This is a genomic window from Mucilaginibacter sp. OK283, assembly GCF_900110415.1.
Taxonomy (GTDB): domain Bacteria; phylum Bacteroidota; class Bacteroidia; order Sphingobacteriales; family Sphingobacteriaceae; genus Mucilaginibacter.
Genome location: NZ_FODR01000003.1, coordinates 115,019 through 230,361 on the forward strand (window position 1 = coordinate 115,019; position 115,343 = coordinate 230,361).

A 115,343-nucleotide genomic window follows, 5' to 3' on the forward strand; every position below is an offset into this window, starting at 1 on the left:
GGAAAGCAATGGGAGTGATGGTACAGTTAGCATAGCCAATACCCGGTGGAAATTATCAACTCTATGGCACCTGGGGGTAAACGGCAGCAAAGGCTATGAAAGCGAAACCATGGCAGGCCGCTATTTTGGGCAAATGCAATGGCTGTACGCATATGCAGGGTTTGATTACCATTACAAAAACATAAACGAGCAGGAAAAAAACCTGTTTGGCCAGCAAAGCAATAAAAACAATCGCCATACCGTAGTTGCAGGGGTATCGTATATATTACCTATGTTGTTTGTTGCCGACGCCCGTGTGGATGGCAATGGCAAATTCAGGTTTCAATTGGGGAGGGAAGATATTCCCTTAACCAGCCGCTTAAGGTTTACGCTGATGGGCAATACCGATAAAGAGTACACAGTGGGTATGCGGTATATTTTTACCAAATATTTCTCTTTATCATCGCATTACGATAGCGATATGGGCCTTGGCGGTGGGTTAACGCTAACTTATTGAAATATAGATTAACATAATGATTTTAATCACATATCAACGTGTTGATAATCATTTGAAAAGGGCTTTGAATAAAGGAGTTTTGAATAAATTAAATTTCACAATTATGAAAAAGCTACTTTTTATTTTATTCATATTAACTACCACTGCAACGGTTACGGTTAATGCCCAGGTTAAAAAAGATACAACTTTTAAAATTATCATTACCGACAAGGGATGGATCAGGGATGCAGGGGGCACTCAATTAGGCCATATTGATAAAGACAATATTGTGCGCAACAATAAAGGGCAAAAACTATATTTTATTGATGCCGGCGGTAACGTGATTGACGCTAACGGGAAAAAGTTGGGGACGGCAAAAAAGAACGGCTCCTACTATAATATCAATGGCGAAAATGTGCTGAATACCAAAGATCTGGATAAAGAAAAATGCGCCATTTTAGATCCAAAGGGGCATAACTTCGGCACGGCTCACCAGAATTATAAATTGCACGCATGTGCCGCACATTGTTATTTCCTGGAGCAGGAGAAGAAAAAGGCTGAGGCAAAAAAAGCCAAGGTTTAATATTTATTTTTTACAAATCTTTTAAAGCATTTGGGTCGGGTATTCGGCAGAGAATACCCGGCCTGACTTGTGTTATAAAATTCAGGCCCCGGAAAAAGTAAAAATTCTATTTCCGGTATTTTAGAAATGCGGTTGCTGCAATAGCTATAAAGAGTATCCGGAAGGAAAAAATCAGCACTGCTTAAACCAATTAATATGGAGATGAACAAAATGCAGGAAGGGATGGAGCATCATAAAATGCACGATAGGCATGATCAGCACATGGGAATGTCAGAACATGACCACCACGCTATGATGATTGCCGATTTTAAAAAAAGGTTTTACGTGGTATTGGCACTTACAGTCCCTATCATGTTGTTATCAACCATGATCGAGCATTTTATGGGGGTTAGCTGGCAGTTTAAAGGTTCATCCTACATTTTGTTTGCCTTATCGTCGGTGGTGTTTGTATATGGCGGCTGGCCTTTTTTAACAGGTTTGGTAAGCGAGGCAAAAGCCAAAAATCCGGGGATGATGTTCCTGATAGGTTTTGCAATTACGGTAGCTTATAGCTACAGCGTAGCCATCGTTTTCGGTCTTAAAGGGATGGATTTTTTTTGGGAATTGGCTACCCTTATCCTCATTATGCTTTTAGGACATTGGATAGAAATGCGATCGGTAATGGGTGCGTCAAATGAGCTTGAGCTGCTGGTTAAGCTAATGCCGGCAGATGCGCATATGGTAATGCCCGGTATGGTGCATGATGTAAAAACAGATACATTAAAAGCTGATGATATTATCCTGGTAAAACCCGGAGAAAAAGTAGCGGCAGATGGTATTATACTTGAAGGTGAAAGCTACCTCAATGAATCTATGCTCACAGGCGAATCAAAGCCGGTACAAAAAATAAAGGGCGATAAAGTAATAGCGGGCTCCATCAACGGTAATGGTTCGTTTAAAGTAACCGTTTCACATGCCGCAAAAGATTCCTACTTGTCGCAGGTAGTTAAGTTGGTTGACGATGCGCAAAAGTCAAAATCGCAAACGCAATTACTGGCCGATACCGCCGCGAAATGGCTAACAATTATTGCCCTGGTTACAGGTATCGGCACATTTATGTACTGGTTTTTAACCGGGCAAACTTTAGCGTTCGCCATGGAACGGATGGTAACCGTTATTGTTATTTGCTGTCCGCACGCTTTAGGGCTGGCTGTTCCGCTGGTGGTAGCCAAATCAACAGCATTATCGGCCAAACATGGCCTGCTTATTAAAAACCGAACTGCTTTTGAAAATGCCCGTAAAATAACCACCGTAGTATTTGATAAAACAGGCACACTTACCGTGGGCAAGTTTGAGGTATCCAAGGTGGTTTCGTTTAATAAAGAAATCAAACAGGACGACCTCATCCGCCTGGCTTCTGCCTTAGAACAAAACTCCGAGCACCCCATAGCCACGGGCATCCTGCAAAAAGTTAAAGACTTAAAAAATACCATCCCGCAGGCACAAAACTTTAAGGCCATAACCGGCCAGGGTGTTGAGGCAACGGTAGATGGGAAAAAAATATTGGTGGTTAGTCCGGGTTATTTAAAAGAAAATAAGCTGGCCGTTCCCGGTGAATATAATGCCAACGATACCGAAACGGTGGTATTTGTAATAATTGACCGGCAACTGGCCGGGTATATTGCCTTATCGGACGAGATCCGCCCCGAATCGGCAGATGCCATTAAAACCTTGAAGCAGGAAAACATCAGGTCTGTTTTGTTAACCGGCGATAACAATAAAGTGGCGGCAAGTGTAAGCAAAACTTTAGGTATGGATAGTTTCATCGCCGAAGTATTACCCCATCAAAAATTAGATAAAATTAAAGAACTGCAGAGCAAAGGCGAATTTGTGGCCATGACTGGTGATGGTGTTAACGACGCCCCCGCGCTGGCCCAGGCTGATATTGGCATTGCCGTTGGCTCGGGCAGCGATATTGCTGCCGAAACTGCCGGCATTGTACTGGTGAACAGCAACCCGAAAGACATTGTAAGCCTGATACTGTTTGGCAAGGCAACCTATCGTAAAATGATCCAGAATTTGATTTGGGCAACCGGGTATAACATTGTGGCGCTGCCCCTGGCTGCGGGTGTGCTATATAGCCAGGGTATTCTTTTAAGCCCGGCAGCGGGGGCGGTGTTAATGACGGTAAGTACCGTGGTTGTAGCTATAAATGCAGGTATGTTGAAAGTGAAAGAATAACAAACCCTAAACCAGGCTCCATCAACAAGCAAAATATTAACCAATATAAACCACCAGAAAAATGAAAAGAATGATGATTGCCCTGATTGCCGTTACCTTAAGTTGTAGCGCTATGGCACAAACCAAAACAACCGACACTACTATGCACAAGATGTCGCACAAATCAATGCATAAGATGTCGCACATGTCGATGGATAAAATGCACGATTGTGTAATGATGAAAGATGGTAAAATGGTGACCATGATGAATGGCAAAACCATGCCCATGACCGAAGCTAAAACCATGACAAACGGTACCATTGTTGAGGCCGACGGAACCTGTAAAATGAAGGGTGGCAAAACTATGAAGCTAAAAGAAGGCCAGTGTGTAATGATGAACGGCGAGATGCCAAAAATGCGGATGAAAAAAGATACTGCAGGGCACAAAATGTAGACTGGATTTAAAGAGCGGCTTATCATTAATTTGGTAAGCCGTTTTTTTTGTCCGGTTGGGCGCAACTGCGGGTAATAATTCAGAATGTTTTGTTTTACTTAAAAATATTAGCCATCAGTGGTGTGCCACCCCGTACCAGGGTGTTTCAGGGTGTACCAGGGTGTTTCAGGGTGTTTCAGGGTGTTTCAGGGTGTCTCGTCCGTACCGGTACAGTACACTTTGGTATGTCTCGTCCTAAAAAAAGTTTATAGTTTGTCTTGTGTTATGCGGGTTTTCAATGAGTTAAAAAAAAAGACTTCGGCGGGCCACTTACTTTTTTGTGTAATGTGATATTATTGACAGCTGTAAGTCTGCATATGTTCAATTACCAGGACAATTCAGTATATTAATTAGCTTTTTTGTGTGATTAAACCATTAATAATTAAGCCGATGTTAGCATCATCATCTTAATTAAAAACCTAAAATAATGGCTAAAAAATATCACCAGGTTTATTTGAATAATAACAGGTTGGCTTTTGCATTTGTTGTTTTCATGTTATTGTTTTCAAATGTGCTTTTTGCAACTACTATTACGGTATCTTCAATTGCTGGTTTGCAAAAGGCCATCAATTTAGCTAAGCCTGGCGATCGGATTTTGTTGGCCGATGGCGTTTATACAACAACAGAAGATATTATTGTGAGCAATAAAGGTACCGAAAAGGAACCCATAACCATTGCCGCCCAAAGCCTGGGCCGGGCCGAAATTAGCGGACAAGGGGGCTTTAGCCTGATGAATCCGGCTGCATATATTACTATCCGCGGCTTTAAATTTACACACGTGGCAGGCCGCGCTAAAACCGGTATAGGTACAAACCATTGTAGGTTTACCCAAAATATTTTTGAAAACCCGGGTGACGGCGAAGAACTTACCGTGGCCGGCAGCGACCACGAAATTGACTATAACACCTTTCAAAATAAAAATGCTATGGGACGCTTTATAGCAATCCGTGGCGAGGGGAAGCAAATTGCCGAAAGATTGCACATCCACCATAATTATTTTAACAATTTTGCAAGCCAGGGGGGTAAAAATGGCGCCGAAGCACTTCAGTTTGGCTTAAGCGGATTTAGCTTATCATCAAGTAATAGTATAGTTGAATATAATTTATTTGAAAAATGTGAAGGCGAGAATGAATTGATTTCGGTTAAAGCTTCGGCGGTAACGCTTAGGTACAATACCATTCGTGATTGCCCGGCACAGTTCACTTTACGGCACGGTAACAAAAGTTTGGTTTACGGCAATTATTTCTTCAATACACCGGGTCTTCGAATTTTTGGCGACGACCACCTGATTTTTAGTAATTATTTTGAAAACTGCAGTTCGGCTATTGTGGTTGGCAACGGTGATGGGGAAGTAGCTGATGGTGCACTGCTAACCGCTCATGACCGGCCCGATAGGATATTGATTGGATTTAACACCCTGGTTGATAATAAGCAAAATATTATTCAAGCAGAACGTAAGAATGGAATGGGGGCCACATATGTTTCGATAGTTAACAACATTATCCAGGGAGGGGGAGCAGCGGCAACTATTTTGGGGCCTTATACCAACCCGCAATGGGCAGGCAATATTTTGTACAATGTAAAAGATGCAGGCAATATACCGGCTGAAGGCTATAAAACAGTTGACCCAAAATTGCTTAAAACATCTTCAGGTACTTACCATGTACAAACCGGCAGCCCTGCCATCGATCAGGCAACTGCATCTTATCCCGAGGTTAAGGTTGATATGGACGGGCAGCCCCGCATTGCACCTTTCGATATTGGTGCAGATGAACTTAGCACGGCAACGGTTAATGCCCATGTTCTTAATGTCGCCGATGTAGGTTATAACGCTAAGCATTAAGCATAAGCGGACTTCCTAATTTAATCCTAAATGTCTCTTTGCCTTATAAGAGATTAAATAATCGGGGTCGTTAATGTATTTTTTAATAAAAGCATCTGTCTTATTATCATTGAAGCTTTTTAAGTAAACAAATGCCGGTATTTTTTGATACTTATCATTAAATGTTAAAAATAGATCAATGGCTATATCGACCATTGCGTAATCTAAACTGATTTTAAAAATTGAAGTTGCAATTATCAATTTGACGAAATTATCAGGAGAGGTTATTAATAAATTATTCAATACAGGCAGGGATTTAGTTGATTTCATATAGGCCAATGTTTCAACTATTAATGTGTCGGCTGATTTTTTTTCAATTAATTTTTCCATTAACAATGATTCTACAAGCTGTCGTTTAGAATAACTTAACTGATCGATTATATGCATATTCATAAAGCCTTCCCTATGCTCCCAATCTGACGGAGGAATAATTTGATTGATAAGTTGCGCTATTTCCATATGTTAATTTATTGCGATATCCGGGAGTTGTCTATTTATTACTTTGCGTGGCGTTGACCAAGGGTCAAAAGGCTAAAGCTCTGTGCAGCAGCGATAAACGGCTACTCAGCTGGCGCAATTACTTATTGTTTACAAAATGGATATTCGAAACTTTGGACTACATTCTTTCTGAAAATTTTAACTGTTAACTCCCCCTTTGCCTTAGAAATACTGTCGTTTAGTAAGCTATATTTCCAAAGTTGTTTTTTGATCGGAACACATGTGCATAAGTCTTTAATGGTATCGATGTTGTTCCCATGCTTTATTACAATATCCGCAAAACAAGGAGGGGTATCTATCTTTTCTACAATTATCCCATTAAACGATTTATCACGTTTCTCATCAATATCAGGTCCACAACCCAATATATAGACCAGCAATATTAAACCAACATTTTTCGCGATAGCTTCTGTTTTTTTCATATTACCTATTGCCTAAGTTCTTCAACTTCTTTTCTTTTTTTGCCGATACTTATTCACTTTATAATAGAACGACCTAAAAGGTGAAACTTTCAAAATAACCCTTGGTCGCGCATATTAGCGACGAATATTTAACCTCCAATCAACTATCACTAATCCAAACGCCTGTATAGGCTTGCAAATAGGTATGCTGATCCATTGGGCATGGAGAAGTCTTTTGGCACATCTACCCTTACATTGGATGGGGGCTGAAAATTAACATCCTGGGGATAAATACAAAAGCCTTCGTTTTTTATATCAGGATCAACCAAATATCCAGGCGCTATTTTGTCTGTTTCAAAAATAAAAATCAACTCTTTACTGTCTTGCTTTTTACAGATATAAAGATTTGCAAATCCATTTTTTTGCTCCCGATCTTTTACAGGGTAGGCTTTAAGCAAGACTACCATTGTGCAATTTTTCTCTGTCGCTGCCATGGTGTAATGTTTAAGAACGATATTTAGCGGCGCGATGTTCTTACCATTATTTCTGCAACCGATAACAGCGAAAGTCAACACGAAAAATAATGCCACGCACGTTTTATTTAAAATTCCGCTGTTGCCGCAAACCCTACAGTACATTTAACCTCCTTACCACAATTAAAAATACAATATATAAAAACATCAGCCCGATTGCTGTTGGTTTCCTGTATTTTTCACTCACAACATTACAAGGCAAACGCATCTAAATAGTTAACAGCGATAAGCTGTTATTTATAATAGCTAACGGAATAAGCTTATAGCGTCGGGAAGGTATAAGCGTCAAACGATACCTTGTTTTTATTGGCTGATCGTGGTTAAATGATCCAGGTACCAAAAGGACTTGTATTGGCCAACAACGGGCACAAATATTTGGATGCACCTAAATTGCAAGATCAGTTTAATGTTAACCATGTTAAAATGCAAGTAATTCATTATCAAATATTTGTGAAAAATATATCTGAAATGTGTTAAGTTATGTTAACCCAATCAGATGCGTTTGCCCTGTCATTTTAGGTATCTTCTTCGCAAATGTGGCAATTATTTAATAACTTAGTATTGTGAAACGCACAGCACTCATTTTACTAACGGCTATTTACCTGTTATCCTGCGTGGGTATCGGGGTTAACCGTTTTTATTGCTGTGGCAAGCTGGCTTCTGTTACCCTTATTTATGGCGCAGCCGACAACGAGGCCCATAAAAAAGCGGATGACAGTTGTTGCAAAAACGAAAAGCAAAGCTTTAAAATTAAGGATACCCATGTAAGCGCCTCGTCGGTTGCATTACAGGCTTTATCGCCTGCGTTGTTACCGGTCGTTAACCATTGGATAGCAGCCATTATTGTTAAAGAATTGCCATCCGCTATCGCTTATCAGGCAAATGCCCCGCCGGGGAACACTGATATACCGATTTATACCCTTAATTGCATTTACAGGATTTGATCCTGTTCCCTCTCCTTTTTTAGCCGTTATTCTACGTAACCGGGCTAACCTTTAAATTAAAACATCATCTTAATTTATAATCAACGCATAGGTTCTGCCTGTGTTATTTATCCACTTTTCAATTTTTTAAATCCATGAAAAAAGTAATGCTGATGGCGGTAGCCATCCTGTTTTCTGCGGCAACTGTTTTTGCAGCCGGTGTACCTAACGGTAAAATGAGCGCCGATACCACCAAAAAGGCCAAGCCTGCAAAAGTGCAGTACACCTGTACCATGCATCCCGAGGTATTGAGCGATAAACCCGGTAAATGTCCCAAATGCGGTATGGCCCTGGTAAAAAAATCACCTGCTAAAAAGAAACCGGCAGCCATGAAAATGTAACTCATTAAGCCTGGCCGCCAACCCGCGGCCGGGCTTATCAAAACCATTAAGATGATTAATCAACTTATTAGCCTGTCGTTAAAAAACAGGTATATCGTTTTGTTTATTGCAATTGCCCTTTTTACCTGGGGCGCCTACGCGGTAAATGAAAACCCCATTGATGCTATACCCGATCTGTCAGACAACCAGGTCATCGTGTTTACCGAGTGGCAGGGCCGCAGCCCACAAATTATGGAAGACCAGGTAACCTATCCGCTGGTAAGCAACCTGCAGGGCATCCCGAAGGTTAAAGCCATCAGGGCAACCTCGATGTTCGGGATGAGCTTTGTTTATATTGTTTTTGATGATAAAGCCGATGTTTACTGGGCGCGCAGCCGGGTGCTGGAGCGGCTGAACTACGCCCAGCGTTTATTACCGCAAGGCATTACACCCACCCTTGGGCCGGATGGCACGGGCGTTGGCCACGTATTATGGTACACTCTTGACGCCAAAGGTATCGACCTGGGCGAACAGCGGGCCCTGCAGGATTGGTATGTAAAACTGGGGCTGCAAACAGTACCTGGTGTAAGCGAGGTAGCCTCCTTTGGCGGTTTCGAAAAACAATACCAGATCAGCATCGATCCGCATAAGCTTAACTACTATAATATTCCCCTGTCGCAGGTACTTAAAGCGGTTAAAAGCAATAATAATGATGTAGGCGGCCGCAAGTTTGAAATGAATGGCACCGGCTATATTGTACGCGGGCTGGGCTATATTAAATCATTGGCGGATGTGGAGAACATAGCCGTTGGCGTTATTAAAACCATCCCTGTTAGGGTAAAAGATATTGCTACCGTACAAATGGGCGGCGACGAACGCCTGGGTATTTTTGATCAGGATGGCCAGGGCGAAGCCGTTGGCGGAATTGTGGTGATGCGTTATGGCGAGAATGCCGATAAAGTGATCCACGCTGTTAAGGATAAAATGGCCGATATTCAGAAAGGCCTGCCACCGGGCGTAAAATTTAAAATAGCCTATGACCGGAGCGAACTGATTGAAAGCGCCGTTAAGTCGGTAAAGCATACGCTGATTGAGGAAATGATTACGGTATCCATTATCGTTATCCTGTTCCTGTTTAGCTGGCGCAGCGCCTTAAGCATCATTATCCAGATCCCGATAACTATAGCGGCCAGCTTTATACTGCTCAACGCGTTTGGGATATCTTCCAATATCATGTCGTTAACCGGTATTGCATTGGCTATCGGGGTTATTGTAGATAACGGTATCGTGATGGTCGAAAACTCGCACCGCAATTTATCCATCGCACAACAAAAAGAGCAATCATGACCACAGCCGAAAGAATCAAGATCATAGAAGCATCCTGTAAACAGGTGGGGCGCGGCGTTTTTTTCTCTACCCTTATTATTGTAGCGTCGTTTTTGCCCGTATTTTTATTGGAAGGGCAGGAGGGGAAGCTATTTGGCCCGCTGGCCTGGACAAAAACCTTTATCCTGGCCATTGATGCCATATTAGCCGTAACACTGGCCCCTGTACTCATCTCGTTTTTCCTGAAAGGGAAGTTAAGAACAGATGACCATAACCCGCTAAACCGTGGGTTAGAAAAAATATACCGGCCGATACTTAGCTGGTGCGTAACCTGGCGTAAAACCACCATTGGCATTAATGTTATTGCATTGCTGGTAAGTATCCCGCTTTTATTGAGTTTGGGCAGCGAATTTATGCCGCCGCTGGATGAAGGCACCATCCTGTTTATGCCGGTTACCCTGCCCGATATCTCCAATGCCGAAGCCAAGCAACTATTGCAGGTTCAGGATAGGATCATTAAAAGCATCCCCGAAGTAAAAAACGTGCTGGGCAAGGCCGGCCGGGCCAATACGGCTACGGATAATTCGCCCATTAGCATGGTTGAAACTATTATCCTGTTAAAACCATCAAGCGAATGGCGTAAGGGAATAAAAAAGGAAGATATCATTAACGAGCTGAATGCCAAACTGCAAATACCCGGCGTGGTAAACGGCTGGACACAGCCCATTATTAACCGTATTAATATGCTGTCTACAGGTATCCGTACCGATGTGGGCTTAAAAGTGTACGGGCAAAACCTTGATACCATTTATGCTTTATCCAACCAAATGAAGCAAGCTTTGCAGGGTATAAGCGGCGTAAAAGACCTTTACGTTGACCCGATAACCGGCGGCAAATACCTGGATATCCGGGTGAACAAAGATGCCATAGGCCGGTATGGATTAAGCGTTGATGATGTAAACGAAGTAGTAGAGAGCGCCCTGGGCGGCATGAACCTTACCCCAACCATTGAAGGGCGCCGGCGCTTTAGTGTAAACCTTCGCCTGGCGCAGGATTATCGCAGTAATTTGGAGGATATTAAGCGCACACTGGTACAAACACCGTCCTTTGGCCCGGTACCGCTATCGTCTGTGGCAGATATCAGCATCAGTGATGGCCCGGCCATGATCCAGTCAGAAAACGCACTGCTACGCGGCACCGTCCTATTCAACGTGCGCGACCGCGACCTGGGCAGCACCGTTCAGGAAGCGCAGGCCCGGTTAAATGCCATGGTTAAACTATTGCCCAAAGGTTATTTTATTGAATGGAGCGGCCAGTATGAAAACCTGATCCGCGCCGAGCGTACTTTAAAATTGATACTCCCCGTTGTGCTCATTATCATATTTGCCTGCCTATATTTTGCATTTCATTCTATCCGCGAGGCTTTCTTTAGCCTCATCAGTATCCCCTTCGCTTTAATAGGCGGGGCGTATATGGTGTATTTCTTCGGGGTGCATTTATCGGTAGCGGTGGCTGTCGGCTTTATCGCCTTGTTTGGTATCGCTGTAGAAACCGGAATTGTAATGGTGATATATCTCAATGATGCCATGCAGCAGCTGGTTGCTTTAAAAGGGAACTCAAAAGAAAACATCAGCAGAAACGATCTGCGCGAATACGTAATGAACGGCGCTGTAAAACGGCTGCGGCCAAAGCTCATGACGGTTTGCGTTGCCTTATTTGGCCTGGTGCCCGTGTTGTGGGCAACCGGCACCGGCAGCGATGTAATGCTGCCCATTGTACTGCCGATGATAGGCGGTGTATTAACATCTTCCACCCATATTTTACTGGTTACACCCCTCATTTTTTTGATGGTGAAAGAGTACGAGCTAAAAAAATATGGCAAGCTGGAAGTATTGGCTGTAAAGGAATAAAACCATGAAAACTAAGCATCAAATTATATATACACTGCTCATCTGCCTAACCGGCGTAACCGCGCAGGCACAGAAGCGTTTGCCGCTGGATAGCGTTTTGGCTAAAATAAATGCCAACCCGGCCTTGCTGGCATATGATGCCACGATAAGCGCACAGGATGCTTACGCCACCGGTATCAACAACCTGGATGCGCCAAAAATCAGCGCCGGGCAATACCAAACACCATACCGGCTAAACCCAAACGGAGGGGCTCTGATGATACAGGCCGAGCAAATGTTCACCAACCCCGCCAGGCTGAAAGCAAAAGAGGCTTATATGCAGGGAATGTCTAAAGTAACCGCAGCCGATAAAGGCTATATGAAAAACCAGCTCATGGCGCAGGCCCGGCAATATTATTATGAGCGGGTCGTGCTCGAAAGAAAACTGGCCTTGCTGCAAAATACCGAGGGGCTGCTGCAATACACGCTAAAGGATGCCAATATCCGGCTTACTTATGGTAAAGAAAAGCTGCCCAATATTTACAAAGCCAAAGCCGAACTGTTTGAGCTGGATAATACCCGCGAACAACTGAACAACGACATAAAGCAACGAAACATTATGCTGAACACGCTGATGAACCGGGACCGCCAAACCGCTTTTACCGTAGATACAAATGTTATTTACCGGGATTACGAAACGGCTATAGTTGATACGGCTGCACTGGCCGCGCAGCGCAGCGATATAAAAGGAATTAGCCGCAGTATCGAGCTGCAGCAATTGAACGCCATGGTAGAATACAGCAAGCGTAGACCCGATTTTGGCATCCAGGCGGCACATATGCAAAGCTATGGCGGGTATGCCAACCAATACGTTTTGATGGCTTCTGTTACCATACCTATCGTTCCATGGGCGTCTAAGGAGTATAAAGCCAACCTGAAGGGAATTCGTTATGAGGTGGCAGCATTGCAGCAAAAAAAAGCCGACCTGCTTAACCAGGCCCAGGGGCAGTTAGCCGGTTTAAGAGCCGACATCGGCAGCAAAAAAAGACAGCTTAACAACTATAACCAGCATATTATCCCCGCGCTGCAAAGCGCTTATAAAACCGCTTTGCAGGCGTACGACCAAAATACCGGCGACCTGCCCACCGTACTGGATGGCATAAAAAGCCTACAAACAGCCCGCATGGCCGCCCTCGACCGGTTACAGGAACTTTTAACATTACAGGTAGCTTATGAAAGGGAGTATGAAAGCACTAAATAAAATGTTTGCAGTATCGTTGGTGATTGTATATCCCCTGTTAAGCGCTTGCAACAATCCGAAGCCTGTCCCGGCAGCAATAACTCAGGCTAAAGGCGATGTAAAATATACCTGCCCCATGCACCCCCAAATTATAGAGGACCATCCCGGCAGTTGCCCCATTTGCGGCATGACCCTGGTGAAAAAAAACGGCCAGGCCAGCAAGGGGGCGGGTATCACCCTGGGCACGGTTTTGCAGCCGGTTAATAGCAGCGTTGTTTCTTGGGTAACTGCTATTACGCCTGTTCAAAAATCTGTTGATACTGAAATTTATGGTGATGGCTATCTTGATTTTGATACCCGCACGTTCAATAATATCGCATCGCGGTTTTCGGGACGGATTGAAAAACTGTATATCAAATACGCTTTCCAGGAGATACATGCCGGGGAGCGCATTTTTGATATTTACAGCCCCGATATGGTTACAGCCCAGCAAGACCTGGTATACCTTACCCGCAACCCGGCGCCCGAATCCGAACTGCTCAACGCCGCCCGCCAAAAGCTCTTGCTGTTGGGCATGACCATGGCGCAGGTAAGCCAGGTAGCTAAAACCGGTAAGGCTTTCTACAGCCTGCCAGTGTACAGTCCTTATAACGGCCACGTACATGATACGCAGCACAGCCAGATGGCAGGAGCACCCGCTACTGAAACGCCCATTGATTTTGCGGCTAACCAGCCCTTATCTATCAAAGAGGGCATGTATGTGACCAAAGGCCAAACCTTGTTTAATGTTGTTAACCCGCACAGCCTGTGGGCTATAGTTAAAATAGACAGGTCATCAGTTTCGGCTTTAAAATTAAACCAGCCTGTTGAATTGCAGTTGCCTGATATACCCGGAAAAAACATTAACGGTAAAGTGAATTTTATAGAGCCAACCCTGCAGCAGGGCGATAAAACCACCAGCATCCGGGTTTATGTGGATAATATGGATCATAGCCTTAAAGTAAATAGCCTGGTAAAAGCAAAAATACAAACAGGCCGGGCCGAGGGTTTATGGGTACCCAGGGAGGCCGTTGTTAACCTGGGGCAAACCCAGGTGGTATGGCTAAAAAAGGGCGCGGCTTACCAGGCCCGCCAAGTGAGTACAGGCACAATAAATGGCAATTATATCCGGGTTACAAAAGGCCTGGCCCTTACCGATAGCCTGGCCTCCAACGCGCAATATTTAACCGATAGCGAAAGCTTTATTAAAATACAAGGCCATGAACAGTAACCAGTTTTTAAAATATTCATTTTTGATGCTGCTGGTGCTTAGCCTGTTTGCCGCCTGTAAGCAAAAGCCACCGATACAGGTTGCCAAAACAGCGGTACGGCCCAATGCTTACTACACCTGTTCTATGCATCCGCAGGTGCATGAGGAGCATCCCGGTAATTGCCCCATTTGCGGCATGAAGCTGATTAAGGTTGAGCTTACCGCCGCCGCCAATGCCGCTCATGTAAGCATCAGTCTAACCGCCACGCAACAGCAGTTAGCCGCCATACAAACAGATACCATCGGCACAAAAAACACCGCCGCCCAAAAAATGCTGACAGGTACGGTAACTACCGACGAAACCGCCGCCCAGGAACTTAGCGCCAGGACAGCTGGCCGGGTGCAGCAACTTTTTATACGCGCCATTGGCGACCAGGTAACCACAGGCCAGCCGGTTTATTCCCTTTATAGCGAGGATTTGCAGGAGGCCGAAAAAGAATACCTGCTGGCCCGACAGCAACAAAAACTGCTGCACAACCCCGATGTTGACTACAAACAACTGATTGCCTCGGCCGAAAGCAGACTGCGGTTGTGGGGATTGTCGCAAGCACAGATCAACAACCTTGCAGCTTCGGGCAAAGCTGCGGCCACAACAACTATACTGAGCAACGTAAGCGGAACGGTAAGCGAGATAGGGGTACACGAAGGCGACTATGTTACCGAAGGCATGACCATTTTAAAAACCCAGTCGCTGAATAATTTATGGGTGGAGGCACAGTTGTATGCCGGTGAAGGCGGCAGCTATAAAGTAAACGACCAGGTAACCCTATCGTTCCCCGACCTGGATGGGCAAACCATCGATGGCAAGATAGCATTTATCAACCCCGAAATATCGGATGCCTCCAAAGTAAACCTGCTACGCATCAGCGTGCCAAATCCCCAAGGCTTATTAAGGCCGGGCATGCTGGCTTACGTAAGCGCGGCTACAGGCAACCATCAATCGCTGGCCGTACCCGCATCAGCCGTTTTAACCGATGGCAAGGGCAGCAAGGTATGGGTAAAAAACACCGATGGCAGTTTTTCGCCCAGGAAGGTTAACGTAGGCCCCGGCAACTGGCAATACATACCTATACTTTCCGGCCTGAATAATGGCGACGTGGTAGTAACAAACGGTGCTTATTTATTGAACAGTGAAGCGGTGTTTAAAAATCCTTAACGCAAGCTGGGGATATACAAAAACACCCGGATGAAATTAAACATCCGGGTGTTGCATATTTATTGCTTAGCATGAAGGTTACCTAAACGCGGGCCACAAGGCTGGAGCCTTGCGGCAGCGACAAAACGCTTGCGGTAGCGGGGGGGTCATTTCGTCCTGCGGTTTTGCCTATATATAAAGTCTATTGCCTGAAATAGCCCTTGGTATGGTTTACCTTTTTCAATAGTTATGATATGATTTCCCCCAGTTTTATCAATTAATTTTAGCTTAGTAAAATCGGAAACAGATCTAACACCAGCCTTAAATTCCTCTTGAAAAGCAGGATCAACAGTGCGTATATCGCTATAACTAAAAAACAACTCCATGCCTTTGTCCATAATTAATAAGCGCTCCGTTGTTATCATTACCCAATTATCAAGGTCTTTGTAACATATGATTAACCCATGTTCCTCTTGCTTAAGAAATCCCAGTGCATAGCTAAATTTATGTGAGTTTTCTTCATTAATAATTTTAGTTGCCATCCCCTCGGCACCCTCCCGATTAAATACGGATAAAACTTTAGATATACTCATTTCTTTAAATTATTTAAGGAACTAAGACTTTAGTGATGTAAACAGCTTGTCCGGAGTTTACAAGTGTATAACCCAATCTTGCTGCGCGTACAGGATCTTGAAACAAGCTCTTTAATACTGCGCCACCATAAATTGAAATTTTTTTTGCACCAGCGTCGACAGCTTCGGCTTCAAGATGTTGTATCAGACCTTTGAAAGCAGCCAATGACTCGACGCCATCCAACTTTTTAATATAAAAAATATTCCTATTAAAAGTATCGCCAACCACGCCCTTTGTCCCAAAAACAGTATACTGTCCCACTGCTTCACCAAAACTATTGGGGCCAACTTGTCCTGCATCGATTATAGATTGATCCATACCCACCAGGCTTGTATTGGTATTTATAGGAACTGATCCGGCTCCACCATCGGTTTCTGGTACATTCATCTCATTTACCCAGCCTTGTCCTGCTGATATTACTTGCTGTGATCCCTTTGAAAATAATGCTGTCAAGCCTAACTGAACAGATTTTCCGAGTGCTCCTGTGACACCTCCTAATGCCGCGCCTGATACCGCTGTCTGAATAGGATCATATGAATCATGAAAATATACTGAATTGCCAATGCCTTGTACAGTATTACCAACAGCTCCTGAAGCTGCCCCGGCTGCAAACGCATTTCCAATTGCGGCGGCCCCGGTAAGCCCTCCTTCGGCAAAAAGACTTGATCCCCCTGTTGCAGCGGCTACCCCACCAGCAACGGCTCCTATGCCGGCTGCTGCAAAAAAGTCGGTAGGGCTTTTGATTTTCCCCTGAACCGCATGTATTCCCACATTAACTACCGCTCCAATTGCTGCACCTATTATAATATGCCAAAATCTTCCGTCCGGATCAATGTGACTTATTGGGTTATTACCCATAGCAATGTAAGGTGATTGATCTATCGATTGGTTAGCCGGATCGGGGGCATTCCACCTGCCTGTTTGGGGATCGTAGTTGCGAGCTCCAAAATCGTACATCCCTGTACCGTCCTGTAATTCCTTGCTATTAAACAAATAGTTATCCTTTGTGCCACTTACGTATCCAAACAGTGTAGTTGCATCGTCCGATTGAAATTCAAGTCCATAAGGATAATAATTGGTTAATTGCACAACATCGGCAGTGGTTTCGCCAGGATAAATTGGTTGTATTATCCCGCGGGTATTACCCACCTGGTCCTGAATGAAATACTGGTATATATAATTGCTTCCACCGGCATTTTTCCTGGCAATGCCTTCGTCTGTTTTTATAAATGCTATCTGCCCTTGTTCATATTGTAGCCCGCTTATGTAATCTGTTGTATAAACAGATCCTCCCACGGTAAATACTTTCTTAATTTTGCCGCCGCTACCATCGTAATCATACACTAAAGTTTTTCCGTCACTCCAGGTAACAGTCACGGGCAAATTAAAGTTATTGTAAGTTATTGAAGTAATGCCCTTGTTTAAATCCTTGATTAAATTTCCATTGGTATCGTAAACATATTCATTAGGCTGCTTACTTACCGTTCCTCCGCCGTTGTCACTAAATCCATAGGTATTATTGCTCGCGTCATCAATCTGGGTTACCTGATTGCCATTATATTGATAGCCCAAATTGTCAACAAGGGTTCTGCCTGTACTCAATTTGGCCCACCTGTTTATAGATAAGATATTACCCATCTTATCATATGAAAGGTACTCCGAAAAATTTTCGTCTTTTGTTGTACCTGTTGATGATGCTGCCTGGGTAAGTCTGTCCATCTTATCATACGTAAAATCGTATTTAAGCGTTGGCGGGGTTACCGAACTGCTTGCCGGTTTCGCAGAAAGCCACTGCACAGATCCTATGTTGCCGTTATAGGCGGGTAAATCGGCCTGTTCATATTTAAATCCCATACCGAATTTGTCGGCATCGCTGGTGTTACTGTCGTCTGGGTTTGTACTGGTATTTGCATTTAACGATACATCGTTTATAGATGTAAGCCAGCCGCGGATATTGTACCGATAATCTACACTCTGAATAAACCTGGTGTTCCCGCTTTTTTGATGTAGTTTTTTATCAATTACCTGCCCCAGATCGTTATAAGTAAACTGGCTCAAAATCACTTCGGGATCGCTGCCTATCTGTTCATACCGTGTTGTTAGCCTTCCATGATGATCATAAGCGTAACGATTAGTTATATTGATAGAGCCTGCAGTTGAAGAATGCTGATGAACACTTTTAACAACCATTCCGTTAAAGTTGTATTCATTATTATAAATGTCTTTTCCGGATAAGTGATTGGTACTCTGAATCTGGATGGCTCTTCCTTTTAGGTCATAGTAGTTGACCATCCAAAACGCTAACGCATTATTGGACATTTGTTTGTTCTTCGTAACCGTTGGCAATCCCGCTGTCTGGCTGCTATTTCCATTGGGATTCCCTGTATAAGCCTGGTAAGCCATGTCTGTTGGCAGCCCGGGTATGTTATAATCATCAAAATAATTGATTGTATAAATATCAGATATATCTTGTGGCCACGCCGCCGATGTATAGCCGTTACCTGTTGCGATCCGGGTTTCGTAAACTGTTGTTTGCAGATCTAAAACATTCTTTTGCAGGTCATCTCTTGATAATGTACTATTCCATACGCCCGTAATAATCGTTCTGCCTATGCCATCGTATTTTTTTACCGACCATTCGTTTCTCGCACGCTGGTTTCCATCTTGAGAAGCAACAATCTGGTTTAAATTATTATATACAAAGTATTCCCAGTCTTTACCCGGTATCCTTTTTCCGGTAAAACGTTGCTTTTCATCATACTGGTACTGGTAACAAACCGAATTTAAAACGGTTGCAGAAATATTTACTCCGTTGGATGCAGATAACTGATCGGGGTTTGAAGCCTGCGGCAATACATAACACAATTTCCCAATATCATCATAAACATAATAGGTAGAGATAATATCTATTGTACCCGCAGGGTTTTTAACAAAGGCCCTTTTGAGTACTGTTTGTCCTTCTTTGTTGGTAAATATTTCCTGAGTACCGTTACGGCCATCCGTACTCAACCAGTTTTCGTCGTTTATTACTTTTACAAAAAGGTCGCCAGCATCATAATAACCGTTTGTACCATATACTGTTAATGACCGTGTACCATTATTGTCAATAGCAACACCATAGGCAACTACGATACGAGTATTATTGATATCGGTGATACCTGTGAGATTGTTTACGGTATAATCGTATTTGGAAGTATGCCCGCCGCCGGTACTGCCGGTTAACTGCCAGCTGTCTCCAGGCGCACCTTGTTCCAGCGGCCTTTCTAAAGGCGAACTTTCGAGCAATGTTTTTGATGAGGGGCTGCTACTTTGCGGGTTTATTGTACTCCCAGAATTATAGAAGGCCTGTTGCTCGGTTGTAGTTGCGGCAGCACGGTAATTGCCGGGATAAACGTTGGCATAGGCATAAGGCAAATATTGTTTTATCTGCCGGCCAAGATTATCATACTCATAAGGAGTTACCAAGTCAGTGTTATTGATGGTCTGGTTTTTTGCTACCGTTTGAATCACCCTGCCCAGCCCATCAAAGAATTTTGTGGCGATATTAATATTGTTGCTGTTGGTTTCCTGCGCCTTTAAAGAAGCAGCAGACGTCAACGGCATTTTGGGCACCCAGTTTGATACAAAGCTAATTTGCGAGTTGCCGGTGTTATAACCAGGGTTGATACTGGCAGCAAAGTTGCCAACGCTTCCATTTGCCGAAAATCCTACACCAAGAGTGATGCTGACAGGATCGGTATAACTGCCCACTGTATTGGGTGCGGCTAAAGACAGTTGCCCAAATGCATTTAAATTTATAATACCCGCTAAAAAGATAGCTATATAAATACATCGGGCGCTTAATAACTTGTTAAAGAATGCGCTTTTAACGTTTTGTGTGTTCATCAGCGTAATTTATGTTTCGTGTAAACAGCATTGATAATCTAAGTATCAGGCTATCTGTTCGCTTTTTTAATTAACTAAATTTTAAATTTTTGAAGGTTATTGGCTTACCGGCGCTTCTGAATCCTGCGTTCTTTTGCTACCCTGTTGCTGAAAACTTCTTTCCTGCTGTTTTAAAGCCCAAATGCTATCCTGTCTTATCAAATGTTTTTTGCCGATATATTTCATCATGCTTCTGGAGAGCTTTTCGATTTGTTCCGGGTTAAGCAAAGCCCTTACTTTCTGCTCCCTCTCGCTGTTTAATGTCAGAAATTGCTCCCGTTTTTCCTGCAGACTTAGGCGTGTGTTTTTTATGATTGTCTGTATTGCAGATTCATTTGTGCGCATAGCAGCACAAACTTTAACAGCAAGCGCATTGTCGATATTTAAATCGTTCATTATCCTTGTTATATATGTTGAGTCGGCCTTCAAATTTGTTTGAGATTGTGCACACAAGGGTCCCAAAAACAACAATGTGATGATGATATAAAATAACTTTTTCATGTTTTTATTAGTTTGAAATTGTGCTGGCAGGTGTATAATAGGCCCCGTTTGCAGTTACATCGTAAGTGTAATCATAGCTTTCGGTTACGTATCCTGAGCCGGAATAGGGATCAATGTATGTAGCGTAGCTGGAAAGCACTACATTACCCATAAAGAACGACGACTGATTTGCCGGGATCGAAATGGTCACATTATCGGAGCCAGACGTAGAACCATTATAAGGTGTCGACGAACTATAACCTTCGGCTACCACCACTGGTAAAGGTACGTGGGGTGCAAAGGGCGTGGAACAATCAGCAGTAGTATATAGCCTGATGTAAATATCGGCTCTTGAGATACTGGAAGACTCTCCCCCGCTTCCGCTGGTATTTTCACCGGTAAAATTAGACATTTCTATCCTGGCATAAACAGTTTGTGGCGAACAAGTTCCGTTAACGTTGGCAAAGCCCTGCCCATTTTGGTCAATTTCAATTTGCGCCAATCCATCTGCTGCCTGTTGCGTACCGGCTATATATCTTCCTGCAGGCACAGTGTAAGTAACAGATGATCCTCCATACCCGGGCCCGCAATCAATTTTATAAAACGAAGCGGATTTTGATTGATTTGTCACCGTGGTAAAGCAATTGCCCGGCTCTCCGTTAAAATTATAACAATATGCCTGTAATATATTTTTTTCGTTATCCTTTATATATTGCAGCCTGTTAAATTCATCATAGCTATAGTAAGTGATTTGATTATTTTCGTCGTTTTTACTGGTCATCCCTATCAACGGCTCATAAGTTGATGTGGCAATTTTTGCACCAACTGGATAAAGTCTTAATTCGTCAATATAGCCAGACCCGGAAACAGTTACGCCGCTAATATTTTTAATAATGTGCTGGTAACAATTCCATCCGTTTCTGCTGGCCAGTAAGGCTGGGGTACCCTGTGTTCCCGAAATGGCATATGCAGCTAAGTTTTTTGTCCAGTAAGTAATGATATAAGTGGTGGCCGAACTGAGACTATTGTTAGTTATTGCCCCTTTTGACAAATCATAATATTTAGTTCCTGTTATGGACGATAAGTCAAATACCGGGTTCCCGCTGTAGGACCAATTGCCTTTATCATTTGACTCGAAGCTGGAATAGGCCACATTACTTATACTTGCGTTATTAATTACCGCCGTTGGGTAAATACCATTATAGCCATAAATATAAGCATTAACCGCTGCCGGTATAGTGACTGTTTGCTCCTCTGCTAAAATGTTATTTGGGGTGTATCTGGTATAAAGCTTATATGGTTTCAACCGGCTATCGATTGTTTCTACTTCGGCATTTCCGTTATAAGCAACACTATAAGTAACATATTCGCTTTCAGGCACAGGATATTTAAATTCTGATTTAAGCTCCTTAGACGGTGCGAGTATATTGTAATCGGTAGCACCGTACTTTGTGATATTGGCTGATACAACCTTTGCCTGGCCGTTTCTAATTACCGAATGAATAACCTCGACGGGGTTTTCAATAATGTTATTGTAAACCATATAAGTAAGCGGTAAAGTTATCGGAGGCGCGCTGCCTGGCGTAGCTGGAATAACATTAAATGGGTAACGAAAAGTAACTTTATCTGACCGGCCAGAGCTTCCCGTAGAAATAATATTCTGGATTAGATTAGCTGCATAGCCCGTATAAACGAAACTTTCTGTAACGCTCTGCTGATTGACACCTGACTTGGCATACGTTGTTGTTTTTGAATCAAGTCGGAGATCCTGTGTCGAATAACTATATCCGGTAACGTCAAAATATGTTGCACCAAGATTATAACTTGAAATTGCTGGTGTAATTCCAACAACCAGTCCGCTCGGGGCGGTTAATGAGTAGGCATAGGTTACAGTTTTTACGGGCTGACCACCTGAGTCCAAATCATCTTCTTTTAATATTTTGCCTCTGGCAAATAAGTAAGAGGATCTTGGTTTACTACTGTAACTACTAAGATTGCTTTGGTCATTATTACTAAAGATAATAGCATTATTGCTATAAGTATTATATACAACATTTTTATCAGGGTAATCCAAATAGTTTGTCAATGTATAACGTATCGAACTGCCATCTGCTTTTGTTGCAGTAACCTGTGAATACCCCACATTTGCGCTGTTGCCATCTGCAAAGGCATCAAGGGCTTCTGATGAATAATAATAAGTTGCGCCGCTGTTATCATTGCAGTAAACATAAAAAGATGACGACGAATAAGGCGAATAAAACGAGTATACTTGTCCACTTGAATTAGTCGTGCCGACAAGTGTGTAAGAAAAAGTTGTTTGGTTAAGTATCTCTGTATCAGAATCGCTTTTTTTCTGGTAAATTCGCTTTATTCGTAGCCCGGCCCCGGCAATATCTGTATTGCTTTGCCTGTAATAGTTAAGCTCATATTCAAAATTAGTGCTTCCTCCAAAAATATCTTTGACTTTTTGTAAAACATTAGCCTGTGCATTAGTTTGATTAGGTGTTTTATCTGCAAACCCATTGAGATCAGAGTTTTGGGCATTCGCGTTGTAATACCCAAGATAATCCGTTTTGAATGAATTTCGGGCAGGCAGATTTACAGTTTCGTTGTAATAGAAACTGAATAAAGTTTTCATGATATTGCCTGGGTAAACCTGGTTAACGCTTGTCAATTTAAGTCGCTTCGTACCTGTTCCGTCATCTGATGTAAAATAACTATAATTAAGTTTGTAGCTTGCTGTAGCCCTGTTATTGTACACTACCGAAATATCCGTCAATGTTTTGCCCGTTGTAAAATCCAATCTGCTGCCATAACCCAGGTTGATATTAACCCCATTGCCCGAAATTCCGGTTAAATAATAAGGTTGATAAGAGATATCGACATTTTGATTGTAGCTGGTGTCGGCAGTATGTTTTTTTCCAAGACAACTAAACAACGTTGTTGGGCCATTGAGTTGTTTATCGATTCTGCGGATATTTAAATAATCAGTATAAGCTATATTAGCGCCGCTTGTATAAGCAAAATCTATTTCCTGATTGGCGGCAGTAATAATTTTAGTGATGTACCAGGCTGATTGGTAGGTTTGATATTGATTTTGCTGTGGTTGATGAACCAAATTTGTTGTGCTTTGAGCTATCTCAAAGAAATATTGATTACCTTTCTGGTCTCTTAAAACCCATTTTGACGGTGCTGTGGCCTGTCCTCTTTTGAAAGGACAATAGTCTATTTTTATACCTGTTTGATTGGAAAGCAATAAAGGATTTCCGTCTGGGTCCATCACAAAAGATCCGGTAAAGCCTAAAAATGAAAAGTAAAACTTGTCGGGCTGACTATCCCAGGTACCTGCGCTGACTTTATCGATATAATCCTGGTTAAGGGTACTATAATTTCGACCACCTGTTCTGTCGGTCCCACAATAACCATAGTACCAATCGTCGGGTATGCCATGTATTTCTCTTGTTATTTCGCCGCCTAATGAACTTGTCCAGCCAAGTCCGGTAACACCGGATACCTCCTGCACCTTTATCCCGGTGGTAGAATAATTTAACGATATGGGAAAATTAATCCCATATATATTCACATTATTTAAAGGCGAAGTGTAACTTAACCGCCCCGAATAATAGTCTGCGTTAACGTTTGTAAGCCCATTTGTTATCCCAAGATTTTGAGAGACCGCGGGAACAAATGAACTCAAATTATCATTCGTTTGTGAAAATGCATCCGTTATCCTGAATGCGGAAAGGATAAGAAAGAAAATGAATATAATTTTCTGTTTCATAAAAAAGCTTGAATCTTATTGAGTTTTTTGTTTTGTTAATAATTTAACTTGTTCTGTCAACCGGTTAAGCTGCTCTTGTTGAGTCTTGTTTTTTTGCTCTTCCTCAATCAAATACAGCGTCAACTCCTCCACCTTTTTAAGTAGCAGCTTATTCATCTCGCCCAGATTAACGCCGTCTTTCTCCATTTGCTGAGCCGATGGAATTTCGGGCAGGTGCTGGTTTTGGTCGATGTAGGTTTTTACATCGGTTAGGGATGGCAGTGTGTAGTCTTTTTTGAAAACATAATCGGGCCAGTTGGCAACCAACTTCACTGTTACTGCAGTTGCAATCATGCTGCCGCCTACCGCCAATTTATACTGTGAGCCGGCGAGGTTCCAGTTTGAGTTATCAGTTGTACCTATGCCCACATTGCCGCTGCCCGAAATAACGAGTTTATCTGATACGGTTCCTGCATTATTGGTGGCAAAGCGCAATGAAGTAGTTGAAGTAGCATTTACCGCACTTTCCCTAAACGTGTATATCTGTGCTCCCAAAGCATCGGGCGAAGGAGTTACGGGCGTATAAAAATTTATAGCTGCGCCTTCGCCGGCCAGTTCATCGCTGTTATTTCCTCTAACTTCTAAACGAAGCATCTCGGTAACAGCGCCCGGCGTCATCAGTTTACTTACGTGCAAAGGGGCAGCGGGACTTGTTGTGCCAATGCCCACATTCCCGGCGGAACTGATCCGCATCCGTTCGGTGCTGCCCGGGCTGAATGACATATCTTCAGAAACAAATGTTCTGAAGTCCCATACGGGGTTTGCATCGGTAGATGTAGCAAATATATCTAATCCTCCTCCTGGCGCTGTTTGTAGTAAAAGCCCTCCTGCTCCATTAGGGGAAGCTGCCCCAGCGCCCTTTATTTGAACGGTTCTGCCCGCAGCAGAGCCACCGCCAAAATTTGCATTTCCATTTACATCAAGTTTGTAAAGAGGATAATTAGTGCCAATTCCCACATTTCCGTTTGAGCCGATCCGCATCCGCTCGGTATTAACGCCATCTGAACCAGCGAGAGTGAAAACGAATGCCCCGGGTACAACCCCGCTTGACGGAGTTCCGTCGGTCCGGAGGATAAGCTGGCCCGAACGTTGCAAAACAGTGCCATCGTGGCCAAAAAAATCAAGCCAGCCTATGTTATCTTGGTTCTGTACAGCCAAAGGAGCAGCCGCTGTACCCCGCGAACGACCGAAATACAGGCGCGAACCCTGGTAGCCGGTATTGTTGAACGACTCAAGGCCAAAATCGGCATATGAGCCGCTGTTGGTGCTTCTTGTTGTAGTGTTGTATATATGAAATGGGTAAGCAGGCGTGGTTGTACCAATGCCAACAGTGTTGGTAGTGGTGGTTACCGTGCCAACTGTAGTCCATTGGGCATAAGAAAAATGGCAACTGAAAAGCATTACGGCAAGGGATAATAGATTTTTTTTCATTTGGTTTAGGGGTTTAATTTATTTCGAGTTATTTTTTTCCAATTCACTTACCCGGGCCTGGAGTGCTTGTAGCAGCTTGTTTTTTTCAGTGTCCTGCTTATCCTTCTCAATCAAATACAGCGTCAACTCCTCCACTTTTTTAAGCAGCAGCTTATTCATCTCGCCCAGGTTAACGCCCTCTTTTTCCATTTGCTGCGCCGATGGGATTTCGGGCAGGTGCTGGTTTTGGTCGATATAAGTTTTTACATCGGTTAATGAAGGCAACGTGTAATCTTTTTTGAAAACGTAATCGGGCCAGTTGGCAACAAGCTTTACTGTTACTGCAGTTGCGATCATGCTGCCACCTACTGCCAGTTTATAAGTGGAGTTGTTGAGGGTCCAGGCTCCATAGTCTGTTGTACCTATGCCTACATTCCCCGTACCGCTAACCCGCAAAGCAGCCTTGCTTTTAATATCAGCATCGGCAAGTGTTTGTGTGGTAGCTCCGGTTGAAACGATAGGGGTAATGTATACCGTACCAGCAACATCGGAATAAATTACACCGCCGCCATTGTGGGAGCCGTCCCCGTCAATTGTCCAGTTTGAGGATGCCGAACCAGTTCCTATTCGGGCAGCATTGAAACCTATATAAGATGTACCATAATTAAGGTCGGGGCCGCCTGCACCACCCACAGAAAATTTACTGATAGTACTATTAACCTGAAATGTAGAAACGGGTGCCGAGGTAGCGATACCTACGTTCCCAGCCGAACTGATCCGCATTCGGTCCCTGTTGATGCCATCGGCACCTGCGGTGGTAAACCGGAGCGCCCCGGGAACAATTCCACTTGACGGTGTTCCATCTACCTGGGCAATGATCTGGCCCGAACGCTGTGTTGCGGTGCCATCATGACCATAAAAATCAAGAAAGCCAAGGAAATCTCCGTCTTGCACAGCAAGGGGAGAGGTGGATGTGCCGCGGGAACGCCCAAAATACAGGCGAGATCCTAAATAGATATTACTGTTGAATGAATCGAAGCCAAAGTCAGCAGCAGCACCGCTATTATATAAGTGAAATTGATAGGCAGGGGTGGTTGTACCAACGCCAATTTTACCATTTGCGCCGATAGTTAGGCGACGGACATTAGCCGTAACCAGGCTCATAGTAGGAGCGTTGGCGTACGCGTTGGCACTCTCGAATAAAAGACCGCCCATTTTATCGGTTTCGTATGTTGAACTTTCGCTCGATAGTTTAAATATGATACCCATCTGGCGTGAAATAGCATCTGAAGTAACACCCGGATGCCTAACTGTAATCATATCGGCATAGGGTGTAGAGCCGCCAACGCCTGTGAAAAATTCAAATTTGGGAGTAGACGAAGGGAACAGAGCAGCAGCTGCATTGACGACATACGGTGCGGCCGATCCAAAGGTGACAGTGCCGCTATTGGTATTGTAAATATTTGTACCTGTAGACCATTGAGCATGCACAAATGCAGAAACTAAAAGAAAAGAAATAGTGATAAGTATTGATTTTTTCATGATTAAAAAAGGGGATAATATCGAATGATAAGTTGATTTAATAATTTAAACAGGCACAGCCAGGGCGTGAATTAACAAGGATAATTCATGCTGACAATGCGGTAATTCCGGATAAATACAGTTGGTGAAAACATGCGGGATCCAGGGCTTTTGAAGCCGGGTAGTACTTTAATGGCAATTGATTTAGTGGGTGTCGTCATTTTGATAAGGTTGTTAGGCCGTACTAAAATAGCTATCTGAATTGAATTGCAAAAGAAATGGAGATAAATATTTTTATATTTAATTAATAATATAAATGCGTCTATTGGAGGTTAAGAGTTAGGGGGCATGGAAAGAAGGATTGGCGCCCTAATATTAAACTCGTTCAACTTTTTCTTGAATCCCTAAATCTCTTGCCCGGATGCTGCAAATTTAAACGGCCGGGTTAAAAACGATGGTGACACTGCTTTGTCAGTGCTTGATTACCAGCAAGATAAAAACGCGTTAGGGATAGCAGTGGAAAGCCCACAGCATGCGCGGGCCCTTGTGCGCCCCCGGCCTGCGAGGACTTGGAACGGATAGCCCGGGCCGCAGGCAACGCCATTAGGTAAGTTAAAAGTTAAAAATGGGCCGTGGGGGAAAAGATCTTTAATGGTATCCGAGGCGGGTGCAATCGGGTTTTAGATTTGCCAACCTCTTGGCGATCGGGCTTCAAAATGTGGTGTATTGGAATATTTTTGATTATCCGTAACTACGGTGTGGTGGCATGCGTCTACATTGTATAATTAATACTTTTAGCTATGACAATGCCCCGTTTATTTTTACGCATATTTTTTTCGGTAATGTTTGCCCTCGCGGGCAGTTTTAGCGCTAAGGCCCAATCTGCTGTTTTTAGGCCTAAGGATGCCGCATTGTTTAAAACTATTGCACATATGGATAGTGTAATGTTTGATGCCTTTAATAACCGCAACCTGGATGTGATGAAGGGCTTATTTACTGCCGATGTGGAGTTTTATAATGATGGCAAGGGCCTTACCGGTTATGATGGCACTATGGCCGGCTTTAAGGGTATTTTTGAAAACAAACAAGCCGCTGACCTGCGCCGCGACCTGCTGCCCGAAAGCCTGGAGGTGTATCCCATGCCGGGTTTCGGCGCTATTGAAATGGGCACCCACCGTTTTACCCATACCGAAAACGGTAAGCCGGTAATTGGCGTTATGAAATTTATACACGTTTGGCAGTTAAAAAACGGCCAATGGAAGGTTAGCCGGGTTGTGAGCGTTGGGCATTGATAAAAACTGTAAATTTTTAAAACCAATGGCTTAATAACCGGAGATGGTTGTTTGTTTATTGCTGTTATTTGATATTTTTTAACTGTTTTCCGGCTGCCTCAATTGCGTGTAGGCTACCAGCGGCCAGGAATTTCCGGCCCGTCGTAAGGATGCTCGAGCGCATTGATGATGCGCATGAGGCGGTGCCTGGCGCCGGCATGTTTAACTTCGGTGCGCATGGTTTCCAGGTTGCGGGCCACGGCTTCTTTCACGTCGTGCTGGGTGGTTGCCCTGTCAATTCTTAAAGTTTGGGGTAAATCTGCGGTTTCAAAATAAGCTGTCAACTCCTGCTCTGTCATGCCGCAAAGGTAAAAAAGCAATCCGGTAATCGGTTAGGCCTTTTTACTTTTCGCCCAGGGCAAATCATCAAAATAGTAATGGAATGAGCTTATGTCGTCGGGACGATATAAACATCAAACGACATCTTTTTTTACTGGCTGATTGTGGTTAAATGATCAAGCTGCCGAAGGGACTTATATTGGCCAACAACAGGCACAAGTACCCTGGATGCGCCTAAATTGTGCTATCAGTTTAGTGTTAACCATGTTAAAATATAAGATATTGATTATTAAATATTTATAAATATTTTACCTGAAAAGTGTTAAGTTATGTTAACCCAATTAGATGCGTGACCCGACCTTTCGCCTTTTACCTTTCGCCTTTACACTTGTTGTTTTCTTACATCAATGTTACTTTTCGGTCGCCAACAATCCCCTCAAATTTTAATACTTTTGGTCAGCATAAATGAAAGACCTCGCATACCTCAATAAGTTTTTTTACAAATACCGCTGGCGGCTAATCCCGGGAGTGCTGTTTGTAATTATATCCAATATTTTTGGTGTACTGCCGGCCCAGGTTATCCGCGTAGCCTTCGACCTGGTTACCGAGAATATTGGCGCCTACCACCTTTTTGCCGGCTTTAACCGGCAGGGTATGATCTATGATATTTTTGGCAGCAGCCTGATGCTGTTTGGCGTGCTGGTACTGGTGCTGGCTTTGTTGAGGGGCCTGTTCCTGTTTTTTATGCGCCAAACCATTATCCTGATGTCCAGGCATATAGAGTATGATTTAAAGAACGAAATTTATAGCCATTACCAGCGCCTGTCGCTGGCATTCTACCGCCGCCACAACACCGGCGACCTGATGAACCGCGTTACCGAAGATGTAAGCCGGGTGCGCATGTACCTTGGGCCGGGCATTATGTATACCATCAATACCGTGGTGCTGTTTGTAATGGTAATTTATGCCATGCTTACCGTAAATGTGCGGCTGGCAGTATGGTCGGTATTGCCGCTGCCTGTATTAGCGGGGATCATTTACTATGTGAATAATGTAATTAACTACCGGAGCGAACAGATCCAGGAACGGCTGTCGGGATTGTCGAGTTTTGTGCAGGAAAATTTTTCTGGCATCAGGGTAATCAAATCCTATGTTAGGGAAGCCTTTGTACGGGAAAAATTTGCTGCCGAAAGCGAAAATTATAAAATGCATTCGATGGCCCTTGCCAAAGTGCAGGCAATGTTTTACCCCATTATGTTGTTGCTGGTTGGCCTGAGTAACGTAATTACCATGTATGTGGGTGGGGTAGAGGTAATGAAAGGCAATATTACATCGGGCAATATTGCCGAGTTTATTGTATACCTGAATATGCTCAATTTTCCGGTGATTGCCCTGGGGTGGGTAACTTCGCTGGTGCAGCGGGCGGCTGCTTCGCAAAAACGGATCAATGAATTTTTGCATCAGCAGCCCGAGATCATTTCGTCAAAGGCGCCAGTACATGCTATTAAAGGGGCGCTTGAATTTGATAATGTATCATTCACTTATCCTGATACCGGCATCCGGGCTTTAAAAAACGTTTCATTTAAGGTTGATCCGGGGCAAATGGTTGCCATTATTGGGCGCACAGGCTCGGGCAAATCAACCATTGCCAACCTGGTTATGCGTATGTATGATACTACGGGCGGCGAAGTTTTGGCAGATGGCATGCCATTGCAACAACTTAACCTGGAAGGTTATCGGTCGCAAATTGGCTTTGTGCCGCAGGAGGTTTTCCTGTTTAGCGATACTATTGCCAACAATATCGCTTTCAGCGCCGATGTGCTTGATTTGCCGTTGGTAGAACAGGCCGCCCGGGATGCCGCTGTTTACAATAACATTATGGAGCTGGAGCACGGCTTTACCACCTTAATTGGCGAGCGCGGCGTAACCCTGTCGGGCGGGCAAAAACAACGATTATCTATTGCCAGGGCCATTTTTAAGCACCCCCAGGTATTGATATTTGACGATTGTCTTTCGGCTGTTGATACCCGTACCGAAGAGGAAATATTGAATAACCTTGGCCGTGTTATGCAGGGTAAAACCAGCATCATTATAGCGCACCGCATATCAACCATAAAAAATGCCGATAAGATACTGGTGATGGATAATGGCGAAATTGTTGAACATGGTAACCACGAATACCTGATGCAGCTTAAAGGGACCTATTTTGAACTGTATGAAAAGCAGCTGTTAGAAGAAGAGCAGAACGCCTAACTCTTCTGGTTGACGAACATCTAAGTTTCGCAGCAATAATAAATTTAACTTGCGCACAAAAAAATCATTGTTTTGTTTTAAAAGTTGCAATAAAAACGAATAAAATACTTGCACTTTGAATTTTTATTTATATTTATGCCAACCAAAACTAATTTCAGGGATATTTATGGGAGATTTTGACAATAGAGAACGTGAAGAGGTATTTTCTAAAAAGGTGAGAGCCGGGAAAAGAACGTATTTTTTTGATGTAAAAGCAACCCGCTCAAACGACTATTATGTTACAATTACAGAGAGCAAAAAGCGTTTGGAAGACGGCGTTTTTATTAAACACAAGATTTTTTTATACAAAGAAGATTTTGAAAAATTTGCCGAAGGTTTGAAAGATACTGTTGACTACATCAGGGCTAACCAGGATGTAGTGGAAAAGCGCTATGAATATAGTGAAAGTCCTGAAGTTGCCAAAGCTTCTGCCGATGAGGATTTTTCGTTTGAGATTTAACAACAAAAGAATTAACGCTAAACTAATATAATTGAACCCTGCCCTTAAGGCAGGGTTTTTATTTTAATGAAGCACTATTACATTCCGGCAGACATATCTTTTGCCATAGTTGCAGCAAATACTACAAAGCATACTATTGCTAATACGTAAATGCAAATGAAAACTATGGTTACAATTCCCCATAGTTTAAAAAACGATTTTAGCTTGCCCAGCCCGGCTGTTATGTGGGCTGTATCCTTAAAGTTTACACCTGCCTTTATTTTCACCGCAAACTGGTAAATATAAAGCGCGAAGAAAAAGTATAGCAGATCAATTAACAGGTAAAAAATAGTAACGCCGCCGCCAAAACCTGCCATCATTTTCAGGCCGGGATTGTATGGCATCGTTTCGGCCATTTTTGAAAAAATGGTGCCTATTGATAAGGCTAATAAAGCAAATAAGCCACAAAAAATAAAGCCCAGGATACCTAAAAACGTAGCCCATTTACCTGCCGATAGTAAATAGCTTTGCGCTTCGGCTGTCAGAATGATTTCGGTTGAACCAGGAGGGGTGATGTAGGTTTCGTCAGTTTCCATTATTAGTGTTTTAAGTTTAAGTATTTATTGTACTAAAGGTATATAAATATTTAAGCAAAAAATAATTTTGACAGCAATGAAACTACAGCATTGTCCCCTTCATGAAAATTATGGCAACTGTAAAATAGATGATCAGGCCGGTAACATCTACCAATGTGGCCACAAACGGGGCGGAAGAGGTTGCAGGGTCGGCGCCGCATTTTTTGAGTATCAATGGCAGCATTGAGCCAGCTAATGATCCCCATAAAACTACCCCTACAAGGGCGCTGCCAACGGTAAAACCTACCAGGATCCAATGAGGGCCATAGACAGGCGAAAACAGGTGCCAGATGTAGATTCGGGCAAAACCAATAACGCCTAAGGTTGCGCCCAGCATCAGGCCCGACATGATTTCGCGGCGCATCACCAACCACCAGTCGGCAACGGTAACTTCGCCCAGGGCCATGGCCTGTATAATAAGGGTTGATGCCTGCGAGCCGCCGTTTCCACCGCTTGATATGATGAGGGGAATAAACAGGGCCAGTACCACCGCTTTTTCAATCGAGCCCTCAAAATAGCCCATAGCTGTAGCGGTAAGCATTTCGCCAAGAAACAGGATGATAAGCCATCCAACGCGTTTTTTTACCAGCCGGAATAAGTTGATATCAAGGTACGGCTCATCAAGAGCTTCGGTACCACCTATTTTTTGAATATCTTCTGTGTATTCTTCATTAGCTATCCATAAAATGTCATCTACAGTTACTATGCCCAACAAAATATTCTCTTTATCAACAACCGGCAAAGCTGTGCGGTTATTCATTCTAAAAATATTGATAGCTTCTTCTTGCGGGTCGCTGGCGCTTAGGGCTATCAGGCGGCCGTCCATCAGGTCAGATACCTTGGTTTCGGGTTTTACCAATAGTATTTCGCGGATACGGATATCATCCAGTAAAATTCCATTTTCGTCAATAACATAAATTACATCGATGGTTTCGGAGTTTTTACCGTACCGGCGGATGTGCGACAACACCCTTGTAACATCCCAGTTTTTTTTAACGGCGATATAATCGGGTGTCATCAAACGCCCAACGCTATCTTCTTCGTAACCTAAAAGCGACAATGCCTCTTTACGGTTTTCTGGTGATAAATGAAGGATCAGTTTTTTAACAGCGTCGCCATGCAATTCGGCAAAAAGGGCGGTACGGTCATCCGGGGGGAGTTCGTTAACCAATTCGGCAACCCTTGGGCCCGATAGCTTTTTAATGATGCGCTCCTGCGTAGGGAAATCCAGGATACGGAATACATTAACGGCGCGGTTAAGCGAAAGTATTTCGATAAATAAAGGGCCGTGTTCAGGAAGTTCATCAATCAGTTCTTCAACATCCGATATATTAAGGCTGTTCAAATATTCCTGTAATTGGGTATTGTCTTCCTGTTCCAGTAACAATTCTATTTGCTCAACCATCTCTTCCATATAAATGCCCTCGTTTTTACATCGTATTATTAATGTGATCCTGTTTTTTAACGAGGGCAAAAGTCGTTTATTTTTTCAAATAATCGGGCAAAAAATTCTGTTATCTTTGCAGCCTTTTGGTCGATAGTCCATAGACCATAGTCGATGGAAAGTATAGGCCTAATAGTCAACTTTAACCATGGTCAATGGACCATAGACTATGGACAAATTTTAAATTTAAAACAATGGGTTTACAATGTGGGATAGTAGGTTTGCCAAATGTTGGGAAATCAACACTTTTTAATTGCTTATCAAATGCCAAGGCGCAGGCGGCTAACTTTCCGTTTTGCACCATCGAGCCAAACGTGGGCGTAATTACTGTGCCGGATGAGCGTTTAACAAAGCTTACCGAAATAGTTCAGCCCAAAAACATAGTGCCAAACGTTATCGAGATTGTAGATATTGCCGGCCTGGTAAAAGGTGCCAGCAAAGGCGAGGGCTTGGGTAACCAGTTTTTGGCCAACATTCGTGCTACTAATGCTATTATCCACGTATTGCGCTGCTTTGATAACGATAACGTGATTCATGTTGACGGCTCGGTTGACCCAATACGCGATAAAGAGATTATCGATACCGAATTGCAGCTAAAGGATTTAGACTCAATAGAGAAAAAGATTCAGAAAGTTGAAAAAATGGCCAAAACAGGTGGCGACAAAGAGGCTAAAAAAACCTTTGATGTTTTAACCGTTTATAAAAACCATTTGCTTCAAGGCAAGTCGGCCCGTACAGCACCGGTTGCCGAAGAAGACAAAGAATATATTGCCGACATATGGCTTCTTACCGCCAAACCGGTAATGTACGTTTGTAATGTTGACGAGGGATCTGTAAGTACAGGTAATGCTTACGTTGAACAGGTGAAAGCCGCCGTAGCTGAAGAGAAAGCCGAAGTGTTGATTATATCGGCACAAATTGAAGCGGAGATAGCAGAGTTGGAATCATACGAAGAGCGCCAGATGTTTTTAAACGATTTGGGGCTGACAGAATCGGGCGTTAACAAACTGATAAAAGCTGCTTACCGTTTGCTAAACCTGGCCACCTATTTTACAGCCGGTGTACAGGAAGTACGTGCCTGGACAATTACCCAGGGCTTTACAGCACCGCAGGCAGCCGGCGTTATCCATACCGATTTTGAAAAAGGCTTTATCCGCGCCGAAGTTATTAAATACGACGACTTTGTGAAATTTAACGGTGTAGAAGCTACCATAAAAGAGAACGGTAAATTGGGCATCGAGGGTAAAACCTACATTGTGCAGGATGGCGATATTATGCACTTCAGGTTTAATGTTTAGTTGGGGAAAGAGCCAAGAGATTAGAATCAAGAATTAAGACAGCTACATGCTACGGAGGCTGATGGGAGGTGGGCAACACTATGTCATTGCCTTTTGCCTATCTGAAAATACTGAAAAAAGCAGTAATAACGCATTGAGACTCAATAATAGCCATATTGACTTGCAAGCACGTCATGATAAGGGATGAAGCGAAGAAATCGCGAACTGCGCAGATCCACTCTGTAAAGCCTGCTATTGCTTCGTGCCCCAATGTTGGGTCAGTATGGAAAAAAATATTTTGAGAAAGTAGAAATATATCTTGTTTTTCGCTAATTATCGCCGGTAATTATATCGGAGTGGTACCAATTTACAAATATCAATCCGAATGTTTTTGTTATCCTTTGAACCTCGTCTATCGTAAAATCAGAAAACTCATGGATGCCCAAATCTGTTACCGTTTCATTATCTAAAATGCCATAAAATGTTGTATTGTCGGTTTTAAATGTAAATCCGTTTAAAACAAATCCTTGATTATTGATTAATTTCAAACTTCCCACATTATCAATATTCAATATTTTTTTAAGTACCGTAAAGTCTACATTTAAATTAGGTTTCCCAATTACGTCCCTTACATGGCATTTAGTAAAGGCGTTCATGAAATCATCAATTCTTTTACAATGATTTGCTCTGATATCATTTATTTTAGATATTTCAATATCAATTAGAGGGAATGAAGATATATTGAGAAACTCGTTTTGTCGCCAGTCATCTTCTGTAATTAATATTTCAAAATTATTAAACAACGGCTTTTCACTAATGCCTGGTAATTCATTTGATATAGATGGTAAGGTAAATAAGATGTCTGAAGTATTCAATTTTTCAACTTTCCTCATTTTTAAAATAAGGCTTTTAGATTTAATGAAATCAGTCGAATTTACCGGAATAGCCTCTGTTATTCTCCATTCAGCACCCTCCAATGTCATTGTAGTTTCAACATTAAAGCTACTGGGAAGTTGGTTAGGCAGCATTTCGGAAACGCCTATAATCTTCTGATTTAAATCGTCAAAAAACTGAACCCTTATTTTTTCATTTCTCCCAAAAAGCTTTTTAAACAACTCCATATTGGTAAACAATATATCACTATATTTTAATAAGTTAATCCCAAAAAAGATTTTCTTCGGCAAGACATGCGAAATTGTCAATAGTTAACGGTTTTAAATTGTTGTGCACAATAGCTGAACGACTTACCTCTGACACTGGCGCTCTACTTTTGCGGCTTTTGCAAAATAGTGACCTCTAAGCAACTTCGTCAAAACCTCCTGCCGATAATGATTTTAACAATCGCTTTATCGGTATTTGAAGTAAATCCATAGCCTATGCCACCGTTAACCTCCCATTTGGGGTCGAAGTTGACGTCGGTTGCTACAAATAGTTGGTGGTCCTGTTGTTTAAATGCATCATAATGAAAAAATGGCCCGGTACTTCCATAATATTCTAATCCAAGCGCCACAATTTTGGTTACATCGTAACTACCTTTTACATTGGGCGAGAAGGTAAACCCACGGTTAACATCGGGGCCGGCGAAGCTTTTCTCTAATGTAGGGTTTACAGAAATATATAATTTGTTCCATTTTTTATCCACAATAGGCCTTATTTCCAGTGTGCTTGTATTGGCAGAGAACGCGCTTTTTTGAAACCCAAATTCGGTTGAGATACTTACACCTACAGGCCAGTTCCAGCTTTGTGGGGCTGCTACCCTTGGCCGAATGTGCGAGCCTACGTACGCAGTGCGCCCGCCATCACCTATTGAGTTGAAAAAATAAAAGCCGGTTTCAAACCATGGGGTCCAGCCATGGGTTATCTCGATAGTTTCATGTACAACATGGTTGGTTGGTAATTCGCCATTGGTAGCTGTGTTACTTCCGTTAATGGTATAATTGCTATGAAGCTCCACCATGGTATTGCCTTTTTCTACCGTTTCTGAACCATATACCTGGATTTCGTAATTGTCCTGCGCTTTAAGTCGCAGGGTGATAAAGGCAAAGGCCAGTAAGCATAAATATTTCATTGACTTTGTACTTTTATAATGTACGCCAACGGCATACACGATAAAACTATAATGACAATCTGAAGCAAAACTGTAGTTAGCTGCTAAATGCTTATTGTATCACTAAGGTGACAAAACACCATCTAAAACGTAATTACAAAAGCGTGTAAACCCCTTTCGTGATAATAATGGATGGTGTAGTCGTAATGCTGGCAAATGTTTTTTACCAACGTTAACCCCAGGCCGGTGCCTTGCGATTCTTTACCTTTTTGAAATCGCTCAAAAATCAGGTCGGTGTTTAAAGGATTAGCACCCCCGCTGTTTTTTATCGATAACAAATGCGCTGTTAATTGGATAATAACTATTCCACCGGTAATGTTATGCCTGATAGCGTTGCCGAACAGGTTGTTTAACAAAATATCAACCAGGTATTTGCTGGCTAATATCTGCTTAGGTTCAAGTTGGTGCTGAAACAAAAGATTTTTGCTTTGCATCAATTCCTGAAATTGCTGCATCTTTTCGGCCAGCATAATGTCAAGCTCAATGGGTTCTTCCTCGGTTATGAGTTTGTTTTCCAACTTGGCAAGCAGCAACAATGAATTGTTAAGCCGGCTTGATTTATTAATTGAGCTATAAATATCTGTTATTTGTGCCAGCTGATCGGCACCCAAAGTTTCGTCCTGGATCAGTGTATCCAGTTTGGTTGTTACAACGGCCAGCGGTGTCATCATTTCATGCGATGCATTCTCTGTAAACTGTTTCAGTTTCAGGTAATCGTGCGTTACCCTTAACGACATTTCCCTGATCGCTTCATTTAGTTCGGTAAATTCATCCACCAGGCTTGGTTTTCCGGTAAATTGGTCAACATCAGCAATATTAAATTGCTTTATTTCCTTTAAAGTTAGCCGGAAAGGTTTCCAAAGGTCGTTAAGCAGGTATTTATTTGTTATAAAGAGCACAGCCAGCAGGCCGGCAAGCAGGGTAAGGGTAATAATAGTTATAACCTCAATAAGATACTTTTGGCCGGCCCTGGAAATGGTGATAACCACCTTGTAGTAGTTGTTATTGTTTACTTTAACCAGGTCTTCCACCGCGCGGCCGGGCTCTGCCCGTTGTTCCTTAGGGTTAAAATAAGTGGTATCAAAAAAACGCTTTTGCAATTGCTGCCGGTTTGTTTTTACAAATATGGCATGATCCCTGTCCAGGTCATACAATTGCGGGTTCTGGTCATTACTCCTGGCGTATTCTTCCGCTTCAGTTAATTGTTGCTGGAGGCCCCGGTCAAGCTGTTGCTGCGCTATATAGTTAATTGCAAAATAATAAATAACCGCCCCAAACAGTAAAACCGTTAGGGTGATATATACACTTGTCCGGGTGTAATGCTCAGATAGTTTCATGTACTCACAAATTTGTAACCAAGGCCGTATATCGATGTCAGATAATCTTTACCACCGGCATCCAGCAATTTCCTGCGCAGGTTTTTGATATGGGTGTAAATGAAATCGAAGTTATCATGCATATCCATCTCATCCCCCCAAAGGTGCTCGGCAATGGCATTTTTGGATATTACTTTGCCCTTATTAGCAATAAAATAAAGCAGCATTTCATACTCCTTACGTGTAAGTATGATGGCGTTATCGTTAACTTCAACCGTTCTGCCCGGTATGTCAATTGATATTTCATTAAATACCACTTTGTTATTGGTATTTAATGCTTTCCGGCGGTATACAGCCATTAAGCGCGCTTTTAACTCGGCAAGATGAAATGGTTTGGTCAGGTAGTCATCGGCACCCAGGTTTAGCCCCTTCAGTTTATCATCTAATGAGTTTCGGGCCGAAATGATCAGCACAGCCTCGTTCTTGTGGTGGGCTCTTAAAAATTCAAGCACACCTAAACCTTGCCCGTCGGGTAAGCCTATATCCAAAAGCACGCAATCATAGTCATAGTCTGCTAATCTTTGCAGTGCCGTAGTCAGTCCGCCACAGCTTTCGCATATATTGCCGTCAACATTCAGGTAGCTGGTGATGTTTTCACGTAAGCTTTGCTCGTCTTCTATTACCAGGATTTTCAATTCGGTTTTTGTTCAAAGATAAAATGCGAAATTGAAGATAAACTGAAGTACGCATACCCATTTGCGGATAAAGATGTAGTAACTACAGATTTGCTTCATATTCTTGTGGTAATTTACAAAAAAAACAGCCTCAAAACGTCACTATACTGTTATCATCCAAAAAGATAAATCCTCCTTTATAACAATGCAGAAGGTACGGGCAGATCAAATTGGTTTGATAAATGGAATTGATTATCTTTTGGGCAAAACAGGCAGCTAAATAAAATTAACATGGCAATTATCGAACCTATCCGTGAAGATGTTACCCATCCGGGACATATCAAAAAATATTCGGCGCCCCTTCGCCTTTGGCATTGGGTTAATGCCATTGTCATCAGTGGTTCGCTGCTTACCGTACTAATCAATGCGACTATTACCGACAGAAGGCCGGTAACAGCACTGGTTAAAGATGAGTTAAAACACGCGGGTGCCGTAGTAACCGACGACCAGGCCGGCTCTGTTGCCCATGCACTTGGCGATAGCGTATGGAGTATTCATACCTATTTTGGATATGGCTTGGCTGTTTTATTATTATTTAGGCTGGTGCTGGAGTTTTTTCAGTTGGCCGATCAAAAATTCATTGGCAAAATAAAAGGCGCTTACCGGCAATTTCAAACTATCAAAAAGGAAAGAGAGCTGGCGAGGCACGAACTTGCTGTGAAAAGCATTTACGCGGTGTTTTATTTGCTGCTTATTATTATGGCTGTAACCGGTTTATTCCTGGCTTTTGAAGATCTGCTGGCGCCATTCAAATCTATCAGGCACAGTGTTAAAGATGTTCATGGCTTTTGCATGTACCTTATTATTGCATTTATTGTTGTTCATATTGCAGGCGTTTTCCTGGCCGAGCGAAAAGATGACGGCAAAGGCATTGTTTCGGATATGATCAACGGAGGTAAATCATAGTGTCGTGACGGATAGTCTTTAGCCCAAAGTCTTGAGTTCTAAGTCAAAAATGAAAATTCAGACTTAGGACTTCAGACTTAACAATAGTACGTTTGTTATTTTCCGGTAATTAACCTTGCCATCAGGAAAGCGGCCCCGGCGGCAAGTGCGCCAATTATTACTACTTTAAAAGCGCCGCTTAATGCCGGCTGGCCTGTCATTTTACTTTTAAAATAACCAAATATGAACAGGCATATCAGCGTGACACCGCAAGAGTAATATAAAGCCTCCTGGGCATGGTCGATAATGATATAAGGAGATAAAGGGATAATGCCGCCAACAATGTAGGACAAGCCAATGGTAATGGCGCTTTTGGCTGCGCGGTTTGCATTGGGTTCTTCAAGGCCAAGTTCATAACGCATCATGAATTCCACCCATTGCTTTTTGTCTTTGGCAAGTTCATCGGCAATTTGCCGTTGCAATGGTTCAGATAGACCGAACCCCGCGAATACTTCCATTACTTCGGCTTTTTCCTGCTCGGGTAGTTTCTCTACTTCCTCATACTCCCGTTTTAATTCAGATTGGTAATGGTCTACTTCCGTGCGCCCGGCAAGGTAACCGCCTAAGCCCATGGCAATTGATCCGGCAACAATCTCGGCAATACCCGCAGTTACTACAAGGGTTGACGAACTGATGGCTCCGCTTAAACCTGCCGCCAAAGCGAAAGGAACCGTTAAACCATCGGACATACCGATAACAATGTCCCTAATGGTTTCCGAACTGGTTACATGGTGTTCATGATGCATTTGCGCTTTTTTTTTTAATAACGAATATACTATTGTTAAATAATAGTAGTAAGGCTGAATTATAAGTTAGAATTATTCTTGATTTAGAACCTAAAGGTTTCGACCAATTCTGTTCATGTTTTGAGGGTGGCAAACTAAACCGTGTTAGCTTGTCATTTTGCTGTTACTATGGAAATGCCAAAGGACTACTCTTTTTTGAATAGTCCTTTGTTTAAATATCAAACGATAATTAGTGCTCCCGACGAGATTCGAACTCATATCGATGGTACCGGAAACCATAATTCTATCCATTGAACTACGGGAGCAGCGGCGCAAATATATAAAATTGATTTAATCCTTTTATCGTATTCCGTTTTCTTTTAACAACAGGGAAGAGCCAAATGAATTATGAAACGGGAATTACGATTCTTTAAGGTTGGTGCATACGAAAAGCTAATTAACCAAACCGCGGATACTTTCATAATACGCATCGCTCACCGGCAATTCAATATCCGTTAGTTGCGCCTTACGATTTTGGATGGATTTTATTTTACTTACAGGTACAATATAGCTGCGATGAATACGCTGAAATTTATCAGCGGGCAGCTTTTTCAACACTTCCTTTAATGTCATTAAAGTAAATACCGGTTTGTCGCCGGTTAAGTGAATCCGGATGTAGTTTTCCATACTTTCAATGTACTCAATGGCACTCAGGTCAATCTTCACAATCCGGTATTCAGAATGGACGTACAGGCTTTCGTCTGTAGTATTCAATTTTTCATTTGCCCGGTTCTTATATTGATAAAACGCAAGGGCTTTTTCTATAGCCCTGGTAAAACGTTCAAATTCTATTGGTTTTTCAACAAAATCTACCGCCTCCAGTTGAAAGCCTTCATAGGCATAGTTGCGGTAGGAGGTGGTGAAAATAACCATGGGTTTTACAGGCAGCGACCTTAAGAGGTCGATACCCGAGATATCGGGCATGTTGATATCCAAAAAAAGGAGGTCGACCGCCGTGTTTTTTAAGAATTCGGCCGCCGAAATTGCGTCTTCGAATGTTTTGATGAGTTGCAGTTTGGGAAACCGCGATACATATTCGCCAATAAGCCGTAACGCTAAAGGTTCATCATCAATGGCTATGCACTTAAGGATCATGGTTAAGTTGGTAAAGTTAGCTGAACAATGTACTCCTGGTTATCGTTGCTGATATTTAATAAATACCTGCCGGTATATAAATGTTCTAAACGTTTACGAGTGTTTTTGATGCCTATGCCGGTGCTGTGGTTATCGCCGTTACTTAAACCGAATATCCGGTTTTTACAATAAAAGTACAGGGCAGTTTCGCTGATAACCAATTTGATTTGAATAGTTGTGCTTTCATGTTTGCTAACACCGTATTTGAAAACATTTTCAATAAAAGTCATTAGCAGCAGGGGGGCTATTTGTTTTCCATCTATGTCGCCGTCTACCTCAAAATTAACAGCGGTAAGGTTGCCGGTGCGTAAACGCTGTAGTTCAATATAGCTGGCTATACAATCAACCTCGCGCTGCAGTGGTGCAAAATTCCCGGTTACATCTTCGGTAACGTAACGCATGATTTTTGAAAGTCGCAAAACGCTGTCGGCTGCATGATCGTCCCTGGTTAAAACCAGCGTATAAATATTGTTCATGGTATTGAACAAAAAATGCGGATTGATTTGTGCTTTCAAAAAAGAGAGCTCGGCGGTCGCTTTATCCGCTTCGGCGCGGGCGGCCCTTTGCTCGGTAAGCAGCCATTCCCGGATAGTTTTAATGGCCGTACTAAAGGCTATTACCGTAAAAAAAATAAAGAAACTGGTAATATCCAACGGCTGCCCAAACGGCGACCGGCTTAAAGGTCTATCGCGATAGGATGGCAAGTTGGGGTTTCGTCCCGGAGGCTCCACGGGCTGATAATTCACGTTGCCGGGCCCATTGAAAGGTGGCCGGTTATTAGGCCGCCGGCTGTCGTCCTCTTTTTCCCTGATATGCAGCAAGCGGTCAAATGGCCTGATGCAGTAAACACCGAAGAACAGGGAAAAAACAGCAATTCCAAAGAAAATATGTTTTTTACGGAGCAGCAGCCGCGGAACAAAAAAGTAGGCGTTGCTGTAAAAAACCACCATAAAAGTAAGTCCGAATAACCAATAGTCGGGGCTTTGCAAAAGGACGATGTCACCGTCAAAGCTGCCGCCTCTATGCAGAAATATGAGCGGGATGGCCATGAGCATAACCCAGCCGGCAAAATGCAGGATGATGGAAATAGCTTTAATTTTTGACATAGAGGTAAAGTAACACAATCAGTCCGGCATGAAAATAAAAACATCGGTGATTGACTTGAATGTATAGATGAAATGGCAAATATACAGTTTAACAGTTGTTTTCCCCCTTATTGACCCCGGCAACATGACTTGAAATTATACAGGGTTTGAGCAACAATAGCCCACTCACCACTAAAAAAAGGCCATTCATCTATACACCCTGTTTTAAATTATGGTTTGCCGCTACGTTTACGCTGGGTTTAAAAAACACCTGTGTATTTATCAATTTAACAAATAGTTAACTCATGAAAACTAAATTATTTATCTTATTACCGGCCATCAGCCTAAGCGTATTGCTGGTGATCCAGGCCTGCAAAAAAAGCAGCAGCGATTCCGGCACCACTACAACTACGGCGTCTGTAAGTGCTTTAACTTGTGCCAGCGCAACAATTTCAGGAACGGCTTATGCGTCAACTGCATTTACCGGAACAGCAACGGTTCCGTATACGGGCGGAAACGGGAAAACTTATGCCGCGGGTACCGCTATCTCATCAACGGGGGTTACCGGGCTAACAGCAACTTTAGCCGCTGGTACATTAGCCAGCGGGGCGGGCAACATTACCTATGCTATTGCAGGTACACCAGCGTCGAGCGGTACTGCTTCTTTTGCTATTACCTTCGGCGGGCAAACGTGCAGTTTTGCAGTTACTGTAAATGCCGCAAGTACAACAACCACAGGGTGCTCTACATCGGCCACCACCGCATCAAAAGTAGTATGCTTAGCCAATGCTTTTTTAGCAACGCTTACCACTGCGCAGCAGTCAACTGTTGTACTTACGCTGAACCTTACCAATGCCAAAAGATGGTCGAATCTGCCATGTGGGGTTTCGTGCAGAAACGGATTAGCATTTAGCAGCTTAACCGCCACACAATTAGCGGCTGCAAAAGCTGTTGCAGCGGCAGCCTTCGGTACAAGTAGCGGTGAAGGTTATGACGAGTTTTCACAAATTATGGCGGCCGATGATTACCTGGGGCAAACTGCTTCCGGCTATTCTTCAGGTAACTATATTATCGCATTTTTGGGAACCCCAAGTACAACCGGAAAGTGGATGCTACAGATTGGTGGCCACCATTACGCGCAAAATATTACTTATGACGCAGGCAGTGTTACCAGCATTACACCTTTGCACCAGGGAGTAGAACCAAAAGGATCATTTACTTTAAGCGGAACTACTTATAGCGGCCCGCTGGAATCAGAGCATACGGCAATGCAGGAAATGCTGGGCTCTTTCACAAGTACAGAGCTGGCTTCGGCAAAAATATCCAGTACTTTTTCCGACTGTTTGATGGTACCTGGTTCAACCACCAATACATTCCCAACCACCAAACAGGGAATTAAAGTAAGCGCGTTGAGCAGTGCGGCACAGGCAAAAGTGCTGGCAGCCATGATGCCATGGATCAACGATGTGGACGCTACTGCCGCCGCCGCCTTTACTACAATTTATCAAAATGAGCTTGCAGATACATATGTTACATATGCCAGCAATACCTCTGCCGTTGCCGGTACGGCCAGCTCATTTTTAACAACCAATACCGATTACGTCAGGATAGATGGGCCAAGTGTTTGGATAGAGTTTATTTGCCAAACAGGTGTGGTGCTTTCGGGAATTCACTACCATACTGTTATGAGGGACCATACCCGTGATTACATAGGTTTATAAAAAAAATAGAAATTATGTGTAACATTTTTTCAATAAACAGTCGCCATAAAAACAGTTGGCGGCTGTTTATTTTTGCAACTATTTTTGCTGTTACAGCATTAAGGTCAACAATTGCCGCCGCGCATCAAACGCCAAATACGCTTGTTTTTTTAGATGCAAGTCCTCATAGGGTTGCACTTGAGCTGCAAATGCCGCTATCAGAACTGGAACTTGCTTTTGGCAACAATATATCTAAAAATCCGGAAACGCTTATCGAAAAATTCGGGCCTCAATTAACAGAATACCTCAAAGCCCACATTCATGCCTACACAAAAAAAGCTACTCCATGGAATGTTGAAGTAGAAGCTTTGAGGATGGACAAAGGAAAATACATCGAGAACGGCATCGATTATTGGGAAGTAGTTGCCAGGGTAGTTATCATACCGCTGCCGGGCGAGAGTACCCGGAAGTTTATGCTCGATTATGATGTGATTATGCACCAGGTTGTTAACCATGCAGCCCTTGTTTCTATCCGCAGCGATTGGGAGGCAGGAAATTTAAATACCTCGTCGGCAGATGCAATGGTAATCAGCTGGAATACCAAAGATAACGTGATATATCCTTTGGAAATAAATTTACAGCAGGGAAGCTGGTTTAAAGGTTTCAATAGCATGCTTGCTTTAGGCATGCAGCACATCAAGGAGGGAACCGATCACCTGTTGTTCCTGATTGTGCTATTGCTGCCATCTATGCTTTTACCTGTTAAAAAGCATTGGGGTGGTTTTGGCGGCGTTAAATGCAGCCTCAGGAACTTATTAAAAATTGTAACGGCGTTTACCATCGGTCATTCTGTTACCTTGCTATTGGGAGCTTTAGGTTGGCTCAGCCTCCCCGCGCAACTGGTAGAAGTATTGATCGCCGTTTCTATCCTGGTTTCGGCGGTACATGCCATCTATCCTATATTTCCTGGCAGGGAGGCCCTGGTAGCAGCAGGTTTCGGGCTTATACACGGATTGGCATTTGCTTCGGTTTTGTCTAATCTTAATTTGACTGCCCTCACATTGACGCTAAGCATCCTTGGCTTTAATATTGGTATCGAAGTGATGCAGTTGTTTGTAATCGCCATTATCGTTCCATGGCTGATGCTGATGAGCAGGACGTTGGTTTATCCTTTTTTCAGAACCGGCGCCGCCATACTGGCTGGTGTAGCGGCTTTGGCCTGGATGGCCGAAAGGGTTTTCAATCAGCCTAACCTGATTACCCAGGTGATACTAAAATTTACCAGCTACGAATTGTGGTTAGTATTTGCTGTCGCAATATTTTCTGTTACCGCATTTCTATCGGCCCGATTTAAAAAAGCGCTGTTTGTTTAATAACCCTTTCATTTTATGCGTAGTTGCCTGCTTATCGCTGTTCTGTTAATTTGTAGCCGTCACTCGTTTTCGCAAACAAGTCATTTAACAGGCAGGGTAATTGACAGTGCCACACAAGTTCCGTTAAAAGGTGTAACTATTATGCTGCAACCGGGGAACAAAACCGGTATTACTGATGAAACAGGCCGATTCTTTTATCAAAGCATACCTGTATCAGTTAAAACTATTTCTATAACTGCAATTGGCTATCAAAAAGAAACCTTGCTGCTAAGTGATTTCAGGAACGGACAGGTAATTGTTATTAGCCAGCAGCAAACACAGCTGAGCGATGTGATTATAACGGCCAATGCGGCCAACCCTTATAAAGTCATCAGCGAGACTGACATCAAAATGAGGGGAGTAGCTAATTCGCAGGAGATGCTGCGTATAGTGCCAGGCCTGTTCATAGGCCAGCACCAGGGCGGCGGTAAAGCCGAACAGATTTTTCTGCGCGGTTTTGATAATGACCATGGTACCGATATCAATTTGAGCGTTGATTATATGCCGGTAAATATGGTTTCGCAGGCACATGGCCAGGGTTATGCCGACAGTCATTTTATTATCCCCGAAACGATAGAAAGCACCAACTATCAAAAAGGGATGTATAATGTGGATAAAGGCGACCTGGCCGTGACCGGCTTTGTGAACTTTAACACTGCCAACGCGATTGACGCTAACCAGGTTAAAATAGAAGGCGGACAGTTTAATACCTACAGGGTGTTCGGCATGGTTAACCTGCTTGGCCAAAAAGCTAAAGCCAATAACCAGTCCTGGTATGCCGCTTCGGAATACCGGTACAGCGACAGTTATTTTGATAACCCGCAACATTTTAAACGCTTTAACTTTTTTACCAAATATCATGGCCGGCTAAACGCCAACAACTGGCTAACCGTTAGTGCATCCACTTTCTATAGCGCATGGAAAGCATCCGGGCAGATCCCGGAAAGCGCGGTAAGCGATGGCACCATCGGGTTTTACGGCGCACTTGACCCCAACGAGGGCGGAGTAACCTCGCGTACCAACTTGAACGCACAGCTTTTAACCCGGCTGTCGAATCATGACATCGTCAAAAACCAACTCTACTATTCGCGCTATAAATTTGACCTGCATACCAATTTTACATTTTACCTGGTAGATACAGTTAACGGTGACGAGATCCGTCAGCGGGAAACACGCAATTTGTATGGCTATAACGGCAGCTACCAGCATGAAGGCTATATTGGGAATACTAAACTGACAACGGAAGCGGGAATTAATACCCGGCTGGATATGACCAAAGGTTCAGAATTATCGCATACCGTCAACAACTTCACGGTTATCGATCCGGTTAAATTGGGTGATATTACCGAACTGGGTGCCGGAGCCTACCTGGGTGAAACATTTCAATTCAGTTCAAAATTCTCGATGAACGCAGGGGTAAGGTTTGATCAGTTTTATTACAGGTATAACAATAAACTGGCCACTGATAGTACGCTTAATGGTATCGGTGTGTATACCGCCAATAATAATATAGTTAGTCCCAAGCTGAATTTTTACTACCGTGTTAACGATAAAACCGAATTGTATTTATTAACCGGCAAAGGCTTCCATTCTAATGATACCCGGGTGGTAGTTGCGCAGGGAGGTTTGCAAACCCTGCCCGCAGCATATGGTGCCGATTTGGGTACGGTATTTAAACCGGCCAAAAACCTGTTGTTCAACGCTGCGTTGTGGTATAGTTACCTGCAAAAAGAATATGTATACGCAGGCGATGGAGGTTCGGTAGAATTTAGCGGCCGCACCCGCCGCATTGGTTTAGACCTGTCTGGCCGTTACCAGCCGCTTAAATCCCTGTATTTCGACGCAGATGTAAATTACGCCCACGGCAGGTCGCTGGACGACCCGGCCGGAGCAAATTATATTCCTTTAGCACCGGTTTGGAGTAGTACCGGCGGTATAAACTACACTTTTAAAAACGGCTTCAACGGCAGTTTGCGCTACCGGTATCTGGCTGACCGCGCGGCGAATGCCGACTATAGCCTGGTTGCCAAAGGTTATTTTATCAACGACCTGGTATTAAATTATACCAGGCCCAAATACGAAATTGGCTTAACCATAAATAACCTGTTTAATGTGCAGTGGAAAGAAACCCAGTTTGAAACGGTTACCCGGTTAAAAAACCAGGCACCGGTTGATGGGATTGCTTTTACTGCCGGAACCAAATTTGCAGCTTTGCTGCATCTCAGTTACTTTTTTAAATAAATTGCTTCAAACGTAATTTTGATTTTTGCCGAAAAGAAAAAAGCCCCGTGAGTGACGGTGGTTAAACCTGAAGATGGTATATTCTTTTATAAATACAAATTCACCATTTGCTTCCAATATCGTGGCCGGTGCGCATAATTATCCCAAATGTATAATTGGTGTGGAATGCTTTTGCCTGTAAGCAAGTCGCTAAAGTCGCGGTTGCTGTGTACAAATGGGTCTGTTTCGCCCACTGCCATAATGATCTCGATTTTACGAATGGCATCTAAAATGGCTCCATCATGCAGGTTGGCCATAAATTGCTGGGGCATATTAAAATAAATATCCTCATCGCGATAGCCATCAAACAGATCTTTAAAATCGTCTATTTGCAGCGTAAGATCAAAACGCCCGCTCATACATATTACTTTCTTGAAAACAGATGGGTGTTTCATAGCTATATTGATGGCATGGAATGATCCCATACTACACCCGGCAACTTCAAAGTAATCGCCGCCATTTTGGTTTTGCATGAAGGGTAAAACCTCGGTAAGAATGTACTGTTCGTATTGCAAATGCCGCGCTATACGTGTGGCCGGATGCACCCAGTGGTTATAAAAACTTTCGGTATCAATACTATCTACACAAAAAAGCTGCAGCTCGCCATTTTCAATTTTGGTTTGCAGCGCTTCAACTATCCCCCAGTTTTCGTAGTCATAAAACCGCGCCATCCGGGTGGGAAAAAATAACACGGCCCTGCCTGCATGACCAAATACCAATAGCTCCATAGTACGATGTAAATTGGCGCTAAACCATTTGTGGTATCCTCTGTTCATTTGTGGCCCGGCCTTTTGCTGCGAAATTTCCAAAACAAATGTTAATCAAAATTAAATAAATGGTAATGCTTATTTGTTAATATTAGCTGTAATAACCTGTTTCCATAACTGGTAACCAAGCGGGCTTAAATGCAGCCCATCGCCTACAAAATATTCTTTTTTAGGGTAGCCTTTGGCGTCAATCATCTCTTTATAGATGTTAATAAATCGCCAGTTGTTGGTATTTTTAACAATTTCGGTCTCGATAAGATTATTGGCATATTTAAATTTATCAATGATGTTCCACCGGCTAAGGCTTGGTTTTAATGAAACATAATAGCAGGGCAAATCACCAAAACGGTGATGCACTTTGGCAACCAGTTGCTGAAAAAATATAAAAACTTCTTCGGGATGGCGGCCATCGCCCAAATCGTTGTCGCCGGCGTATATTACCAGTCTTTTGGGGCTGTAGCTTTCCATTACCCGGTCAAAAAACCAAACGCAGGCAGCCAGTGTCGAGCCGCCAAAACCCAGGTTTGTGGGTTTTAATTCCTTAAAATCGTCCTTAAGGCTTGTCCACATCCTTACCGACGAACTGCCATAAAAAATAGTTTCGGGTTCGTATTCCTTGTTCCTGCTAACTTTTTCAAGCTGCTTTATATCTTCTTCGTACCAGTACATTAAACTATTTTAGTGTGTGCAATTAATTAATGGTTGTAAATTACTCAATTAATTTAATTACAGGCACAGCGCTTGCTTCAAAATGAAAATTGCAGTGCTTAGTAAAGCTCAAATTTGCGGGTATAAATCAATTTATCGGCGTAATAGATATTCAATTGCCAGGTGCCTTTTATTACTTCAAAGTCATTATCGAGTGCGTAGGTGCTTGCATCGGTTGCATTTACGGCTATATCGATTGGGTACCTTACACTTTTAAATGATTCTTTTTTCGCAGTGTCTACAATCTCTGCGGGGAAAACCCATTCAATATCTAACCTTGCAATATTGCCATGCTTTCCGGTTATTTTATATTCAACACCAAATTGGGTTCCTTTTTTAGCCTCAATTCTGTTTGTCTTTTTACCGAATACCTGATTTGCAATAATGGAATGATCACCCGATGGTGAACCAGGCATCTCTTCTTTAAAAACTGTTGTTGATGTTGCCGGGCCAAAAGTGATTTCAGTGAACTTTACCCGCGGGGCTGTTTGTTGAGCGCCAACATTTAAGCAACCCAAAAATGAAAGGAGCAAAAATGCAAACAATGTGATTTTGGTCATGATATAAGGTTATATATTTCGGGGGCAATATAGTACTTTCATATATCTTGTATATTAACCAAGTAGGTAGTTACCACGACCGCGCGCCGGCGTGGCCTGATATACTTTAACCAGGAAGCCGATGAACCGACCCTTAGGAATAGTACTTAAGCCCATGATTTGGGCATCAGGAGGGCAGGTTACTTCAAATTAGGAAAAGGTATCCGGTACGAAACCGAAAGCTTTTGTCCGTTAACTAAAACAGCCTGGTTTTCTTTTAAGGACGAGTTTAGTTTGATGAAAGCCGGAAAGTATTTTTTATCCAGGTAAACGCTATATAAATCGTCGCCCCTTTTTATGGTTGTTTTGTTTTTGAGATCGGGCCACGCAGCTGGCCAGGCCAATGGTTTTTCGGGAGAATGGCTGTAGTTTGTCAGCATCACCTCAATACTATCCGGCAACCATTCTTTAGCCCCGCCATGTTGATATTTGATAAGGTTATTAAAAACATTAATAAAACAGGCTGGCGCTTTATCGCGGTCGGGCGCCCAACGCAACTGTCCGTAGACGCTAATGATTTTCACAGAATCGAGATTAAGAAACAATTTAGCAGTAGGCTGATCCGTTGCTATAGAAACGTCGATGTGTTTAGGTAGTTTTTTCAAACAATCACTGATACCCAGGTTATTAATGGTTTGCAACAGGTCCTCATGGCTTAGATTAACCTCGTAGTATTCGGCTTTATCATCTGCCGGTTTTTTGTAAATCACTTGCCCGTTTTCGTAGATAGCGATAGTAGGTGAATCGGACCCCACAACCATTAGCCATGGATTGGTTTCTGTCAATACCACCAACGGAGATCCGTATCCCGTTTTGTGTTGTGGTTTGCAAGAGATGGCTACAATACAGATCGATAACAGAAGTAGTAAAATTTTCTTCATGATGTTTAAGTAACACTATAACTTATTTACCTGATCTTTATTACGCCCGTTTTATACAAGTCAATAGCCAGCTTCAAAATTGCCTCAATAGTTTCAACCGGCAAATCCTCATCGGCATCAAAAAGCATAATTTTCATGCGTGCCCGTTTTTCGATGATCAGCCCGGGATGATCAAAATGTTTGCCTTCAACAATGCCGATATAAGGCTGCAGCAATTTTTTATGCACCCACAGGTAGCAAAACATTTTGCCTTTATAGCAAAAAAATGGCATCCCATATTTCCAGGCCGCGGTTATATCGGCATCCTGTTTCAGTATAATCCGGCGCAGGGCCAACAGGCAACTTTTTACCGGTTCGGTTTGTTGAAGGTAGAAATTATCAAGTGGGGTAGGCATACACTACTGCTTAACGCCTTTTAAAAAATCCCTCACTTCCATTAATGCAAAACCCAATAAGTTTGGTCCACGCCAGCTGTAGATATCATTTATTCGTTCATCATCCTGCGCAAGGCCAATACCCCAAATGGTATCTACCGGGCTGGCTTCTACCAATACCCTGTCGCTGGTATTTATCAGGTATTCGGCGAATTCGGGATGCTGGTTAAACTTGTGGATATTGCCGGTAACAACTATCTCAAACCGTTTTTGTGCCCATATAATTTCGTCGAACCCCAAAACCTGCCTGCCTAACTCTTTTACTTCACCGGGGCTGTTGGCGGCAATTATTTTGTCGCTGATTTTTGGATTGCCAAACAACATGGCTTTGTTGGCCATCATCCAGTGTTCGGCAGTTTTGTAGGTAATGCCATCAACCACAAAGGGCAATTCAAACCATTGGCTAAAACACGATTTATCAATTCCGGCCCGTTTGCTCCGGTGGCCCCAGAAGAACAGGTATTTAATATTGTCGCCGTTTTCAAATTTATCGGTCAGCCATTGTAGGCTATAGTTTTGTTCCATCTTATAAATCCCGTTTTACCAATTCAATTGCCATATCCAAAACCTGTTTAATTGTATTTACAGGCAGCTCTTTCCCTGCATCCAATATCATTATTTTTATCCGCGACCGGTTTTCGAAAGTAAGGCCGGGGTGTTCCATCCGTTTGCCTTCACTGAAACCGATAAAGGGCTGTTGTCGTTTTTTATGCGTCCAGATATAGCAAAACATTTTTCCCTTGTATAGAAAGAAAGGCATATTAAATTTCCAGGCGTTGGTAATGTCTTTATCGTGTTGCAGTATGATATCCCGCAAACTGATAAAATAACTCCTTAAAGGTTCGTCCTGTTGTATGTAAAAACTTTCCAGGTTTGTAGGCATGGCTATATGACTGTTGGTTTGCGTTTAACAAATTTTGACGCTAAAAAAGCAAATAGCCCGAGTATTAACCCCGAGACCAGTCCAGAAAATATTCCCAACACAATCATCGCTGCTTTAGGCGGCATGGGTATTGCTTCATAATGGTACAAAACTGCTTCTGAACCATGACGGAGCAGGTAAGTATCGAATAATATAAGGTGTGCGCCCGTTATCCAAACGGCGTTGATGACGCCTACCATAAAGCCATTTAAAAAATAGAGCGCTACACAATGTTTAGCAATTAAATAAGCACAAAGTATAAATATAGGCAGCCAAAAAAGTGCTTCAATGTGAAGGGATAATGTATACCGTAGCAGGGCCCATTACCAGCCCGAATAGTGTTAGTTGCAGGATGAGTTTCCAATTCATTTTTACTTATAATTTTCAGGCTAAACGAAATACTTAAGCAGCCATGGTGGGAATAATTGATGAAATGATAAGCGTAGCAATGCATAGTGCTAATATAAAACAGACAAATAATTTGACATCATCCAACGTGCGGCCTTCTTTTAAAATCAACTCCCTGAAAGGCGCTATAAAAATTAGACCCAAACAAATCAGGATCATATACACTGATGAAAGTCGTGGCCCGGTGTGAAAGTATTGGTCTTGTTTTAATACAATAACGCGATAAAAATTGGGCAGTAAAATAGCATTCCAACCAATTATGATTAATATTATAGCCGGCAGCTTTATGGCGAAGCCCCCCTGGGCTTGTAAATTAAGGATGTTGGCTTCAACATCTGGCGGCAATGCCGATTTGTTATTCAGGAAACCGGTTCGCGCTATCTGTTCCATCAACTCACGCGCGTCACCAAATGATTTAAATATAACAGGTGTTCTATAATTATTTACAGTATGGTTTATGCGGATGCCGCCGCTATCAGATGGTTCGATTGATATCAGATCAGCCGGCCTGAAATGCAGCGTACATAACGAGATATTTAAGCTCAGCTGGGTTTCGTTCACTGTCAGTTTTGCAAAAGGCCAGGTTGCCCGTAAGGAAGCGTAATTGCCGCCGCCAGTTTGTTTAAATTGGTAAGTATTCATATGATAAGGCAGTGTTGGCCGTTGTTATAAAGGTATTGATTTTTTCAGATTTTGAAATAACGCGGCCTCGAAATAACAACTGCCTGGTTGATTATTGAACTATTTATCTCGGTTTTACCTTTCACAACCGGGGGATGGGGCTTTTACCTTATCTTTGCCCCACAATGATAAAGCAAGCGCTCGAAAACCTTAAGATAACAGCCCTGAATCAGATGCAGGAGGCAGCCATCAACGCGGCCAAAAAAAGCGATGTGATCTTGCTATCGCCAACCGGCTCTGGTAAAACGCTCGGGTTTTTATTGCCTTTGCTGGGTTTGCTGGATGCCAATATTCCTACGGTGCAGGCATTGATTATGGTACCATCGCGCGAACTGGCCTTGCAGATTGAACAGGTTTTCCGGACTATCGGCAGCGGCTTTAAAGTTAACTGCTGCTATGGCGGCCACCCGGTTAAAATTGAGCGCAATAATTTTTCGCAGCCGCCGGCCTTGCTTATAGGTACGCCGGGCCGCATAGCTCACCACCTGCGCCGCCACAGTTTTAGTACCGATACGATACATACCTTGATATTGGATGAGTTTGATAAGGCGCTGGAATTTGGTTTCCAGGAAGATATGGCTTTTATCATTAAGCAAATGCCCAACATCAAAAAGCGGATGCTGACATCGGCCACCAAAATGGACGAGATCCCTTCATTTACCGGCATGGTGAGGCCAATAGAATTGGATTACCTGGCCAATGCCACCAACAAACCCGACATTAAACAAAAAGCTGTAATAGCCGAAGCCGCCGACAAACTGGATGCCTTGTTTGCATTGATTTGCAAAATAGGCGACCAGGCCACACTTGTTTTCTGTAACCATCGCGAAGCTGTTGAACGCATCAGCGATTTATTATACGACAGGGGCCTGCCACACGATATTTTTCACGGTGGCATGGAGCAGGACGACCGGGAACGAGCCCTGCTAAAATTCAGGAACGGCAGCCACCGTTTGCTTATCACCACGGATCTGGCGTCGCGCGGGCTGGATATCCCCGAAATTGAACATGTGGTACACTACCAGCTGCCGCACAACGAAGAAGCTTACCTGCACCGCAACGGCCGCACTGCCCGTATGCATGCCAAAGGCACATCGTACCTGTTATTGGCGTCCGATGAAAAGCCATCCTATTTGAAAGAGATGCCGGAGGTTGAGGAATTGCCCGAACATCCTGTGGTACCCAAGCCATCGCCCTGGGCAACGCTTTATGTAGCTGCCGGTAAAAAAGACAAGGTAAATAAAATAGATATTGTTGGTTTGCTGCTAAAAAAAGGCGGGTTGGATAAAGATGATGTAGGCCTGATAGAGGTACTGGATTACACCTCATATGCCGCCGTGAAGCGCAACAAAATTGAAAAAGTTGTACAGCAGATTAAGGCCGAAAAGATTAAAAATAAAAAAGTTAAAATAGACATTTCGATATAATTTAATACCAATAGTATGAGCAATAATGATATCATGAAAAAGCTGCGGGTAGCTATGAAGTTTACCGACGATGATATTGTAAAGGTATTGGAACTGGCCAACTTCCGGATTACCAAAACTGAACTGGGCGCCATTTTCCGGGCCGACGATCACCCCAACTTTAAACCCTGCGGCGACCAGATCCTACGCAATTTCCTAAATGGCCTTATCATCTACAAACGTGGCCCTATGCCTGATAAGCGCGCGCCTAAGACTGAAGTGAAGAAAGAGGAAAATAAATAAGCTTTTTGGCGGCAAGGCTGGCTGTGGGGACACAGTCGGAGGGGGGAAATGGTATAACTAATGAAAAATGTCTATCCCGTTGGCTGTGTCCCTACAGCCAACTATATCCTCGCGAAAAAACGGCTGTGAGGACACAGCCGATCGGGTAAAGGGTGTATTGTAATGCAGATCAATATTTTTGGAGCATCGGGCTCCGGTTCAACCACTTTGGGGAAAGCCCTGGGTAAGGCGCTTGGTTACCCAGCTTTTGATGGCGATGAATACTTTTGGATGCCATCAGAAACCCCGTTCACCATTAGGCGAAAGCCGGAAGAACGAAATGCCATGCTTAACCTTGATACAGCCCCCCACAAAAACTGGATACTAAGCGGTTCGATAGTCAACTGGAATAATAACTGGGATTTCGACCTCTCGGTATTTTTATATATCCCAAACGCAGTAAGAATGGAAAGGCTCAAAAAACGTGAGTTTGAACGTTATGGCGATAAGATATACACCAACCCGGAACGCGCCGCCTTTTATCATGAATTTTTAGATTGGGCCAACGGCTACGACGATAATACCACCGATGGCCGCACCTTGCAGGTACACCAAAACTGGATGAAAAACCTTAAAAAGCCCTTGTTGCTTATCGAAGGGGATACTACGGTTGATGAACGGGTGGCGGCTGTATTGCGCAGGCTGGAAGAATTGAACTAACTTTCTATGACATTATGAATTTGATCATGTGCCGGGGAGACTCAAAAAAGGCGGGGAATGTGCGATTCCTTCCTTGGGGAAGGAGGAGGTAGGGGTTAAATCAGGCGTTCAAGTCGCTTTACAACTCATCGCGCGTACAAACCCCTCCCTGCCTTTGCGCTCGTGACCATCACACCCCTCCCCGAGGAGGAAGTTTTTGAGACCTCATTTCTTCTTCGAACATATCGATAAAAAAAAGAGCGATGATCCTAATCACCGCTCTTTATAAGTCTCATATCTCAAATCTAATATCTCACATCTAAAAAGATTTACCTCAAGTCCACCACTTCAACGCCGGGGTGTGCTTTTGCGTCCCAGCCAAAGGTGCTGTCGGCAACGGGAGCGTTGGGGGTAAAGCTCTTCACAACATAGTTGTATTTGTTGCCGTTTTTATCGAATAAAAGAGCGCTGTAGATCTGTTTTTTGGCTTTATCAACCAATAGGCGCACTTTAAAAATGCTCGCTTTTTCGTTTTCAGGCGTCAGGTCGATAGCCTGGTATGCTTTGCCGGCAATTTTTTGTTCGCCTGTGTAAAGGTATTTGTAGCCCTTTTCATAGATGGTGAAAATTTGCGAAGGATTGCTTAAACCATCACCGCCTTTACCGGCATCGCCCACCTGCACTTCTTTATCTTTTTTAAGGTAAGTCCACTGGCTTTTGCCATCGCTGATGATCTCTTTATCTACATCCTTTGCTGTCGCCGAGCTATATAAGGTAACCTTGTACTTGCCGGCTTTGGCTTTGGATATCAAGGTACCTGTCTGGGTTTCTTTTACGCCGGCCTGCTGGTTATCAAGTGTGAAAGAAAAATCGGCTTTAATAAGATCGTATGATTTGTATTTGGCGCTTACCTGGTTTAAAATCGCTTTAGCCTGGGCGTCTTTCTGGGCAAAAGCATTGGTGCAGATCGTTAGCGCTAACAGGGTGTATAAAATTGTTTTTTTCATGTTTGTTTTATCATCAACAACTATTCATGTTAATAGTTATTGGTTTAGAGCATATTTATTGTATTTGGTTTAATCTTTGGCTTTTTGAAGGGTTTCCAGGTAGCGTTCAAGGCTATATTCGTCGGGGTAAAGTACATCACGGGCTTTGCTGCCTTCAAAGGCGCCAACAATGCCGGCGGCTTCCAACTGGTCGATAATCCGGCCGGCGCGGTTGTATCCCAGTTTCATTTTACGCTGAATGAGCGATGTTGATCCTTGCTGGTGCAATACAATCAAACGTGCGGCTTCTTCAAACATCGGATCACGGTCATCCGGATCATATTCTTTAGGGCTGCTGGTTTCGCCTTCGCCAAGGTATTCTGGCAGTAACATGGCGGTAGGGTAGCCCTTCTGGTTACCTATAAAATCAGATATGGCCTCAACTTCGGGTGTATCCACAAACGCGCACTGCAGGCGGATAAGGTCGCTACCGGTCGAAAATAACATATCCCCGCGGCCAATCAGCTGGTCGGCGCCGCCTGCATCCAAAATAGTGCGTGAATCTATTTTAGATAGCACCCGGAATGCCAGCCTTGACGGGAAGTTGGCTTTAATAGTACCCGTAATAATGTTTACCGATGGCCGTTGCGTTGCAATAACCAGGTGTATCCCTACGGCGCGGGCCAGCTGGGCAATACGGGCTATGGGCACTTCTACCTCTTTACCGGCGGTCATCATCAAATCGGCAAACTCATCAATTACCAGTACAATAAATGGCAGGTAACGGTGCTTTTCGGGATCGCTTATTTTGCGGTTAACGTATTTGGCATTGTACTCTTTCAGGTTACGTACCTGTGCATCCTTCAGCAAGTCATAACGCTGGTCCATCTCGATACAAAGCGAGTTAAGGGTGTTCACCACCTTTTTGGTATCGGTAATAATAGCGTCGGCTTCATCGGGCAGTTTGGCCAAAAAGTGCCTTTCTATCTTGCGGAAAAGTGTAAGCTCCACCTTCTTGGGGTCAACCAGTACAAATTTCAGCTCGGCGGGGTGTTTTTTAAATAATAAAGAAACCAATATCGCATTGATACCAACCGATTTACCCTGGCCGGTAGCACCTGCAACCAGCAAGTGGGGCATTTTGGCCAAATCGGCTATAAAAACCTCATTTGATATGGTTTTACCCAAGGCGATAGGCAAATCCATCGTTGTGTTCTGGAATTTCTCCGTCATCAGGATCGACCGCATCGATACCATTTCGGGGTGTTGATTAGGCACCTCGATACCAATAGTTCCCTTACCAGGCATAGGCGCGATGATACGGATACCTAAAGCGGCTAAGCTCAGAGCGATATCATCTTCCAGGTTTTTGATTTTGGAGATGCGGACACCCGGTGCCGGTATAATTTCGTATAGGGTAACCGTTGGGCCAATGGTGGCTTTTATTTTATCAATCTCGATATTATAATGGTTCAGCGTTTCAACAATTTTGTTTTTGTTGGCTTCCAGCTCTTCGGCATTAACCGAAATTTTATTTGATCCATGGTTTTCCAGCAAATCGAGGTGCGGAAATTTGTAGGTAGCAAGGTCAAGGCGATGGTCATAGATGCCAAACTGGTTTACCAGTTCCTGCGCTTTTAAATCGTCGGCCTTTTCAACGCTTAATTCAGGGAGCGGGCGATTAATATCGATGGTCAGGGGAAGTCCCTCTTCTTCTGATCCTGTTTTGCTTCCTGTAGGTGTTAAAACAATGGGCTCATGATAAAGCGGGGTTTGTTCCAACGGCCGCTGTTTTATAGGTTCGGGTTTAACAACATTAACCGGGCTTAGGGGGATATCTTTTACATGGTTGCCGCGGGGCCATTCAACAGGCAGGTCAATTTCGTCGTCAATCAGCTCAACAGGCTCGGGTGATACTTCGTCAACAGTTATCGGGGCTACCTTTTTTTCCTTGCGGGATGGTATTTTAAAATCGATGTTATAGGCTATAATCAATACCGTAAGTGCCGCGAATACCAGCAGGCCGCCGGTACCTGCCGGGCCTATCTGGGCATCAAGTAACCGGTTGCTCCAATAGCCGAAGCCGCCCTCTAAAAAATGAGGATAATCTATAATAAACGCGTGAAAATAGCCTATGGCTGTTGAGATGAATACGATACTGAAAATGGAGTAAGCAATTGTTTTAGAGAGCGAAAAAAGCCTTACCTTAAACAGCAGGCGATACCCCAAAACAAAAAATATAAATACAAACAAGAACGATGCTACCCCAAACCACTCATAAATAAATTGGTTGCTTAGCAGTGCGCCAAATTTACCCAGCCAGTTTTGGGCAATATGCGGCGTACCGGTATCGGCAATTTCCTGTACGGTTTTGCCGGTGGCCAGGTTATGCCAGCCGCCATTGGTTGTTGAAATATAACTTTGATCTTCTTGCCAGGTAAACAGGTACGATGTAAAGGCGATAAGGAAATAAATAGCCAATAGAAGCGAAAATAAGCCCGCTATTTTTACACCACGCCCATTTTCCATATCAAAGCGGGGCATTTTAGGGAGCAGTTTTTTTGCTTCCTTCTCTTTATCGGCCCTGCCGCCTGGTTGGCGTGGCTGATTATCGTCCTTAAAACTATTTGATTTAAACTGATTTGCTTTTACCGGCATCCTGATGTAACATCCTTTAACTGCAAACTTACATAAAATTTCACCTATGTAAACTTTGCAAAAACAACATATAAATTTTTATCTACTGCCAAGTCAAAAGCATTTAATCGCGGGTCTTTAGCCCAAAATCGTAGGTTCAAAGTCAAAAATGACAATCAAACTTATGGCTTGCAACTAATTACTTATGACTTAACATTACCCTCATCAACCACCCCAAAAATACTAAGTGTTGAAATATAAAGTTAGCAGATTAAACAAATATTTAGGCGTATTTTTATTTTTTTAGTATAATTGAAACAATGGTGCGCTTTACGTTCAACGCGTAGGTTTTGCCTTTATTTATGTGCAGATAATGAGTATAGAACAGGTTGAAGAGTACATTGCTACTGCCAATTTAACCGGACTGGCACAACTGCTTGCCCAAAATCCGAAGCTGGCCACAACATTAACCAGCCAGCGGGTTTCGCCGCTGATGTTGTCATGCTATTACAAAAAGCCCGGTGTAACCGAGTTGTTGTTAAAATACGCCGGCGAGCTTTCCATGTTTGAGGCCGCCGCTGCCGGTAAGCTGGATTTGATTGCCAACCTTGTTTATGACAAACCCAACTCGCTTGATGATTATGCCGACGATGGCTTTACCGCCCTTGGGCTGGCCTGCTATTTTGGCCACTATGATGTGGCCCGCTACCTGGTACTAAAAGGGGCCGATGTAAACCGGCCGTCAAACAACGGGTTCCATGTATATCCTTTACATTCGGCTTGTGCGGGCAACTATACCCCGATAGCCAGGATGCTGATTGAAAACGGAGCCCTTATCAATATAAAACAGCAGGCAGGGGCCACACCGCTGCACACGGCTGCTCAAAACGGCAACCTGGAACTGTTGATATTATTACTGGAAAACGGCGCCGAAATTAATACCCGCATGGAAGGCGGCAAACTCCCCGCAGATTTAGCGAGGGAAAAAGGGTTTGATGAGATAGCGGAGATACTGGAATAGGGGGGGGACGTAGAGTCAAGAATCAAGAGTCAAGAATCAAGATGGAAGGGGCTGGATGAGACAATATTAAACATACGTCATTTCGAGGTACGAAGCAATCCCCTACATGCTAAGTCCCACATAGTTCGGGATTGCTTCGTACCTCGCAATGACGGTAGTTTAGAACATTTGTTTAACTATATCCGTTGCACGTCATAACGATTTTTTTCAGGTTTTACCTGATGTATACGCGCAATGAAATAATTGTTGTGAGGGCCTGAAGCCTAAAAAAATCCCAGACTTACGAAGTTTTAAAACTTCGTAAGTCTTTCGCAGACAAATATTCTGTTCATTTTTAAATTCTGAAAATTCTGATTCAGACGATTGCGTAAGGGATTGGCGCGGATACCGGCCAATGCGGTTAAGGCCTGTGCGGTATGAGCAAAAAGCCCGACCCCAACTTCTACCAGTTGGGGTTACGCCCTATTACATTAATACACTTTCAGTTTTAGACTTCTCCCCAATCTTCTGCTTCTCCAACTCCTCAAAATATTTTTTCTTCACAACGGTGGTCATTTTATGGTCGCCGGTGTGGCTCCAGCCGGGTGGCATTACGATGTACAGGAATTTATTTTTGATACCGGGGGCCCTGTACACATCTTTGGCTAAAGCTACTATTTCGCCGAAATAGGCATCCAGGAAGCTGTTTTTAATCATGGGGCGGCTGATGCCATATTCTATGGGGATGTTGCGGTCTTCGTTTTGATAGGTGCCAAAAACACGGTCCCATATGGGGAGCAGGTTGCAAAAATTGGTATCCATATAGGTTACGTTGCGGGCGTGGTGCACACGGTGGTGCGATGGCGTAAGGATAATGTTATTCAGGAAACCCAGGCGGGCATCTTTCATCGCATTTTCGCCAATGTGGATAAAGGTGCCCCAGAAACCATCAATAAACATGATAACGCCCAACATAACCGGGCTAACGCCTAACAAAATACAAACCGTAGTACGGATAAAATCGGCATACGGAGCCTCTAAAAAGAAATGCGCATTGCTGATGGCGATATTCATGCTTTCGGGCGCGTGGTGAGTGGAGTGCAGGCACCAGAACAACCTAACCTTATGCCCAAAATAGTGGTACAAAAAGTGGGCAAATTCCCAAACAATATAGCCATATATAAACCAATACCAGGTGAACGGGGTTTTGAAAAAGGCATACTTTTCAAACAACCCTATACAAAGCACCACCATGGCAATTGAAAAATACCTGCCGATAAAGGAATTGAAAACAAACGAAAAAAACGACAGCTTATAATGGATAACATTAAAACGTTTATAAAACGCCCCGCGAATAATCTCAAGCAGCAACAAAAAAGGCATGATAGGGAATAGCATAGCCTGGAAACCTTCGTAGGTAAGCAGCCTGCTGTAATTGCCCGATTTAATGATGTCGGTTAAGCTACCCCAGCTGCCCCAGCCAAAAAAGCCTTTAAAAAGATCAAGTATGTAATGGAAAAAAGCACTCATCTGAATTTTTATAATTGGTATAACCGGCAGGTTAATGTATATACATTACAATATTATAAAATAGATTTGTAAAATGAAAAGATTTGAGTGTTCTGTAGTGTAACAATTGGGTTGTGGTGCGGTGTTTAATAAACAAAGGTTTCCATGTGCTGTACGTATTCTTCAAACTCCAGCAGGTAATTGGCATCCTGTTCAAAGTACCTGGCCTTTTCATAATCTTTGCCGGCAAACAGTTTAATTGATTCAAATGAATCCCACTTGGTAACCGTCCAGAAATGGCAAACATCACCTTCTGTTTTTCGCCATATTTCGGCTGATAGGTTGCCTTTGATGTTTTTGTATTCGGCGATGCCGGTATCTTCAACATATTTAAGGTATATGTCGGCATCGGTGACTTTTGTACAGCCGTGCCAGGTACGTGTTATCACTTTTTTCATAATCTATTAACGCCGGCTTTAAAAGTTTGTTTAAGGGGCCAATTTGATTTGATCGTGTCCATTTAAAACAGAATGCACACGTGGATGTTATTTGCTCAGTGAGATAAATTAAAAAACGCCCCAAAGGCGTGGCGTAAAAACACAATTATGAATGTTTATCAACAAAAATGGCTAACGGTATTGCACCACACCAACTTACCCGGATGGAAAATTGAGGCACAGGGAGATGATATTTTTATTGAAATGCCCCACGTTACCGATCTGAAACTAATAAGGGATAATCTGCCCGAAACACTGGCTTTAATGTCGTTAGACATCGCCGGGCCTAAAGAAAGGTTGAAATTTATTATTCACAATGGTTATGAGCAGTTTGATTACCTGCTAAACCCCGGGAAAGCCGATTTATAAGGAACCTATTAACTAATTTCACATTTGGTGAACGTATTTAATTAACAATCAGTCATTAGCTTTTAGTTTCTGTATAAAGAGTGAACATGCGGTAACGGCCTTATGATTGAAAATGGGTGGTTTTCCCGTTTCAGGTACTTTGTATAACCAACAAAGTGTGTGTACCACCTGGCAATGAAACACCCTGGCACACCATGACACGGGCTGAAACGGGGTGGTACGGGGTGGTACGGGCTGAAACACCCTGGTACGGGGTGGTACACTTTAATGATGTGAAACTAACTGATATAGAACATATAAATAAAACTTAGCTTGCTGTAGTGAAATAGCTGCCAAATAGGTTTTCCTGCACTTTGAAGATGGCAAATATGTGAAAACTTTAGTGCGAGATAACGCAACCGGGCCGGCGCCGGTAAAAAAAATGCGTTCCGTATCTCACCCCGGAACGCACCACATAAATGTGTCAACTAAACCTCGGATCTCAGCTTATGATCCAAGCTCTTTACTGTGAAACCAGTTTTATATCACTCATTTCTAAGGCTCTTCACCGGGTTTGCTTTTGCTGCTTTTATTGCCTGGAAACTTATTGTTACAAGTGCAATAAGTATGGCAGCTAAGCCGCCTGCGGCAAGTAACCACCAACTAATGCTAATGCGGTAAGCATAAGCTTGTAACCATTGGTGCATGTAATACCATGCTATGGGGGCCGCAACAGCAAAAGCAATTGTAATGAGTATGACAAATTCTTTCGAAAACAAATAAACTATACTGCCCGAGGTAGCACCAAGTATTTTACGGATGCCAACTTCTTTTATGCGCTGCACCGTCATAAATGAGGCTAAACCATATAATCCCAAACAGCTAAGGAATATGGCAATGGCAGCAAAAATTTTGTACAAAGCGGCCAACTGGTTTTCCTGTTTATAAAAACCTGCAATTTTATCATCCAAAAATTTGTATTCATAAACAAAATCGGGAATTGACTTCTCAAATATTTGTTTAACAGATTGCATCGTCGAAAAAATATTTGTCGTTTTAAGTTTTATGCCTACCTGGTTATACATGGTGCCGTTTGTAGCAACAAGTAATGGCGCAAGGCCATGCCGAAAAGACCTGTCGTTAAAATCTTTTAACACACCAACAACCGGACACTTGATAACACCATCCCAAATGCTGATTTCTTTATTCAATATATCTTCGGGGTTTTTAAGCCCCAAGCTTTTCACAAGCGATTCATTCACCAGGAATTCTCGGGTAGTCATGGAAGGCTGCAAATTTCTTCCCGCTATTAATTGTAACTTATACACCGGAATATACCCTTCGTCTGCAAATTTAGTGATAGCCTTAAAGTCCGATTCTTTAATTGAATGGTTAAACTTTATAGTACTCCAGGTATCGTTATTATTTTCAATGGGCGTATTTGAACTGTAACTCACGGCCTGCACGCCGTTTATCGCTAATAACTGGTTCTTCAGGTAATCATACCTGCTCATGCGAAGACTATCTATGCGGAACGGAATATTTACAACTGCATCTTTATCAAAACCTAAGGGTTGATCCATAAAATAGTTCATTTGCCTTACAATGATGATTGTGCCAATGATGAGTGCCTGTGCAATAATGAATTGAAATACCACCAATCCTCTGCGTAGCGAAATTCCGTTTGCGCTATTGGTTGAAAGTTTACTCTTTAAAGCATTAACCGGACTAAAACGCGATAAAACAACAGCCGGGTAAAAACCTGCCAGCGCGGTTACAACAATGGTTATTGCGAAAAGAAATAAAATGATTGCAGGATTGCTAAATATATTGAACGAAAGCGAAAGCTCTAAAAGCCGGCTTACAGCAGAAACTGCAAAAAATGTAATAATTGCTGCAAGTATTACAGCGCCAGCAACTATCAAAAATGTTTCTACAATGAACTGAATTTGTAGTTGGGATTTACTGCTTCCCAAAACTTTTCGTACGCCAATCTCCTTTGCCCGGTTAACAGCTTGTGCGGTAGAAAGGTTGATGAAATTTACGCAGGCAATTGACAAAATGAACGCCGCAATAAGCCACAATACATTAAGTAGCTGACGACTGATTGACTTATTGCTGTAATTAGCCACCTGGGTATCATAATGTACCGCGTTTAAAGGCTGTATCATTTGAATATCCTTGTTAACGGTTGATTTAACCTTTTTTGAATATGCGCTCAACTGCTGATTGAAATTACCGGCAGCAACATTCGGCGGTAATAAAATATAGCAACCAAAATCGGCTACCGTTCTGTCCCAGTCGGTTGATTTGATTAAATAATCTCCGGTAAACCCTGTTCCAAAACTAACCACAAGTTTTAGCTGAAAGTCGGAATTTGCAGGAATTGTTGCCAGGATGCCCGAAACTTTTAGTACATCGGTGCCGTGCTCAAACATAAAGCCGCCCATTTGCAGTTTAATAGATTTGCCTATTGCCGTTTTCCAGTCGCCAAAATATTTTTCGGCGGTCTCTTTTGTGAGCAATACGTTGTTCGGATCTTTTAACGATTCATAAGAACCTGCAAGCAGCGGAAAATCAAATATTTTAAAGAAAGAAGGCTGGGTATAAAATAGCCCCCGTTCCTCTTTAAATACTTTTACCGTAGTTCCGTTATTATCAGGTATCAATAACTGATCATTTTGGCTTGCAAAAATTGGCGCTACCTGTTCTACCTGGGTAAAAGCAGTCTTCAATCCAAGTGGTAGTGGAAACGGGAGGTCTTTTCCATATGATATATTTCCTGCGTCCTGGTGATGATATTCGGTTAGCACACGGTAGATGCGATCTTTTTTGGAGTGAAAAGCATCGAAGCTTGTATGGTATTGTATAATGATAAAAATCATCATACAAACGGCAATGCCAACAGCCATGCCAATAATATTAATAGCCGCGTAGCTTTTATTGCGCGTAAGATTGCGCCAGGCTATTTTAAAATAATTTTTGAACATATAATTGCGATTTAATTTGTGAGTAGACCACGTAGGTGTGGTTTCCTGGAACGAAATTACCTTCGCAAAGCGGGGCGAACGCCCCAAACTATAAGATGGGCCTTCTTTTTTTTGACGATTTTTATATTCAGCCGGGCTTTTCCCGGTTATTTGTTTAAAGGTGCGGTTAAAAGTAGTTTTAGAATTGAAGCCCGATTCAAAAGCAATACCCAGCAGCGTAATATGATCATAAGCCGGGTTTTGCATTTTTTGAACAACAGCTGCAACGCGATACTCACCAACGAAATCGTTGAAGCTTTTCTTGAGTGCAGTATTGATGATGCGCGATAACTCATGAGGGCTCAGCTCAAGCTTTTCGGCCAGCGAAGTTAGGCTTAGATCAGGGTCCTGGTAATACAGGCCTGCTTGCACGGCTTTTTTTAGCCAGGTACCCCTTTGCTTCATTTCGGCAGGAAGCGGTGCGCTGAACAACGCCGTCGACTCGGCCGGTACACTTGTTTCCTGCCTGAAAAAAGCAACTGCCGACAGCCAGGTGGTCATTACCGCTAATAAGAAATACAGAGGATAATAGGCATGTATACCTAACTGATGATGATAATAAAAATAATCTATGGCGATATAAGGCACCCACAATAGCCATAACAGGCCAAAAATGGTTAGCAAGCGATGCAGCCACCGCAGCTGGTACCGGTAACGATCGTTCACCGTATTAAATTCCAGCTGTTGGTAAAAACGTTCAATCAGCCTGAAAGAGAGGTATAAGTATACGGTGACAGATATAAACGCGGACAGGTCCAATACAGGGCTCAGTTGCCGGAAGATCAGTGTATCATAAGTGGCGCCTCCCGTCCTGATGCTCTCCATAATCTCCAATACCCAAACGGCCAGTTGCAACAACCATGGGCTAAAATGCAGCAGATTCTTCCAGCGGAATTGATATTCCGGCCGGGTTATTTTAAGTACATAAAAATAGATGAGGGGGCCGAGTGACATGGAAAATTGCAGCGGCAGCCAGTTCCAGCCGGGAAAAAAGCTATCCGGCCTGATGTCAATGCCCAATACCCAGGCCATCCACAAAACGACAGTTGCCGTGGCCAGGCCAATAAACCGGTTTGCAGCCCGGTTCACTCCTTTGGCAAACCATAACTGCAGGCTAAAAGTTAGCTCAATAAAAATGGCTCCCAGGAAAACCAGGTCGAACAAGCTGATATGGAATGTGTATGGATTCAAATGAAGTATTTAAACGCAATCGCTGTTCCAAACTTATAACTTATTGATAATATAAAGATTATATAAAATGCAATATATGTGCTGTAGCAAAAGCGGACATTAAGTCGTTCGGTTTTAGATTGTGGTGACCCGTCCTGAAATAGCTATAAGATTTGCAGATTGTTTTTGAAGATAGGGATGAAAATAATGAAGGCGCTTGATGAGTTTTGTTACGTACTAACCTTTGGACGGTAACTTAATGCACGGCATCACGAATCGAGTTTGGCTTTGGTTGATACCAAAACTACTGAAAGCCCCATGAGCGCGATGAGCACAAACGATGCCCGCAATGTGGCAATACCTGCAATAAAGCCGATAACCGGAGGACCAACAAAAAAGCCAAGGAAGCCTATGGTTGACACGGCAGCCAAGGCAACGCCCGGCAGCATAGTTTTTGATTTGCCGGCAGCGCTGTACACCATCGGAACAACAGACGATACGCCTGCGCCAACTAACAGGAACCCGAATATGGCGGTGTAAAAATTAGGAAAAATTACAGCTATAGTAAGGCCGGTGGCTGTCAAGGCACCGCTTACCTGTAAGGTGCGCTTTAAGCCGTATTTGTGAGCAAATCCATCGGCCACAAAACGGCCTATAAACATGGTACACATAAAGGCGGTGAAACCAATACCCACCCACTCGGCAGGGGCAAGCACAATTTTTTTGAAGTAGATAACGCTCCAGTCGAACATGGCACCTTCACATATCATCGAACAAAATGCAATAATGCCTAATTTAATGAGCGATTTATCGGGCATGACAAATGCTGGCCCTGCGCTGGCTACCTTATCATCTTTTAAATAACGGGCAGATATAGCCAGGCCTGTTACAATAACCAACAGCATAAACAAAAAGTGGTATACAGGCGCTATTTTAAATGCAATCATTAGCGTACCAAAGCCGCCGCCAACAAAACCTGCCAGGCTCCATAAACCATGGAAAGAGGCCAATATGGGCCGTTGGTATATTTCTTCGGCGGCCACGGCCTGTGTGTTAACAGCTATATTAACGGCATTACTGCTAAACCCAAAACAAACCAGGCAAATGATAAGCTGAAAAGTGTTTTGAGCCAGGCCCAAAGTAACCAATGCGCAGGCATAAACCAGCAATGCGCCGATGAGTAGCCTGCGGCTGCCAATTTTGGTAATAATCCAGCCCGAAAATGGCAGCGATGCCATTAGCCCAACGGGTAGCGAGAATAACACGGCGCCAAGTGCCGCATCAGACAGGCCCATGGTTTGTTGTACTGTAGCAATACGCGATGCCCAGCTTGAAAAGCTTAACCCGGCCATAAAAAACATAGCTCCCACCGCAATGCGCAATGTTTTTTTGTTATTTAAAACCGGTAGGGCGGGTGCATCTATCATTCTTATTTTATTATAAGAAGTGTATTTTTTACACTTAGTTGTGTTAATGCAAATATAGGTGTTTTATTGACACAATGAAAATGCTAAATCGTTTTTTACTTTGACCTGTTTTTTTGAAAATAAAAAAGCAGTTGCTTTTAAACAACTGCTTTGCAAATATGACTTTGGTTTGGGTAAGGTTATTGCTTTAAGTTAAACGACCCTTTAACATGATGGGTATTAAATGATCCGTCCAATTCGTCGCCGCTGAAAGTGCCTTGTACTGTTCCCTTTGTATTTGACGAATGCGTTAAAATTGTTGCTTTTACCGTACCGGTTGCCTGGGCGGTAAGCTGCAAGGTTGGTGTGTTAATACTTGCCGCGAAAATATCATAGGTACCTGGTGTTATACCTGTAAAAATCAAAGTAAAAGAAGTATTAAGGTCGTTTGGGTTAAGCATTGCAATTTGTGTAGCCCCGTTTGGATAAAGCAGGCTCACGCCCGGGTCGCCCGGCAAAAAAACAACAAACGCTGTGTTTGAATTATAGGTTACTACAGCGCTGCTATCTACCTGGTACGAAATTGTGCCGACTGCTCCAATAGGTACTTCTCCGTTACTGCCAGTGCCGGGATCAGTTCCGGTTAGGGCTGCAGTAGTGTCTTTAGACTTGGTTGGCATAACATCACCGCTAAGCTTACAACTGCTAATCGTAACAATTAAAAATAAGCCGGTAAATAAATTATAGTATATTTTTTGCATACCCACATCATTGATTTTCACTCCGTTTTACTGCATTAAATATAATATTGTTTCGTGTTATTTAAAAATGTTTAAAACTATTTTTTGAGTTGATTGTACAGCTGAGCGTTTAAAAAAAAGTATAGGCCCAATAGCGAAATTTATTTAACCTATACCCTCTGGAATTTACATCAAATGAAATATTGTCCTGAAAAAAACAGGATGTCGGATTTGCAGCTATTAATCAGTAATTAAGCGCAGTCGCCATCCGGCCCGCATGAATCACCTTCAATAATAGTTAGCGCCGGTTTGCTATTTTCCTGCTGCCATTCGGCAAACGATTTTTCGATAGTCTCCTGGAAAACCGGAACCGCCTGTGCACCCGATACGCCATATTTGTTATTCATCACAAAAAACGGAACGCCCCTAATGCCTAATTGCTGTGCTTCGGCAATATCATGTTTTACATCATCGGCATAAGTGTCGCTTTCCAGTACCTGCTTTATTTCAGCAGCATCAAGACCAATGCCGGTGCCCAGGTTTACCAGGGTATCGGTATCATCAATGTTTAAACCATCAGTAAAGTAAGCTTTAAACAAAGCTTCTTCCGCTTTGTCGCCTAAACCATGCTTTTTAGCCAGGTGGCTAAAACGATGTGCCTTAAAACTATTGGCAACAACCGATCTGTTAAAATCATAGGTCAGGCCAACTTCGGCAGCCATCTGGGTTACGTGGTTGTTCATTTGTTGGGCGTAATCAAGCGTCCAGCCTTTTGCATCGGCCAGGTATTGACTAATGTTAATATTGGGGTCGGTTTTCATATCCGGGTTAAGTTGAAAGCTTTTCCATTCAATTTCAACCTGGTTTTTATGTTCAAATTGTTCCAAAGCCTCTTCAAACCGGCGTTTGCCTATATAACAAAACGGGCACATTACATCGCTCCAGATCTCTACTTTCATCATGGTGTTTTAAATTTTTTGATAGTCAAATTTAAACTAAGGGTTTAGCATCACCGTAAGGGCAAAGTAAAATTTAAGTGGGGCTGGCGGCGTTGGCCTGAACCGGGATTTTTCAGAATACCAGATTCGCAGGATTTTTTGTACGCAAAAAAATTCCGGTGCTTCCGTCGATCCGGCGAATCCGGGTTCGGACACAAAATGTGGTACATAAAAATCAATCAAACTTAATTATGTTCAATTAGTTGGATAAATACCGGTAAAACAATTGCTTTGTATACCCGAAATAATTACGCCTACAATGCAAAAACGCCACATTACTTTTTGTTTATTATCCTTGTTTATTTTATGCTGCGGTACTGCCGCCGCCCAGCAAAAAATGAAGCCTGCCGATACCGGCGACAACCTGTTCAGCGCCGGCTTTGCTTCTGGCTTTATAGGCGGCCTATATGATAACTGGTATCCTTATAAGCAACTGGAAAAACATGGTAATTTTGGCCTCGGCGCCCCGGGCCAACTGGATGGCGAACTGTTGATGCTGGATGGCAAAATATACCAGACCAGATCGACAGGTAAAACAACCCTGGTTGCCGATACAGGTAAACTGCCTTATGCGGTAGTTTGCTTTTTTAAAGCTAAAAAAACGTTTACGCATGCCGGCGCCTTAACTAAAACGGGGCTTTATGCGCTGTTGGATAGCCTGCTTACCAATCAGAACGGTATTTATGCCATCCATATCAAGGGTAAATTTAAACTGGTTAAAACCCGCGCTTTTCCGCCGGTTGAAAAACCTTATGTGCCGCTTGCCGCCATGCTGAACAGGCAGCATTTTTTTGAACATAGCAACGTACAAGGCGATCTTGTCGGCTTCCGTATTCCGGCGTTTATGGAGGGGGCACATATCAGCGGCTATCATTTTCATTTTCTGTCGATGGATAAAACCGCCGGTGGCCACCTGATTGACCTGGATGCGACGGATATTACCGTAGAAGTTGATACCCTTACCAGCTATACCATGGATTTGCCCCAAACTGCCGATTTTAATAACTTCGACTTTAAAAAAGACCGTAAAGAAGAGATAAAGAGCGTGGAAAACGGTAAGAAGCAGTAAATTAAGCGTTGGTGGCGAGGTTCGGGGAACGTTGCTCGGGTCGAAGGTTCGAAATTCAATTTGTTCTTTTCAACTTACCCCCGAACCACGCTACACGAACCCCGCCCCTCAATAATAATTTGCAATAGATTGTTGTTTATTTAATTTTTTAGATAAATTAGGGTCGATTATAAAACCTTGTATTTAAATTTATTGGCTGGCTGCAACGCCCGAAACACATTAAAGCTGGTATGCCTTATATCCCGTTAGACGAAAACCTGCCCGGAATTACCGGTTTGCTTAATTACAGGCAGGATACGGCTTTGCCTATAAGGCAGCTTACCCAAATCCTGTTGCGGGGAGAATCGACCCTGACGGAAGGCGAGCGCGAATTAATTGCTACAGTGGTAAGCAATGGCAACCAATGTCGCTTTTGCACCAATGCCCATACCGCAGCTGCTAACGTTTTGTTAGGTGAAACCGAAACTGCCGAAAAGGTGAAAAATGATCCGGACAATGCCCCGGTAACTGAAAAAATGAAATATTTGCTTGAAATTGCGCGCCAAACACAGGTAAACGGCAAAAATGTAACACCTGAATTGGTTGCTAATGCCAAACAGGCCGGTGCTACCGACCTGGAGCTACACGATACTGTTTTAATTGCCGCCCTTTTTAGTTTATATAACCGTTATGTAGATGGACTGGCCAGCGTTACCCCAACCGAACCTGCTTTTTATAATCGCCTTGCAGGTATCTTAAAAACAAATGGCTATTTGCCATCGGCAAATAGGTATGCCGCCTTAAATGCAGATTAAATGAAGAAATATATACACAGACCTGGAATATTTTGGATTGGGATTATTTTGTTGGTTGTACCGGGCCTGGTACATGCCTACCTGCTGATGCCTTTCCCCGGCAGCCAGGATTTAAATGCTATCACCGTATGCTATTACCTTGAAAAAATTGTAAACCCGCTACGTTTAATAGGCGCTATTTTTATTGTTTGGTACCTGTTTAAATTCTACTCAAAAAATACACAAAGGGGTAAAATAGTTAAAGCTGCGGTATTGCTGCTTTGCCTGGCAAGCTTTTACATTACCGATTACATGTACAAAGCCGAAACCATGTTTAAAGAAACCGAGGCCGCTAAATTTGCCAACGGCTTATCAAACAAGGTGCCTTTAAATTATTTGGTTGTGGGTGTGGTAAACAATGGCGTTGCCAAGGCTTACCCGGTTATTTATTTGGGCTATCATCATAAAGTACAGGATAATGTGGGCCAGCAGCCCGTTTTGGTTACCTATTGTACCATGTGCCGCACGGGCAGGGTTTATAACCCTATTGTAAATGGAAAACGTCAAAATTTCAGGCTGGTAGGGGCAAGGCACTATAACGCCATTATTGAGGATGAAAGTACCAAAACCTGGTGGTACCAGGCTACCGGTAACGCCGCGGTTGGTAAACTGAAGGGCCAGCATTTACAGGAGTTGCCTTATGAGCAATTAACCCTCGGTGCCTGGTTGCAAAAGCACCCAACATCGCTCATTATGCAGCCCGATAAGTTGTATGCACCTGATTATGCCGACCTTAAAAATTATGACCGTGTACAGTATATAGATAAAGATAGCACCTTGAAAAATAAAGATTCGCTTATCCGTAAAAGTTGGGTTATCGGGGTAATCATTAACGGCCAGGCCAAAGCCTATGACTGGCGGCATATGTTCCACAAGCGGATACTGAACGACGAACTTAATAATAATTCGCTACTGATAGGCATCGAGAAGGACAGCCTGAGCTATCATGTATGGAACGCTGTGCTTAATGGTAAAACACTCCATTTCGACCTGGATAAGAATGATAAGCTTACCGATAAGGAAACAGCCTCTGTTTGGGATTGGGATGGTTTGTGTACTTCAGGAGTACAAAAAGGACAACGGCTTACCAAAGTACAGGCTTACCAGGAATACTGGCATTCATGGAAGCATTTTCACCCCAAAACCATATTTTGGAAGGAAGGGGAGCGAGAGGAACCTTTGGCAGTTATTTGGGGTTTGTAGGTTGGCTAAACTAAATAACTGCCGTAATTTTTGCTATGTCACTGTCGTTTAGCAGGTCGCCATTATCAATGTTCGGGTAATATTTGTCCAGGATTTTTTGAATAAGCAGGTAGCTTTCCATCGACTGGATAGGAGGGTTGGCCAGTTCATTGATGATAGAGCCAATCATTTTTAATTTTTTTGCTTCGTATTGGTTCAGCACAAAGTCGGAAGTCTTTTTTTTGCGGCTTTGGGTAATCAATTCGTCCAGTTTCTTAATCTCCTCAATCAGGTCAATCAGCTTTAATACTTCCACTTTTTTCATCGGCGGTAAAATTAAGCAAATAATGTAGATGTGCAGATTTTAGATTTCAAATGTGCAGATGAAAAGGGAATTTGAGGATTTGAGAATGGGGTTGCTATAGATTATAATTCAATAATTCAATAATTCAATAATTCAATAATTCAATAATTCTCCCGGCGTAACAATTACTCTTGCCAACCGTCTATAAATTGTATGCTGCAACTTCAAAAAGGTAACTATTTCGGGATTCAGAATAAGATGATCCAGTTGGATAACCTTATTATTACCGATACCGAGTACACGCATGATAAAGTTGACTGGCATACGCACCAAAACCCGTACTTTACTTTTTTGCTTACCGGCAACATGCAGGAAACCAACAAAAAAGAAAGCTATGAATGCAGCGCCGGAACTTTGTTATTCCATAACTGGCAAGATGCGCATTGTAATGTCAAACATCCGGGCTATACTCGTGGATTTCATATTGAGTTAGAGCAGGATTTTTTTGAAAGGTACCAATTGCCTTTAAGCCGGATGGAAGGAAGCCTGAAACTGGATAACCCGGTTTTGAAACTTCTGTTCCGTAATATGTATATGGAAACCAAATACACGGCCGATATTGAGTTACTTATAATCCGCGAATCGCTTTTTAAGGTTTTCGGTTTCCTTACCGGCGAAAAATGCCGGGAAACCGCGAGGCAGCCGGCCTGGGTTAAAAAAATAAAAGAGGTTTTAAACGATGCCGATGCCGCCACTTTATCGTGGGATGTACTGGCTGCTATAGCGCAGGTGCACCCTGTACATTTATCGCGCAGTTTCCCCACGTATTTTAACACCACGGTTGGCGACTATCTAAAAAAACAAAGGATAAACCAGGCTGCCGTGCTGTTGGCAAAAGCTGATGTTTCACTTACCCAAATTGGCTATGAATGTGGCTTTGCAGACCAGAGTCATTTTATCCGCAGCTTCAAGCAGGCGGTAGGAGTTACGCCATTGCAATACCGAAAAATAATTACCGCACGTTAACAATGTGCTATTTTGCCGGCATTATTGCCATTACTATTGTGGTATAAAATATATATCATGTTATTAAGCACGTATTTAAAAAATAGGCTACCCGCGTTGCTGTTTCTGTTGCTAATCAGTTGTGGCTGCATGGCGCAGGCAGGGATGAAACCATACGAAGGCCATTGGGAGGGCTTACTAAATCATCCGGAGAATTTCAGTATTAATGTATCTGTAAAAAAGTTGGGCGCTGATTCATATACGTTTCAATTGTCATCTGCCGGGAAATCAATTCAAAAGAGATTTGGCTTATCGGCCAATAAGTTTGATATCAAAATAGATAGCAACCTTGCTGTTAAGGGCATTATCGGGGAGGGGCAAATCCGGCTTTTTATCCGTTCCGTTCAGTGGAGCTATCACCTGGTATTGAAACAGCAACCGGGCAATACTTATACTGGCCGGTGGAACATACTTTTTGTGCCCAACCTAAAACCTCAATTTTATATTGATGTTGAGAATACCGATTCTACCAAATATGAGGCCTATATTTTCCTGGGCGATCCTCGCTTTTCGGGTTTCGCCAGTGGCGGGCTAACGCTTACAAGCGATAATATTCATTTCAGAGATTATCGCACCGGGTTAAAGTTTAGTGGCAGAATTTTAAAGGATGCAATAAACTTACAGGCGTCAATAGCCGGCTTGCCTATTGCTGCGGTTTCATTGCGCCGCTCGGTTAATGATTGGGACTTAACAGGCGGAAACCCCAAAATACCATTTGATGGCAAAACGCCGGTTGATATGCACGATGCCCTGCCGGTAAATAGTTTAAAAGCTGCCGGCTTAGATGAACGCTATTTAAAACTGATGGTAGATAGCATCAACGCCAATAAAATTACAAATACGCACAGCGTACTCATTAGCCGTAACGGTAAGTTGGTTTATGAGCAATATTTTAATGGCTATGATGAGGCAACGGTGCACGACCTCCGCTCGGCTTCAAAAAGTATCTCGTCGGCAATTGTGGGTATTGCTATGGACAAAGGCCTGCTGAAAGATACAGCCCAGAAACTGTTTGGATTTTTACCGGCAAAGTACAAACACGCCGCCGATGGCGATGCCAGGAAACAAGCTATCAGCATTGGCAGCCTGCTTACCATGAGCTCGGGCCTGGATGCGATAGATTTCGGCATTGATCGTAAATCCGCGGCATCCGAAGACGAATACCAAAACTCGGCCGATTGGCTTAAAACCGTGGTGGAAGCGCCAATGATTAACTATCCCGGAACACATGCCAATTACAGCTCGGCCAATCCGTATTTATTGGGTGTAATTGTAGATACGGTTGTAAAATACCCGCTCGATTTGTTTATCGATCAAAATCTTTTTGAGCCCTTAGGCATCTCCAACTATATCGTTTTTGACGATCCCTTGAACCGCCCCTATTTTGGAGGCGGCATGCTCCTGCGCCCACGCGACTTATTGAAATTCGGTTTGCTTTATGCCAATGGTGGTAAATGGCAAAACAGGCAGATCATCAGTAAAAACTGGGTTGATGCATCATTTAAAAAATACCTTGTGCTCGAAAATCATAATGAGAAAAACGAATATGGCTTTTTGTGGTGGCATTACCACTATAACGTAAACGGCCAAACCATCAACACTATTGAAGCCCGTGGGGCTGGCGGTCAGTACATTTTTATTGTGCCGCAATACCATATGGTAGTAGTTATTACATCAGGTAATTTCAGGAACCGAAGGGTATGGCAGCCGGAAAAGATCATGGAAAATTATATTCTGAAGACGGCGGGTAAATAATATAAAACGCTGATCATTATTTTTTTATAATATTCTGGTAACCTAAGTAACTAAAAAACGTCTTATCTTAGATATCAACAAAATTAAATTATGAAAAGAAAGTTTTTTACTACAGCATTATTGGTTGGTTGCTTTATGGCGTGCCTTGCAGCCATTGCCGACCTTAACGGAAAATGGGCCGGAAAAATTGACATTGGCGGCACCGAATACCCTTTACTTTACAATTTTAAAATTGAAGGGGATAAATTAACAGGAACGGCTTTAACACCCGAAGGCGACGTGCCTTTAACTAATGGTAAAACAGATGGCACTACGTTTTCATTTAGCATAGCTACCAGCGGAATGGATATTGCGCACACCGGCAAATTTTACGGCGATTCAACTGCTATCGACCTGGAAATTAACGGCTCAAAAAATCACGCCGTTTTGAAAAGAGCAGAAGAAAAGAAATAGTTTTATACTTACCAGGTGAAACTATCCCAGGCTTACGAAGCTTTAGAAAGCTTCGTAAGCCTCTGGTTTTCTTGTATCAATCGCTACCAGTCGGGGTTGAATTTCACCCAGTAAATATCATCCCACCCATTTCCTGCACCGCTTAACAATGCTTTTAATTGCAGATACGATTTCGGTTTATCGTTTGTTAAATCTTTATTTAACCTGCTGCTGGTAAATATCAGGTATTTTTTATCCCAGCTTACAAATGGGCAATAATCTATCGCGCCGGAATTGATTGGTGCCGGCAAATGTTTTACGGGCAGCCAGTTGCCTGTTTTATCTTTGCGGCTTATATATAAATCGCCGCGCCCCAGGTTATCCGGCCTGCCATCCGAGCTAAAGAGGATGAATTGCTCGTAGGGATCAACAAAAGCGTTAAACTCATCGTATTTGGTATTGATATCCTGTGGCAGGCTTTCGGGTTTATTAAACCCGCCATTTACGTTGGGTTTGCAAATTACAATGTCTTCGCTGCCTTTGCCATAAACTGCCTCGACAGTAAAATACAGGTTACCATTACGGGTAATACTGGGGTAAAATTCGTTTTTATCAGTATTAACTATCGGGCCTAAGTTCTCCGGTTCGGCCCAGCTACCGTTTGGCTTGCGCTTAACCCGCCAAATGTCGAAGTCATTTTTTGTGGGGTTGTTTGCCGTAGGCCTGTTTGACGAGAAATAAATCGTTTGTCCGTCGGGCGAGAATGCTGCCTCCAAATCTTTATATCGGCCCGAAAACTGGGCTACCTGCGGCTTACCCCATTTACCATTCTTTTTAATCAGGTGTAAAATGGTGCTGGTTACAAAACGGGGTTGTTGTAAAGTGTAAAATATCTCGTCGCCATTTGCCGATATCGTAAAATCGCGGTTGCTTAGTCCGTCTGTTATTAATCCCTTGGCAAAAAGCCCAGGGGTATCGGTTGGTAATATCGCATCGGGATAATTTACCTGGGCAATGGTTTTATTACCTATAATTAACAGGAGAACAAGAAAGGTTAGTTTATGCATGGTGGCTACAATTTAAGTTAATAATTGCATGTTTTGTAACATCAGCGCCAATTTATCATCGAAGATAACAACTGCCCAAATTCATATGATGAAGATACGTTTATGTTGCTTTTGCTTTTTTACATTGTGCTTATTTAATGCTGGTGCGCAAGAAAAGTTTGATGCTTTTTCGGACAGGTTTGTAAGCGGGTACAAGGCCCTTAACCTGCCACAACTTGAGTTGAGCTATGTAAGCGGCTTGGAACATATTGGTACTACTGAAAACATACAAAAGCAAGTTGCTTTTTTTACGTGGGCAAAGCAAGGCCTTTTAAACTATGAAGCCAATATTCTGACGCCATCGCAAAAGCTGGACTATAACCTGATTACTTATGAAACCGGCCTAAACCTGGAGCGCCTGGCGTTGGAACAGGAGTGGATAAAGCATCGCCCGGAGAAAATATCGGCAGGGGGCATCATAACTATCCCCAACGGTAAGGCATGGTATGCTTATTTATTAAAACGATGGGTAGGCGCCGACGTGACGCCCGACGGGGTTTACAAATTTGGCCTTACCGAAGTTGCCCGTGTACAACGGCATATTGAAATAGTGAGGCAACAAACCGGACTATCAGAGGAAGCTTTTTACAAACATCTGAACGATGCTGTTTTTTTTGAAAGCGACCCCAAAGTAGTGCAACAAAGCTTTGAGCACACCAAAGCAATTATCTATACCAACCTGCCCGGGCTGTTTAACGATGCCGAACCAAACCCTTTAAAAATTAAGGCAGGCGAAAGCAGACAACTGGCGCAAACGCCGGGTTACTATGATAACAATACTTTTTATTACAACCTTTTTGATAAGCCCTACAACAAGCGTCAGTACGATTGGCTTTTTATACATGAAGCCGTGCCGGGGCACCACTACCAGGCAAGTGTTGAAAGTAAAACCAAAACATCGGCGGTGCAGCAGCTTTTTTATTACATAGGCTTTGCCGAAGGCTGGGCTGCTTATACCGAAGAATTAGGTAAGCAACTGGGTGTATATCAAACCCCTTATGATGAGCTGGGTAAGTGGGAGTGGGATATAGTACGCTCGGTACGCGTACCGCTTGATGTTGGCCTAAACTATTATGGCTGGACGGATGAGCAGGCCCTTGCCTTCTGGAAAAAGAACATACGTAACCAGGATGATATTGCCCTGCGCGAAATAGCCCGCATGCGCCGCTGGCCAGCCCAGGTAGTTACCTATAAATACGGCGCGCTGCAAATACTGCAGTGGAAAGAGGAATTGCAAAAAAAGCAGGGTAAAGAATTTAATATCAGGGATTTTCACTCGCGCGTGCTGGATCATGGCTCGCTGCCCTTGTTTTTGGTAAAAGAAAACGTATTCAGGTAAATAAAACCTGCGCCGTTATTTATACTACCGCAGGTTTTATTACCGTGTCTTATTTCAGGATCACCTTTGTGGCACCATAGCCAAATTTTTCTTTACGGGCATCCATAAAAGTTTGTACTTTGGGGTGTTTGCCCAATAGCTTATGTAGTTCGTGCCGTAAAATACCATTGCCGGCTCCATGAATAAAAGTAATATCGGGCAGTTGGTGAACTATAGCTGCATCCAGCGCTTTATGAAAATGGGCAAGCTGGATCTGAATCATTTCGCCGGCTTGTAAAAACTGGTGATCGTCGCGCAGTTTCTCTATATGCAGGTCAACCTCGCTCACCGGCTTTTCAAATACAACCTTTTCCTCGGCGGGTTTAAAAAAGCTTTCTTTTAGTTTTTGGGCGTCTATTACCAAATCCGGCTCATCAAGCCTTATAAGCCACCCGGCCTGGTTTAATAGCGGCACCTGCTTTTTGGTTGATGAAAAATCTTTTGCCTTGAATTTTTCTTTTACAGCCAGCGGTAAAGGTGGCTCGATATTCTGTTTGGTGTTATAAATAATATGGAAGGTAAACAATGGCCACAATTGCAAATCGGCTAATTGAGCCGAGTAAATTTTTTCTGTAGATGATGGCGGTATTACCCCGGCAAACTCTCCTTTAAATACCTGTTGCTTTTCGGTGCTAAAAGCTACCAATAGCCGAAATGATGTGGTATTAACCAAATGGAAATGAACTACCGAAGGTGCTTTGGCGTCGGCCACAACGCCAACATAAATGCCTTTCTTTTCAAATGTGCCCAAATCAGCTGGCTTTTCATCAGCAATGGCTGCCTTTTTTGTTCCGGCGGGTTCATAGCCATGTACGGTGGTTACCTTGCTGGCCAGCACAGGTATTTCAAATTCGTCGTCGCCGGTAACTCCTATCATTTGATCGTCAATAATGCGGGTTACAAAACCTTCCATTTTTTCGTCAACAAACCGAACAAAATCGCCTAATTTATATTTCATAGTTATGCTTATCAGCGGGCAAAGTTAGTATTACTTTTTGGCTATGCTGCCGGCAAGTTAATGCAATCATCACAACATCTTATTTGAAAAAAACATGAGCGATAACACCCCGAACCATCTGAACCCTTATTCGTTAAAACAGGTATTTTTACATAACCTTAACCGTATTTATTTTGGCAAGTGTTACCTTAATAATAACCTGGAACACATTATCGGGCAGGCGTCTTTTAGTAATTTACAACTGGCCATACACGAGTTTTGGGGTGATATTAAGAAGCAGATTGTGCGTATGGAGGAGGTTTATGCCTATATGGGCGAAACCCCATCGGATAAAAATTGTAACCCCATAAAATCAATCGTCAAAGATCAGTTTTGCCTGGATGAAAAACAGCAAATAACTATTTTGAGCGATATGGACATCATTATGTACCTGCAATTACTTGAGCACGTTAATATTACATCCTGCCGCATGCTGATGATGGTTGCCAAATTATTGAAATACGATAAGGTTAACCAATTGCTAACAGAATGTTTTGACGAATCGATAGACAACGACCGCCTGTTTGTGATAATCTCGAAAGAGTATCTTACCGAGGAATAAGACAGATTTGATGCCTCTTTGAAACAATAAAGCCACCCGAACAAGTTCGGATGGCTTAAATATTAGTTATTTAATACCCCTATTAAAATAACTTGTACAAATAAAAAAAATATTTCCCGCAATAGCAAACTATTTAATCTCAATTAAAAAGATGTTACAATTTTGTTACGAAAAACTGACGATTAAGTAGGTGTATTAAATTTTCATTTATTTTGTAACTATTTGGTGTTAACAGCATCTTTACAAAAGTTGACACACTGAATTTATTTACATTTATGAAACACACCAAACTAATAGCGTTTTACGCATTGTCATGTTTCGCGCTCACGCAAGTGAAGGCCCAAACCTTATACATGCCGCGCGATATTCAAAAAGCTTTTACAAAAGAAACGCGACAAGCCGACGGAAAGCCTGGTAAAAAATACTGGCAAAATCACGGAACTTACAACATCACTATTACTGCCTTGCCGCCGGATAGGAACGTTAAAGGGTCGGAAACGATAAGTTACGTAAATAATAGCCCGGATACATTGAAAAGACTTAATATGAAGCTGATCCTGAATATTCATAAACCCGGTGTTGCCCGGTTTGGAGATGCAGGAGATGACTACCTGACCAGCGGCATTCAGTTTGATAAGTTTTTGATTAATGGCGAGGCTAAAAAAGTTAATAGTAAAGCGGCCTCAACCAATATGGCGGTAACTTTAACAAAACCTTTAATGCCGCATGATTCATTAAAACTGGATATCGACTGGCATTTCCAGATCTCGCTGGAAAGCGGCCGCGAGGGTATGATTGATTCCACCTCCTACTACCTGGCCTATTTTTACCCGCGTGTAGCCGTTTATGACGATTACAATGGTTGGGACAGGTTGCCTTTTTTAGATGCGCAGGAGTTTTATAACGATTTTAATGATTACACCCTTACCGTAAATGTTCCTAAAAACTACATAGTTTGGGCAACAGGTACGTTGCAAAACCCAAACCAGGTTTTGCAACCAGAATACGCCAAACGCCTTGCCGCATCCATGACCAGCGATTCGACCATACATGTGGCAACTGCTGCCGACCTTGCCAAAAAGGATATTACAGTGCAAAAAGACCAGAATAGTTGGATCTGGAAAGCAAATGATATCAGCGATATGGCTGTTGGCATCAGCGATCATTATGTATGGGATGCCGCAAGCGCCATAGTTGATGATGCCACGCACCGCAGGGCAAGTATGCAGGCTGCGTTTTTAGATAAATCAGAAGATTTTCATCATGCGGTGCAGGCTGGGCGCCATTCGTTAAGCTGGTTGTCACATAACTGGCCGGGGGTACCTTATCCTTTCCCTAAAATGACTGCTTTTCAGGGTTTTGCTGACATGGAATACCCTATGATGGTTAATGACAGTCATACAGACGATATCCAGTTTGCCGCTTTTGTTCAGGATCATGAAATAGCCCATACCTATTTCCCATTCTATATGGGCATTAACGAAAGTCGTTACGCTTTTATGGACGAAGGCTGGGCCACAACTTTTGAACGTTTAATAGGTACCGACGAAGTAGGTGCCGAAAAGGCCGACGCGCTTTACAAAAATTTTAGGATAAACGGATGGATTCATGATGCATCAACCGCCGAAGATCAGCCGATTATCACTATGTCAAGCGAATTAAGGGCGGGTTATGGTAACAACTCATATGGTAAACCGTCGTTAAGCTATTTTGCTTTGAAAGATATGCTTGGCGACGATTTATTTAAAAAAGCGCTGCATGGCTACATGGACCGCTGGCACGGTAAACACCCTATCCCATGGGATTACTTTAACTCTATGAGCAATATATCTGGCAGTAACCTTAATTGGTTTTTTAATAACTGGTTTTTTAGCAATTACTACATCGACCTTAACCTGCAAAAGGTTGGCAAAGCTAAAGATGGCTATGTTGCCGATATTAAAAATGCAGGCGGTTTTGCCATCCCGTTTGATGTGAAGATAAGTTATGCCGACGGAACAACCGAAACCAGGCACCAGTCGCCGGCCGTTTGGGAAAAAAATCAAAAACAAATTTCAGTCGGTATTAAAACCTCCAAAGTAATTAAGACTGTGACACTCGACGGCGGCGTATTTATGGATGCTACCGAGGGTAACAATACATTTGTTATTAAATAAACAATAAAAAAATATATATGAAACAAAAAATCCGGCCGCATTATTGGCCGGATTTTTTGTTTTGGTGTGTAGTACTAAAAATTATGCATTTTGTATAGTATTGTTCCAATTGTTGGCTGTAGTTTTAACTTTTGCTTTAGCCTCTTCAACCACATCTTCGGCTACGTGTTGTGCTTTTTCTGCGGCAGCTTTAGCAGTTGATTTTGCTGTTTCCAAAGCATCATCTTTATAATCATAAAGGTCGCTAACGGTACCGTTAAATTTTGATTTGGCCTTTTCTATGGCATCGCTGCTATATTGTTTTATGCCGCTGGCTGTTGTTTGCGCTTTATTTTTAGCAGTATCAACCAGGTCGTTTATGTAGTCGGCAATATCATCCCTAAGCTCGTTACCTTTTTCGGGAGCCAGTAATAAACCTAACGCAGCCCCTGCTGCTGCACCTACTAATAGTGCGGCTATAATTTTTGCTTGATCTTTCATGGTTAATTTTTGTTTTTGTAGATATGATTTAACTTGAATAAGTTAGAACAACAACAATGCCAGTTTTGAGGGGGGGGAGAGGAATCAAGAGCCAAGAATCAAGAGTTAAGATTTTTTGGACTTTGGTATCTTTGGACTTTGAAATACCAATGACCAATGACGGCGCAGCCTAATGACCAATGACAGCGCAGAGAAATTACAAATGACTAAAAAAAGAAAGGCATCCACTAAAAAGCGGATGCCTGGTATGCTTAATGGTTATATTATACTTAGATAACTTTTACATTTACCGCATTTAAACCTTTTCTGCCGTTTTCAACTTCAAATTCAACTTTGTCGTTTTCGCGGATCTCATCGATCAGGCCTGTTGAATGAACAAAAATGTCCTGGCCACCGCTTGTAGGTGTAATAAATCCAAAACCTTTTGTTTCATTAAAAAATTTTACTGTTCCTTCTTTTTGCATTATTTTATTTATTAAAGGCGGCAAGGTAGGGAAAATTCTTCGATTTGGACATTTGAGAATTTGAAGATTTGAGGATAAAAACGCCGGTTTTGGAAATCAAAACACATTGATAGAAATTAAATAACTAATAGTCAGCTGCTTTTAAAGCTTCGAAACTAATTTTTAAACTTTAAAATTCTCAAATATTCAAATTAAAATTACGCCGGCATGGCAGGAGGCCAACATAGAGTGGTATATTCAACAAGTAATTGTTTAAAAAAAAATAGCCATCAAAAATATTATATTTGTGGCCAGTTACACTTAAACCTTTTGATAACCGTTACGTCATATGCGTGTAACCAAATAGTTGCAAAAACGTAACCAACCATAACCAATCGGAACCCAAAAAAGTCATGAAAAGTATAATCCTATTAACGCTCAGTACGTTATTTTCAGCCGTGGCTTTCGCTCAAACGTCAAGCCCTTCGGTACCTGCAAAAGCAGAGGAAAAAGTGAACATCGTTGCTGCTAAAACCGAAGTAGCATCAGCTAAAACAGAAGTTGTAACCTCAAAATCAAACTTAGCAGCCGCCGAGTCTGAACTGGCAGCCGCCCAGGCAACGCTGGATGCGGCCATTGCTCAAAAAGCAGATAAAGTGACCATAGCGGCAGCCAAAGCCAACTTAGCAACAGCAAAAGAGGATGTAAAAGCCGCAAGGAAAAACGTTAGAGTTGCCAAAGAAGTGCGCTTAACTGCCAAGGAAGAAGTAAAAGACATAAAAAAAGAAATCAGGCAAACCAAACACGATGTGGCAAAACACCATGCCACTCATGTACGGTAACCTAATGACGGTGTTAAATAAAGGCTGCTTTTAAGGAGGCAGCTTTTTTTATATCATTATTTGAAACTTACGCGTTATTAGCAAACTTTAAATAATTTTACCTATCCTGCCGGAGGGAGCCTGTTAATAGCTTGTAATCCCATTTAAATAATGACAAAGCCAAATGGCTGTCATTTTATCAATGCGTAAAAAAGAATGAAAATTGCATGTGTATCCCTTTTGGTAACTACCTTTTTGTTGTTTTGTGCGAATGGGATTTTTGCTCAAGGTAAACCGGCCGATAAGGTTGATGAAACAAAGAAAAGTGATAAAGAAGGCTCATTCAAATTTGGCCTTAGTTACCTGAGCAATAATGTAATTATGGGCCGGGCTGATACCATAAAAACTCCCATGTTGATAACTGATATCAAATACTCCTTTAGCAATGGGCTATATCTTTCGGGCAGTATTACTTATATACCAAACCGCATTGTGGATAAGCTTGACGAAGGAAACCTTACAGCGGGCTATGATTTTGATATCACTGATGACCTGAGCGCCGAAACCTCATTTTCAAAATTATTTTATAATAAAAACAGTACTCAAATAGGTTCGTCAATAAATAGCACCATCAATGCAAGCCTTGATTATAACATTGTGGGCATTGTAACTCCAACCATAGGGACCGGTTATAACTTTGTGAGCAAAGGATTTAAAAACGATGTTTTTGTAAATGCAGGCTTATCGCACGATTTCATCACTACTGGTATTGTTAATGATAACGATTTCCTGGTTATTTCGCCATTGGCCGAGATGAACAGAGGCACGCAAAATTTTTACGATGCCTATCTTACACAAAAAAAATACAAACTTGCATCCAATACCTCAAAAGCGCTGGCTAAGCAAGAAGCCATGTTAAGTAAGTTTAACCTGCTTGATTACGAGTTTTCGGTACCAATGGCCTATAAAACGGGCGCATTGATTCTTCATGCTTCGCCGCAGTACGCTATTTCGCAAAATAAATTGCCTGCAAACATTACCGGCAGTATGATAAACAAACCGGGTATATTTTATTTTGACATTGGCGCCACCATTAAACTTTAACGGTACTGCTACAGGATAGCCAAACTGCCATAAATAAAAAAAGCCCTTCAGCCTTTTGGGCCAATGGGCTTGCTAAAATCAATAATCACGCAAAAACAACCACAACACAATCCGTTATTATTTTAGCTACACTTTAAATGTTGTATTAACTATTTCGTTAAATAAAATTGTATCAGTGTATATATCATTGTACGTAAGGAAGCTATTTTTAGTTTTTATAAAGTGTATTTTGCGCCCAAAATTCAAAATATACTATGAAGGCCTTTATATTCGACCTTAATGGCACCATGATAAATGACATGCCCTATCATACCAAAGCCTGGCAAACGCTTTTGAACGATCAGTTAGGCGGTAATTTTACCTGGGAAGAAGTAAAAAAAGAGATGTACGGTAAAAATCCCGAAGTGCTTGTACGGATGTTTGGTACCAACCGCTTTACGGTTGACGAGATGAACGATCTTTCTTACAAAAAAGAGCAAAAATACCAACAGGAATTTTTACCCCATCTGGCACTTCTGCCCGGTTTAAGAGAGTTTTTAGAGGCTGCTTATCAAAAAGGTATCCCAATGGCCATAGGTTCGGCCGCCATACCGTTTAATATCGACTTTGTGCTGGATAACTTGGACATCAGGCACTATTTTAAGGCTATAGTTAGCGCCGATGATGTGGTTTTGAGTAAACCGCATCCCGAAACTTTTTTAAAGGCGGCACAGCTTTTAAATGCTGAGCCAACCAACTGCATCGTATTTGAAGATGTACCTAAAGGTGTTGAAGCCGCAGCAAATGCCGGTATGAAAGCCGTTGTGCTTACTACTACACATATTGCCCAAGAGTTTGAACACCTGGATAATGTGCTCCATTTTTCGGAAGATTTTAATGACGCGTTTATAGAAGCCCTGGCATTTTAGGCAAAAGTTATTTATTAACGCGGCTTGTTACATAACTTAGGTTTTTAGCGTATTATTGGTAAAGATTTTTAGTCCCTAAATTCTTAACCAATATACCTTTATGAAAATAAAATTCTACTTACCGGCAGCAGCATTGCTTTTGGGTTTGTTAAGTTCATGCAGCGAGCATGTGTATGGCCCGGCCCTGCACAAAAGTGATATAGCCTACATGCCAAAGCCGATGTCGATGGATAGTGTTAAATCGGCTACTTATGTATCTGCCGGACTGGTGCTTGATTTTGGCAATAACCTTAGCGATCAGCTTACCAGCGGCCAGTTAAACATAAGTGAAGCCCACACGTTTAAAAACTTTAACCTGGCGTATGGTGCATTTACATCATTGGGCAATTACTCCAATTATGATTTACAGGAGGGCGACGCCCATTATTTTAAAGATAAATTCTTTGGCGCGGTAGGTGGCCGTTTATCAGGCAACTTTTATATCAATAATGATGGCCGTACCGATATCAGGATTATTGGTTTTGAAGCGGCTTATAGCCATGAGTTTGGCGATTATGCCAGGTTCAGGAAAGATGTAACCGGCGATCCTAACTTTTATACCGATACCCGTACCGAACTGTTTACCGGGGGCTTAACCAGCGAAATTGTTTTTCACGGCCGCAAGCCTAATACCCAGATGGGTTTCAGGATATTTGTTGGCGAAACATTTGGTAACGATAATATTTACAACAACAATAAAAACGATTACGTAACTTATAAAACACCTACCTATGTTGCCTTCTCGTATTTTATACAACTGAAGCAATATTTTGCCGTGATTGAGGGCGGCACCTACGTACAGTTCAGGGTTGGCTTAAAGTTTTAAGTCGAAAGTCTTAAGTTCTAAGTCAAAATCAGACTTCGGACTTAAGACTTTCGGCTTAGAACTTTCGACTTAAAAGAACCTATTCTGAATAAATACTGCCAACCCTGTCGCGCAGGTTGTAACCAGAGGCCATCACCTCGCCGTATGCGCCGGCAGTGCGTACGGCAATCAGGTCGCCACGGAATGATTCCGGAAGGGCAACATCCTTCTGAAAACAATCTGTGCTTTCGCAGATGGGGCCTACTACGTCATATTTCAAGTTGTGAGTTGTGAGTTGTGAGTTGTGAGTGGGGTTATCTTGATTCTTGATTCTTGACTCTTGATTCTTACTTATATTTTCTATCTGGTGATAAGCCTGGTAAAGCATGGGGCGTATCAGTTCAGTCATGCCGGCATCCAATACCAGGAAGTTTTTCTTTTTGCCATTTTTTACATACAGTACTCTCGATATCAGCGATGCGCTTTGGGCTACCAAAGCACGGCCAAGCTCAAAGTGTACTTCCTGCCCCGGTTTTACGTTCAGGAAGTTTTTAAATACCTGGAAATAGTTTTCAAAATCGGCAATGTTGGTGTCGGGGCTGTAATAATCAACACCTAAGCCACCGCCGGTGTTTAGTACTTTAACCGGGAAACCATGATCTTCAAACCAATCCTGCATTTCGTTAATGCGTGTGCAAAGGCTTTTATAAACCTCCAGATCGGTAATTTGCGAGCCTATATGGAAGTGAATGCCTAAAAATTGCAGGCTGGCGCATTTGCGCAGGGCTGTAGCCACATCGGGCAGCTGCCATATATTAATGCCAAATTTATTTTCATCTAACCCGGTAGTAATAAAATGGTGTGTATGCGCATCAACGTTAGGGTTAATGCGGATGGCTACATTGGCCCTTTTACCTTTGGCAGCCGCCAATTCATTAATTACTTCCAGTTCCTGAACCGACTCGACATTGAAACAAAAAATATCAGCATCAAGCGCATAGTTTATTTCACGGTCTGATTTTCCTACCCCTGCAAAAACTACTTTGCCTTTGTCAAAACCATGTTCAATAGCTGCCCTAACCTCGTTGCCGCTCACACAATCGGCACCAAAACCAAAAGATTGAATCATATCCAGCACCTTCGGGTTAAAGTTTGCCTTCATGGCATAGTGCACATGAAAGCCATGTTTTGCCGAGGCATCCCGGCAGGCTTCCAACGTTTGGCGCAATACGCCCATGTCATAGTAATAAAACGGGGTATCTAATTGATTGAAGGTATTTATGGTATTGGTTGTAAACATTTTTTTAATTCAAAAGTCAAAATTCAAAAGTCAAAAAACTTAGCGGTGGCAAATTAGGAATCGAAAATAAATCCGCAATCGAAATTTCCAATTCCCCAATTAAAACAGCCGGTTATGCAAGCTTCTAAGCGTTTCCACCTTATCATCTGTTTTAACCAGTAATGACAGGTTGTGGTCGCTGCCTCCGTATGATATCATTCTTAACGGGATATGTTTTACTGCTTCCAGCACCCTTGCTGCATAGCCATGTTTTTCGGCGCCAAAATCGCCAACTACACAAATGATGGTGTGGTTTACATCCAGCTCTACCGAACCGAATATGTTAAGCTCGCTGGTAATCTCGCCAAGGTAAGTGGTGTCGTCAATAGTTAAAGATACTGCCACCTCTGATGTGGTAATCATATCTATTGATGTTTTATATCGCTCGAAAACTTCAAATACCTTCCGCAAAAAGCCATGTGCCAGCAACATCCGGCTGCTTTGAATTTTGATGGCCGTAATGCCATCTTTGGCAGCAATAGATTTGATTTTGTCCTTTTCGCTTGTGTTGGTTATCAGCGTTCCTTTTGCCTGCGGATCCATAGTGTTTAACAGGCGTACTGGTATTTTATACTTTTGCGCCGGGAACACGCTTTGCGGGTGCAATATTTTGGCGCCAAAATACGCCAACTCGGCTGCTTCATCAAATGATAGCTGGGCTATAGGCTGCGTGCCTTTTACAATCCGCGGATCGTTATTGTGCATTCCATCAATATCTGTCCAAATCTGCACTTCTTCGCTGCGGATGCCGGCACCTATCAGCGATGCTGTGTAATCGCTGCCGCCACGGCGCAGGTTATCAATTTCGCCAAAAGCATTCCGGCAAATAAACCCTTGTGTTATAAATAGGTTAACCTCTGGTTGTTTATCCAGTAACGGGGTTATTTTTTCGGTGATATAATCAACAATAGGTTCGTTATCCTCATCTATTTTCATAAAACTCAAAGCAGGCAGCAGTGCCGATGGCACACCTATCTCTTTTAAGTAAACATGATACAATGTGGTGGATAGCAGCTCGCCCTGGGCTAAAACTATTTTCTCTTCTATAGTAGTAAAATTATTATTGGCCAGGTTATTAAGTAATGCAAAGTGATAGTCAATTACTTCCTTGCCTTGCTTTAAATATTCGGCGTTGGTAAAAAGTTCATTTATAAATAATTCGTATTTATCCTTTAGCGCACTTATCAGGATTATGGCTTTCTTTTTATCGCCTGTAAGATAAGCCTGTCCAATTTCAACCAGGTTGTTTGTTGTACCTGATACCGCCGAAAGCACAACGATTTGTCTTTCTGTAGGGTCAATAATGTCAAGCAGTGATTTCATGCGGGCCGGACTGCCTACAGATGTGCCGCCAAATTTTAAAACTTTCATTGCTATTTTGTTAACCTAAAATAACGGGCAGGAAGGTGCCCTTATTTGCGGCGCTAAAAATAGGGTTTTAAAATGCTTATAGCTAATAAAATTTAGCTGGTTTTCAGAAACGGCCTTTTTTATAAAATTGGCGAAATTTGCTTATGCATTTCAATCACAATGATGAACGGTTAGTTTATTAACCACCTTGCTGTTGTTTATCAAGATTTATCACCAACTGCCGAATGTCATAAATTTTTTGCTGCAAATTTTGCAATGGTAAATCCTTATGGGCAGCCAAAACAAAAGCCACTTAACTAACAATGGGCGTTGCTTTCTTTGGCCACCGTTACTTTTGCACTTTGGGCACAGGTGTAATTTGCGTTTTTTCTTTGGTGAATTCGTGTTTATATCTACTATGCGCATATTACAAACAAATTTTGTATGCTTATGATAGGTAGTAACGAAGTTGCATTTTTTACCGCAACTTCGTTTCAGCTAATATAGTAATTATTCTGTTTTAACCTTTCACCGCACCCGGTATAGATTGCCCGGCGCATTGGTTTTTATTAAACGGTTTAACTCTTTAACACCAATTGTCCCGTTTGGTGTTGCTAAACAGGAACAATTTGACTGGTGCCTTGCGCAATAACCGTATTCATTGGCTTTAACCATTTGCACTGCACTGGCAATGTTACCCAGGCAGATAAATGATGTTATCCGGCAGGATATCAAGTGAATATTTTACAAAGAAAAACCAAGTGAAAAAATGTCAAAAAAAGGATAGAGGGCATGTTATCATAAAAAGCTATAGGATTACCCATGAATTTTTCATGGTATTTTGCTTAAAAAATGCCTGTAACAAGGTATAAATATAATTAAAATGAAAACCCTAAGTTAATACCCAGGCCCCTGATGCCGGCAAAAGGGCCGCTGGCATGCGCGGTAACGCCGCTATTGGTAACAGTAGAACTTTTAATATAATTATGGTTTAATAAAACAAACTTGCTGTCAATATCGTCTTTAAGCTGCTGTTTATCATTGGCCGATAAGGCACTTAGGTCTATATTACCAATTACATCGCCACTCATATTGCCGTAGTGTAAACCCAGTATATACACATCTAATGATACCTTTTGGGCTATAAGCCATTTGGCGCCAATCATGGCACCACCGCCTATGCCATTTAATGTAGTAGTCAAAGGCACATTTACATTATTGCCGTTGCCAATTGTATAAACATATGGGTAGTTAACTTTCATGCTGTTATACCTGCCATATAATGAAACATAAAACCCACGGGGCCCATCGTGTTTGCCGGTATAAAAACGTGCTTCGGCGGTAAACGTTTGATTTGAGGTGCGGGTATTTTTGTAATCAATATTGTCGCCGTCATCTGATATTTTATCACCTATGGATTTTATTAAAGATACATCGCCAATGCGGGTATCGGGCATAAATTTATATCCTGCTGATATGGTTATTTTACGGGCAACTGAACGTTCATAGTTAAAACTGTAATTATGCAATACTAACGACGATAAGTTAACCTGGATATTGTTTTTTTTATAATCGCTGTTTTGAGCCGATACGTTGCTGATACAGAAGCATAGTAAAATGCTTAAAAATACAGTAGTTGTTTTTAAAAATGATGGTAATTTTTTTTGCATACTGTTTGTGGTTAATAGTTTGGATTTGGTTGGTTTAACTGGTGAAATTACAAAAGTGTTTTAGCTTACACAATATTCACGTTAAGGCGTAATTATCTTATTTTTAAGTTATTATATTGATAGTCGACATTGATCGGTTAATTTATTATTTTTTTTCTTAAGCTTAATCAGCCACATGAATAGCCAAGGTATTTACTGAAACTGCCGAGATATACGTTTGGTGATAAACGGTCCGGAACAAAAGCCCAGCAAAATAGCTGTGGTGTTTAAGATTGATGATGTTGGATAAAACTTTTCGGGAGTAATAAAAAGGTTTATAAATCCGGAAGCGCATTGGCGGCAACAGGTGTATTTGAAATGGTTCTTTTTGATGATTTTTGAATAACAGGCAGTGCATAGCAAAATGAAGCGCCTTTGCCTTTGTTATTTTCAACCCAGATGCGGCCATTCATTTTGTCGATAAAATCGCTGCATATCATGAGGGCTACACCTGCGCCTTTTTCTTTTTCACTGCTGTATTTCAGGTCTATCTTGAAATTGAATATCCCCGGTAGTTTTTCTGGAGAAATGCCTTTGCCCTCGTCCTGTACACAAACCGTTACCTCATCGGGGGCGCCAAAACCGGTAATGGTGATACACGAATTCTCTGGCGAAAATTTGATTGCATTATGTATAAAATTGCGATGGATAAATTGTACAAGTTCTTTATCAGCATCAATATGAATGTTGCTATCTACATTGTTTATTAATGTAATCTTATTTTCCCGGGCTATAATAGCAAATGGCTGTAAAGCCTCGTCTATAAGTTCCCTGAGTGGTAGTGCAACGGGGCTATAGCTAAAGCCGGATAGTTGTTGCTTTATCCATTGTAAAATATTTTCAAAAATCTCCAGCGCTATGTCTGACGAACGTTCCATGGTTTCTACCAGCATCATCAATTCTTCGTGGGTAAACGCATCTGCATCCTTTAAAACAGTAGCCAGGGTTTTTAATGAGCCAAGGGGCTGCCTGAAATCATGCGCGAGGATAGATACCAGGCGGTTGTTAAATTCATGATCAACTTCCAGTTTTTGGTTGCGCAGTTGCACTGTGCGGTTCAACTCTTCCAGAGTTTCGTTATGCCGGCGTTTAAGTCTGTATAGGCGGTAAAATATGCCTACCGAAAGCCCGGTAAGCAAAAGCAGGAACCCAAAAACCAACATCAGGGTATAGCGGTTTTCGGCCCTTGTTGTTAGCGCCTCAATTTGCTGGTCTTTTATGGCGTAGTCAATATAATCAAGTCCCGACGTATTGTTAAATACTTCTTCGGCTTCATACAGTTCCAGCAGTTTGCTACTGTAACCTTGCGCCTCGCGCAGGTTGTTTTGCTTGTAGATATTGTACAGGCTTTTGCCAAAAACTTTGCCGTAAAAATGATAACCCTTTAACTCCGATATTGCCAGCCCCTGTTTATAGTAGTAGATAGCTTTTGTACTATCCGTAAGGATAAAAAGGTCGCCGAGGCTTTTTAGTATATCAAGGGTTACATAGTTTACATCTAATGCTATGCCCTCGGCGGCGGCCTTTTGCAATTGCATTATGCCTTGCTCGCGTTTGCCATTTTTGAGGTAAATGTTTGCCTGTACCTGGTCGGTTACCAACAATACCCGTTCATCTTTATACTTAGTAGCAATGCGGCGCGCCCGGTCAAGGTATATCCTGGCTAAATTTTCACTAACCGAATCGGGGTACAACAACAAATAATTACAGTACAGCAAAGAGATGATCGAATCTTTTTTAAGGCCTGCTCCCCGGGCTAATGCCTGCTTTAAAGCTTCTATGGCTTTTTTGTCTTCTTTACGTTCGTTAAAAACAAGTGCAATGTTCATTAGGGTCTGAACGATATTGGCCGAGTCGCGTAATACCAGGTAATGGTTATAGGCATCGTTATAATACCTAAGGGATAGTTGAAGATTGCCTCGCAAGTCATAAACTATTCCTATTACGTTAAGGGCGTCGGCCTCACCTTGCTTGTATTTTAACCTTGTAGAAATAGCCCTGGCAAGCTTTGCGTAGTAAAATGAGTTATCAATGTTTTTTTCATACATCAACATCCCCAAACGGTTAAGGGCGTCAACGTATTTTATACTATCGGTTATTAAAGGAAGTTGTTTTTGGATCTTGTCAATATCTTTTAATTGGCAAGAGCCGGCTTTACCCGCAAATATCAGCAACAATAAAAGGCTTAAGTGCTTCTTCATTTTATAAATCAAGCTGTTGCAGGGAAATAAATCGACAGGATGAATATATGTAAAATTTTTAGTACTAAACAATATCCCGATATATAAAATACCTTGCCAATATTGTCTTTTTTTGCAGTTATTGGCTATTTATTGATAATTTCCCCTATTTTTTGATTTTTTACTTTAGGTACTTCAAATATTTTTTATCATCAAATTTGACTAATAATACATGGACCACTTTTTTATACCGGTAATAATTGGCATAAGCGGCAACTGTGTTTTCAAATGATTTGTTGAAATAGCTGATGCCGAAGCAATTTGCCTGTTTTTCATAGCGCATTTGCTTAAATGCCGTAGCGGGATTATATAATCAGTTGCCTTGCCAGGAATTGCCCGGCATAATTAACCATAAAGATTTAAACGTTGTTGCGATATTCAGCGATAAAAAACATCAAACAAATTTACCTTTACAAGCTATCAGGGTTCGGAATAAAATTCATGAACGCCTGGAATTTGGCATAGTAATTTTGCATGTTAAGCTGATAGTAGTAAGCGCCTCGTTTGGAGCCGGCTTTATCTTTATCGGCCAATTTAATAAGCAGGCCTGTAGCCAGTACTCTTTTACTAAAATTACGCTTATCAATAGTGGTATTAAAAACACTCTCGTACAGGATCTGTAATTGTGGTATAGTGAATTTTGTAGGCAGCAGCTCAAACAGGATGGGGTGCATGGCCGCTTTGTAACGGATACGCTTGCGCGCCTGTTCAACCATTTCCTGCTGATCGAATATCAGTTTTGGCACCCGTTTTAGCTGGAACCATTCGGCGTGATAATCGGCGCTTATCTGGGTTTCATATTTATGAATGTCAATCAAAGCAAAATAAGCTACAGAAACGGTTCGCTCCAGTGGGTCGCGGTTGGGATCGCCAAAGGTGTATAATTGTTCAAGGTACACGCCTTCAAGGCCTGTAAGCTGTTTAAGGATACGGTTGGCCGCCTGGTCAAGGCTTTCATCGTTCTGCACAAAACCACCCATTAAGCTCCAGTTGCCCTTTTCGGGCTGAAATCCTCTTTTGATCAGCAATATTTTTAAAACCTCCCCGTCAAAGCCAAAAATTATACAATCTACAGCTAATAATAACCTGGTTTGTTTCGAATACTTCTGCATTTTTATTGTAAAGGTTTATAACAAAAACAAATATATAATAACATTTGGGATATGTGAAGCCTTGGTTAAGCCCTTGCTTGCGGATAAGGTTTAATTAGTGTGTTTAAGACGGTAATTTGACAAAAAATAAAGAAAAATTCGCAAAGAATTTTTTTAGAAGTACCTTGACGAGGGAGCAGGTGAGGCCTCTATTCTCCCCAGGCTGTAATTACCAAATCGCGGCTGCCGCCATAATTACGGTGTTCGCATAAATAAATACCTTGCCAGGTTCCAAACGCCGGCCTGCCGTTGCGGATTGGTACTGTTACTGAACTACCAAGCATGGCGGCTTTTAAATGGGCGGGCATATCATCTGGTCCTTCATCATCGTGCCGGTAGTCGGGATCGTTTTCGGGCACGGCTTTGTTAAAATACATCTCTAAATCCATGCGCACAGTTGGATCGGCATTTTCATTAATGGTGAGCGATGCCGAAGTATGTTGAATAAAAACCTGTAACATACCTACCCTCATACTGGCTATTTGCGGCAGCGCCTGCATCACCTCGGCGGTTATTAAATGGAAACCTCGTTTGCGTTCGCGTAGTCGGATAGCTTGCTGATGTATCTGCATTTTTTAAAACTGTAGTTAGGTAACAAATTTAGGGAGTATTAAGTTAAGAATGTATTATTCTGAATAGCTATAATATTGTTTTGCCAAAACAAATTAATCTTTAGGTTTATTTTAATTATTACTTTAAATTTCGCAAAACGCAAAGTAAATTGCGTCTTATAACCTATTTATGTCAGCAAATATTGGTCCGTCTGCCCAAACGCTTAAAGCATTGGAAACCGTTCCGGTTTCTATAGCTATCCTGTCGCCGCAATTGCTGATACTAACCGCCAGTGATCAATATTTAAGGGAAACAGAAACCATCCGCGAAAACATAGTGGGTCGCAATGTTTTTGACGTTTTTCCGGATAATCCCGATACACCGGAGGCTATGGGGGTATTTAACTTAAATGCCTCGCTGCAATCGGTGTTGCTTAACAAGCAGCCACATAAAATGGCCATACAGCGTTATGATGTGCCGAACCCCATGGTTGCAGGGCAGTTTATAACACGATATTGGGAACCTTTAAATACACCCGTTTTTGACGATGCCCATCATATCCAGTACATTATTCATATGGTTACCAATGTAACCGATAAGGTATTGGCCGATGAGCATCTTGCACTGTCAAAAGAAGAACTTATATCGCTTAATCATAAATTGAACGAGGCCAATCATGAAATACAGGCAACGGTAGAAGAGTTGGAGGCCAGTAACGAAGAGCTATCGGCAATACGGGAGCAATTGCAGCACACCAACATATTATTAGAAGAGCGGGTAACCAGGCGTACCAAACAGTTATTTGAAAGTGAATTGAATTTACGTACCCTGATAGCAACTGCACGAAACCCGCTGGCCATATTAAGGGGGCGCAACTGGACAGTTGAAATAGCAAACCAGGCAATTGCCGATATTTGGGGTAAAGTTAATGGTGACATTACGGGGAAACAGTTGCTGAAAATACTGCCCGAATTAGAAGGTCAGCCCTTTGCGGCTTTATTGGCCAGGGTTTATGATACCGGCGTTAGCTACGGCGAGGATGAGGAAATATTTTACCTGGATACGCCGGACGGTACTGTTGTTAAATATATAAGCTTTTACTACGACCCTTTGTTTGATACAGATGGAAATGTAACAGGCGTAGTAGTTGCCGCTAACGATATTACAGGGCTTGTTGAAGCCCGGCAGTTGTTAGAAAAAAGCTATGACGAGCAAAAAGTGCTTAATGAAGAGATAGGCGCATCAAACGAGGAGTTAGCTGCTGCAAATGAAGAGTTGCTGGCCACCAACGAGGAACTGATACAAGCGAAGGCGAATTTAAGCGCTAATATTGTTGAACTGGCCGAGCGTGAGGCTAAGCTAAGCTATATGCTGGCCGATGCCCCTGTTGCAATTGCTGTATTGAAAGGCCGCGATTTTATTGTTGAATCGGCCAATAAAAAGGTTTTAGCGGTATGGGGGAAAACCGACAATATTATTGGTAAGCCGTTGCAAGAAGCAATACCAGAGTGGATTGGAAGGAAGTATTTGAAGTTGCTTGGAAAAGTATACGACAGCGGCAAACCTTATTACGGCAACGAAGTTAAGACCTTGTTGGAGCAGGATGGGAAAATTCAGGAAGTATACTCCAATTTTGTTTATCAGCCATTAAAAAACCCTGCAGGTAAAACTACCAGCATTATGCTGCTTGCCCACGTAGTAACCGAGCAGGTAAAAGCCCGGAAAGCCATTGAACTGGCCGAAGAGAAACAACGTATTGCTGTAGAGGCTGCCGATATGGGTACCTGGTACATTAATGCAACTACAAGGGAATTAGTTACAAATGGCCGGCTTAGGCAGTTGTTTGGTTTTAATGCCGACGAGGAAATGCCATACGACGCTGCTGCCCTGCAAATACCCGAGCTATACCGCGAAAGGGTACTCACTTCCATCGAGCATTCTATAGCAACGGGTGCGCTGCATCAGATTGAGCATCCGATTATTGGTTATCATGATAAGCAAACAAGGTGGGTAAAAGCCACCGGTAAGTTGTACGAAGCCGAGCCTGGCAAGGCCCCGCATTTTTCGGGCGTAATGTTTGATATAACCGACCGCCGTGAACAGGAACAACGGAAGGACGATTTTATAAGTATTGCCAGTCACGAGCTTAAAACACCTATTACCAGCCTAAAAGCATCGTTACAATTGCTGGAGCTTATGAAAGATAATCCATCGTCGCAGATGCTGCCTAAGCTAATAGAGCAATCCAGCAGGAGTATGAATAAAATAAGTGCGTTGGTTGAAGACCTGCTGAATGTGAGCCGGATGAACGAAACCAAACTGCAGCTTAATAAAGCCCCGTTTAATATTGCCCAAATGCTGAATGTTTGCTGTAATCATGTACGCATTACAGGCAAGCACGAACTGGTTGTTATAGGCGACGAACAATTAGTAGTAAACGCCGATGAACACCAGGTAGATCAGGCTGTAGTAAACCTGGTAAACAATTCAGTAAAATATGCACCCGAGTCAAAAAAGATTTACTTTGTTATTGAAAAACTGGATGGGTTTGCCAAAATATCGGTAAAAGACACCGGTCCCGGGATGTCAAAAGAAAAGATAGGCCATCTTTTTGACCGTTACTACCGGGCCGAGCCTGCCAGTTACCAAAACGCGGGCCTTGGCCTTGGGCTATACATCAGTTCAGAAATTGTAAAACGCCATGGTGGCGAAATTGGTGTAGAGAGTGAATTAGGGCAGGGGAGCACGTTTTGGTTTACATTGCCGCTGGAGTAGGTATGGCGGTAGTTAGGCGGACAAACTGAGTCGTCTTGAGTGATGAAATTTGCGAAATTCTAAAGGGGGGAATGACGTATATCGCATGGCGGCTACGACTTATCCCGGCCAGCGCAGCGATGTCGGGGTGAGTCGTAGCCTGCGTTCAAGCCGTTGTTTAGTACTTTACGTTTTGGGTTAACATAACTTAATATATTTTAGATAGAATATTTGTAAATATTTGATAATCAATATTTTGTATTTTATCATGGTTAACACTGGAAAGACAATCTTTTGGCTCTTTTTATATGAATTATCAATTGCAGCTGTCAAATACTTAAAGTACCAGAAATATCCGCCGCGTTGTTTATTGACTTTTTAAGGATTGACTATTTAAACGCGTTTGCCCTGCTTTCATCTTTAACCTTTTACCTTTCGCCTTTCATCTTTTCCCTAAAAAAAGTTTAAATTTCCTGTAACCAATTAAAATTACGGCGGTCTCCAATATATAACTAACGCAACCAGGCCTTTTTGAACGCACTAAGTGATAACACGATCATGCTCCGGGTAAAGGCCGGAGATTTGGATAGGATGGGGCTGCTGTTCCAAAGGCATTACCGTGCCTTATACGGCTTCCTGTTTCACATGACCTATCAGCGCGAGGCCAGCGAGGATATGGTGCAAACCGTGTTTTACAAAATGCTCAGGTATCGTAGCAGCTTTACAGGCGAGGGCGAGTTTATGGCCTGGATGTACCAGATAGCCCGCAATGTGTTAAAAGATAATGCCAAAAAAGGTGGCAAACAAGGCGTATACCAGGACATAAGTGAATTGGCCGACAGGTTGCCGGGAGGCACCAGCGCCGATGAGCACCTGGAGAAAAAACAGGCCAATGCGGGCTTATATAACGCTATGGAAAAGTTGAGCGATGATAACCGGGAGATACTAACGCTCAGTCGTTTCCAGGAGCTGAAGTACCAGGAGATAGGGCAAATTTTAGGTATTACCGAAGGGGCCGCTAAAGTACGCGCCTTTAGGGCTATGCAGGAGTTAAAAGATATTTACGCCAAAATGGAACGTTAAACAGATGAAGATGAATTGTGCGCAATACGAAGAAAAATTTAGCGGCTATATAAGCAATGAGTTAACCGCTGCCGAGCGTGATGAGTTTGAAAAACACGTATCAGACTGCCAGGGTTGTATGCGGGAACTTGCCGAAATGCAGCAGGTTTGGGCTTTAATGGGCAATATGCAGGCACCGGAACCGGGTGCCCACATGGAACTAAAGTTTAAAGCCATGCTTGATACTTACAAGGAATCGGTTGAAGAAAGCAAGCCAGCCTTTAGCATAAAAGAACAAATTGCCCGCTTATGGCAATGGCAACAGCGCCGGCCGCTGGCTTATAGCATGCTTATCGTACTGGTTAGTTTTGGCGCGGGGTACCTGGCTTTCAGGGGAAGCACCGCCGGCAAACAAGACGAGCAGTTGAAAGACCTTACATCGCAGGTACATGAGCTAAAACAAACTATGATGCTGGCAATGCTCGAAAATCCATCGGCATCTGAACGGATTAAAGCGGTAAGCTATACCAGCGAGATTAAACATGCCGATAAGGAGGTTATTGATGCTTTATTTGCCACCCTTAACAACGATCCGAATGTGAATGTACGCTTAAGTACGCTTGATGCTCTAACCCAGTTGGCCGCGCACCCGGAAGTGCGGCAGGGGCTGATAGCATCCATCGTTCAGCAGGATTCGCCGCTGCTGCAATCGGCCATTGCAGATGTGATGCTGAAGCTGCAGGAAAAAAAGTCGGTTAATTCGTTTAAAGAGTTACTGAAACAAAAAGGCCTTAACCCCGGTGTAAAAGACAAAATCAAACAAACCATAACACAACTCATTTAAAAATAACCATTATGAAACCAGTTTTACTTGCCGTTTTTGCGGCACTCGGGCTATGCCTTGCTCAAAACGCCGCGCAGGCACAGGAGTATAAAGAGCACATTACCAAACAATTTACAGTGAGCGGCGGCACGGTTGCGGTATACAACATTTGGGGAACCATTAAGGTAGAAGGATACAGCGGTGATAAAGTATTGATGGAGATTGACGAAACCATCAAAGGCAAAACCCAGGCCGATATCGACGTTGCTAAAAAAGAAGTTAAGCTGGGCTTTGACCAGAAAGCTGATAGCGTAATAGCCTACACAGCCGAACCTTATGACACCCGGCCGCATACCTGGAACCGTAATGATGAGGGCCACCGGAGAGATTATATTGTACACCTTGATTATACCATCAAAGTGCCCTTTAATGCAAGCCTGGCAGTATCAACAGTAAACGATGGCCACATTACCGTTAAAGATGTATACGGATCATTAAAAGTAAACAACGTAAACGGCTCGTTAGAGATCATCAACGCTAAAGGAACCACCATTGCGCATACTGTAAATGGCCCGGTAACAGTGAATTATTTGGCCGTGCCTCCCGGCGAATCATCGTATCACACTATCAACGGGCAAATGAATATTACCTATCCTGCCAACCTATCGGCCGACCTGACCTTTAAAAGCATGAACGGGCAGTTTTTTACCGATTTTCCTGATGCCCAGGTAATGCCGAGCAAAGTGGTTAAAACCGAAGCAAAAAGCGGGGCAGGTACTACCTATAAACTCAGTTCAAATTCCGATGTCCGCATTGGTTCGGGCGGTAAACTATTCAAATTCGAGACCCTTAACGGGAATATTTATATCAAAAAACAACAATAACAAACGATAAGATGAAAACGATAAAATTTTTAAGTGTATTCGCGGTAGCTCTGTTGGTAACTGGCCGATTGTGGGCACAGGAGCAACTGACTGTTCCGCTAAGTGATCCTGGCAAACCCTTTAAATTAAATGTAGGTTTGATAGACGGATCGATCACGGTGATAGGCTACGAAGGTAAAAGAATTGTAGTTGAAGGCCAGGTGGACGAAAAACGTAAGGACCGTGATAAGGAAAAGGAAAAAGTAGCCGGGATGCACCGTTTAAACAGCAACGGCATGGATATCAGCGCCCAGGAAAATAACAACCAGGTAACGGTGCACAGCAGCATGGGCAAACAGGTTAATTTAATCATAAAGGTTCCTAAAACTACTTCCACTTTTAAAATATCAACTGTAAATGGCGGCGATATTACAGGCAGCAACCTGGATGGGGAGTTGGAAGTGAGCAACGTAAATGGTTCTATAAAACTTACAGATATCTCCGGCTCAGTGGTAGCCACAACCGTAAACGGCCCGGTAATAGTTACCTTTAAATCCATCGACCCAAAAGCAGCTATGGCATTTTCCACCCTGAACGGCAAAATAGATGTCACCTTTCCGGCAAGCCTGAAGGCCAATGTAAAATTAAAATCGGACAGAGGTGATATTTTTACCGATTTTGATGTAGCCACCGAGCAACAAAAACCCAACGTAACACGCACCAATAAAGACGGCATGTATGGCCTGAAAGTTGACGAGTGGGTATACGGCAAAATAGCCGGCGGCGGCCCCGAACTAATGATGAAAACCACCTTTGGCGCGGTGTATATCAGGAAAGCGAAGTAGTTTTTAATTTGAAGATTTGAAAATTTGAGGATTTGAAAATGTAAATGAAGCGCCTGGCGGCGAAGGTTTATTCCCATTGCAATAATCATCAAACTCATTTTCAAATTTTCAAATCCTCAAATTTTCAAATCGATATTAATTTTCAAATCATCCTCCCATGTTCAAAAACTACATAAAAACAGCCTGGCGCAATTTGGTCAAGAATAAGTTTTATTCGGTTATCAATATTGCGGGCTTAACGCTTGGTTTGGCTATTGGTATCCTGATACTCATTTGGGTGCAGGATGAATTAAGTTTTGATGGTTTCCATGCAAAAGCGCCGGATATTTACCGGCTGGAGTTGTTTGGCGGCACGGGCGCCAGCAGGCAGATATATAGTGTGGGCGTAGCGCCAATCGGCCCTATGGCCAAGCAGCAGTTGCCCGAGGTGAAGGAGTGTGTACGCATTTCCGGCAACTACAATTTTTCGCTGTATAAATACAAGGATAAGGTTTTTGGGGATGAGAATGCCGCCTTTACAGATCCTTCGTTTTTTTCGATGTTCGATTTTCATTTGATAAAGGGCAACGCGGGCAAGCCATTTAATGACGACAATTCAGTTGTTATTACCCAAAAAACTGCGCAAAAATTTTTCGGCAATCAGGATCCCATTGGTAAAGTCATTATTGCCGATGGGAACAAAGCCAATTTTACAGTAAGCGGCGTAATAGCTGATTTCCCTAAAAATTCCAGTATCAATTACGATATGCTGATGCCCATGAGCTTTCACGAAAAGGCGATGCTGGCAAACAAAAACGACCTGAGTAATAATTTCAGCTTTTTTAATTACGAAACCTATTTACAACTTAAACCAGGGGCTGCAACCAAAGCGCTTACAACAAAAATAAGGCAGATTCACCTTAACCATAAGGCTGATGATACCGATGCCGAATACCTGTTGCTGCCCATAGCAAAAATGCATTTGTACAATGCCGATATAAGTGATAAGGGGATATCCACCGTACGCATTTTTATAATTATAGCCCTGCTTATACTGGTTATAGCCTGTATCAACTATGTAAACCTTTCAACTGCACGGTCAATGCTACGGTCAAAAGAGATCAGTATGCGTAAAATTATCGGCGCGGCAAAAATGCAGTTGTTTATGCAGTTTATTGTAGAAACAGCGCTGTTGTTTTCATTTGCGGTCTTATTAGCCATTGGGCTGATTTTTATATTGATGCCTATGTTTAACCATTTGCTTAATAAAGAGATGGTTTTTAACCTGGCCGATTATCATGTGTGGTTAGTTTTGCTTGGCGCTATAACAGGCACGCTTGCTCTATCCAGCATTTACCCGGCTTTGCTGTTGTCATCTTTTGAGCCTTTGAAGGCTTTAAAAGGGAAGATCTCCGCAGGTCTTGGCGATGCGCTATTCCGCAAAATATTGGTGGTAACCCAGTTTGTGTTTTCGATAGTGCTCATCATCGGCACCATGGTTATTACGGGCCAGTTAAACTACATCCGGCAGAAGAATTTGGGCTATGATAAAGAGAATGTGATCAGCTTCTGGATGCGCGATATGGCGTCGCACTATGATGCGGTGAAAGCTGAATTGTTGAAGCAACCCGGCGTATTGGCCGTCACCCGGTCGAACCAAAATATAGTGCGCTTTGGAGGTTTTACAGGATGGCTGGATTGGGATGGTAAAGATCCTAAACAAAACATGATGATTCACCCCATAGCAGTAGACAAGGACATGGTGTCATTTTTTAAAATGAACCTGAAAGAGGGGACTATGTTTACCGGCTCTGTAATTGATACATCGCATTATATTTTAAACGAGGCGGCCATCAAAGAAATGGGCATGAACAACCCTATAGGCAAAAGTTTTACCATGCAAGGGGTTAAGGGCACTATCATAGGCATAGTTAAAGATTTTCATTACGCATCTATGAAAGTGAAAATTGCACCTGCCATGTTTTGGTACAAGCCCGCGTACCTAAACACCATCTACATTAAAACCACTGGTCGCGATGCGCAAAAGGCAATAAGTGCGGCCGAAAAACAATTTAAACAGTATAATGGCGAATACCCGTTTGCCTACAATTTTTTGGATGATCTTTTCAATAAAATGTACCAAAGCGAGCAGCAGGAAGGTAAGCTATTCAGCTATTTTGCAGGTATTGCTATATTTATATCATGCCTTGGCTTATTAGGTTTGGCCGCATACACCGCCCAGGTGCGTACCCGCGAAATTGGTGTACGCAAAGTGTTAGGTGCAAGTGTAAGCGGCATAGTAAGCCTGCTGGCCCGCGATTTTATTAAACTTGTCTTGATAGCTATCCTTATGGCGTCGCCGCTGGCCTGGTACGCCGTGTATAAATGGCTGCAGGATTTTGCCTATAAGATAAACGTAAGCTGGCTGGTATTTGTATTTGCCGGGTTTATGGCGATACTTATCGCATTTGCTACCATAAGTTTCCAGGCGGTTAAAGCCGCGTTGATGAACCCGGTAAAAAGTTTGAGGAGCGAATAGACGAAGGTGAAAGGTAAAGGGTTAAAGGCAAAAGGTATTGGAATGCTTTTTACCCTTTATTTTGCTCTTTCGATAGGTGGTAGCTAAAATAAGTCATGCTGGGTGGTAAAATTTCGCGAAACACTGAAGGTGGAATAACATACAAAAATAAAAGACTGTCATGCTGAGGAACGAAGCATCTATTCGCCAACTTTTCTATCGGTCATTCATAGCTGACAGATCCTTCGTTCCTCAGGATGACAGGGAAATTGGACATGTCATAAGTATAACTAATGCATGTGATTGCCGCTCTAAATCAATACCGTTTTCATACCAACAGGTTCTGTCACAAACCATCTGTTAATAAACCCGCGGATCAAATCAAGCAGCCCCTGTTTTTTTACCGGCTCAATAGCTGCTTTTTCAACAGGCAATGCATGATCGTCAGGTGCATCGCCTTCCTGCATTTCTACCAGGATACTTTCGCGGATTGCGGGGTCGCGGTTTACAATATCGTCAAGTTCGGTAAGTTCATTAAAGGTAGCTGTACCATTCTTTTGTCGTTTAATTAAAATGTCGAAACGGTCTTGCAAAAATGTACGCCGTTCCAATTGTTTGTGGTGCTTCATGGTACTTTCACTTTATTAATCTACATGGAGCAAATCAAATGCCATGCTTTTATTTATTTGTATATCAATAATTTATGTTGATTTCGGCGTTCAATATTCGTTTCGTTTTGATACATCAGATGTACGCTTTCGGGCAGTGATTTCTTGGCTACTTGCTGCAGAACAGCCATTCAAAAGAGGTGATTTCTCGCTATAGTTACCATCGTACCCTCATGAATATTCCAAAAAGAGGCACAACCAGTACTACTACTCTTTATTGAAATAAGTGAACATCTAAAAAATCCAACTTATTGTTTATTGCGTTTATATAATAAATAATAAACCATAACCAATGAGTGCCTTAGTAAACCACAGCGTAAAAACCATAGCCCAAAATATCCGTAATACCAGGATACAGTTGGCTTACTCGCAGGAATATCTTGCTGCCAAGTTGAATGTATCGCAAAATACCTATAGCAAAATTGAATTGGGCTATGTTAAACTGACCTTAGAAAGGTTTTTTAAGATTTGCCGCGTATTGGAGATCGATCCGGTCGACATTATTAATGCTGATGGCGTGGCAGCGTAAGCTGTTATCCTTGTCATCCATAACAGTGGGTTAGGTCGTGAAAAAGTCCGCTGTCTTACGTCAGGGACCCCGAAAGCCCGGGACTCGGGTAGCCCAAAGTCTAATTCATCTCCCTTACAATCCCCGCCTTATAAAAACTTGGCGTTGTACCGGCAATTTTACGGAATGCCCGGCTGAAATAATGCTGGTTGTTGAATCCGGCTTTAAAACAGGCATCGGCAATACTGCAATAAGGATTATGCAATAGCTGTTTAGCAAACTGTATCCGCTCCTTAATAATATAATCAACCGGCGAAATTCCCATTTCGTGTTTAAATGCCCTGAAAAAACTGGCCTTGCTCATGTAGGCCATCTGGCTAAGGGCATCAATGTTCAACTTTTCGGTAAGGTGGTTTTTAATGTATTGTAAAATATAAGCAAAACGGTTTCCTGTGGATAGTTGCTGCATATTATCTTGTACAATATGTAGGTTTTGCATCTGCATAATTCTAATTAACAACTCTTTTAGCGTTAAATTGGCCAGTACGTCTTTGGTTAACACATCGCCTGTACTTATGCTGATGAGCTTATTAATCAGCTGGGCCAGTTCATGATTGTTAAAAAAGTGAAATTGCTGGTAGTTAAGCTTCCATACGTCATCGGCACGGGGATAATTCTCGTTCAAAAAATCAAGCGTGCTTTTTATTTCATGATGATTAATGGCCAGGGCAGTACACTGCGAAGGGTTAAGCTCGGATGCCTCGGGGAAATCGATAGTCATGGTAACGTTGGGCGGCACAATCACGGTTTCGCCGGGCAGGTAATCAAAACCGGGCTTATCAAACAAGTGCATTACTTTTTTACCGCGCAGCATACTGGTAATAACCAGGTCATCAAAAGTAAGCGGAACCAGTTCGCTGCGCTGATAGGTTTCGTAAATATTTAGTTCGCAGTGGTTTAATGTATATGCACGGCGATTTTCTACCAGCGTGTGCAACTCACGTTTACCACTGAGGGCAAACGGAGATACCAGGTTTCTCTCGTTCATAATTGGTTTATTATTAAATAAAATTAGACATAGTAATCCGTAGTTTATAATTCATTTTAAAATTGAAATTATAATGCACCCAATTGAGAGTATAGTGCAAATGCCCGATGCAGGCCACCGCTAACTTAGCTTAACCAATTAAAAAATAAAACCATCATGAGTTTAGCCCAAAGACCATCCTTTAAGGATAAGTACGACAATTTTATTGGCGGTAAATTTGTTCCGCCTGTTAACGGCGAATATTTTGATAATATTTCGCCCATTGATGGCAAGGTTTTTACCAAAGCCGCCCGATCAACCAAAGAAGATATCGAGGCAGCTGTTGATGCCGCTACAGAGGCATTTAAAACCTGGAGTAAAACCGCGGCAACTACCCGCAGCAACTTATTACTTAAAATTGCGCAAATAATTGAAGATAACCTAAGCTACCTGGCTACGGTAGAAACCATCGATAACGGTAAAGCCATCCGTGAAACCATGGCTGCCGATTTGCCGCTATGTGTTGACCACTTCCGCTATTTTGCTGGTGCCATCCGCGCCGAGGAAAGCAGCATATCTGAGCATGACGAGTTTACTGTAAGTATTAACCTGCAGGAGCCCCTTGGCGTAGTGGGCCAGATTATTCCATGGAACTTCCCCTTACTAATGGCCACATGGAAAATAGCGCCCGCTTTAGCAGCCGGTTGTTGTGTGGTGGTAAAGCCCGCCGAGCAAACCCCAACCAGTATTATGGTGCTAATGGAACTCATTGGCGATGTTTTGCCCCCGGGTGTTTTAAACATTGTCACCGGTTTTGGCCCCGAAGCAGGCAAGCCACTGGCTACTAACCCTCGCATCAGCAAAGTTGCCTTCACCGGCGAAACCACAACCGGCAGGTTGATTATGCAGTACGCCTCAGAAAATTTAATTCCCGTCACCATGGAACTGGGCGGTAAATCGCCAAACATATTTTTTGAGTCTGTTGGCGATGCCGACGATGAGTTTTTTGATAAAGCAGTTGAGGGCGCCGTATTATTTGCCTTAAACCAGGGCGAAGTTTGTACCTGCCCATCACGTATGCTGGTGCACGAGAATATTTACGATAAGTTTATTGAACGTGTAATTGCCCGCACAAATGCCATCATTATGGGAAATCCTTTAGATTCAACTACCATGATGGGGGCTCAGGCATCTAATGATCAATATGAAAAAATTCTAAGTTACCTGGATATTGGTAAAAAAGAAGGAGCACAGGTACTGGCCGGCGGGGACGCCCAAAAGCTTCCTGACGAGTTGGGTGGGGGCTATTACATACAGCCAACCATCTTTAAAGGCCACAATAAGATGCGCATTTTCCAGGAAGAAATTTTTGGCCCGGTGGTATCGGTTACTACCTTTAAAACTACCGAAGAGGCTATTGAAATTGCCAACGATACCCTTTACGGATTAGGTGCCGGTGTGTGGACACGTGATGCCCACGAAATTTACCAGGTGCCCCGCGCTATACAGGCGGGCAGGGTTTGGGTTAACAATTACCATGCTTACCCTGCACATGCGCCCTTTGGCGGTTACAAAAAATCGGGCTTTGGCCGCGAAAATCATAAAATGATGCTGAACTACTACAGGCAAACCAAAAATATGCTGATCTCATATAATAAGAACAAACTGGGCTTCTTTTAACCCCGTAATGTTAAAGGCGACCGCAAAATGTTTGGGATTTTGCGGCGCCTTTTATTTTGTAAATTGATTTGCCATGACCAAAAGAGTATCCGTTACCCCCGAAGCCGAAAAAGTAATAGCTGAGTTAAAAGCCCGGTTTGGCGAGCTGATGTTTCACCAAAGCGGCGGCTGCTGCGATGGCTCATCGCCCATGTGTTTTGAAAAGGGCGACTTTAAAATTGGAAGCAGTGATGTGAAAATAGGAGAAGTTGCAGGCTGCGAATTTTTCATGAGTATTGATCAGTTTGAATACTGGAAGCATACGCATCTTACACTGGATGTTACCCCTGGCCGCGGCAGCAGCTTTTCTATCGAAATTCCTATGGGCATCAGGTTCATTATCCGCTCCAGGTTATTTACCGATGAAGAACTGGGCGATTTGGAGCCGGTGGAATATTTTGAATCCTGATCCGCTTTTTGTCGATTGCCTTGTTTTCTGTGTTTAATTGATAAGCGGTAGCGGTGCTTTTACCAGTTTAGCATACTTTTCATCCAGCGCGGTAACCGGCACAGTAATACTTAGCGCATTAATGGCAAAATAATTTACCGATACATAATCGTACCCTTTAAACGGCCCGTAATGATCGCCTCCAGAATCTTTCAGGATAAAAAACAGTTTGCCGCCTTTACTTTTGGCGATACCTACAATGTGAATGAGGTGATCGTCCTGCGTAATTAGGGTTTCAAATAATTGCTGCCGTAAAGGCGCGCTATACGTCATCTCTGCTGTGTCGGCATTGCCCACCCGGTAAAAACGTTTATCTTCAAATAGGGCGTAGCCTGCTTTGCCGCAGTTCCAGCCGTTGTTACTTACATCCATATCAACTACCAGCGACTGCCCTTTTTCAATGGTGGTTTTGGCAATGGCTATCAACTCATCCAACGGCACATTCAGGTAATTTTCGCGCAGCAAAAAGTTGTCGGGAATTTCCAGTGGAAAGTTTTCGTAAAAAGGGTGGTGCGTAAACGAAGTAATGGTAGCATATTGCTGCCTGTTGAACTTTAAAACCTCTTTTGCAAAACTAAGCGGGGTGTATTCTCTGCCCTCCCAGGTAAATTTAGCTGGCGGTGTACCCACAATATCATCATGCTTTTTAATAAAACCGGCCAGCCAGTTGGCATCGATGGGCTTCGTTTTAAGTACCGAATCCAGGTAGCTTTTAAGGATCTCGTCGGTTTGTTTGTTGCTTTTGTCTGAAAATTCGACACCTTTTTTACGTGTGTAAAACTCGTTGGGGATAGCGCCATATTTTTCAATCCCGTACATGGCATCATGGGCCAGCCCGCCAGCCTCGAACAAGCTTGTGCCGTTTGACAGGATATAACGTTTTGCCTTTTCAATAAACAGGTTGCGCGATGTATATAGTTCCGAAATATCGATGTCTTTTTTATCGTTCGCTATCTCTGCCGATTCAACCAGCGACGTTGTTGAAAACGACCAGCAGGTATTGGTGCCGCCCTGGTATTTTACAGATCCTGCGGCAATTTTTTTAATGGTTACCGGCTGCTGCGCATAAGCACAACCAAAAGCAGCGGCAAATAGCAGGGATAGGAAATGTTTTCTCATCTTAAATAATGGGGTAAACTACTAAAATAGGAATAAATTTTGATTGGACGAATGGCACCGGCCGATAATAACAATCCCTTGGCATCCTTTTTAAATACCTGTTTGATCGGTTTGCGATAGGTGAAATTTATTTTAACTAACAGCGGGTGCCGGCAGGGTAAAATAAAAACAGGTGCCGTTTGCCGATTCGTCATCATCTACACCTATGAGGCCACCATGCCTCAGAATGATTTCGGCACTTAAAAATAAGCCGATGCCAAACCCGGGTATGTTTTGTGGCGTTGATGTTGCCCGGTAAAATTTTTGAAACACCTTGTGATGCTCGCTTTTGGGCAGGCCTATGCCAAAATCTTTAACCTGTACTTTGGCTTCGGTCTCGTTTGCCCCTATATATACCACTATATTGGTACAATCGGGCGAGTATTTAACAGCGTTATTTACCAAATTTGTTAAAACCTGGCCAATACGGTACCTATCGGCAAATACCAGGTTTTTATTATTTGTGGCAGCCACCCGAATATTGTATTCGGGATTTATCAGCATAGCGTTGGCCGCAATTTCTTCGCCAAGGGCGTTTAAATCAAATGAATCTTTAGCTAACCTGATCTGGTTGGATAGGTTGGCCGGATCGGCCATTTCATTGAGCAACCTGGTAATCCTTTCTACCGAGCCAAGGGCCCGTTTGGCCACCTGGGTAATTTTTTCATCGCCAATGCCGGCAATAAACCTATCTAATAATTGCAAATAGCCTTTAACTGCCGATAACGGTGTTTTAAGTTCGTGCGTGGTTACATTAAAAAGCTCATCTCTTAAAAGTTCCAGGTCTTTCTTCTCCGTGATATCAACCATGGTGCCTATGATGTGTGAGGGGGCTGCCGCATCAAATAGCACTGTCCCCTTTGCATCAATCCAATGAATGGTATTATCAGGATGCCTTACCCGGTATTGCAGGCTGTAAACCCCCGCGGCAGATTGAATAGCCTCAATAATTGCTTCGGGCATTAGCGGCCTGTCATCGGGCAGGATACAGTTCAATAACTTATCATAATCCAATGTATCGTTTTCGCCGATGCCGATGTTGGTTTTACATTTAGAGGTGCAGTTGAGGGTGTAACTGGCCAGGTCAAGTTCCCAAAAACCTAATTGAACCTGGTCGAGCGCTATTTTCAGATGCTCTTGGGTTACCTTGATAGACGGCTCTTTGTAGGCTAACATTGACGACATAATGGTTACTTTGATAATTGGATAAGGCTAACAAGTTAAGCAATAGCTTTTGTATTTAATGTAATTTGTTTAAGCGCCTGCATTTAAGGGCAGGGTAAAGCAAAAGCGACTGCCTTTATCCGGTTCGCTTTCGATATTGAAAGTACCGTTATGTTTTTTAATGATCTCGGCAGCAATATAAAGCCCCAAACCTATACCCTGGTAAAGCATTGCCGTTTTGCTTACCCGGTAAAATCGCTGAAACAGCTGATCTATATCTTCTTTGGCTATTCCAATACCAAAATCTTCCACAATTACCATAACTCTGTCTCCTGATATTTCGGCTTTAACCAGTATTTTATCAGCTTCAGGTGAGTATTTGATGGCATTATTTAGCAGGTTTACCATTACCTGTTCTATCCTGAACTGGTCGCCAAGGTATTTTATGCCGACTGAGTTTTCCAGCACAATCCGGTGCCTGTCTGATGTTAGCTGAACATTAGCAATACTGTGGGTAAGGGCATCGGTAAAATTAAATTCGGCGATGTTTAAATCTATCAATCCGGCATTTATCCGGGTAACGTCAAGCAAATCTTCAATTAACCGCTCCAGGCGTTTAATGCTGTGGTTGGCATTTAAAATGAAAGAATAGGTTTTGCCGGCCTTATCGGCTGTTTTTTCCAGTAACTGGTTAATGGCTTTGATATTGGTTAGCGGGGTTTTAAACTCATGGCTTACCATGTTAAAAAACTCATCTTTTTTGGCCTCGGCGGCGGCGCGTCGTTCTTTTTCCTGCTTTTGTACCTGTATTTCCCTGTTGGCAATAATCAACTCGGCGGCGCGCTTGCCTTTTTCTTCGTCCTGAAAGTCGAGTTCTTTAAGTGCGGCCAGTAATTCTGCAGCGCGTTTTTCCTTTTCTTCATCCTGTAAATCAAGTTCAATATTGGCAATAATCAATTCGGCTGCACGCTTGCCTTTTTCTTTGTTTTGATAAACAAGTTCTTTGTTGGCTATAATTAGTTCATTTGCCCGTTTTTCTTTTTCCAGGTTCTGATAAATAAGCTCTTCGTTGGCTATAATTAATTCGTTGGCCCGTTTTTCTTTCTCCAGGTTTTGATAAATGAGTTCGGTATTGGCTATAATTAATTCGGCCGCCCGTTTTTCTTTCTCCTGATTTTGGAAAATCAGTTCGGTATTGGCCAATATCAATTCGGCGGCTCGTTTCTCTTTTTCCTTGTTCTGAAAACTGAGTTGGGCATAAGCAATCACCAGTTCGGCAGCCCGTTTTTCTTTTTCTTCGTTCTGAAAATCAAGCTCCTTGTTGGCAATTAGCAATTCTTCGGCGCGCTTCCTTTTTTCAACGTTCTGAAAATCAAGTTCAATATTGGCTATAATCAGTTCGGCGGCCCGTTTCCTTTTTTCTTCGTTTTGAAAATCAAGCTCGATGTTGGCAATAGTTAGTTCGGCTACAACTTTTCCTTTCGCCGTGTTTTGCAGCTCAAGTTCAATGAGGGCCAGGTTTAAATCGGCGGCGAGTTTTTCGTTTTCCTGGTGTTGGATTAACAATTCCTTGTTGGCAACAATTAATTGTTCCGATAGCTTCTTTATTTCCATATCACGGGCCGACAGTGCCATTGTTTTAATGAGATACCATCGCCGTCCGGACAGGTAGATGTTTGTAAAATGCAGTAAGCTGATTTTGAGTTGCTAAGCTTAAAAAAACCGGATGAATACAATAGTACGGATAAAAGCCCTAATTGTTTGAGGATAATATTAAGAAATTAAGTTAAAACAGAAACCGCCATTATAAAATACTTAGCTAAGACATACTGTCTGGTGCCCGCCCCGGGTTTACACATTATTTAAATATCGTTCGCTAATAATAACATAACAATTTGATAAAACAGCGCATGCCGACTACCTACTTAGCTGCGCTATATTTGCGGCTAAATTTAATCGCTGTATTGTTTATTAAAGATTTGACGGCCGACTGGTTTGTATCGTTTTCTGCGGAGAGCAGATGAGAAGATGAATACGGCACCGGTTATACATCAATGTAAATCCTGATAGCCATATCAAGGCAATTATAAGTTTTTGCAGAATTTGCCCGGGTGCAGGAAGCTTTTACCTTTGTCAACTATAACAAAGCAAGTGTAAGGGTTACCGGCGGTTAGGTGTAATGGTCACGAGCCATAACAGTGATTTTATGATGAAGCGGAGTTAAAAAGAGCGTAAGGATTGTTAAAAGATAAAATAGAATAACATGATAAGAATGGTTGTTTTTGATATGGCTGGTACTACCGTTGACGAAGATAACGTGGTATATAAAACGCTTCGGACAGCGATAAACCAGGCCGGTTATAACTTTAGCCTTGATGAGGTATTAGCGCAGGGCGCAGGTAAAGAAAAACGGCAGGCCATAAAAAGTATTTTGCAGGTTTATACAGGCACAGAAGACGATAGCCTTACCGATAGCATTTATGCGAATTTTATAGCTCAACTGGCTGATGCTTATGCTGCTTTAAATGTACTGCCGCAGCCCAATGCCACAGATTTATTTGGCGCTTTAAGCGAAAAAAATATCCTGGTAGTTTTAAACACAGGTTACAACCGCAAAACCGCTCAATCATTGGTTGCCAAATTAGGATGGGAAGAAGGTGTGGAATTTGACTTGCTGGTTACCGCCGACGATGTTGACAAAAACCGTCCTAATCCGGACATGATTTGGTTTGCTATGAAACATTTCGGGATTACTGATGGCCGGGAAGTAGCAAAAGTTGGCGATTCGATCATCGATATCGAAGAAGGCCGCAACGCAGGCTGCTTACTAAATGTTGGCATTACTACGGGTGCGCATACCTTACAACAATTGCAATCGGCCAATCCGGAAGGCATCATTGATAATTTGCTGGAGTTACTGCCCCTGGTTGATGCAGTTAAGTAAACGGTGAAAACGAATAATTCATATATAGCATAGTGGCGAAGCAATCTGCGTTCACGTTTTGCCACTAAATCCATCTACACCAAACTAAATAACCATCCTGGCTGTTGCTTCATCAACATGAAAAAACTAATTGTTTTTGACCTGGATGGAACTCTTGCCGAAAGTAAGGCCGCGATAGATGCCGAAATGGCCAAATTATTTTCGGCACTCTTGGATGTGGCCAAAGTTGCCATTATATCTGGCGGCGGCTGGCCCCAGTTTGAAAAGCAGGTAATTGCCCACCTGCCTAAAGGTACAAAGCTGGCAAAACTTTCAATTCTGCCTACCTGTGGTACCAAATTTTATCAATATAAGCCCGCTGGCTGGAAAAAGATATATTCGGAGGATTTTACTGCCGACGAAAAGAAAAAGATCGTCAGTTCGCTGAACGAAGCTGTTGAAAAATCCGGTTTTAAAGCCGAAAAAATTTGGGGCGAACAGGTAGAGGACCGCGACAGCCAGATCACTTTTTCGGCCCTGGGCCAAAAAGCTCCGCTCGAACCTAAAAAAGCCTGGGACCCCGATTTTAAAAAGCGCAAAAAAATTAAGACTATACTGGATAAGCTGATCCCGGATTTTGCCGTGAACCTGGGTGGCGCTACCTCCATTGATATTACAAAGCCCGGAATAGATAAAGCCTACGGAATGCACAAGCTGCACAATATACTCAAGATACCTATTAGCCAAA

At 42.6% G+C, this 115,343-nt stretch carries 100 protein-coding genes and 1 tRNA gene (2 of these 101 running past the window's edge); 49 read left to right on the plus strand and 52 right to left on the minus strand.

Annotation, left to right across the window (positions count from 1 at the left end; all coding sequences use genetic code 11):
• The 5 genes from BMX56_RS08615 to BMX56_RS08635 all read left to right on the plus strand — a co-directional run.
• Positions 1 to 496, plus strand: partial view of a multicopper oxidase domain-containing protein gene (locus tag BMX56_RS08615; RefSeq protein WP_255369807.1) — the final stretch only. The gene continues 1,766 nt to the left of window position 1, outside the view; only the last 496 of its 2,262 coding nucleotides appear in the window; its start codon lies off the left edge, out of view; it ends in the stop codon at positions 494 to 496.
• 103 nt (positions 497 to 599) lie between these two features.
• On the plus strand, positions 600 to 1,058 hold the full coding sequence (locus BMX56_RS08620) for a 5-fold beta-flower protein (protein WP_143065401.1): 459 nt from the start codon (positions 600 to 602) through the stop codon (positions 1,056 to 1,058).
• A 195-nt stretch (positions 1,059 to 1,253) separates the two neighbouring features.
• Entirely contained in the window at positions 1,254 to 3,278 is a 2,025-nt protein-coding gene (locus tag BMX56_RS08625) for a copper-translocating P-type ATPase (RefSeq protein ID WP_090644531.1), read from the plus strand.
• A 61-nt stretch (positions 3,279 to 3,339) separates the two neighbouring features.
• Entirely contained in the window at positions 3,340 to 3,711 is a 372-nt protein-coding gene (locus BMX56_RS08630) for a DUF6799 domain-containing protein (RefSeq protein WP_143065402.1), read from the plus strand.
• 466 nt (positions 3,712 to 4,177) lie between these two features.
• The gene (locus tag BMX56_RS08635) at positions 4,178 to 5,593 is read left to right on the plus strand and encodes a polysaccharide lyase 6 family protein (RefSeq protein ID WP_255369808.1); all 1,416 of its coding nucleotides are present in this window, start codon (positions 4,178 to 4,180) and stop codon (positions 5,591 to 5,593) included.
• A 15-nt stretch (positions 5,594 to 5,608) separates the two neighbouring features.
• Here BMX56_RS08635 and BMX56_RS08640 read toward each other — a convergent pair whose 3' ends face one another.
• The 3 genes from BMX56_RS08640 to BMX56_RS08650 form a co-directional block, all read right to left on the minus strand.
• Entirely contained in the window at positions 5,609 to 6,091 is a 483-nt protein-coding gene (locus tag BMX56_RS08640; RefSeq protein ID WP_090644539.1) for a HEAT repeat domain-containing protein, read from the minus strand.
• A 122-nt stretch (positions 6,092 to 6,213) separates the two neighbouring features.
• Entirely contained in the window at positions 6,214 to 6,552 is a 339-nt protein-coding gene (locus tag BMX56_RS08645; protein ID WP_090644543.1) for a hypothetical protein, read from the minus strand.
• 149 nt (positions 6,553 to 6,701) lie between these two features.
• Positions 6,702 to 7,121: a hypothetical protein gene (locus BMX56_RS08650; RefSeq protein WP_143065403.1), complete on the minus strand. Its 420-nt coding sequence runs from the start codon at positions 7,119 to 7,121 to the stop codon at positions 6,702 to 6,704.
• A 506-nt stretch (positions 7,122 to 7,627) separates the two neighbouring features.
• On the opposite strand from BMX56_RS08650, the gene BMX56_RS08655 reads away from it, so the two are divergent.
• The 7 genes from BMX56_RS08655 to BMX56_RS08685 all read left to right on the plus strand — a co-directional run bounded on the left by BMX56_RS08655 (position 7,628) and on the right by BMX56_RS08685 (position 15,287).
• Positions 7,628 to 8,008 carry an HYC_CC_PP family protein gene (locus tag BMX56_RS08655; RefSeq protein ID WP_143065404.1) on the plus strand — a complete coding sequence of 127 codons (381 nt, stop codon included), beginning with the start codon at positions 7,628 to 7,630 and terminating at the stop codon, positions 8,006 to 8,008.
• A 134-nt stretch (positions 8,009 to 8,142) separates the two neighbouring features.
• Positions 8,143 to 8,388 carry a heavy metal-binding domain-containing protein gene (locus BMX56_RS08660; RefSeq protein WP_090644563.1) on the plus strand — a complete coding sequence of 82 codons (246 nt, stop codon included), beginning with the start codon at positions 8,143 to 8,145 and terminating at the stop codon, positions 8,386 to 8,388.
• A gap of 51 nt (positions 8,389 to 8,439) precedes the next feature.
• A complete protein-coding gene (locus BMX56_RS08665) occupies positions 8,440 to 9,714 on the plus strand; it encodes an efflux RND transporter permease subunit (RefSeq protein ID WP_090644567.1) in 1,275 nt (424 codons plus the stop codon).
• Entirely contained in the window at positions 9,711 to 11,603 is a 1,893-nt protein-coding gene (locus BMX56_RS08670; protein ID WP_090644572.1) for an efflux RND transporter permease subunit, read from the plus strand. Before BMX56_RS08665 ends, BMX56_RS08670 begins: the two co-directional genes overlap by 4 nt.
• A gap of 4 nt (positions 11,604 to 11,607) precedes the next feature.
• The gene (locus BMX56_RS08675) at positions 11,608 to 12,843 is read left to right on the plus strand and encodes a TolC family protein (RefSeq protein WP_090644576.1); all 1,236 of its coding nucleotides are present in this window, start codon (positions 11,608 to 11,610) and stop codon (positions 12,841 to 12,843) included.
• Positions 12,827 to 14,092 (plus strand): heavy metal-binding domain-containing protein, encoded by a 1,266-nt coding sequence (locus BMX56_RS08680; protein ID WP_177183757.1) that lies wholly within the window; start codon positions 12,827 to 12,829, stop codon positions 14,090 to 14,092. The genes BMX56_RS08675 and BMX56_RS08680 overlap by 17 nt, the downstream gene beginning before the upstream one ends.
• A complete protein-coding gene (locus BMX56_RS08685; RefSeq protein WP_090644582.1) occupies positions 14,082 to 15,287 on the plus strand; it encodes an efflux RND transporter periplasmic adaptor subunit in 1,206 nt (401 codons plus the stop codon). The genes BMX56_RS08680 and BMX56_RS08685 overlap by 11 nt, the downstream gene beginning before the upstream one ends.
• A 146-nt stretch (positions 15,288 to 15,433) precedes the next feature.
• Here the strand turns inward: BMX56_RS08685 and BMX56_RS08690 are convergent, their stop codons facing one another.
• The 6 genes from BMX56_RS08690 to BMX56_RS08715 form a co-directional block, all read right to left on the minus strand.
• Positions 15,434 to 15,859 (minus strand): hypothetical protein, encoded by a 426-nt coding sequence (locus BMX56_RS08690; protein ID WP_090644585.1) that lies wholly within the window; start codon positions 15,857 to 15,859, stop codon positions 15,434 to 15,436.
• A 13-nt stretch (positions 15,860 to 15,872) separates the two neighbouring features.
• On the minus strand, positions 15,873 to 19,784 hold the full coding sequence (locus BMX56_RS08695) for a DUF6443 domain-containing protein (protein ID WP_090644589.1): 3,912 nt from the start codon (positions 19,782 to 19,784) through the stop codon (positions 15,873 to 15,875).
• 96 nt (positions 19,785 to 19,880) lie between these two features.
• Entirely contained in the window at positions 19,881 to 20,219 is a 339-nt protein-coding gene (locus BMX56_RS08700) for a hypothetical protein (RefSeq protein ID WP_143065405.1), read from the minus strand.
• 112 nt (positions 20,220 to 20,331) lie between these two features.
• Positions 20,332 to 24,084 carry a DUF5977 domain-containing protein gene (locus tag BMX56_RS08705; RefSeq protein WP_090644597.1) on the minus strand — a complete coding sequence of 1,251 codons (3,753 nt, stop codon included), beginning with the start codon at positions 24,082 to 24,084 and terminating at the stop codon, positions 20,332 to 20,334.
• Between the two features lie 15 nt (positions 24,085 to 24,099).
• Positions 24,100 to 25,554 carry a hypothetical protein gene (locus tag BMX56_RS08710; protein WP_090644601.1) on the minus strand — a complete coding sequence of 485 codons (1,455 nt, stop codon included), beginning with the start codon at positions 25,552 to 25,554 and terminating at the stop codon, positions 24,100 to 24,102.
• 18 nt (positions 25,555 to 25,572) lie between these two features.
• Positions 25,573 to 27,075, minus strand: a complete 1,503-nt coding sequence (locus BMX56_RS08715; protein WP_090644606.1) for a hypothetical protein — start codon at positions 27,073 to 27,075, stop codon at positions 25,573 to 25,575.
• A gap of 785 nt (positions 27,076 to 27,860) precedes the next feature.
• Here BMX56_RS08715 and BMX56_RS08720 point away from each other — a divergent pair.
• Positions 27,861 to 28,346: a nuclear transport factor 2 family protein gene (locus tag BMX56_RS08720; protein WP_177183758.1), complete on the plus strand. Its 486-nt coding sequence runs from the start codon at positions 27,861 to 27,863 to the stop codon at positions 28,344 to 28,346.
• A gap of 113 nt (positions 28,347 to 28,459) precedes the next feature.
• Here BMX56_RS08720 and BMX56_RS08725 read toward each other — a convergent pair whose 3' ends face one another.
• Positions 28,460 to 28,684 carry a DUF6965 family protein gene (locus BMX56_RS08725; RefSeq protein ID WP_090644615.1) on the minus strand — a complete coding sequence of 75 codons (225 nt, stop codon included), beginning with the start codon at positions 28,682 to 28,684 and terminating at the stop codon, positions 28,460 to 28,462.
• A gap of 445 nt (positions 28,685 to 29,129) precedes the next feature.
• Here BMX56_RS08725 and BMX56_RS08730 point away from each other — a divergent pair, with 445 nt between their 5' ends.
• Both BMX56_RS08730 and BMX56_RS08735 read left to right on the plus strand, forming a co-directional pair.
• The gene (locus tag BMX56_RS08730; RefSeq protein WP_090644619.1) at positions 29,130 to 30,917 is read left to right on the plus strand and encodes an ABC transporter ATP-binding protein; all 1,788 of its coding nucleotides are present in this window, start codon (positions 29,130 to 29,132) and stop codon (positions 30,915 to 30,917) included.
• Positions 30,918 to 31,083: 166 nt separating this feature from the next.
• The gene (locus BMX56_RS08735) at positions 31,084 to 31,416 is read left to right on the plus strand and encodes a DUF3276 family protein (RefSeq protein WP_090644623.1); all 333 of its coding nucleotides are present in this window, start codon (positions 31,084 to 31,086) and stop codon (positions 31,414 to 31,416) included.
• Positions 31,417 to 31,493: 77 nt separating this feature from the next.
• On the opposite strand, the gene BMX56_RS08740 is transcribed toward BMX56_RS08735, so the two are convergent.
• Both BMX56_RS08740 and mgtE read right to left on the minus strand, forming a co-directional pair.
• Positions 31,494 to 31,991 (minus strand): DUF5362 family protein, encoded by a 498-nt coding sequence (locus tag BMX56_RS08740; RefSeq protein ID WP_090644628.1) that lies wholly within the window; start codon positions 31,989 to 31,991, stop codon positions 31,494 to 31,496.
• An 82-nt stretch (positions 31,992 to 32,073) separates the two neighbouring features.
• Complete coding sequence (gene mgtE / locus BMX56_RS08745) at positions 32,074 to 33,444, minus strand: magnesium transporter (protein WP_090646157.1); 1,371 nt, start codon at positions 33,442 to 33,444, stop codon at positions 32,074 to 32,076.
• Positions 33,445 to 33,668: 224 nt separating this feature from the next.
• Between mgtE and ychF the strand changes: the two genes are divergently transcribed.
• Positions 33,669 to 34,772 carry a redox-regulated ATPase YchF gene (gene ychF, locus BMX56_RS08750; RefSeq protein ID WP_090644633.1) on the plus strand — a complete coding sequence of 368 codons (1,104 nt, stop codon included), beginning with the start codon at positions 33,669 to 33,671 and terminating at the stop codon, positions 34,770 to 34,772.
• Between the two features lie 308 nt (positions 34,773 to 35,080).
• Here ychF and BMX56_RS08755 read toward each other — a convergent pair whose 3' ends face one another.
• The 4 genes from BMX56_RS08755 to BMX56_RS08770 form a co-directional block, all read right to left on the minus strand.
• A complete protein-coding gene (locus BMX56_RS08755; protein ID WP_090644637.1) occupies positions 35,081 to 35,872 on the minus strand; it encodes a hypothetical protein in 792 nt (263 codons plus the stop codon).
• Positions 35,873 to 36,060: 188 nt separating this feature from the next.
• Entirely contained in the window at positions 36,061 to 36,819 is a 759-nt protein-coding gene (locus tag BMX56_RS08760) for a hypothetical protein (protein ID WP_090646160.1), read from the minus strand.
• A gap of 122 nt (positions 36,820 to 36,941) precedes the next feature.
• Positions 36,942 to 38,195: a sensor histidine kinase gene (locus BMX56_RS08765; protein WP_090644640.1), complete on the minus strand. Its 1,254-nt coding sequence runs from the start codon at positions 38,193 to 38,195 to the stop codon at positions 36,942 to 36,944.
• Positions 38,192 to 38,869, minus strand: coding sequence for a response regulator transcription factor (locus BMX56_RS08770; protein ID WP_090644644.1), 678 nt, complete (start codon positions 38,867 to 38,869; stop codon positions 38,192 to 38,194). Before BMX56_RS08770 ends, BMX56_RS08765 begins: the two co-directional genes overlap by 4 nt.
• A 270-nt stretch (positions 38,870 to 39,139) precedes the next feature.
• Here BMX56_RS08770 and BMX56_RS08775 point away from each other — a divergent pair, with 270 nt between their 5' ends.
• Positions 39,140 to 39,814: a cytochrome b/b6 domain-containing protein gene (locus tag BMX56_RS08775; RefSeq protein WP_090644648.1), complete on the plus strand. Its 675-nt coding sequence runs from the start codon at positions 39,140 to 39,142 to the stop codon at positions 39,812 to 39,814.
• Positions 39,815 to 39,909: 95 nt separating this feature from the next.
• On the opposite strand, the gene BMX56_RS08780 is transcribed toward BMX56_RS08775, so the two are convergent.
• The 4 genes from BMX56_RS08780 to BMX56_RS08795 all read right to left on the minus strand — a co-directional run bounded on the left by BMX56_RS08780 (position 39,910) and on the right by BMX56_RS08795 (position 42,878).
• Positions 39,910 to 40,599 (minus strand): VIT1/CCC1 transporter family protein, encoded by a 690-nt coding sequence (locus BMX56_RS08780; protein ID WP_090644653.1) that lies wholly within the window; start codon positions 40,597 to 40,599, stop codon positions 39,910 to 39,912.
• 233 nt (positions 40,600 to 40,832) lie between these two features.
• Positions 40,833 to 40,904, minus strand: a tRNA-Arg gene (locus BMX56_RS08785).
• 127 nt (positions 40,905 to 41,031) lie between these two features.
• The gene (locus tag BMX56_RS08790; RefSeq protein WP_090644656.1) at positions 41,032 to 41,733 is read right to left on the minus strand and encodes a LytR/AlgR family response regulator transcription factor; all 702 of its coding nucleotides are present in this window, start codon (positions 41,731 to 41,733) and stop codon (positions 41,032 to 41,034) included.
• Positions 41,734 to 41,735: 2 nt separating this feature from the next.
• The gene (locus tag BMX56_RS08795; protein WP_090644659.1) at positions 41,736 to 42,878 is read right to left on the minus strand and encodes a sensor histidine kinase; all 1,143 of its coding nucleotides are present in this window, start codon (positions 42,876 to 42,878) and stop codon (positions 41,736 to 41,738) included.
• 284 nt (positions 42,879 to 43,162) lie between these two features.
• Here BMX56_RS08795 and BMX56_RS08800 point away from each other — a divergent pair, with 284 nt between their 5' ends.
• From BMX56_RS08800 to BMX56_RS08810, 3 genes are read left to right on the plus strand one after another with little or no spacing between them, the layout of a single operon-like run.
• Positions 43,163 to 44,578 (plus strand): DUF3500 domain-containing protein, encoded by a 1,416-nt coding sequence (locus tag BMX56_RS08800; protein WP_090644662.1) that lies wholly within the window; start codon positions 43,163 to 43,165, stop codon positions 44,576 to 44,578.
• Positions 44,579 to 44,592: 14 nt separating this feature from the next.
• The gene (locus BMX56_RS08805; RefSeq protein ID WP_090644665.1) at positions 44,593 to 45,930 is read left to right on the plus strand and encodes a HupE/UreJ family protein; all 1,338 of its coding nucleotides are present in this window, start codon (positions 44,593 to 44,595) and stop codon (positions 45,928 to 45,930) included.
• A gap of 15 nt (positions 45,931 to 45,945) precedes the next feature.
• Entirely contained in the window at positions 45,946 to 48,210 is a 2,265-nt protein-coding gene (locus tag BMX56_RS08810; protein WP_090644672.1) for a TonB-dependent receptor, read from the plus strand.
• Positions 48,211 to 48,296: 86 nt separating this feature from the next.
• On the opposite strand, the gene BMX56_RS08815 is transcribed toward BMX56_RS08810, so the two are convergent.
• From BMX56_RS08815 to BMX56_RS08855, 8 genes are all read right to left on the minus strand, one after another.
• Positions 48,297 to 49,025 carry an esterase family protein gene (locus BMX56_RS08815; RefSeq protein WP_177183759.1) on the minus strand — a complete coding sequence of 243 codons (729 nt, stop codon included), beginning with the start codon at positions 49,023 to 49,025 and terminating at the stop codon, positions 48,297 to 48,299.
• Positions 49,026 to 49,094: 69 nt separating this feature from the next.
• On the minus strand, positions 49,095 to 49,685 hold the full coding sequence (locus BMX56_RS08820; RefSeq protein WP_090644680.1) for a GDSL-type esterase/lipase family protein: 591 nt from the start codon (positions 49,683 to 49,685) through the stop codon (positions 49,095 to 49,097).
• Positions 49,686 to 49,783: 98 nt separating this feature from the next.
• Positions 49,784 to 50,284, minus strand: a complete 501-nt coding sequence (locus BMX56_RS08825) for a DUF3859 domain-containing protein (protein ID WP_090644683.1) — start codon at positions 50,282 to 50,284, stop codon at positions 49,784 to 49,786.
• Between the two features lie 179 nt (positions 50,285 to 50,463).
• A complete protein-coding gene (locus BMX56_RS08830; RefSeq protein ID WP_143065406.1) occupies positions 50,464 to 51,204 on the minus strand; it encodes a hypothetical protein in 741 nt (246 codons plus the stop codon).
• A gap of 26 nt (positions 51,205 to 51,230) precedes the next feature.
• The gene (locus BMX56_RS08835; protein ID WP_090644689.1) at positions 51,231 to 51,599 is read right to left on the minus strand and encodes a DUF1801 domain-containing protein; all 369 of its coding nucleotides are present in this window, start codon (positions 51,597 to 51,599) and stop codon (positions 51,231 to 51,233) included.
• A gap of 3 nt (positions 51,600 to 51,602) precedes the next feature.
• The gene (locus tag BMX56_RS08840; protein ID WP_090644692.1) at positions 51,603 to 52,163 is read right to left on the minus strand and encodes an NADAR family protein; all 561 of its coding nucleotides are present in this window, start codon (positions 52,161 to 52,163) and stop codon (positions 51,603 to 51,605) included.
• Position 52,164: 1 nt separating this feature from the next.
• On the minus strand, positions 52,165 to 52,521 hold the full coding sequence (locus BMX56_RS08845; RefSeq protein ID WP_090644695.1) for a DUF1801 domain-containing protein: 357 nt from the start codon (positions 52,519 to 52,521) through the stop codon (positions 52,165 to 52,167).
• A 441-nt stretch (positions 52,522 to 52,962) separates the two neighbouring features.
• Positions 52,963 to 53,610 carry a hypothetical protein gene (locus BMX56_RS08855; protein ID WP_090644698.1) on the minus strand — a complete coding sequence of 216 codons (648 nt, stop codon included), beginning with the start codon at positions 53,608 to 53,610 and terminating at the stop codon, positions 52,963 to 52,965.
• 164 nt (positions 53,611 to 53,774) lie between these two features.
• On the opposite strand from BMX56_RS08855, the gene BMX56_RS08860 reads away from it, so the two are divergent.
• The 3 genes from BMX56_RS08860 (at position 53,775) to BMX56_RS08870 (ending at position 56,057) form a co-directional block, all read left to right on the plus strand.
• Positions 53,775 to 55,076, plus strand: a complete 1,302-nt coding sequence (locus BMX56_RS08860) for a DEAD/DEAH box helicase (RefSeq protein WP_090644703.1) — start codon at positions 53,775 to 53,777, stop codon at positions 55,074 to 55,076.
• A 15-nt stretch (positions 55,077 to 55,091) separates the two neighbouring features.
• Positions 55,092 to 55,358: a DUF1456 family protein gene (locus BMX56_RS08865; RefSeq protein ID WP_090644708.1), complete on the plus strand. Its 267-nt coding sequence runs from the start codon at positions 55,092 to 55,094 to the stop codon at positions 55,356 to 55,358.
• 162 nt (positions 55,359 to 55,520) lie between these two features.
• Complete coding sequence (locus tag BMX56_RS08870; protein ID WP_090644711.1) at positions 55,521 to 56,057, plus strand: AAA family ATPase; 537 nt, start codon at positions 55,521 to 55,523, stop codon at positions 56,055 to 56,057.
• Between the two features lie 308 nt (positions 56,058 to 56,365).
• Here the strand turns inward: BMX56_RS08870 and BMX56_RS08875 are convergent, their stop codons facing one another.
• Positions 56,366 to 57,043, minus strand: a complete 678-nt coding sequence (locus BMX56_RS08875; RefSeq protein WP_090644716.1) for an outer membrane lipoprotein periplasmic chaperone LolA1 — start codon at positions 57,041 to 57,043, stop codon at positions 56,366 to 56,368.
• A 69-nt stretch (positions 57,044 to 57,112) separates the two neighbouring features.
• The gene (locus tag BMX56_RS08880) at positions 57,113 to 59,680 is read right to left on the minus strand and encodes an FtsK/SpoIIIE family DNA translocase (protein ID WP_090644721.1); all 2,568 of its coding nucleotides are present in this window, start codon (positions 59,678 to 59,680) and stop codon (positions 57,113 to 57,115) included.
• A gap of 352 nt (positions 59,681 to 60,032) precedes the next feature.
• Between BMX56_RS08880 and BMX56_RS08885 the strand changes: the two genes are divergently transcribed.
• Positions 60,033 to 60,680, plus strand: coding sequence for an ankyrin repeat domain-containing protein (locus BMX56_RS08885; RefSeq protein WP_090644725.1), 648 nt, complete (start codon positions 60,033 to 60,035; stop codon positions 60,678 to 60,680).
• Positions 60,681 to 61,145: 465 nt separating this feature from the next.
• Here the strand turns inward: BMX56_RS08885 and BMX56_RS08890 are convergent, their stop codons facing one another.
• Complete coding sequence (locus BMX56_RS08890; RefSeq protein ID WP_090644730.1) at positions 61,146 to 62,189, minus strand: sterol desaturase family protein; 1,044 nt, start codon at positions 62,187 to 62,189, stop codon at positions 61,146 to 61,148.
• 125 nt (positions 62,190 to 62,314) lie between these two features.
• Positions 62,315 to 62,626 carry a hypothetical protein gene (locus BMX56_RS08895; RefSeq protein WP_218152394.1) on the minus strand — a complete coding sequence of 104 codons (312 nt, stop codon included), beginning with the start codon at positions 62,624 to 62,626 and terminating at the stop codon, positions 62,315 to 62,317.
• A 147-nt stretch (positions 62,627 to 62,773) separates the two neighbouring features.
• On the opposite strand from BMX56_RS08895, the gene BMX56_RS08900 reads away from it, so the two are divergent.
• Positions 62,774 to 63,034: a hypothetical protein gene (locus BMX56_RS08900; RefSeq protein ID WP_090644733.1), complete on the plus strand. Its 261-nt coding sequence runs from the start codon at positions 62,774 to 62,776 to the stop codon at positions 63,032 to 63,034.
• 524 nt (positions 63,035 to 63,558) lie between these two features.
• Here BMX56_RS08900 and BMX56_RS08905 read toward each other — a convergent pair.
• From BMX56_RS08905 to BMX56_RS08920, 4 genes are all read right to left on the minus strand, one after another.
• Positions 63,559 to 67,233 carry an ABC transporter permease gene (locus tag BMX56_RS08905; RefSeq protein ID WP_143065407.1) on the minus strand — a complete coding sequence of 1,225 codons (3,675 nt, stop codon included), beginning with the start codon at positions 67,231 to 67,233 and terminating at the stop codon, positions 63,559 to 63,561.
• A gap of 248 nt (positions 67,234 to 67,481) precedes the next feature.
• Entirely contained in the window at positions 67,482 to 68,639 is a 1,158-nt protein-coding gene (locus BMX56_RS08910) for an MFS transporter (RefSeq protein WP_090644741.1), read from the minus strand.
• A gap of 179 nt (positions 68,640 to 68,818) precedes the next feature.
• Positions 68,819 to 69,379, minus strand: a complete 561-nt coding sequence (locus tag BMX56_RS08915; RefSeq protein WP_143065408.1) for a hypothetical protein — start codon at positions 69,377 to 69,379, stop codon at positions 68,819 to 68,821.
• Between the two features lie 230 nt (positions 69,380 to 69,609).
• Positions 69,610 to 70,320 carry a DsbA family oxidoreductase gene (locus BMX56_RS08920; RefSeq protein ID WP_255369809.1) on the minus strand — a complete coding sequence of 237 codons (711 nt, stop codon included), beginning with the start codon at positions 70,318 to 70,320 and terminating at the stop codon, positions 69,610 to 69,612.
• A 295-nt stretch (positions 70,321 to 70,615) separates the two neighbouring features.
• Here BMX56_RS08920 and budA point away from each other — a divergent pair, with 295 nt between their 5' ends.
• The 3 genes from budA (at position 70,616) to BMX56_RS08940 (ending at position 73,461) form a co-directional block, all read left to right on the plus strand.
• The gene (gene budA, locus BMX56_RS08930; RefSeq protein ID WP_090644762.1) at positions 70,616 to 71,425 is read left to right on the plus strand and encodes an acetolactate decarboxylase; all 810 of its coding nucleotides are present in this window, start codon (positions 70,616 to 70,618) and stop codon (positions 71,423 to 71,425) included.
• Positions 71,426 to 71,655: 230 nt separating this feature from the next.
• Positions 71,656 to 72,219, plus strand: coding sequence for a carboxymuconolactone decarboxylase family protein (locus BMX56_RS08935; RefSeq protein ID WP_090644767.1), 564 nt, complete (start codon positions 71,656 to 71,658; stop codon positions 72,217 to 72,219).
• A complete protein-coding gene (locus BMX56_RS08940) occupies positions 72,220 to 73,461 on the plus strand; it encodes a DUF3179 domain-containing (seleno)protein (protein WP_090644770.1) in 1,242 nt (413 codons plus the stop codon).
• A 10-nt stretch (positions 73,462 to 73,471) separates the two neighbouring features.
• On the opposite strand, the gene BMX56_RS08945 is transcribed toward BMX56_RS08940, so the two are convergent.
• On the minus strand, positions 73,472 to 73,765 hold the full coding sequence (locus BMX56_RS08945; RefSeq protein ID WP_090644775.1) for a hypothetical protein: 294 nt from the start codon (positions 73,763 to 73,765) through the stop codon (positions 73,472 to 73,474).
• Positions 73,766 to 73,957: 192 nt separating this feature from the next.
• Here BMX56_RS08945 and BMX56_RS08950 point away from each other — a divergent pair, with 192 nt between their 5' ends.
• The 3 genes from BMX56_RS08950 to BMX56_RS08960 all read left to right on the plus strand — a co-directional run bounded on the left by BMX56_RS08950 (position 73,958) and on the right by BMX56_RS08960 (position 77,017).
• Positions 73,958 to 74,770: a helix-turn-helix domain-containing protein gene (locus BMX56_RS08950; RefSeq protein ID WP_090644779.1), complete on the plus strand. Its 813-nt coding sequence runs from the start codon at positions 73,958 to 73,960 to the stop codon at positions 74,768 to 74,770.
• A 57-nt stretch (positions 74,771 to 74,827) separates the two neighbouring features.
• Positions 74,828 to 76,564, plus strand: a complete 1,737-nt coding sequence (locus BMX56_RS08955; RefSeq protein WP_090644783.1) for a serine hydrolase domain-containing protein — start codon at positions 74,828 to 74,830, stop codon at positions 76,562 to 76,564.
• 90 nt (positions 76,565 to 76,654) lie between these two features.
• Positions 76,655 to 77,017, plus strand: a complete 363-nt coding sequence (locus tag BMX56_RS08960; protein ID WP_090644786.1) for a hypothetical protein — start codon at positions 76,655 to 76,657, stop codon at positions 77,015 to 77,017.
• 83 nt (positions 77,018 to 77,100) lie between these two features.
• Here the strand turns inward: BMX56_RS08960 and BMX56_RS08965 are convergent, their stop codons facing one another.
• A complete protein-coding gene (locus BMX56_RS08965; protein WP_090644790.1) occupies positions 77,101 to 78,063 on the minus strand; it encodes a TolB family protein in 963 nt (320 codons plus the stop codon).
• 85 nt (positions 78,064 to 78,148) lie between these two features.
• Here BMX56_RS08965 and BMX56_RS08970 point away from each other — a divergent pair, with 85 nt between their 5' ends.
• The gene (locus BMX56_RS08970) at positions 78,149 to 79,441 is read left to right on the plus strand and encodes a DUF885 domain-containing protein (protein WP_177183760.1); all 1,293 of its coding nucleotides are present in this window, start codon (positions 78,149 to 78,151) and stop codon (positions 79,439 to 79,441) included.
• 49 nt (positions 79,442 to 79,490) lie between these two features.
• Here BMX56_RS08970 and BMX56_RS08975 read toward each other — a convergent pair whose 3' ends face one another.
• Positions 79,491 to 80,438, minus strand: a complete 948-nt coding sequence (locus BMX56_RS08975) for a Smr/MutS family protein (protein ID WP_090644798.1) — start codon at positions 80,436 to 80,438, stop codon at positions 79,491 to 79,493.
• A 94-nt stretch (positions 80,439 to 80,532) separates the two neighbouring features.
• On the opposite strand from BMX56_RS08975, the gene BMX56_RS08980 reads away from it, so the two are divergent.
• Together BMX56_RS08980 and BMX56_RS08985 are read left to right on the plus strand one after the other, a co-directional pair.
• Complete coding sequence (locus BMX56_RS08980; RefSeq protein WP_090644802.1) at positions 80,533 to 81,039, plus strand: DUF892 family protein; 507 nt, start codon at positions 80,533 to 80,535, stop codon at positions 81,037 to 81,039.
• 275 nt (positions 81,040 to 81,314) lie between these two features.
• Complete coding sequence (locus BMX56_RS08985) at positions 81,315 to 83,195, plus strand: M1 family metallopeptidase (protein WP_090644806.1); 1,881 nt, start codon at positions 81,315 to 81,317, stop codon at positions 83,193 to 83,195.
• An 81-nt stretch (positions 83,196 to 83,276) separates the two neighbouring features.
• Here the strand turns inward: BMX56_RS08985 and BMX56_RS08990 are convergent, their stop codons facing one another.
• Both BMX56_RS08990 and BMX56_RS08995 read right to left on the minus strand, forming a co-directional pair.
• Entirely contained in the window at positions 83,277 to 83,675 is a 399-nt protein-coding gene (locus BMX56_RS08990) for a YtxH domain-containing protein (RefSeq protein WP_090644811.1), read from the minus strand.
• A 269-nt stretch (positions 83,676 to 83,944) separates the two neighbouring features.
• Positions 83,945 to 84,139 (minus strand): cold-shock protein, encoded by a 195-nt coding sequence (locus BMX56_RS08995; RefSeq protein ID WP_090644815.1) that lies wholly within the window; start codon positions 84,137 to 84,139, stop codon positions 83,945 to 83,947.
• A gap of 392 nt (positions 84,140 to 84,531) precedes the next feature.
• Here BMX56_RS08995 and BMX56_RS09000 point away from each other — a divergent pair, with 392 nt between their 5' ends.
• The 4 genes from BMX56_RS09000 (at position 84,532) to BMX56_RS09015 (ending at position 87,816) form a co-directional block, all read left to right on the plus strand.
• On the plus strand, positions 84,532 to 84,960 hold the full coding sequence (locus BMX56_RS09000; protein WP_090644818.1) for a hypothetical protein: 429 nt from the start codon (positions 84,532 to 84,534) through the stop codon (positions 84,958 to 84,960).
• A 195-nt stretch (positions 84,961 to 85,155) separates the two neighbouring features.
• Positions 85,156 to 86,043, plus strand: a complete 888-nt coding sequence (locus BMX56_RS09005; protein WP_090644824.1) for a hypothetical protein — start codon at positions 85,156 to 85,158, stop codon at positions 86,041 to 86,043.
• A 254-nt stretch (positions 86,044 to 86,297) separates the two neighbouring features.
• Positions 86,298 to 86,951 carry an HAD family hydrolase gene (locus BMX56_RS09010; protein WP_090644827.1) on the plus strand — a complete coding sequence of 218 codons (654 nt, stop codon included), beginning with the start codon at positions 86,298 to 86,300 and terminating at the stop codon, positions 86,949 to 86,951.
• Between the two features lie 100 nt (positions 86,952 to 87,051).
• On the plus strand, positions 87,052 to 87,816 hold the full coding sequence (locus tag BMX56_RS09015; protein ID WP_090644830.1) for a hypothetical protein: 765 nt from the start codon (positions 87,052 to 87,054) through the stop codon (positions 87,814 to 87,816).
• 79 nt (positions 87,817 to 87,895) lie between these two features.
• On the opposite strand, the gene lysA is transcribed toward BMX56_RS09015, so the two are convergent.
• From lysA to BMX56_RS09045, 6 genes are all read right to left on the minus strand, one after another.
• The gene (gene lysA, locus BMX56_RS09020; protein ID WP_090644835.1) at positions 87,896 to 89,095 is read right to left on the minus strand and encodes a diaminopimelate decarboxylase; all 1,200 of its coding nucleotides are present in this window, start codon (positions 89,093 to 89,095) and stop codon (positions 87,896 to 87,898) included.
• A 99-nt stretch (positions 89,096 to 89,194) separates the two neighbouring features.
• Positions 89,195 to 90,505, minus strand: a complete 1,311-nt coding sequence (locus tag BMX56_RS09025) for an aspartate kinase (RefSeq protein ID WP_090644838.1) — start codon at positions 90,503 to 90,505, stop codon at positions 89,195 to 89,197.
• Between the two features lie 857 nt (positions 90,506 to 91,362).
• On the minus strand, positions 91,363 to 92,154 hold the full coding sequence (locus tag BMX56_RS09030) for a DUF3575 domain-containing protein (protein WP_090644841.1): 792 nt from the start codon (positions 92,152 to 92,154) through the stop codon (positions 91,363 to 91,365).
• A gap of 314 nt (positions 92,155 to 92,468) precedes the next feature.
• Entirely contained in the window at positions 92,469 to 94,394 is a 1,926-nt protein-coding gene (locus BMX56_RS09035) for a tetratricopeptide repeat-containing sensor histidine kinase (protein WP_090644844.1), read from the minus strand.
• Positions 94,395 to 94,843: 449 nt separating this feature from the next.
• A complete protein-coding gene (locus BMX56_RS09040; RefSeq protein WP_090644847.1) occupies positions 94,844 to 95,545 on the minus strand; it encodes an NUDIX hydrolase in 702 nt (233 codons plus the stop codon).
• A 188-nt stretch (positions 95,546 to 95,733) separates the two neighbouring features.
• A complete protein-coding gene (locus tag BMX56_RS09045) occupies positions 95,734 to 96,156 on the minus strand; it encodes a secondary thiamine-phosphate synthase enzyme YjbQ (protein WP_090644849.1) in 423 nt (140 codons plus the stop codon).
• A gap of 169 nt (positions 96,157 to 96,325) precedes the next feature.
• Between BMX56_RS09045 and BMX56_RS09050 the strand changes: the two genes are divergently transcribed.
• From BMX56_RS09050 to BMX56_RS09075, 6 genes are all read left to right on the plus strand, one after another.
• Entirely contained in the window at positions 96,326 to 98,911 is a 2,586-nt protein-coding gene (locus tag BMX56_RS09050; RefSeq protein ID WP_090644852.1) for an ATP-binding protein, read from the plus strand.
• 510 nt (positions 98,912 to 99,421) lie between these two features.
• The gene (locus tag BMX56_RS09055) at positions 99,422 to 99,973 is read left to right on the plus strand and encodes an RNA polymerase sigma factor (RefSeq protein ID WP_218152395.1); all 552 of its coding nucleotides are present in this window, start codon (positions 99,422 to 99,424) and stop codon (positions 99,971 to 99,973) included.
• 4 nt (positions 99,974 to 99,977) lie between these two features.
• On the plus strand, positions 99,978 to 100,796 hold the full coding sequence (locus BMX56_RS09060) for a zf-HC2 domain-containing protein (protein WP_090646168.1): 819 nt from the start codon (positions 99,978 to 99,980) through the stop codon (positions 100,794 to 100,796).
• A gap of 11 nt (positions 100,797 to 100,807) precedes the next feature.
• The gene (locus tag BMX56_RS09065; RefSeq protein WP_090644858.1) at positions 100,808 to 101,659 is read left to right on the plus strand and encodes a DUF4097 family beta strand repeat-containing protein; all 852 of its coding nucleotides are present in this window, start codon (positions 100,808 to 100,810) and stop codon (positions 101,657 to 101,659) included.
• 11 nt (positions 101,660 to 101,670) lie between these two features.
• Entirely contained in the window at positions 101,671 to 102,483 is an 813-nt protein-coding gene (locus tag BMX56_RS09070; protein ID WP_090644861.1) for a DUF4097 family beta strand repeat-containing protein, read from the plus strand.
• A 157-nt stretch (positions 102,484 to 102,640) separates the two neighbouring features.
• Positions 102,641 to 105,001, plus strand: a complete 2,361-nt coding sequence (locus BMX56_RS09075; RefSeq protein WP_090644864.1) for an ABC transporter permease — start codon at positions 102,641 to 102,643, stop codon at positions 104,999 to 105,001.
• 290 nt (positions 105,002 to 105,291) lie between these two features.
• Here the strand turns inward: BMX56_RS09075 and BMX56_RS09080 are convergent, their stop codons facing one another.
• Positions 105,292 to 105,609: a hypothetical protein gene (locus BMX56_RS09080; RefSeq protein WP_090644867.1), complete on the minus strand. Its 318-nt coding sequence runs from the start codon at positions 105,607 to 105,609 to the stop codon at positions 105,292 to 105,294.
• Between the two features lie 331 nt (positions 105,610 to 105,940).
• Here BMX56_RS09080 and BMX56_RS09085 point away from each other — a divergent pair, with 331 nt between their 5' ends.
• On the plus strand, positions 105,941 to 106,177 hold the full coding sequence (locus BMX56_RS09085; protein ID WP_090644870.1) for a helix-turn-helix domain-containing protein: 237 nt from the start codon (positions 105,941 to 105,943) through the stop codon (positions 106,175 to 106,177).
• 100 nt (positions 106,178 to 106,277) lie between these two features.
• Here the strand turns inward: BMX56_RS09085 and BMX56_RS09090 are convergent, their stop codons facing one another.
• The gene (locus BMX56_RS09090; protein ID WP_090644873.1) at positions 106,278 to 107,204 is read right to left on the minus strand and encodes an AraC family transcriptional regulator; all 927 of its coding nucleotides are present in this window, start codon (positions 107,202 to 107,204) and stop codon (positions 106,278 to 106,280) included.
• A 156-nt stretch (positions 107,205 to 107,360) separates the two neighbouring features.
• Between BMX56_RS09090 and BMX56_RS09095 the strand changes: the two genes are divergently transcribed.
• Both BMX56_RS09095 and BMX56_RS09100 read left to right on the plus strand, forming a co-directional pair.
• Complete coding sequence (locus BMX56_RS09095) at positions 107,361 to 108,863, plus strand: aldehyde dehydrogenase family protein (RefSeq protein WP_090644876.1); 1,503 nt, start codon at positions 107,361 to 107,363, stop codon at positions 108,861 to 108,863.
• Positions 108,864 to 108,936: 73 nt separating this feature from the next.
• Positions 108,937 to 109,311: a DUF779 domain-containing protein gene (locus BMX56_RS09100; RefSeq protein ID WP_090644879.1), complete on the plus strand. Its 375-nt coding sequence runs from the start codon at positions 108,937 to 108,939 to the stop codon at positions 109,309 to 109,311.
• 33 nt (positions 109,312 to 109,344) lie between these two features.
• On the opposite strand, the gene BMX56_RS09105 is transcribed toward BMX56_RS09100, so the two are convergent.
• From BMX56_RS09105 to BMX56_RS09115, 3 genes are all read right to left on the minus strand, one after another.
• Positions 109,345 to 110,469 (minus strand): C1 family peptidase, encoded by a 1,125-nt coding sequence (locus tag BMX56_RS09105; RefSeq protein WP_090644882.1) that lies wholly within the window; start codon positions 110,467 to 110,469, stop codon positions 109,345 to 109,347.
• A 132-nt stretch (positions 110,470 to 110,601) separates the two neighbouring features.
• The gene (locus BMX56_RS09110) at positions 110,602 to 111,693 is read right to left on the minus strand and encodes a PAS domain-containing sensor histidine kinase (RefSeq protein ID WP_090644885.1); all 1,092 of its coding nucleotides are present in this window, start codon (positions 111,691 to 111,693) and stop codon (positions 110,602 to 110,604) included.
• A 69-nt stretch (positions 111,694 to 111,762) separates the two neighbouring features.
• A complete protein-coding gene (locus BMX56_RS09115) occupies positions 111,763 to 113,307 on the minus strand; it encodes a sensor histidine kinase (protein WP_090644888.1) in 1,545 nt (514 codons plus the stop codon).
• 628 nt (positions 113,308 to 113,935) lie between these two features.
• Between BMX56_RS09115 and BMX56_RS09120 the strand changes: the two genes are divergently transcribed.
• Positions 113,936 to 114,616 (plus strand): phosphonatase-like hydrolase, encoded by a 681-nt coding sequence (locus tag BMX56_RS09120; protein ID WP_090644892.1) that lies wholly within the window; start codon positions 113,936 to 113,938, stop codon positions 114,614 to 114,616.
• Positions 114,617 to 114,733: 117 nt separating this feature from the next.
• On the plus strand, positions 114,734 to 115,343 hold the 5' portion of the coding sequence (locus tag BMX56_RS09125; RefSeq protein ID WP_090644895.1) for an HAD-IIB family hydrolase. Its footprint extends 140 nt past the window's final position; 610 of the gene's 750 nt are visible here — the first part of the coding sequence; it begins with the start codon at positions 114,734 to 114,736; its stop codon lies off the right edge, out of view.

Excerpts from the sequence above, each read along its gene's own strand:
- BMX56_RS08620 (WP_143065401.1), top strand. The coding sequence starts at position 600 with ATGAAAAAGCTACTTTTTATTTTATTCATATTAACTACCACTGCAACG.
- BMX56_RS08625 (WP_090644531.1), top strand. The coding sequence starts at position 1,254 with ATGGAGATGAACAAAATGCAGGAAGGGATGGAGCATCATAAAATGCAC.
- BMX56_RS08630 (WP_143065402.1), top strand. The coding sequence starts at position 3,340 with ATGAAAAGAATGATGATTGCCCTGATTGCCGTTACCTTAAGTTGTAGC.
- BMX56_RS08635 (WP_255369808.1), top strand. The coding sequence starts at position 4,178 with ATGGCTAAAAAATATCACCAGGTTTATTTGAATAATAACAGGTTGGCT.
- BMX56_RS08640 (WP_090644539.1), bottom strand. The coding sequence starts at position 6,091 with ATGGAAATAGCGCAACTTATCAATCAAATTATTCCTCCGTCAGATTGG.
- BMX56_RS08645 (WP_090644543.1), bottom strand. The coding sequence starts at position 6,552 with ATGAAAAAAACAGAAGCTATCGCGAAAAATGTTGGTTTAATATTGCTG.
- BMX56_RS08660 (WP_090644563.1), top strand. The coding sequence starts at position 8,143 with ATGAAAAAAGTAATGCTGATGGCGGTAGCCATCCTGTTTTCTGCGGCA.
- BMX56_RS08665 (WP_090644567.1), top strand. The coding sequence starts at position 8,440 with ATGATTAATCAACTTATTAGCCTGTCGTTAAAAAACAGGTATATCGTT.
- BMX56_RS08670 (WP_090644572.1), top strand. The coding sequence starts at position 9,711 with ATGACCACAGCCGAAAGAATCAAGATCATAGAAGCATCCTGTAAACAG.
- BMX56_RS08675 (WP_090644576.1), top strand. The coding sequence starts at position 11,608 with ATGAAAACTAAGCATCAAATTATATATACACTGCTCATCTGCCTAACC.
- BMX56_RS08680 (WP_177183757.1), top strand. The coding sequence starts at position 12,827 with ATGAAAGCACTAAATAAAATGTTTGCAGTATCGTTGGTGATTGTATAT.
- BMX56_RS08685 (WP_090644582.1), top strand. The coding sequence starts at position 14,082 with ATGAACAGTAACCAGTTTTTAAAATATTCATTTTTGATGCTGCTGGTG.
- BMX56_RS08690 (WP_090644585.1), bottom strand. The coding sequence starts at position 15,859 with ATGAGTATATCTAAAGTTTTATCCGTATTTAATCGGGAGGGTGCCGAG.
- BMX56_RS08695 (WP_090644589.1), bottom strand. The coding sequence starts at position 19,784 with ATGAACACACAAAACGTTAAAAGCGCATTCTTTAACAAGTTATTAAGC.
- BMX56_RS08700 (WP_143065405.1), bottom strand. The coding sequence starts at position 20,219 with ATGAACGATTTAAATATCGACAATGCGCTTGCTGTTAAAGTTTGTGCT.
- BMX56_RS08705 (WP_090644597.1), bottom strand. The coding sequence starts at position 24,084 with ATGAAACAGAAAATTATATTCATTTTCTTTCTTATCCTTTCCGCATTC.
- BMX56_RS08710 (WP_090644601.1), bottom strand. The coding sequence starts at position 25,554 with ATGAAAAAAAATCTATTATCCCTTGCCGTAATGCTTTTCAGTTGCCAT.
- BMX56_RS08715 (WP_090644606.1), bottom strand. The coding sequence starts at position 27,075 with ATGAAAAAATCAATACTTATCACTATTTCTTTTCTTTTAGTTTCTGCA.
- BMX56_RS08720 (WP_177183758.1), top strand. The coding sequence starts at position 27,861 with ATGCCCCGTTTATTTTTACGCATATTTTTTTCGGTAATGTTTGCCCTC.
- BMX56_RS08725 (WP_090644615.1), bottom strand. The coding sequence starts at position 28,684 with ATGACAGAGCAGGAGTTGACAGCTTATTTTGAAACCGCAGATTTACCC.
- BMX56_RS08730 (WP_090644619.1), top strand. The coding sequence starts at position 29,130 with ATGAAAGACCTCGCATACCTCAATAAGTTTTTTTACAAATACCGCTGG.
- BMX56_RS08735 (WP_090644623.1), top strand. The coding sequence starts at position 31,084 with ATGGGAGATTTTGACAATAGAGAACGTGAAGAGGTATTTTCTAAAAAG.
- BMX56_RS08740 (WP_090644628.1), bottom strand. The coding sequence starts at position 31,991 with ATGGAAACTGACGAAACCTACATCACCCCTCCTGGTTCAACCGAAATC.
- mgtE (WP_090646157.1), bottom strand. The coding sequence starts at position 33,444 with ATGGAAGAGATGGTTGAGCAAATAGAATTGTTACTGGAACAGGAAGAC.
- ychF (WP_090644633.1), top strand. The coding sequence starts at position 33,669 with ATGGGTTTACAATGTGGGATAGTAGGTTTGCCAAATGTTGGGAAATCA.
- BMX56_RS08755 (WP_090644637.1), bottom strand. The coding sequence starts at position 35,872 with ATGGAGTTGTTTAAAAAGCTTTTTGGGAGAAATGAAAAAATAAGGGTT.
- BMX56_RS08760 (WP_090646160.1), bottom strand. The coding sequence starts at position 36,819 with ATGAAATATTTATGCTTACTGGCCTTTGCCTTTATCACCCTGCGACTT.
- BMX56_RS08765 (WP_090644640.1), bottom strand. The coding sequence starts at position 38,195 with ATGAAACTATCTGAGCATTACACCCGGACAAGTGTATATATCACCCTA.
- BMX56_RS08775 (WP_090644648.1), top strand. The coding sequence starts at position 39,140 with ATGGCAATTATCGAACCTATCCGTGAAGATGTTACCCATCCGGGACAT.
- BMX56_RS08780 (WP_090644653.1), bottom strand. The coding sequence starts at position 40,599 with ATGCATCATGAACACCATGTAACCAGTTCGGAAACCATTAGGGACATT.
- BMX56_RS08790 (WP_090644656.1), bottom strand. The coding sequence starts at position 41,733 with ATGATCCTTAAGTGCATAGCCATTGATGATGAACCTTTAGCGTTACGG.
- BMX56_RS08795 (WP_090644659.1), bottom strand. The coding sequence starts at position 42,878 with ATGTCAAAAATTAAAGCTATTTCCATCATCCTGCATTTTGCCGGCTGG.
- BMX56_RS08800 (WP_090644662.1), top strand. The coding sequence starts at position 43,163 with ATGAAAACTAAATTATTTATCTTATTACCGGCCATCAGCCTAAGCGTA.
- BMX56_RS08805 (WP_090644665.1), top strand. The coding sequence starts at position 44,593 with ATGTGTAACATTTTTTCAATAAACAGTCGCCATAAAAACAGTTGGCGG.
- BMX56_RS08810 (WP_090644672.1), top strand. The coding sequence starts at position 45,946 with ATGCGTAGTTGCCTGCTTATCGCTGTTCTGTTAATTTGTAGCCGTCAC.
- BMX56_RS08815 (WP_177183759.1), bottom strand. The coding sequence starts at position 49,025 with ATGAACAGAGGATACCACAAATGGTTTAGCGCCAATTTACATCGTACT.
- BMX56_RS08820 (WP_090644680.1), bottom strand. The coding sequence starts at position 49,685 with ATGTACTGGTACGAAGAAGATATAAAGCAGCTTGAAAAAGTTAGCAGG.
- BMX56_RS08825 (WP_090644683.1), bottom strand. The coding sequence starts at position 50,284 with ATGACCAAAATCACATTGTTTGCATTTTTGCTCCTTTCATTTTTGGGT.
- BMX56_RS08830 (WP_143065406.1), bottom strand. The coding sequence starts at position 51,204 with ATGAAGAAAATTTTACTACTTCTGTTATCGATCTGTATTGTAGCCATC.
- BMX56_RS08835 (WP_090644689.1), bottom strand. The coding sequence starts at position 51,599 with ATGCCTACCCCACTTGATAATTTCTACCTTCAACAAACCGAACCGGTA.
- BMX56_RS08840 (WP_090644692.1), bottom strand. The coding sequence starts at position 52,163 with ATGGAACAAAACTATAGCCTACAATGGCTGACCGATAAATTTGAAAAC.
- BMX56_RS08845 (WP_090644695.1), bottom strand. The coding sequence starts at position 52,521 with ATGCCTACAAACCTGGAAAGTTTTTACATACAACAGGACGAACCTTTA.
- BMX56_RS08855 (WP_090644698.1), bottom strand. The coding sequence starts at position 53,610 with ATGAATACTTACCAATTTAAACAAACTGGCGGCGGCAATTACGCTTCC.
- BMX56_RS08860 (WP_090644703.1), top strand. The coding sequence starts at position 53,775 with ATGATAAAGCAAGCGCTCGAAAACCTTAAGATAACAGCCCTGAATCAG.
- BMX56_RS08865 (WP_090644708.1), top strand. The coding sequence starts at position 55,092 with ATGAGCAATAATGATATCATGAAAAAGCTGCGGGTAGCTATGAAGTTT.
- BMX56_RS08870 (WP_090644711.1), top strand. The coding sequence starts at position 55,521 with ATGCAGATCAATATTTTTGGAGCATCGGGCTCCGGTTCAACCACTTTG.
- BMX56_RS08875 (WP_090644716.1), bottom strand. The coding sequence starts at position 57,043 with ATGAAAAAAACAATTTTATACACCCTGTTAGCGCTAACGATCTGCACC.
- BMX56_RS08880 (WP_090644721.1), bottom strand. The coding sequence starts at position 59,680 with ATGCCGGTAAAAGCAAATCAGTTTAAATCAAATAGTTTTAAGGACGAT.
- BMX56_RS08885 (WP_090644725.1), top strand. The coding sequence starts at position 60,033 with ATGAGTATAGAACAGGTTGAAGAGTACATTGCTACTGCCAATTTAACC.
- BMX56_RS08890 (WP_090644730.1), bottom strand. The coding sequence starts at position 62,189 with ATGAGTGCTTTTTTCCATTACATACTTGATCTTTTTAAAGGCTTTTTT.
- BMX56_RS08895 (WP_218152394.1), bottom strand. The coding sequence starts at position 62,626 with ATGAAAAAAGTGATAACACGTACCTGGCACGGCTGTACAAAAGTCACC.
- BMX56_RS08900 (WP_090644733.1), top strand. The coding sequence starts at position 62,774 with ATGAATGTTTATCAACAAAAATGGCTAACGGTATTGCACCACACCAAC.
- BMX56_RS08910 (WP_090644741.1), bottom strand. The coding sequence starts at position 68,639 with ATGATAGATGCACCCGCCCTACCGGTTTTAAATAACAAAAAAACATTG.
- BMX56_RS08915 (WP_143065408.1), bottom strand. The coding sequence starts at position 69,379 with ATGCAAAAAATATACTATAATTTATTTACCGGCTTATTTTTAATTGTT.
- BMX56_RS08920 (WP_255369809.1), bottom strand. The coding sequence starts at position 70,320 with ATGATGAAAGTAGAGATCTGGAGCGATGTAATGTGCCCGTTTTGTTAT.
- budA (WP_090644762.1), top strand. The coding sequence starts at position 70,616 with ATGCAAAAACGCCACATTACTTTTTGTTTATTATCCTTGTTTATTTTA.
- BMX56_RS08935 (WP_090644767.1), top strand. The coding sequence starts at position 71,656 with ATGCCTTATATCCCGTTAGACGAAAACCTGCCCGGAATTACCGGTTTG.
- BMX56_RS08940 (WP_090644770.1), top strand. The coding sequence starts at position 72,220 with ATGAAGAAATATATACACAGACCTGGAATATTTTGGATTGGGATTATT.
- BMX56_RS08945 (WP_090644775.1), bottom strand. The coding sequence starts at position 73,765 with ATGAAAAAAGTGGAAGTATTAAAGCTGATTGACCTGATTGAGGAGATT.
- BMX56_RS08950 (WP_090644779.1), top strand. The coding sequence starts at position 73,958 with ATGCTGCAACTTCAAAAAGGTAACTATTTCGGGATTCAGAATAAGATG.
- BMX56_RS08955 (WP_090644783.1), top strand. The coding sequence starts at position 74,828 with ATGTTATTAAGCACGTATTTAAAAAATAGGCTACCCGCGTTGCTGTTT.
- BMX56_RS08960 (WP_090644786.1), top strand. The coding sequence starts at position 76,655 with ATGAAAAGAAAGTTTTTTACTACAGCATTATTGGTTGGTTGCTTTATG.
- BMX56_RS08965 (WP_090644790.1), bottom strand. The coding sequence starts at position 78,063 with ATGCATAAACTAACCTTTCTTGTTCTCCTGTTAATTATAGGTAATAAA.
- BMX56_RS08970 (WP_177183760.1), top strand. The coding sequence starts at position 78,149 with ATGATGAAGATACGTTTATGTTGCTTTTGCTTTTTTACATTGTGCTTA.
- BMX56_RS08975 (WP_090644798.1), bottom strand. The coding sequence starts at position 80,438 with ATGAAATATAAATTAGGCGATTTTGTTCGGTTTGTTGACGAAAAAATG.
- BMX56_RS08980 (WP_090644802.1), top strand. The coding sequence starts at position 80,533 with ATGAGCGATAACACCCCGAACCATCTGAACCCTTATTCGTTAAAACAG.
- BMX56_RS08985 (WP_090644806.1), top strand. The coding sequence starts at position 81,315 with ATGAAACACACCAAACTAATAGCGTTTTACGCATTGTCATGTTTCGCG.
- BMX56_RS08990 (WP_090644811.1), bottom strand. The coding sequence starts at position 83,675 with ATGAAAGATCAAGCAAAAATTATAGCCGCACTATTAGTAGGTGCAGCA.
- BMX56_RS08995 (WP_090644815.1), bottom strand. The coding sequence starts at position 84,139 with ATGCAAAAAGAAGGAACAGTAAAATTTTTTAATGAAACAAAAGGTTTT.
- BMX56_RS09000 (WP_090644818.1), top strand. The coding sequence starts at position 84,532 with ATGAAAAGTATAATCCTATTAACGCTCAGTACGTTATTTTCAGCCGTG.
- BMX56_RS09005 (WP_090644824.1), top strand. The coding sequence starts at position 85,156 with ATGAAAATTGCATGTGTATCCCTTTTGGTAACTACCTTTTTGTTGTTT.
- BMX56_RS09010 (WP_090644827.1), top strand. The coding sequence starts at position 86,298 with ATGAAGGCCTTTATATTCGACCTTAATGGCACCATGATAAATGACATG.
- BMX56_RS09015 (WP_090644830.1), top strand. The coding sequence starts at position 87,052 with ATGAAAATAAAATTCTACTTACCGGCAGCAGCATTGCTTTTGGGTTTG.
- lysA (WP_090644835.1), bottom strand. The coding sequence starts at position 89,095 with ATGTTTACAACCAATACCATAAATACCTTCAATCAATTAGATACCCCG.
- BMX56_RS09025 (WP_090644838.1), bottom strand. The coding sequence starts at position 90,505 with ATGAAAGTTTTAAAATTTGGCGGCACATCTGTAGGCAGTCCGGCCCGC.
- BMX56_RS09030 (WP_090644841.1), bottom strand. The coding sequence starts at position 92,154 with ATGCAAAAAAAATTACCATCATTTTTAAAAACAACTACTGTATTTTTA.
- BMX56_RS09035 (WP_090644844.1), bottom strand. The coding sequence starts at position 94,394 with ATGAAGAAGCACTTAAGCCTTTTATTGTTGCTGATATTTGCGGGTAAA.
- BMX56_RS09040 (WP_090644847.1), bottom strand. The coding sequence starts at position 95,545 with ATGCAGAAGTATTCGAAACAAACCAGGTTATTATTAGCTGTAGATTGT.
- BMX56_RS09045 (WP_090644849.1), bottom strand. The coding sequence starts at position 96,156 with ATGCAGATACATCAGCAAGCTATCCGACTACGCGAACGCAAACGAGGT.
- BMX56_RS09050 (WP_090644852.1), top strand. The coding sequence starts at position 96,326 with ATGTCAGCAAATATTGGTCCGTCTGCCCAAACGCTTAAAGCATTGGAA.
- BMX56_RS09060 (WP_090646168.1), top strand. The coding sequence starts at position 99,978 with ATGAAGATGAATTGTGCGCAATACGAAGAAAAATTTAGCGGCTATATA.
- BMX56_RS09065 (WP_090644858.1), top strand. The coding sequence starts at position 100,808 with ATGAAACCAGTTTTACTTGCCGTTTTTGCGGCACTCGGGCTATGCCTT.
- BMX56_RS09070 (WP_090644861.1), top strand. The coding sequence starts at position 101,671 with ATGAAAACGATAAAATTTTTAAGTGTATTCGCGGTAGCTCTGTTGGTA.
- BMX56_RS09075 (WP_090644864.1), top strand. The coding sequence starts at position 102,641 with ATGTTCAAAAACTACATAAAAACAGCCTGGCGCAATTTGGTCAAGAAT.
- BMX56_RS09080 (WP_090644867.1), bottom strand. The coding sequence starts at position 105,609 with ATGAAGCACCACAAACAATTGGAACGGCGTACATTTTTGCAAGACCGT.
- BMX56_RS09085 (WP_090644870.1), top strand. The coding sequence starts at position 105,941 with ATGAGTGCCTTAGTAAACCACAGCGTAAAAACCATAGCCCAAAATATC.
- BMX56_RS09090 (WP_090644873.1), bottom strand. The coding sequence starts at position 107,204 with ATGAACGAGAGAAACCTGGTATCTCCGTTTGCCCTCAGTGGTAAACGT.
- BMX56_RS09095 (WP_090644876.1), top strand. The coding sequence starts at position 107,361 with ATGAGTTTAGCCCAAAGACCATCCTTTAAGGATAAGTACGACAATTTT.
- BMX56_RS09100 (WP_090644879.1), top strand. The coding sequence starts at position 108,937 with ATGACCAAAAGAGTATCCGTTACCCCCGAAGCCGAAAAAGTAATAGCT.
- BMX56_RS09105 (WP_090644882.1), bottom strand. The coding sequence starts at position 110,469 with ATGAGAAAACATTTCCTATCCCTGCTATTTGCCGCTGCTTTTGGTTGT.
- BMX56_RS09110 (WP_090644885.1), bottom strand. The coding sequence starts at position 111,693 with ATGTCGTCAATGTTAGCCTACAAAGAGCCGTCTATCAAGGTAACCCAA.
- BMX56_RS09115 (WP_090644888.1), bottom strand. The coding sequence starts at position 113,307 with ATGGCACTGTCGGCCCGTGATATGGAAATAAAGAAGCTATCGGAACAA.
- BMX56_RS09120 (WP_090644892.1), top strand. The coding sequence starts at position 113,936 with ATGATAAGAATGGTTGTTTTTGATATGGCTGGTACTACCGTTGACGAA.